The organism is Paenibacillus sp. FSL R7-0273 (genome assembly GCF_000758625.1).
Lineage (GTDB): Bacteria > Bacillota > Bacilli > Paenibacillales > Paenibacillaceae > Paenibacillus_AQ.
The window spans coordinates 137,501-252,843 of record NZ_CP009283.1 but is presented as its reverse complement, the minus strand read 5'-3'; the positions used below and the strand labels follow the sequence as shown (position 1 = coordinate 252,843).

The window sequence follows — 115,343 nt, the reverse complement described above, 5'->3', positions numbered from 1 at the left end:
GAACGGCTCGTTCTTATCAAACAGCAGGCGGGGAGCATAGGCAGCAGCCAGTCTGCCGTCTTCCCGGCTTAACAGACAGTCTTCCTGACGCCGATCGTGGCCCTCTATGCTCAGCATCAGAGGCCCCCCCGCGCCGCCAGCTTGGCTGTAAGCAGACGGTGGCTCTCATGAATTTCATCCGGCAGGCAAGCCGCCTTCAGCTCATACACTTTGACCTGAGCCCGCTCGATCATCGGCAGATAGGCATCATAGAAATGCATATCCCCGCTGTTCACATAGGGGCACCAGTGATCTGAGAGTCCGATGGTTTCGTGAATATGGACGCCGACAATATCATTCATCAGTCCGTCCATCTCTCCCACACTGTCATACAGCCCCAGCCGGTCCATCATAATGGCATGACCGGTATCATACCAGATGCCGACCGGAGCGCCCTTCAGCGCCCGGATAATTCTTTTGGCCTCGGCAAGCGTCGGTATCTGCTGCGGCCGGGAGCGCGTCTCGATACCAAAGCGGATGCTGCCGAGCCCCTTCGAAGCTGCCTTGTCGCATACTTCGTACAGGCTCTCCGTAATGGTCCGCACATATCCTGCACTGTACGTCTCCCGCCGCTCCAGCAGCTCCGCCCATTTGCTGCGGTAGGCGGTCGAATCCTTTCCCTCACCGCTGTAGAGCTGCTCCAGCTCCTTGGCAATATCATTAGGAAAAGGCACTTCCCCGGGATGGACCACTATAGCCTCGCCGCCGTAGCGCTGCGCATATCCGGCTGAGCGGACCAGCAGCTCTATAGCCCGCTGCCGCTTCTCCTTATCCTCGAAGCCGAGCAGCACCGAATCCGTGCCGTAATCAGGGTCCGGAACATGGGGGAAGGTATTGTGGACACTGGAAATGCCGATCTCCCCCCGCTCGATCATCGGTTCAATCGTCCCCAGCATCTCTTCGGTCACATTATAGTTCAGCTCCACCCTGCGGAAGCCGAGCCCGCGGATTTCCCGCAGCAGCCCGTCTCCGGTTGTGTGGTGCTTCATATTCCAGCAGGTCGAGAATGAAAATGCCCCTTTGTCCTCCAATGCGTTGCTCTCCTTTCCTGTTCTGCACGAATAACCCTTGCTGCGTTAACCTTTAACGGCACCCAGCATAACGCCGCTGACGAAATACTTCTGCAGCCACGGATAGACCAGCAGAATCGGCACAGTTGCGAAGATAACCGTCGCTGCCTTGAGACTTTCCGGAGTCAGTGCAGTACGGTTCGCACCTTCCATCTGCGTCAGCTCGGAGACCATGTTGTTCTGCACCATCTGGAACAGCTTGAGCTGCAGCGGATACAGCTCCGGGCTGTTGATATACATCAGCGCATCCTGGAAGCCGTTCCATCTGCCGACTGCATAGAAGAGGCCTAGCGTAGCCAGCACAGGCATGGACAGCGGCAGGACGATGCTTACCAGTGTACGGAAGAAGGAGCTGCCATCGATTTCGGCCGACTCTTCCAGACTCTGGGGAATGTTATTGAAGAAGGAGATCAGGATAATCAGGTTGAACGGGCTGACCAGTCCGGGAAGGATAAGCGCCCAGCTGGAATCGAGCAGGCGCAGGTCGCGCATCAGCAGATATTCCGGAATAATCCCGCCGCTGAAGAACATGGTAATAATGATGATAACCATAAATGTTTTGCGGCCCTTCAGGTAGCCTTTGGTCAGGGGATAGGCTGCCGCGATGGTGAAGAGCATGCACAGGCCGGTCGTTACCGCTGTCAGCAGCACCGTATATCCCAGGGAACGGATCATTGCACTATCCGAGAACACCTGCACATAGGCGTTCCAGTTCAATTCAATCGGAAAAATCGTAACTTCACCCGAGGTAATGGCCCGGTTGGAGCTGAGTGATACTGCAATAACATGCAAGAACGGAGCCAGACAAAACAATACGAACAAGGCTACGCAGGTAATAACGACGATATCGAAAATCCGGTTTGAAGTACGTTCACTCATAGTACTCCGCCTCCTTCCTCTTTATCAGATAATACCGTTGCCGGTCATTTTTTTCGAAATATAGTTGGAGCCAAGAATGAATACAAGTCCGACCACAGCCTGGAACAATCCGACTACGGTAGCAAGTGTGTATTGTCCCGATTCGAGACCGATCCGGTAGACAAAGGTACTCAGCACATCGGAATATTCACGTACCGCCGTATTACCGATAACATATGGGCGGTCGAAGCCGATGCTGACCATTTTACCGAGATTGAGAATAAGCAGGGTAACGATCGTCGGCTTGATGCTTGGAAGCGTAATATACCAAATCTTCTTCATCCGTGTTGCCCCGTCAACCTCAGCTGCTTCAAACAGCTCTCTGTTTACGCCAGTGAGTGCGGCCAGATAGAGAATCGTTCCCCAGCCGGCGCTCTGCCAGACCCCTGTGAACAGGTAGGTTACGAGCCATGGACCCTTTTCAGTCAGAAAAGGAACCGGGTTTAGCCCCAGGCCTTGCAGTACCTCGTTAATCATACCGGACTGGTTGCCGAACAATTGATAGACAATCCCCCCGATAATAACCCAGGAGATGAAGTGGGGGATGTAGAGAATGGTCTGCGAAATCTTTTTGAACCAGGCACTCTTAATTTCATACAGCATGATTGCCAGAATAATAGGGGCAGGGAAAGAGACTACCAAATCCAGAAAATTAAGCATAAAGGTATTGCGCAGTGAGGTGTAAAACTCTCTCATATTAAAAACTTCGCGGAATGCGTCGAACCCGATCCATTCACTGCCGCCAATTCCCTGGAACAGATTGAAATCCTTAAAGGCAATCTGCACACCGTACATCGGCCCGTAACGGAAGATAAAGAAGTAAATGAGTGGCAGTGAAAGCAGCGCATACATTTGCCAATACCGCTTCAAGTAGCTGACTTTACTCAAGCCGGTTCCCTCCTTGGGAGGAAAAACCGGACGAAGCGGCGTACCTGCTCCCTCCGGTTCTCCTTTTTATATTTATTGTGCCTACAGTTCCTTCAGTGCCGCTTCCAGTTCTTCTTTAAGCTGAGTTCCGCCGAGAGACATGAAATCCTTCATTTCCTGCTCATACACCGCGTCGAACTGCTCCGGCTTAGCCATTGCTGTCTTCACGATAATTACAGCCAGCTTGTCATTAAGAGTAGTGCCGTACTTGGATTCTGCCTCAATCGGCTTACCGAAGACGATCGGTCCAACCGTATCGGTGTTGGCAATATCAATGGATTGCTTCAGCATTTCCTGGTTACGTTCAGGGAAACCGCTGATCCATGCTTTTTCATTGGTTGCCTGATCGCCAATGTTCTTGCCGTTAGAGATAATGGCCATGTCGCCTGCATTGAACAGACGGTCAGCAAATTCCTGTGGAACATCTGCCTTAACTACCGGGATACCGTCAACCAGGTCATAGTTTTCGCCCTCAACCCCGCTGTAAATATCGATCAGGTTGTTGTCCGAAGCCATCCAGTCCAGATATTTAATGGCCTCCACCGCACGTTTACTGCTCTTCGGAATCATGATGTACATACCGTTAGAGGCATAACGCGATTTAATATGCTTGTTGCCCTCATTCGCATTGGTCAGAACGTCTACGGCGGTCAATTTGCTGCCTTCTACGTTTTTGTAGAGATTATCAAGTGTGCCGTCGGCGTAGAAGATATTGTCCACATCTTCTGACCAGTAGCCGATGTTGCCGTTTTGGACATCCTTAGCCAGCTGTGTTTTATCTTCATCGAGACTGAAATCCTGGCTGATCAGCCCTTCATTGTAGAGCTTATTCAGGAACTGCATCGCATCCTTGAAGCCGTCGTGCAGCGGCAGCTCATAGCGCTGGCCGTAAGTCAAATCGCCCTTGATCGGCTTGATGAAGGAGTAGATCAGCGTTTCGAACTGGGCCGGAGCGAGCGCCATGCCCATCGGAATGTTTTTGCTGCCAACACCGCCCGGATCCTTCTCTTTAAACGCTTTCAAAGTTGTATATAATTCGTCGGTTGTAGTTGGTACCGGCAAGCCCAGCTTATCCAGCCAATCCTGGCGGATGTAGGAGCTGTAACGGCCTGTGATTGCCCGTTTTCCCGGGATAGCCATCTGCTGGCCTTCCAGCTGTCCAAACGCCAATGTATCTTCACCAAGGAATTTTTTTAGAGTCGGCCCGTGCTCATCAATCAGTGCTCCGACATCAGTCAGGCCGCCCTGCTGGGCGTAGCGGTAGAACAAGCTGGAATCATAAGTGAACACAATATCCGGCACATCTGTGTTGCTGGCCATCAGCACGTTCAGCTTGGTAACTTCCTCGGAGCGCTGAACCGGAACATATTCAACATCAATGTTGTTCGGATCACCGAACCGCTCCTGTACCATATTGGAGAGATAGTTGTTGGTGATGGTGTAGGGCTCGGGACTGTTACCGCGGTCAAAAATTTCCACCTTCAGCGTAACGCGCTCTTTGCTGCCTCCGTCGGCTGCTGTTCCTCCATTTGATGCCGTATCCGCGTTTCCATTAGAGGAGCACCCGGCCAGCAGGGACATCCCCATTACTGCGCTCAATCCGATTCCCAGTGCCTTCTTTAGTACCTTCTGGTTTGCATTCACTGTCATTGTTCCATCTCCTTCGCCTCTGCAGGCTATAATGGTGGCTTAATGAAACTCAATGAAACGTTATGAATCCCCCAACCTCACACCTTAACTCCCGTACCGCCTTTATATTATGAAAGGAGTGCTTCGCCGCCTGTACTGCCTGGCCGCTTAACGTTCCGGGATGACCACAGTATTCCACACTTTCCCGGAGCCTGACAATAAACCTGTTTCGGATCGCAAAACCGCTTAAATATCGGACTTCCGGTTTATCCGACCAACCATTTTCGTATGATAAACCGCTTTCACATTTGAGAAAAAAGGCCGCATTTCTGCCTGCATATCCCCTTTAACCGGGTATGCGGACAGAAATGCGGCCGGTTAGACCCTCCCGCCAGTCATCTGCTGTACCTGTTTCAAAAGCTTATTGTAGGGCCGGCTTTTCCTTCACGCTTTGCCGGCTTCCCGGCGTTTGAGCAGACGGTAGTCGCCCGGTGTAATGCCGGCAACCCGTTTAAATACTCTGCCGAATGTAATCGCATTGGCATAGCCTACCTGGAGCGCGATGTCCTGCAGCGGGTAATCCGTCTCCGCCAGCAGCTGCTCAGCCTCCTTCATCCGCAGCTCCGTTACGAAGTCGACGAACTTCATCTTGAATTCGGTTTTGAACAGATAGCTGGCATATTTGCCCGATACCTGAAACCGGTCGCTCAGATGCTTCAGCGAGAGATCCGGATTGGCAAAGTTCTCTTCAATATAATTTTTCATCTCCGTGACCATCGCCCGGTAGCTCTTGGTTTCACTCGCTGAGACGTAGGTACGGAATAAATCGGTCAGGTATTCAAGCAGAATGCCCTTCATCTCCTCCAGGGACTCCGCTTCCTCCAGTCCCTTCAGCCGGATTCTAGCCGTCTCCACTGACAGCTCATCCTGCAGCTCCTCCGACATCACGGCTACCTCCCGGCTCAGCATCTGCAGCATGGCCTGAATCAGCGACCGGATATCATCATCCTGCAAAAAATTCTGCTCAAACGCTTCAAAGATCCGCTCGAGCTGTTCCCGCCATTGGCCGCTGGACATCCGGAACTGCTTGACGAATTCGGCAATCATCTGCAGATAGGCATACGTCTCCAGCAGCGGCTGGCGCGCTTCCCCCGATTCGGCAAGCGCAATGTCCTCATTCTTCAGCAGCTTGTGCTGCATGACATACTCGGCCGCCGCATACGATTCCCGGATAGCACCCGGACCCGTTACAGCCGGACCGATGCCGAAGCTGAGGGAGATCCGCAGATTCTGCTCTACCCAGGAGCGGCAATCGCCGGCAAAAACACGGATCCGCTCGGTCATCTCCTCGTCACTGCCGTTCGCCAGAAACAATATAGCGACCCGCCGGGTTCCGACCCATTCCGCCCAGCCCTGCAGCTCTGCGTTACGCGCAAGCTCCTGAAACACATTCATCAGGGCAAATTTGAGTGTATTCTGGTCGCCTCTCGTATAACGCTCCTCAAACACCCGCTCATAGCGGTTAATTTCACTGAGCACCACTGTAAAACGGGAGGTTGCATCCGCACCCGTAAGCGGGGACAGCTCAGCAAGCCGGCCGATGGCATCATCCAGCCGCTCGCTGTGCAGCAGATCGGTGAACAGCTTGCTGCGCTGCAGCAGCAGGTTCTCCCGGCTTTTGCGGTCATAGTCGGTCATGTGGTTGATCAGATCCTCCAGCACCCCGTCAATGAGCATCATTTCATCCGGCCTGTCAGTCGACTGGTCCATCATCCGGATCTGGTGGCCTTCAATGCGGTTCATGATGACCTGAATCGGCTTGTAGTTGCGCCGGGTCACATAGACCAGATAAAAAATGGCACAGATCACTGTTCCAAGGGCAATCGCCACCCACAGATAGGAAATGACCGACACCCAGCCGAACAGGTTGCCCGCCTTAATTCCGCTTGCAAAGGTCCAGCCGAGCCGCTCCAGCCGGAGTGTGTTGAGCTGCTTGCCGCTCACCGCCCCCGCATGGTCTGAATGAGCCTCGTACACCGTCTGCCCGTCACTGTCCAGAATGCTCACAAAAGAAAGCTGCTGGTTGACCATACTGTCGACAAGCTGCTCAATTCCGCTCATTTTCACATTGATGACCAGCACTCCCTCAGAGCCGAAGGGCAGCGGCATCGCTTTATTAATGGTAAGCACCCGTATCGGCGTACGCTGGGGCAGCTCTGTTTTAAATTTGCGGACAGGCTGCCAGCCCTCCTGCAGCGGACCCGAGGTAATCTGCCTGATCCACTCCTCATCGATATACCCCGAAAGCTCCCTTAATCCAGATTCTGTTAAAACGCTTTCATTTACTTTGTCAACCAGATAAATCGATTCGATGTAGGAGGAGTCCTGAATGAGACTGCGCAGGCTTTGGGCAACCTCATAAATGGACGCGGTATCCGGCTGGCCTGTGTTATTGAAATACGTCTTATAGACATCACTGCGCTCAACGCCCTCCAGCACCGCCAGTTCAACCTCTCTGATCGTCTTATCCACATTATCCATGAGATAGCTGGCTGAGATGCGGTCCGCCTTTTGCGTTTCCATCCGCGAAATATCATTAATAAATACAAACGAGGCAAAGATCAGGATGGTTACCGTCAGCAAAAAAATCGGGAAGTAGGATAGCAGCAACCGGCGATACCAAGTACGGAACAATAGACAACCTCCTCCACAACCGTTAAAATGCCAGGCCGCGGTCCGGCCGTTTAAGTGCATACAGATATTAATATGAAAAAAGAAGAACGAGCCTATGTTCAGATTTCTGCCATTATAGCACATGCCCCCCGGACCCGGCCAACGGGTAAAAATAGGGTTCTCCCGCCCCGCCCACTACCCGGTTGTTTCGTCACGGGTCAGGCAGGAGCGGCCTTGTCCACAGCGGATCAGCCCTCGTGGCATACTGTGGCCACAGCATTCTGTGGTGTAGCACAGCATTCTATGGCGTAGCACAGCATTCTGTGGCGTAAAGTCGCATTGTATGGTGTACGGCAGCAGTATTCCGTGGCGCTTCATGCCGTGGAGTACCGTCGCATACCGTTGCATATTTTGGAGTACCTCCGCATACCGTTGCAACTCATGCCCCATCACCCTGTCCAGCTTCCATTACACTTCCCGTACAGCAGAAAATCACCCTGGCGGGTGATAGGTCTAAAACAATTAAATTGAGGGTGAAGCTGAGCGATTAAAGGGATTTTTCCCTTTAATCCGGTGCGTCAGCATGGGTTTGGGTGCCATTAAAGGGATTTTCCCCTTTCATTCGGTGCGTCAGCATGGGTTTGGGTGCGATTAAAGGGATTTTTCCCTTTATTTCGGTGCGTCAGCATGGGCTTGGGTGCCTTTCTCCACAGCCCCCTAAAGAAGTTGGAGTCCTCCCCCACAAAAATGTAGACTAGATACAGGAGGAGGATGAACGGTATGGGACACTTAACAGGAACAAGAGAGAAGGCCGCGCAAGAGGTGTTGTCTGGCATTAAGGCAGCGGTGGTTGCCCGAAAGTATGGAGTGACCCCATCGACGGTGAATCAGTGGGTGAGAGATTACCGGGAAGCCCATGGGGAACAAGATCATCCGTATCCCCAAGATCAGGTGGAGGAACTGAAACGCCTGCTGGATGTCGAGCAGAAATACGAGAAGGCTGTGAAGATCCTCGGTGAAAAGGAGCTAGAGATTGAGATTTTGCGTGAACTGCTAAAAAAGCCAACCCCTGCTTATCCGAAAAAATCGAGGTAGCCGATATGTTCATTAAGCAGGGGAATAAAGCAGCGTTGGTACTACGTCTCGTGGGGCTAGCAGAGTCTACGTATTACGACCGTAAGAAACGCAAGTCACAGGATGCCCAGGCCGTACCTCAGGGGCGCGGAAGACCCGTACCCGGCTATTCCCTGACCGAGTCTGGAGAGAAGATTAGCGACGGGCAGATCCAGGAAATGCTTCTGGAACTGGTCGCTGGAGAAGAGCACGTGTACGGGTACAAGCTCCTGGCCAAGTGCTTATGGAACCAGCACAGCCTTAAGCTCAATCACAAGAAAAGCTACCGGCTGTGTCAGGCGCTGGAGATCCTGCAGCCCCAGCGTCACAAGCGCTTTAAGCATCCCCGGAAGCTGCCGGAGAACCGGGTTATTACCGGAGCGGGTCAGCTCTGGCAGATGGACATTAAGTACGGGTACGTGGCGGGCCGGGACCGGCATTTCTTCGTCCTGAGCATTATCGATGTGTTTACCCGTGTCATCGTCGGCTACCACCGCGGATCGTCGTGTGAGGCCAAGCACGCCTGCCAGACGCTGGGACGCGCCATGGAGCAGCACTGCGCCCAGGACAGTGCACGCCCGGTGATCCGCACCGACAACGGCCCACAGTTCGTCAGCCACCTGTTTGGTGACATGTGTGAAAGCTGGGAAATGACTCATGAACGCATTCCGCCTCGAACACCGGATTTAAATGCTTTTATTGAATCGTTCCACAGTAATATTGATCGGGATTTGTTCCGTAAAGAGGCATTCGAAACGTTCGACGAGGCCTATGAAGCCGTGGACCGGTACATGGATTTCTACAACAACCGGAGAATGCACACCAGCCTTCGCAACATGCCACCGGTTGAATTTTCAGAGTGGGTCATGGGCCTAGAAGACCGGTCCGCCTTCTTCTGGCCGAGGAAAAAAGCGAAATAAAGAGCATAGCTACGACAAGTACCGGTTTTATACTGAGGACTCCGGGATAAGGGGGTCTCACCGCTTTAAAGGGATTTTTCCCTTTATTTCGGTGCTTGAGCACGGGCTTGGGTGCCTTTAAAGGGATTTTTCCCTTTCATTCGGTGCTTGAGCACGGGCTTGGGTGCCTTTAAAGGGATTTTTCCCTTTCATTCGGTGCGTTAGCATGGGCTCGGGTACGATTAAAGGGATTTTTCCCTTTCATTCGGTGCGTCAGCACGGGTTTGGGTACTCCTCCTCCTAAACGCAGCAAGGTGCGGGGATGCGCGCAGCTTAATCCCGCACCTTGTTCTAGCTCACAGAGTATGCACCTCACCTGATCGCTGTACAATTATACTTATTTAGCAGCATGCACTATATGCCGTCCAACATTTGACTCAGCTCCATTACTCACAGCCCGCTACTTACATTCCACTATTTATAACCGGCTACTTACAAACTGCTATTCACAGCCCGCTGGTTGCCCGAATGTACTCCCGTGCCTTAATTGCATATTCCAGCGGATCCGCCAGCGCCGGGTCCTGCTCAGCCTCGACCACGAACCACCCGGTATAGGACGATCCGGCCAGTTCAGCAAAAATATCTGCGAATTCGATGCATCCATCCCCCGGTACGGTAAACGCCCCCGCTTTTACCGCCTGCAGGAAGCTGAGCTTATCCGCAATGACCCGCCGGACCACCTCGGGACGGATGTCCTTCAAGTGAACATGCCTGATCCGCGGCAGATGGGCCCGCAGCACCCCGAGGGGATTTTCACCGGAAAAAGCCAGATGTCCGGTATCAAACAATAAGGATACCTCCGACGGGTCTGTCAGCTCCATCAGCCGGGCAATTTCGGCAGCCGTCTGCACCCCGGTTCCCATATGGTGGTGATAAACGATAGCCATTCCTTTTTCTGCGGCCAACTGGCCCAGCCTGCCCAAGCCTTCAGCCAGCGCCTTCCACTCGTCCTCCGTAAAGACAGGCTTGGCATCAAACAGCGGCGTCTCCATCTGCCCCTGGATGCTGCGCCCCTGCTCGGATACCACGATGACCTTGGCACCCATTGCATGCAGAAAATCACGGTGTGCGCAAAAGGCTTCAGCGGTCTCTTCATAAGGCCGGTCCGTCAGATGCGCGCTGAACCAGGCGCTGGCAATCTGCAGGCCGCGAAGTCCCAGCGCCCGGTGCAGCACCTCCGGGGAACGCGGATACTTGTTTCCGACCTCGCTGCCCTGATATCCGGCCAATGCCATCTCACTGATGCACTGCTCAAAGGTATTGCTTCCGCCCAGCTCAGGCATATCATCATTGGTCCAGGCAATGGGTGCAATCGCCAGCCGGACCGCCTCTTCTTTGAACATAAATGTTCTTCCCCTTCCATTATGACAGGTATGGCCGGCTCCGGCCGGCCGCTGCACTCACGGCTCTACCAGATCAGTAGCTTCGCGCTTTCTCCAGCCCGCCCAGTCGCTGACTGTGTGCCGCCTGCACGCTCTCTTTTCCGGATACTTCCGCCACACCGACATGCCACCACGCACCGTATCCGTGAGTCATCGTCTTCGGCAGCACCTTGATGTCGATCAGCGTGGACTTCTCGCTCTTCCTTGCCGCCTCCAGCGCGCTGCGCAGCTGCCCGGCTGTCGCCGCACGGAAGGTCTCGACCCCGTAACCGGCTGCGCTCGCTGCATAATCGATCAGCATCAGCTCACCGCTCAGCTTGCCGTCTGCTCCGCGGCGGCGGAATTCCGTCGCCATGCTGTCCAGTCCCTGCTCCATCTGCAGATTGTTGATGCAGCCGAAGCCCGCATTGTCCAGCAGGATGACGTTTATCTTCTTGTTCTCCTGCAAACTGGTCACCAGCTCGGAATGCATCATCTGGTAGCTGCCGTCGCCGACCAGAGCGTATACCTCGCGCTCCGGCTCAGCCAGCTTGATGCCGAATGCTCCGGCGATTTCATAACCCATACAGGAAAAACCGTATTCCATATGGTAAGTATCCGGCACAGCGGATCCCCACATCCGCTGCATGTCTCCCGGCAGGCTGCCTGCCGCTCCAATAGCAATGGCATCCTGCGGAATAAGCTCGTTGATGATGGCAAGCACCTGAGTCTGTGTAAGCGAAGTGTTCAGCACCTCGGCATACTCGGGGAGCTTGTCGTCAAGATGTCCGGCAATTTCAGGGACAAACGCAGCCTGCTCATCTTCCTGCACAGCTAAAGCCGCAGCGCCTGCCCGGTATTCAACACCAGCCAGCCGCGCTCTTTCCGCGGCCCAGGCCTGCTTCGCCTCCGTGATCTCATCTGTATAAGCAGAACGATAGCCGCGTTCCTCCAGCGCATCGGATAGCGCCTTCAGTCCTTCAGCAGCATCGCAGACCACTGCCAGCGCATCCAGCTTGGCTGCATGGTACGGTGACGCGTTAAGCGTCACAAACTCCACGCCGGGATGGGCGAACAGGCTCTTCGAGCCTGTGGTGAAATCGGTGAACCGGGTGCCGGCGCCGATAACCAGATCAGCCTCTGCTGCCAGTGTATTGGCGCAGCCGTTACCGGTAACGCCCAGTCCGCCCAGGTTGTAGGCGAAGTCGCTGGCAACAGCGCTTTTGCCGGCCTGCGTCTCGCCGAACGGAATGGCGAACTTCTCCGCGAAATCGCGCAGCGCAGCTCCGGCATCGCTGTAGCGGACACCGCCGCCGCAGACCAGCAGCGGACGCTGCTTGCTTGCGATCAGCTCGGCTGCCGCGGCAATTTCATCCGCATGCGGCAGCCGGCGGGCAATCTTATGAACGCGTCTGCGGAAGAAGCCGGCCGGATAATCCCAAGCCTCCCCCTGCACATCCTGCGGCAGCGCGATTGTCACCGCCCCTGTGTCTGCCTGATCAGTCAGCACCCGCATCGCATTCAGCAAGGCCGACATCAGCTGCTCCGGCCGGTAGATCCGGTCCCAGTATTTGCTTACAGCCTTGAAAGCATCGTTAACCGTAATCGACAGGTTATACGTGTGCTCCATTTGCTGCAGCACCGGGTCGGGCTGGCGGGTAGCAAAGGTATCGCCGGGCAGCAGCAGTACAGGAATCTGATTCGCCGTCGCTGTCGCGGCAGCCGTCAGCATATTGGCCGAGCCCGGGCCGACGGAGGCCGTACAGGCCATAATCCGCCGCCGCCGGCTCTGTTTGGCAAAAGCAGTCGCCGCATGCACCATCCCCTGCTCATTGCGGCCCTGAAAAACCTTTAATCCGCCCGGGGCCTCCTGCAGCGCCTGTCCCAGACCAAGCACATTGCCGTGGCCGAACACAGTAAACACACCCTCAACGAAGCGCTCCGGCCCGTTGCCGAAATCGACATACTGCTCATTCAGAAACTTCACCAGCGCCTGCGCCGTTGTTAATCTGATCCGTTCCACTTGAGTTCCACCCTTCCTCTATCGTTACTGCCAGCGGGCAGTGACAACCTTTTTGCGCGTATAGAATTCAACTCCGTCAGTGCCGTTCGCATGCAGATCGCCGTAGAAGGAATCCTTCCAGCCGGAGAACGGGAAGAAGGCCATCGGAGCGGGTACGCCTACATTGACACCCAGCATGCCGGACTCGATATTTTCACGGAAGTAGCGGACTTTCCCGCCGTCATTTGTAAAGATACAAGCCCCGTTCGCAAAACGCGACGCATTGGCCAGCTCCACCGCATCCTCCACACCCTTGACCCGGACAACTGAGAGGACAGGCGCGAAGATTTCTTCCTGCCAGATTTTCATCTCTTTAGTCACTCCGTCAAATACCGTAGGTCCGACAAAATAGCCCTCACCCGCAGCCGCAGCATCCTCCCGTCCGTCCCTGAGCAGCGTCGCTCCTTCCGCTACACCTTGCTCAATGTAAGAAAGAGTCTTGTCCTTATGGCTCTGGCGGATCACAGGCCCCAGGAATGTATCCTCCTCCAGTCCGTTGCCAATCGTCATTTTCCCGCACTCGCGCAGCAGAATCGAGATCAGCTCGTCAGCCACATCCTCTTGTACAGTGACTACAGAACAGGCCATGCAGCGCTCTCCGGCAGAGCCGAAGGCAGCGTTGATAATCTGTGTAGCTGAAGCCTCAAGATCGGCGTCTGCCAGTACGATGGAGTGGTTTTTGGCCCCGGCCAGCGCCTGAACCCGTTTCAGATGCTCTGTTCCTTTTTTATAGACATATTCCGCCACCGGCTGTGATCCGACAAAAGAAATCGCCTTAACGCCAGGGTGCTCCAGCAGCCCGTTAACGACATCATGCGCACCGTTGACCACATTAAGCACACCCTTAGGCAGCCCGGCCTGTTCCAGCAGCTCCGCCAGACGTGCCGCCAGCAGCGGTGTACGCTCGGACGGCTTCAACACAAAGGTATTGCCGCAGGCAATCGCGAGCGGGAACATCCAGCAGGGCACCATCATCGGAAAATTAAACGGAGTGATCCCGCCGATAACACCGATTGGATAGCGGTACATTCCTGATTCAATTCCGGTTGCAATATCCGGAAGCTGCCGGCCCATCATCAGCGTAGGCGCACCAGCCGCGAATTCGACACACTCAATACCGCGCTGTACCTCGCCGTAAGCTTCTTTATAGCTTTTTCCGTTCTCCAGCGTAATGGTTCTCGCCAGGTCCTCCCAGTGATCAACCAGCAGCTGTTGATATTTAAAAAGAATCCGCGCCCGGCGCGGCACCGGTGTCTTCGACCAGCCGGCAAAAGCCTCCTGAGCCGCAGCCACCGCCCGGTCCACATCCTCTCTGCCGGACAGCGGAACTCTGGCCAGCTCTTCGCCTGAAGCCGGATTAAACACCGGCTCACTCTGCTCACTCTTCGCTTCGACCCATTCGCCGCCAATATAGTTTTTCAGCACTTCTACGTTTTGCTGTGCCATCTTTTGTCCACTCCTTCATCTCTGGTGATGTATATGAATTTGTCTTTACCGGGTGCCTGCAGCAACCTCTTTATTCGAAGCCAGGAAGGCTTCCAGCTCCTCCAGGGTCGGCATCGCATCCGAGCAGCTGTGGCGCGAGATGACAATCGAAGCGGAGGCACTGCCCCGCCGCATAGCTTCACCGACACTGTGCCCCTGCATCAAACTGTGAATGAAAGCAGAAGCGTAGGAATCGCCTGCACCGAAGGTCTTCAGCACTTTGGCCGGGAAAATACCGCTGCGGTGATTCCGCCCGTCTGCCGTGTAAGCAATTGAGCCGCTTCCGCCATGCTTGATGACAACCAGCTTCGCCTGCTTCGAGAACCAACGGGCTGCCGTTGCTTCGTCGTCTTCATCCGTCACATTGTACAGATTCTCCATCATGTTGAATTCCTCGCGGGTGCCGATGATACAGTCGCATTTCTCCGCAGCCAGATTATAGTAGACAGCCGTCTCAGCGGCAGATTTCCAGGTATACGGACGGTAATCCAGATCGAAAAAGACAGTGACATTATGCCTGCGGGCAAATTCCAGCGCCAGAAACACCGCTTCACGCGAAGGGCTTTGCGCCAGTGCAGTCCCGGAAATCAGCAGCGCCTTAGACTGCCGGATATAATCCTCGGATATCTCCTCTGTATTCAGCAGCAGATCCGCCACGTTATCGCGGTACATCAGAATGCTGCATTCCTGCGGGCTTTTGATTTCGGTAAAAGCAAGCCCCGTCACCGCACCGGTACGGTCAACGCATACCTGACTGTCATCGATGCCGTCCTTTTGCAGATAGGACCGGATAAACCGCCCCATCTGGTCATCAGCCAGCTTGCCGATGAAGCCGGTGCGCATGCCCAGCCGCGCTGTGCCGATTATGATGTTGGCCGGGGAGCCGCCTACATATTTGGTGAACGTCATGGTCTCTTCCATAGGTCTTCCGGTTTCGTTGGCATTCAGGTCTATACAGAGCCGGCCGACGGCAATCAAATCTAGCGGACGGGCGGGATCAAACTGCAGATCGTTCATAGTGACGCCTCCTTGATCAAGCTTCCGGGAAAAATTTCGTGAATATAAACGGGTGTAGTGCAGGCGGGACAACGTTAATACATTCGGGAAAACCTGGGTTTTCTTTAAAAACACCAGTTTGCAGGGAGGAAAAGGGTAAGCGCTTAACCTAATTTTATAAATAGTATAGGCCAGAATATCCGGTTTGGCAATCTTAATTTTGAAAGCGATATCAAATATCTCGGATTAAACGGGTATTATGCTCCTGAAAAACTAGGCGGCTCTGGTGAGAAGCAGGCAAGAAAACTTATGCACAGGGTTATGCACATATTATCCACAGATATGTGGATTACCGTTTTTCAGCTGCCAAAAAAAGACCTGTCCGCTGCAATGCAGGGCACAGGTCTTTGGGAAACACGCAGGATATGTCCGGCTGATGCACCGTTCCGTCTCAGCCGGGTACAGGCCCGGTCGAATGACGGATCACCAGCTCAGGCATCAGCATGATTTTGCGTCTGGGTGCGGCGGGGTTGTCGATCGATTCATTCAGCAGAATTATCGCCTGCTCTGTCATCTCACGCAGCGGCTGGGCGATGCTGGTCAGCGCAGGGTGGCAGATTTCCGCCAGCACGGTATTGTCAAAGCCCACAACGGATAAGTCGCGGGGGATGGACAGGCCGGCGCTGCGCGCCTCCTTCAGAACACCGATGGCGAGCAGATCGTTACAGGCGAACACTGCCGTCGGGCGCAAGTCTTCTGCCTGGCCGAGCATGGCGGCAGCCGCTTTGCGGCCGTTCTCCAGCGTGGCCGATGTGTGCGTAAGGTTAGCCGGATTGTCAAAAGGCAGACCGGCAGCCTTCAGCGCATCAAGAAAGCCCTCCACCCGCAGCCTGCTGCCCGGCAGATTATCAGAGATAACCCCCAGTCTGCGGTGGCCCAGGGACAGCAGATACTCCGTCGCCTGATAGCCGCCCTTGTAATCATCCACAGTGACGCTGCTGCTCTCCAGACTGCGGATTTCCGCCGAGAACAGCACCAGAGGCACCCGGTCAGCCAAAAGCCGGCGGATCATATCCGGCTGTCCTGTATGCGAGGCAATGATCAGGCCGTCCACTCTTTTGCGCAGGAGAAGCGAGATGTATCTGGCCGCCTTCTCATCGTCGCGGTCCGTGCTGCAGACGATCAGGTCACTCCCCTGCTGCTGGGCATAATCCTCAATTCCGCGTGCCGTCTCGGCAAAAAAAGGATTGGCAATATCCGGGATCATCAGCCCGATCGTCCCTGTACGGCGGCTTGTCAGCGCGGAGGCCACCAGACTCGGCTGGTAATTAAGCTCCTCCATCACCCGGCCTACCTTCTCCCTCGTCTTATCGCTGATCCTGCCATTATTATTAAGCACCTTGGACACCGTAGCGATGGAAACGCCGGCTTCCCGTGCCACATCATAAATTGTAGGTTTCATTTGTTAAGCCCGCCTTTACGTTCTTGCCGTGATATACCTCGATTATAGGGAACTCCTCCGGCAGTGTCTATCAGCAGGTCTAAGCGCTTTCCCCTTTAGCTGCTCCGGCAGCAGCGGCACGGCTTTCCGCCTGCTCCCCATTTAACGGTACTTTTACCGTTGTTTTCGGGGATTCCCCGCGCATAGTTCAATTAACGGTACTTTTACCGTTGTTTCCAGAAATTTTCCCACGCATCGCCTATTTAACGGTACTTTTACCGTTGATTCCAGACTTTTCTCCGCACACCGCTCATTTAACGGTACTTTTACCGTTGATTCCAGACTTTTCTCCGCACACCGCTCATTTAATGGTACTTTCACCGTTGATTCCAGACTTTTCTCCGCACACCGCTCATTTAACGGTACTTTTACCGTTAATTAACCCCTGCCGCCTCCTCCTGAAGTCGCCCTTGATGCCACAGCCATGCTGCCCGCCGCGTCATTCGCAGCAGTCTACACCAGATGCAAAAAGGAGCCCCGCCTTGCGGAAGCTCCAATAATCACCTTTTATGCCGGAAGGCTCATTCCTCTTGAGCGCCGCGATTGTCCCCGCCCGGTCTGAACAGCCACTCATGCTCGGGATCGTTATGGAATACCCAGGTACGGACCGGACCGGCCATCACATTAAGATAATAGGAATCGTAGCCCGGCGGCGCCGACACCGGATGGTAGCCCTCCGGAACCAGCACAATGCTGCGGTCGGGCACGGCCATAGTCTCATCGAGACTGCGGTCATCGTTGTATACCCGCTGTACGACGAAGCCGTGACCCGGATTGACGCGGTGGTAATAGGTCTCCTCCAGATAGGACTCTTCCGGCAGATGATCCCGGTCATGCTTATGCGGCGGATAGCTGGACCAGTTGCCGCCGTCCGTGCGCACCTCAACGACCAGCAGGCTTTCGGCCTCACTGCTCTCCGGCAGAATATTAACCACGCGGCGTGACATGCTGCCGTAACCGCGGGCCTCAGCCGCCGTTTCCGACGGCGCGATCAGCCGGGCCGGATATTTACCTGTGCCGGGGGCAAGACAGACACCGAGCTCCAGCTCCGTTAAGGCTGTAACCTCATACCGCCCGCCTGCCGGAACATAGACCGCATAGGGCGGTATATTTTCAAAAACAGACATGCGCTCTCCGATTCCAGAGAACTCCTGCAAGTCTGCTTTGACATCAGCCTTACCCGACAGCAGCACCAGACAGACCTCATTGTCTTCTGTATCGCGGATAAGCGTATCACCGGCCTTCAGCTGATAGACCTCAAAACCTACGTATTTCCAGCCGGCACTCTCCTTGCTGACTGCTGCAACAAGCCCATCCTTGCCGGGTGTACCGGCTCTGACTAAATAGTCCGACATCCTTACAGCTCCCTCCGTGTTCAAGATAGCCTCTACTGCTAGGCCTCTATCTCCTCCGAGCGTTCCTCTGCCGCAAAAGCGGACAGCTTGACCGGAAGCCCGGTCCGGTGCGATTCCAGGGCAGCCTCAGCGATAAGCTGGGCCTGCTGACCGTCATAGCCGCTGCAGACAGCCGGCTCCTGCAGAATAATTGACTGGGCAAATGCAGCTACTTCATCAGTAAACGCCCGGTTGTAACGCTCCAGGAAAAAATGCAGCGGCTGATCACGGGTAACAGCAGAAGCAGTGGACACCTCTACGGTAGTCGGGCGGCAGTTATCAGCTACAGCTGCTCCCTGTGAGCCGAATACCTCAACCCGCTGGTCATAACCATAGACAGCCTGCCGGCTGTTATCAATAATGCAGATTGCACCGCTGGTAAAAGTCAGCGTAATCACAGCTGTATCCACATCACCGCAGCGGCCGAACATCGGGTCGATCAGATTGGCGCCACGGGTATATACTTCGGCCACTTCCTCGCCCATCAGATAGCGGGCCATATCGAAATCATGAATCGTCATATCCATAAACATTCCGCCGGAGGAGCGCACATAGGCCTCACCGGGCGGCTGCGGATCACGTGAAGTAATCTTAACAATATGCGTTCTGCCCAGCTCGCCTGCCTGGACGAGCTGCTTGAGCTTGCGGAAGTTCGGGTCCATCCGTCGGTTGAAGCCTACCTGAAGCAGCACGCCTGCCTCTTTGGCAGTCTGCAGCGCCCGGCTCGTCTCGGCCGAGGACATGCTGACCGGCTTTTCGCAGAAAATATGCTTTCCGGCACGTGCAGCCCGTTCAATCCATGAAGCGTGGGTATCGGTCGGTGTACAGATAAACACCGCATCAATCTCGGGATCATTCAGAATGTCATCCCCATCCGTAAAAACATTACCGAGACCACGGCTGTCAGCCCACGCAAGCAGTTCCTCGCTCAAGTAAGCCTCCGAGATCGATTTCAGCTTATATGACGGCATCACACGCAGATTATCAGCATGCAGACGCCCGATTCTTCCGGCGCCAATAATACCCGCTGTAACTTGATTTCCCATGTACGCTTATCCTCCCTCAAGGTAAGCGCTTAACCTTTCCGAGATCAGTATACTTCAAGCCGCAGCAGGCTACAAGTACTTTTTAGATTTGTTTCTTAGCCCGCCTTTTTCATCTGCCTCACGGAGCAAAAGGCCTCAGCAATAATGCAAAGCCTCGCCCAGCGCGACCAGCGTCATCGCCTGCCCGTAGGCCATTGGAGCGATAATGATTCCTTTGTAGTCTTCCTTAGCCTTGCCGATCGGCGTGCCGCCGGATACGCCAAGCACAGTCCCCTCTTCATCGATCCGGTCCAGCACCGCCTGAATTGTCTTGAGCGCCAGTGCAGCATATTCCTCCGGCAGCAGCCCCCGGCGCACGCCGTGCAGAACACCGGCCGCTATAGCCGCTGAGCCGGACGTTTCCGTATAGCTGTCCGGATCGTCCAGCAGCGTATGCCACAGTCCGTCTGCGCCCTGGCAGGCCAGCAGTGCCTCGGCCTGGGCCTGCAGAACCTGCTGCAGATACGTGAAGACGCCCTCGTCCAGATAGGGGCGCATCAGCTCCAAATATTCCGGCAGGCCGAGGCTGAACCAGCCGTTGCCGCGGCACCAGAAGGCCTCGCTGAAATTATGCCGGCCGGTGAAATGCCAGCCGTGATAGAAGAGCCCGGTTTTTTTGTCATACAAATATTTAATATGTAGCAGCAGCTGATGCAGTGACGTCTGCCGCCACTCCGGCTTGTCGTACTTTACACCCATCTTGGCCGTGAACAGAATAGCCATAAACAGCGTATCAATCCAGATTTCATTCTCATTAAGAGTCACTTCACTCTTGTCCGCACCTGTCGTCACATGCTGATAGCCCTGCTCGTTGGTGCGCGGCAGCCCGTTCATCAGCCACTCTACCCATTCCAGGCTCAGCTCCTCCGCCTCCGCAAGCTCCATCAGCGACAGCAGCGGCGCGGTTGTGTTGATGTTGCAGCTGGGCAGCCCTTTTTCCAGCTGACGGCTCATCCAAGGCTTAGCATAGGCAGAGTAACGCCCGTCTGCAAAATGCCGGTCCAGCTTCTGCAGCCCGTACAGCCCGACTCCCTGCGGCCAGTCCCATTCCTCCATCCCGAAATCACGGGCGAAATACCCCCGCCGCCCGGCATCCTCCCCCAGATTCTGCAGCTCAGCCTCATTATCCGGACGGTCCAGCTTCAGCAGCTTATCCGATACCTTGTTCAGCTTGCTGATGATTTCCGCTTTATCCGGCTTTTGTCCATATCCTTGTACAGTCATGTTCCAATCTCCTCTCAGCTATGTTACCTGCCCATTCTAATTCTGAACGTTCTAATTTCATAAGGTCTGATCTGAAAAGCAAGCTCCCGCTCCTGCCACTCACCCTCCGGCTCCTCCATCAGGCTGCATTCCTGCCAGGCGGCTATGGAATATCCGCTTTCAACACGCACCTCACTGCGGGCACCCCCATACTCATGCAGACGCAGCACTACGCCATCCCCGTCCTCTGCGCGCTTAACGGCATCAACCAGGACATGCCCGCCTGTAATGGAGAACAGTGAATCCAAGTCCAGCCGGCCTGGAATGGTACGCAGCGGATTGTTCAGCTCCCAGGCCTCCTGTACCACCCGGCCCCTGATGAAATCCCCCTCATGCGGATACAGCGCATACGTAAAAGCATGATGCCCCTGATCCTGCTCCGGATTAGGATGCACCGCCGATTTCAGCAGCGTCAGCCGCAGCACGCTGTCCTTGATGTCATAGCCGTATTTGCAGTCATTGAGCAGCGCAACGCCGAAACCCTGCTCGCTGACATCAGCCCACTGGTGGCCTACGCTCTCGAACCGGGCATAATCCCAGCTCGTATTCCAGTGAGTCGGCCGTCTGACATTACCGAACTGGATATCGTAGGTTGCTTCAAGCGCATGGACATCGACCGGAAAAGCCGCCTTAAGCAGCTGGTTATGCCCCTGCCAGTCCATCTCCGTCCGGAAATCAATCCGTGCGGTATCCCGGTAAAAAATAATGTCCTGCGTAATAACCGAGCGGTTATACGTCCACGCCATGTGCAGCACCGTCCGCAGCGGACCATTCTCTGTTACTTTGCACTCTGTAAGCTGCGAGACTTCCGTCATTTTCTCCTGATAAAAGATATCGATATCCCAGGCCTCAAAATCCAGCGGCTTGTCTTCAAACACCTGAAGCACATTGCCGCGCTGTCCCGGCTCCAGCAGCTCCCGGCCGCTGCGGCGGTCGCGCAGCGAGGTAAAATGCCCCTGCCCGTTCCAGGCCGCTTCAATCAGCGGTGTAGTCAGCCGGCCATCGCTGACCTCTGCCAGCGGGCAGGCCTCTTCTGCGCTGCCGGCACCCGCCGGCTCCGTCCCGCACTGCAGCACCGCCGTACCAAATGCCGGTACGGCGGGCACATATACCAGCCAGCCGCCGTCTGCGGTCCGCTGCTGCTCCAGCAGCTGTCCGGCGGCATCCAGAATGACGCCTGTATCTGCGGCGTCACCCGGCAGCTCCAGCAGCTGCGCTCCTTCCCAGGACGAGCTGCTCAGCAGCGTGAAGTAACTGCCTCCGCTATCAGCCACGCTGTCCTCTTCCGCTGCACCCGCTCCGCTCAGCAATGCCAGCGCACGGGCCTCACCCTCCGCATATTCCAGATCGCTGTCCTGGTAAACCTCCTTGATCGAGGAACCCGGGATAATGTCATGGAACTGGTTGCGCAGCAGAATCTCCCAGATGCCGTCCAGCTCGGCAGCGGGATAAGCCGCCGCCAGATCGCCGCGGCTCACGCCGGCCAGCGTATGCAGCCATTCCGCATCACGCAGGAGCAGCTCCAGGCGGCGGTTGTATTTTTTATTGCTGGCCTGGGAGGTGTAGGTTCCCCGGTGGCATTCAAGATACAGCTCGCCGTTCCAGGTATGCACATAGGCATCTGTATTCTCAATCCGCTCATGCAGCCCGTCAAAATATTCACCTGCGCTGCCAGGCTTAAGCTTAGGAATACCCGGAAGCTTATCGAAGCGCCGGCGGAGCTCCAGCATATCCCGCGTCGGCCCGCCGCCCCCGTCACCCCAGCCGTACGCAAACAGCAGATGGTCGTTGATCTCCTTATCCTGATACGAGTTCCAGATGCCGCGCAGCAGCCCTGCTGTCATCCGGCCGTTGTAGGTGTAGGCAGCGCCGTCTTTTTCCGAGGTCGTGATAAAATGAGTCAATATTTCAGACCCGTCCATCCCGCGCCACCAGAACGTATCATGCGGCATCCGGTTGGACTGGTTCCAGCTGATTTTGGTTGTCATAAAGGTATCTATGCCTGACTTGCGCAGAATCTGCGGCAGCGCCCAGCTGTAACCGAACACGTCCGGCAGCCACAGATATTTGCTCTCGATGCCGAACCGCTCCCGGAAGTAACGTTTGCCGGCCAGAATCTGACGGACTAACGATTCGCCGGATGGAATATTGCAGTCCGACTCCAGCCACATGGCCCCCTCCGGCTCCCAGCGCCCCTCCTTGATCCGCTCCCTGATCTGCCCGAACAGCTCGGGGTAATCCTGCTCCAGATACGCATACAGCTGCGGCTGTGACTGCATGAACTGGTATTCCGGATATTCCTGCATCAGCCGCAGGACGGTCGAGAAGGAACGGGCCGCTTTTTCCCGGGTATGCTTCAGCTGCCACAGCCAGGCGACATCGATATGCGTATGTCCAAGCATCGTAAGCGTCACATCAAAGGTCTTCGGCATCGCCTCCACCGCTTCGTTCAGGCTCGCGCCTGCCCGGTACATGGAGCTGATATGCCCCTCAGAGCCGGGCTCCGTCCAGTCAATCCCGCGGAACGCGGCATCCAGCGCCTGCTTCAGCCACTGCTTCTCAGGCTGGTCCCGGTTCAAATAACGGAACGTATCAATCGCCGCCTGGGACATATAGAACAGATCATCAATCCGTTCATCCAGATAGCCTATCATCGCCTCGCTGATCCTGTGCTCCTGTATCCTCGGTGCTCCCCCGCCCTCAAGGCCGGACCACAGCCGGAACACAAGCTCCACCGCCCTGCCGCCTAATTCATCGCCAAAAATAACCTCCTGGTGGTTCGTATCCACACCCTGATACGGTGAACCGTTTACAAACAGCAGCGATTCAAACCCGGAGTTATTGAAGCCCCCGGATTTACCGAAATCAAATCTGCCGGCCAGCTTGAAGCCTGCTTTTTTCTCAGGCAGCACCGCTGTTGCCCGCAGCCAGACATAACGGTCCCGCCCGCTCCACTGCTCATTCAGCCGGATAATCCCGTCAAAGACAACACTTTCCGGACACACACCGTTCTTCCCGTCCTCGTCCTCTGCCAGCTCCAGCTCCGCAAGCTCGGTTACCTTGATATATCTGTGCTTTCCAACCTCCGCCTGACGGCGGATCAGCTTTTCCTCTGTCAAAAACAAATGTATCACCCCTTGTATCCGATTGTATCCGCTTCCATACGGCCAATATAGCAAATCCCGCTGCTCAAAAACTACGCTTTATTTGCGGGAATGGGGAGATTTTATTGCATATTTTGCTTTTTGAAACCTATAATAGAGAAAATCACGGAATAAGGCGGCGAGCGTCTATGCTTGAAAACGGCTTGTTATATGAGCAGGGATTCAGCGTTAACATTAACACTCCCGGTGACCCGCTTTTTTACTATTTTGACTATGATGAGCGGTCCCACAATATCAATATGGAGTTTCAGCATGACCATGATTTTTATGAGATTCATATTCTGATGGATTCCCGGGCTACTCATGTTATCGACGGTAAAATTCATGCCCTCCGGCAGTATGACATTGTTCTGCTCCGCCCCTATCTGCTGCATATGACCCAGTATCCGGTAGGGCCGCCGCATAAGCGGCTGATTATTAATTTTGCCATGCCCGCCAATATATCCGGTTTAGAGAACGCTTACAAAAGCATGCTGCTTCCCTTCGCTGAAGAGATTCCGATCTACCGTCTGACGGGTGAGCCGCGGAGTGCCGTTTTTGATCCGCTCAATGCCATTTTCACCCTGTCACACAGCAGCTCTCCGCTCAATCCGGTACTGGTTCACACGCTGTTTCAGCAGTTTCTGTGCACCCTGTCCCAGCAGCAGGATAAGAACAGCTATGTGCTGGAGGAAGCCGGCAGTGCCAACGCGCAAAAAATCTATTCCATCACCGCCTACATTCACAGCAATTACAGCAGCGAGCTGTCTTTGGATTCAATCTCCAGGGCGTTTTTCATCAGCCCGTATTACCTGTCGCATCAGTTCCGGATCGTCACCGGCTCCACCCTGACCGAGTATATTCAGACCACCCGGGTCCGTAAAGCCCAGCATCTGCTGGTCCATACCCGCCACAAAATCTCCGGCATTGCCGAGCAATGCGGCTTCACCAGCTTCTCGCAGTTTAACCGGATTTTTAATAAGCTGAGCGGCATGTCACCCTCCGCGTTCCGCAAGCAGCAGGCCGTTCCGGGGAATGCCCCGGCCCTGCTATCTTACTAAGCGGAGAGCGCGGCGGTTTGGTTTTGGCGAGGGGGGCGGGCTGACGGGCACGGAAGCATGAGCGCGGCGGGCCTGACTGATGCGGAGGAATTCGGGGCTGACTGGCATGGAGGCCGGGGGCGGGTGATTATTCACCACGAAGCCTGTCCATTCCTGCTCTGTCTGAGCTAAACGGACTCAGATGACGTTATTTTGGCTAAACCTGCTTTTTGGGCATGCTAACGGACTCCAGTGCTCTTATATGCCGGTTCTGGCCTCAGCAGCCGCCAATCAGGAGCATATAAAGGCGCTACAGTCCGTTAGCCGAACGAAATGTGCTTTTGAGGGGACATAAGGATTCTGGTGTTTAGCTTGGAGTGATGTACCGGCGCTAGCACGATCTCGGCATCAGCACTCAGCCAGCTTCTTGCACTCAACTGCCCACCACTAGCACTCAGCACTCCTACCTAGCACCAGCACTTAACCAGCTACTTTACTCGGCTACTCATCATTACTACTCGGTACCGCACTCGCATTTTGCGCTTCGCCCAGCATCAGCACTCAACCAGTTACTTCACTCGGCCACTCGCCAATATCACTCTGCACTTAGCGTTAGTTCAACACCCATTACTCGTATTCAACACTCGGCATTTGCACAATATTCGGTACTTGCAGTCCGCTCTGTACCAGTACTCAGCCATCCGGTACTCGCACCCGGCACTTGCACTCCCCCGCCGCCGTGCGGCTCGTTAAAATGAAAAAAGCTTCCGGACTGCCCAAGGGCAATTCGGAAGCTTCTTTGCTGTTATGCGGTCGAGAGGACTCGAACCTCCACGGTATTGCTACCACACGGACCTGAACCGTGCGCGTCTGCCAATTCCGCCACGACCGCAAATTGTTTATCGCGGCACAAGAATGAATATATCATGAATTTGAGAATCGCGCAAGCTATTTTTTATATTTCAAAAAAAATCTCCAATGCTTCTTGCTTCATCCTGCTATATATTGGGATTGAGGTGATTGATATGGATATTAATACTCATGTGCCTGTAGATAGACCCCATGTAACAGTAAACAGCCTTAATCTGCTCCCTGAGATGCTGAAGGAGCTAAAGGAGCGGCTTCCCGGGTTTGCCGCCCTGGAGGGAGTCTGCGGCATAACGCTGAACGGTGGATGCTCACGCGGATATGCCGATGAATTTTCGGAGATTGACCTGGTCTTTTATCTGGAGGCCGGACAATATACGCTGTGGTCCGGCGGGCAGTCTCCACTGCCGCTTGGTATAACCAGAATAGGCTGGTATCTCTATGACATCAAAGCCGTGAGCTTGGAGGAAGAGCTGCGGAAAACCTGGGACAGTACAGCCTTATGGGATTTGTCCTATGCCCGGACCCTGTATGACCCCGAAGGGCAAATCGCAGGGCTGGTCCGAACGAAGCTGGCCGAGCGGCCGGGGCGGCTGCAGGCTGAAGGGCTGATGTTCAGCTGCTGGTGGCATTACCGGCTGGCTGGCGACATCTGGCTTCACCGGGGAGATCCAGTTCAGGGCCACGCCATGCTGAATACAGCGGCAGTACAATTAATCGAAGCATTGTTCATTGCCAACCGTGAGTACGTGCCGCATTCAAAATGGCTGATCCATCTAAGCCGCACGCTGCCATGGACACCTGCCGGATGGGAGGAGGGCCTGCTGAAGATCATGGGTACCGGGGACTTTTCTTTAGAAAGTCTAAGTAGCCGGCAGGCCGCCATCTCCCGTTATTGGAATGAAATTGATGCTTATCTTATCAGCCGGGAATGCCCGGAATATCCGCTCAATATCATGCACAAAACCTTTTACGACCTACTGAATCTCCTGCTGGCCCAGGACACCCTAACTGTAGCGGACTGGACAGCCAGAGCAGACTTATCGATGCTGTCGGCAGAGCCCTTTATCCGCTTTACCTCAGTTACCGGAGACCAGATTAATATCGATAAAAGGAAGTTTCTGTCCATTGCCCCCGGTGATCTGTATTCCTGGCATGCTTCTATCCTGAGTCAGCTTCATACTGAGCTGGGTGAGGGCTAAATCAGTTCAACCGGCAGTTGTTTTTCCAGCGTGCCTCCCCTACTCCAATCGCTGTTTATTGAACCGGATGGAATTATAATGAAATTACGACGTCGAATTTTTTATCCGGGAGACAAGACCATGATCAATATCGAAAAAACAGGCAAGCGGATCGCCATGCTCCGCAGAGAAAAGCAGCTATCCCAGGAGCAGCTGGCTGAGCGGCTGCAGGTCAGCGCCCAGGCTGTATCCAAGTGGGAGACCGGCCGGTCACTACCCGAGACAGCTACCCTGCCGCTGCTCTCCGCTGTTTTGGGCCAATCTATCGACAGCCTTCTGCTGCCGCAGGAGCTTGCGTTACTGTCAGCAGTCTACACAGACGGTAACGGGCAGCAGGACGTTACTTCTCTGGTAAGCCGGTTCCTTAGCCGTGATCAGCTCGTTCTGACTGTCAGCGATCAGCTTTTTGACGGATTACTGCAGAGCGACCGTGCCAAGCTGCTGATCATTAAATACGAAACACCCTCAGGTGTATATTCAACCTATGCGTTAACAGGACAGCAGCTGGCATTAGATGTGCATACCAAAGGCTATTCCCTTGGTGTGCCTGGGCTTACGCTTGTGCATGCCGCTTACGGCAATGAGCTTGCCGGCCGGGATATGCTGAAGAAGATGCAGCACTATGCTTATTTTGGATGGCAGCAGTTTACGGTGGATCAGCAGCTTTTTCCGGGCACAATGGGGCATGAGGGAAAGGAATACCTGCTGCTTGTCTATTGGAACGCGAAGGGGATCCAGGCGGTAAGCTGCGCGGAGGGAGAGCAGATGCATTACAACGCCGAGCGGACCCGGATGTTTGTGACGGCCTTATCCCGGCAGCGATACATCATAGATAACGTGCAGCAGCTCGGTTTTGGCAAAGGTATGGACTGTTCGTGGGCCGGGGCGCTTTATACCGCTTTAACAGCAATGGGCACAGCCACCAGCTATGAAGAGGTTATGGGCGTCTCGGGAGCTTGCTGGAGGGCTGCTTTTACTCCGGTATGGGATTACAGCGCAGCTGACGCCCTAACTGCCTATGACTATGCTTCACCGGCTTTCAGTGCTTACGGGCTTAAGGCCCGCTGGGCGGACCGGCTTAGCGCAGAAGAACGCAGGCTGGAAACGTCTGCTGTCATGGAAAGCCTCCATAATCACCACCTGCCGGTTGCCATAAATCTGAGGGTCGCTCCCGAGTGGGGCGTTATTACAGGCTATCTCGATAACGGGAATACGCTGCTGTGCCGCAGCTATTTCGACGATGAGACCTTTACGGAGCTGAAGGATGACCCGGAATTCGGGGAAACGATGAAAAATAGTAACGGGTACCTGTATGTGGACCATTGGCCGTATAGACTTCTTTTTCTGGAAAAGCCGGATGGTAACCCGCCGCCGTCTGAACTGGATAATCTCCTTGCCTCTCTGCGCATGAAGCTGGATTCGATGCAGGCCGGAGAGCAGCAGGGCTATCTGCTGGGCTACCGTGCCCTGGATGCCTGGCAAGAGGCGCTGCTGGACGATGTCTGGTACACGGCTGCAGAAGAAGAGACGTTCACACGTCGTTATAGCGTCAATCACTTCTGCATGATGGCCTTAACAGACGCCCGGAGAAGCGCCGCCGCTTATCTTAGAGCCTCTCTGCCGCTTATACTGAATGCTCAGGCGTATGCGCTACAGGCCGAGATGGCAGCTATCTATGATCAGATATATACGCTGCTTGATCATCACTACAGTAATATGACTCCTCCTGCAGCGCTGCGGACACAGCCCGGACTCAAGCAGCTCTGGGACCGGAAGGAGCGCACGCAGCAGGCAGAGCTTCTGCATAAGACAGCCGGGCTTGAACGGCGGGGAGATGAGCTGGCTGCGATGATTCTGGAGCAGTTGCAGACGGAGTAGGCCTGTTTAGGCGGGGGAGGGGAGGCATTTTTGACCTTCATTTCAGCCGTCCGCCCTCTTTCGGCGAAATCAAAGGCACTTTTGACCTTCATTCCGCCCGCCAGCCCACTTTCGGCGGAATCAGAGGCATTTTTGACCTTCATTTCAGCCGTCCGCCCACTTTTGGCGGAATCAGAGGCACTTTTGCCCTTCATTTCGCCCGCCAGCCCACTTTCGGCGGAATCAGAGGCATTTTTGACCTTCCTTTCAGCCGCCTGCCCACTTTCGGCGGAATCAGAGGCACTTTTGCCCTTCATTTCGTCCGCCAGTCCACTTTCGGCGGAATCAGAGGCATTTTTGCCCTTCCTTTCAGCCGTCCGCCCACTTTCGGCGGAATCAGGGGCACTTTTGCCCTTCATTTCGTCCGCCAGCCTGCCTCAGGCGGATCAAAGCTCTTCCTCCCCCGCACCAATAGCAAAAGCCGCCCCGAAGGGCGGCTTCAATCTATTCAACCCATTTTACTCCAGCCCAAGCTTCCTCACCGGCCGCAGCACGGCATAGCCGTAGCCCTCCGGAAAGTGACGCTGGTAATCCTGCTTCTCTTCCTCATCCCAGACGTAGCCCATCTGCTTCGGATCATAGTTCCAGGCCACCTCCTCGACCGTACGCATGACTGCACCGTTATCCTGCAGGTAATCAAACGACGGGTGGAAAAAGACCAGATACTCCGAAGCCGGAATCTCCCGGCACTCCATACCGCCCGGGATCTCGCCGGCATAGTCAGCCGGTACCGGGATTCCGTACAGATAGCCTTTTTGCCCGTCTTCGTAGAACCAGCCGGCGGTCTGGCCAAGCTGGCCTTCCAGGGTATGATGGGACATGCTCTCCAGTGTGCCCGACACCTCGTCGCAATCATGCCCGTTCTTCCAGAAGCTCCCGTAATTGTTCGAGCCCAGATCCCGGATGCCGATAAACTTATGGGCCGGTATGAACTCAAGCTTAATCTCCGCCGGCTGCAGATGCACCTCTCTCATCTTTTCGCGCTCCTTCATCAGATAATGATAAGGAGAGAAGACCTCGGCACGAATAGCGAGCGGAATGGGGCAGCGGGCCGTACGGTACGCTCCCGGCGTCAGCTTAAAAGCCTTCATAAATGCCCGCGAGAACGCCTCCTGCGAAGAAAATCCGTATTTTACGGCTATATCCAGTATGCGCTCATCCGTATCGCGGAGCTCCAGGGCGGCACGGCTGATCCGCCGCAGCCGGATATAGTCCCGCACCGTCATTCCGGTCAGGGTGTGAAACTGCCTGGTGCAGTAATACGGCGAATAGCCGAGCTGCTCCGACATCCGCAGCAGCGTAGGCGCGTCCGCAGGATCACTGTCAATCCAGTCAATCATCCGTTGGACCATTTCGTTCCATTCGTACATCGGTGCCTCTCTCCTTTCACTATGAAGCATAGCAAAGGCAGAGCACGCAGATTTGACTTGAGTTGCAGTTAAGCGCTGCACGCCGCCGCCATCAGCTTTGCTGCTGTACATGCCTTTATACGGCTATGCCCCTAGATCCAGCACCAGCACATTCACCGAATGGGCCGGCAGATTCAGCACCAGCGGGCTGTCCGATATCGTAATAAGCTGCTCCCGGGGCACGATCCGCTCGTTATTCTTCTGATTCACATTAGGTACATGAACCAGCGAGGCATCGCCGGTCAGGGTGATCAACCTCGCAGAACCGGATACGTTCAGATTCTGCAGCTGCAGCGCGGTTGCTTTTGCCACAGCATCAGGGTTGACCAGCTTCACATACACATGCTCTGCATCTTTGGTTACCGAGTTGAACACCTCGCTGTTGTAGGCCTCCAGCTTGTAATCCAGCACCCGGCTGGCCGTCTGCCCGTCTGTGTACGAACAGATCAGCCTACTGCCGTCTGCGCCCCCATAGTTCACGGTAATAGTGTAATCTGTGTTGTCCTCAATCTCTTCATAACCTGCCGCCCGCAGATTGCCAGCCGCCGTGCTGGAGGAGTAATCGCCAAGCGTGTAAGCCTCTACACCCTGCTTGAACACCTTAAGACCCGTGGCGTTTCCGCCGTAGCCTACAGCATACTCCAGAACATTTTTGGTCTCCGCAGCAATAGCCGTTAAACCCACACCGACATAGAAGCCATCTTCGCCTTGTATCCGGGAAGCCGTAACCTCCACGGTATAATCAGACCAGCTGTCGTCCAGGAAATACAGCCCGCTGCGGCCGCTGCCCTGTCCCTTCAGCAGCAGGCCTTCGCCGCCCTGCACTACATGCTCCGCCGAACCGGGGATGACCTGCCAGCCGGGATGAAGCTCTTTGGTGAAGTCCTGCTCCAGCAGCACGCTGCCGTCCTTATTCGAGGTTACCCTGACCCCTTTTGCCAGAATATCCGCGCTGCCCGCAGCAAGCTCAATCCCGCCATGCGGAAGAAGTAAAGCCGGTTTGCCCTTGGCATAGGCGGAGAAAGAGGTCGCAAGCACCTTAGTGCCCAGATATCTGGCGTACAGCTGCTGCACATAATAGTTCGGCGTGAACCAGACCGTCTCATCGTCAAACCAGATGCAGTCCGGGGTCCAGCGGTAGGTTCCGTCGGTCAGTACTTTGTTGAACAGCGGGGCGTAGGCGGCCAGCCGGACAACGTCAGCGTTATTTTCGAACCCGGTCATGATTGCAGCTTCAGCTACTGCGCCGGCCAGTGTATTTTTATCCGTGGAAGCATACTCCCCGACAAACACCTTGGAGCTTGCCTTCCAGTCGATGCTGCCGTCAGGCTGATAAGCTCTATAGTAATAGTTATAGCGGTCCGCGTTCTTGAGCAGATATTCATTGGAACGGTAATAATGCTCATCCGCAATGGTATCCATATAGTCCGGCTGATTCCGGTACCAGGTCACCGTTTCTTCAATAACTTTAGGGCCGTCGGCAAAAGCAACCTCCGCCGTTCCGCGCAGATTACCGCTCAGGAATTTCCAGCCCTGCTGGTAGGCATCATCATCCGCCTGGGCGCCGACTGTCGAGATAATATGCAGCTCATAGCCCGGATAGTGCAGCTCCATATAAGCATCTATTGCCGCCTTGAACACCTCAAAGTTAGCAAAAAACTCCGTGCCCCAGTTCTCATTCCCGACGCCCAGATAACGCAGGTCAAATGGTGCCTCGTGCCCCATCGTTCTCCGCATTGCAGCCCATTCATTCTGCTCAAAATCCATGCTCAGCGCAAAGTCGATCAGATCGGTAAAGTTCTTAATGAAATAGTCACGCAGCTCCCCGCCAGCCGGGTGGGCGTAGTCTGAACGGGCCTGACAGAGCACACCGCAAGCCATAACCGGAAGCGGAACCGCATTCAGATCCTCTGCCAGCTGAAAATATTCCATATAGCCGAGGCCCATAGTCATCATGTAGCCCCAGACGTTAAAATTCTCCTTACGCAGCTCCACACTGCCGATGGAGTCCTTCCAGTCATAGACATTATCCCAGATGAAGGAGCCCTCGGAAATACAGCCGCCCGGAAAGCGCAGGAATTTGGGATGCATGTCCGCGAGCGCGTTCACCAAATCTTTTCTCAGACGGTAGTTCGGGTTACCCAGGTAATTGGCGCGGGCGGTCTGCGAGCGATCCTCTTCTCCGGCCCCCCATACCTCACGCGGCATAAGCGAAACCATATCAATGGAAATCTCACCGCTGAATACCAGCTCCAGCTGAGCTAATACAGTAGCTGTTCCTGTCAGCACAATTTCCGGCCGGACTCCATACTTCTGCCAGCTACTTCCGCCTTCCACCGTTACACTGACCTTATCACTGACCGCATTTCCCTCGGCATCCTGCAGCTGCAGCACAATCGTTCCGCCAGCCTCCGACTTGGCCCAGATGGTAAAATCGTATTGGCCGCCCTGCTTAACCGCCATGGCACAATACCCGTTCGAGTCGGCGAAGCCGCGGTTACGGATGGCCGCTCCGTCTGCTACTGTCACATAAGTGGAGTTCACATCCTGATCGGTGAGGCCAAAAAATTCATTCAAGCCGCCCTGGTGCTGCGGTGCCATTTTGTCCGTATCTCCAGACCAGGCGAACAGCGGTTCACGGTTCCTTCCGGTCGAGCAGCCGCATTCGCCGGAGACCTGCGAATAGGTATCAAAGGCAAACGACTCAAACGAACGGTTCTGCACCAGCTCGGCATAGATGCCGCCGTCAGCCGCATTGTTGATATCCTCATAAAATAAACCGTACATCACCTCACTGACATCCAGCACCTCACGGTCACCGTGGATCGTCAGCGTGTAGGGGGGCAGATGCTCAGGCAGCACGGAGAGCTCAAAGCTTTTGCGGACGGATACAGCCCCTTTGCCCAGCACCGCCGTTAGCGTTACCGCCTCTGCCCCGTCCATCTGCCGGATTTCGCCCTGATCGGACAGAACCCCAGGCTTGTCTGAGGTCCAGGCGACCTTGACTTTTCCGCCCATCAGCGCTGCAGGCAAGGAGAGGTCCTGTGTAACAATTGCAGTAGGAAGCGACAAATATTTGTCTGCCGCCAGCTTCACGATTTCCTCATCCGTCAGCGATTCGCACATCACCTCAATGACCTCATCCGCCGACAGACCGGCTGCATAAATCCGCAGATCGGACAATGCTCCGGCAAAATCAGAATCAACCGTGTACTGCGAGCTCCCGATAAAATTGCGGCTGTAATTATCCGGGTCGGCAAAGGTAGCAAACCATTTACGCAGCTGGGCGTAATTGCCGCTTGCCGTCTGGCTGATGGAGCCGTCGGCCGCCGCCTCACCGTTCACATAGACCACCGGACCGGCGCTGCTCAGCGTTCCGCCCTGTGTTCCGGTAATGGATAGGGCAAAATGAATCCACTCCCCGTTCGCAAAGCCTCTCCCCGGATCGGCCGACAGGTCGCCTCCGGCCGTAAGCGTACCGCGTAAGCCCCGGGTCAGGAACAGATACGGTCCGGCTTCGCTTTTGCCAAAATCAAAGATACGCTCCCACACATTCGTCCCCTTGCTGAAATTCACCCAGGCAGACACCGTCAGGCCATTGTTGTCGCTTACATTTGTAAGCAGGCCGGCAGGCAGCTGAATGTAGGAAGTGCCGCTTGGCCCGCCCGCGAACCTGACAGCTGTCCTTCCCGCCACCTCGCCTACCACTGGTGCTGTCGTGCCGAAGGCTGTGCCCTCACGTCCCTGTCCTGAGCTGTCCTTACCGGCATTTGTTGTGTCATCGAACTTATAATGGGCAATAAGCTGATCACGAAAACCCGTCATTGTTGTCTCCCCTTGCGCGTTTATTTAATATAAATATAAATTAATTCATAAAAATAAGTAACATACTGCTATACTACTCTATCCCGCGCCCATTTCTCAACTGTTATTTACTGCTGACGATCATATGCTGCATAGCCGACTCCCTGTAAAAATCCAGGCGCTCATAGAAGCGGACTGCCATGGGGTTATTTTCACTGACCACCAGCTTCATGGTATTAAACTGTCTCTTCCTGTAGGTTTCAGCGAGAAAGCCGATGATCTGCCTGCCGGTTCCCCTGCCTCTTGCTCCGGGAATCACACCTAAGTATTCCAAATGGATTGTAGAGGTAATTCCGTTCCTGCGGACTATCGCATAGCCTGTGAAGCATCCTTCATCCAGAATGGAGTAGAGGTCATATTCACTGTGAGGACTGCGTTCCAGTTCTGCTGCAATGTCCTCTTTTGTCACAATCGCATCTGGAAAGGCGGCAGCATGCAAACCGTTAAGCTGTTCCAGTAATCCGGACTCGGAGCCGGTCATGGCGATATAGGATAAGCTGCTGTTATGTACTGAAGGGAAGGTGACGTTAAGATCAGCGGCGTAATGATAATGCCCGGTCTCTTTGAGCACGCTGAAAGCATCCGAAGCACCCAAGGCATCCAGAAAAGGCCGGTTCTCTCCGCTCACAAAAAAGTGAATATACCGGGTAGCCTGTTCGCTGGCCGCCGTCTGCAAGCCATCCAGCAGCTGCCTGATCCTGCCCGCCTCACCGTCCTTGCTGAACGGTCCCCACACCTCTATATCACACTGCCCGTCCTCCCCGGCTTCATAAATATCCAGCAGCACCGCTGCGCAAAGCTCATCCCCTTCATACAAAAGAACGCTGCTCTCCTTCAGCCCCCCCTCCAGATCATGCACTATATCCGCCAGGGTGCTCCCCGCATATCCGCATTTCTGGATTCCCGTATTGTTCCTGTAAATAAACGCTGCCAGCTGCTCTACATTAACCATTTGTCCATCCTCCTTGGCTCAATCATCCGGAATTTCCTCATCAGGTTATTTCCTCTTTTTATTTTCGGTTGAAATTTAAGGGAAATTCAATGACCCAGTTCACTTACAGAGCAGCTCTGAAAAAAAGATCACAGGCACATATACATCCGCACAAGCCGTATCCATATCCTTGTGTACTATAGAAGTAAACAGGAAGGCGAGGTGATCCTTGATGGGAAATTCGGCAAAGGTCCGCAGGCAGGCCAAGCAGCTGAAGGGCCGCAAGGTCTGCATTACGCTGCATGACGGACGGACGTATGTGGGATGGATAACCGGTTATGAAAAAGAGGCGGTGGTCCTCTCCGTCGCACCGCGCGCCCGCCGTAAGGCGGGAAAAGCCTCCTCACCCCGGGCCCGGGCGGGCCGGGCGGAGGTGTCCGCATTTATGCCGCTGCTCGGGCCGCTGCTGGGCGGTCTGGGCGGGGCAGGCGGCGGAGCTGCAGGACTCGGCGGGCTGATGGGCGGCGGAATGGGCGGACTGCTGGGCGGAGGCTTACGCTTCTTCGGCATGGTCCGCAGGGCGATGCCGGTTATGAAGATGGGCTATGGCATGATTAAGCAGATCCGGCCGTTTATGACCGGGCTGCAGGGCTTAATGAATAAGGAATAGCCGCAGCCAGAAAAAAACGAAAAAGGCCGGCAGCAGCTCTCCTTGAACAGGAGGACCGCAGCCCGGCCTTATTCTATATCACGGCAACCTTAATCACGGCAATCTTACTTCATGTACATATTCACAAGCTCATAGCTTCTGTCCTTCGTAGTGCCTGCCAGCACGGCCACATGTTCCAGCGGCTGCATCGTGCCGCCTTCAAACTTGGCTGCAGCTGCCTCTGCTGTTTCGTCCCGGTAGGTAATCCAGTCCAGCTGTTTCTCCTTGAGATCGGCCATTTCGCTTTCAGAGAGCTGGTTTTTGAGCTCCGCATAAATTTCATTCAGCACCTTATCCCAGCGCTCGTACTCCTCATTTGCAGCCTCCCTCATGGATGCTGTTACCCCGGAATCATATTTCTCCTGCAAATCGCTGAGTCCGGCCTCCACAGCATCCAGCTTATCCAGATATTCCTGTTTGGTGCCTGAAGCTGCCGGAGTCTGCTCAGCCGCCGGGGCTGCGGTTGCTGCGGCTTCTGTCTCCTCAGGCTCCGCTGTTGGCGGAGCCGTTACTGCCGGGGCTGCGGTCTCCTGTACGGCCGGGTCTGATCCGGCCGAATTATCGGTATTCTGCCCTGCGTTATTTCCGCAGCCGGCCAGCGCCAGGCTGCATATTATCGTTGTTAACAGTATTGCTTTTTTCATGTCGCACTCATCTCCCTTGAAGAAGTAATCTGGTTGCAGATCCTAAGCGGCTATATCTTTAAGACGGAACGGGGAGCCGGATAGTTGCTTACTTCTTTATTACCCAAAAATAGTAACAGGCACCCGGCTGTAAGCCGGGTGCCTGTTACTGCGGTGCCGGAAGCGGCGCTTAGGGCCTTATCCTACACCTGTTTAAATTCAATAGCTTCCACCTGCATACCAGGCTTCACATGCTCAAGCGTCAGCTCATACAGACCTGCTTCCAGCTGCGCTTTGACCAGCTTCAGCTGGATCAGGCGGCCTTCGGTTCCGTTCGTCTGAACGGTGGTCACCGTCCGGCCGTTCAGGTTCAGGTTGCAGGCGCTCTGCGCCAGCTCAGTATCCGGGGACTTCACGCGGGCGAACAGCCGGTATACACCGGACTGCTCTACGTTCAGAAGGGCTGTGCCCTCGGCAGCCAGGGTGACCTGCCCTTGCGCAGACAGGGACTGGGCCTGTTCTGCTGCCAGCGACGGATTGGCTGTAAAGGATTCCACTGCCTCTTCGATTACCTGCTCTCTGGAGGAGACCGGCGCCTGCAGGATGAACTCCAGAATGTTGACCGCACTGCGCTGCAGCTCTCCGCGGGTCAGTGTACCGTTTGCCAGCGCCTCAATGGTATTGTCGCCGTAAGCGTTGGTTTCCGCACCGTAGTTGCTGACCACCATGTACAGGTCGTTCTGGGCGCGGACCATCCAGTTTGTATATTTGCGGTCTGCCGGGCCGCCCTCTGCACAATCGTTCATCACCGCCCACCAGTCGGTCATTACGATGCCTCTAAAGCCCCATTCTCCGCGGAGAATGGTTGTATTCAGGTCATAATTGGAGGCCGCCCAGTGCCCGTTGACCGGGTTATAGGAGGTCATGATGGAGTTGGCTCCGCCCTCTTTGACTGCAATCTCAAAGCCCTTCAAATAAATCTCGCGCAGGGCACGCTCGGATACAACCGCATCAACCTTGCTGCGGTACTTCTCCTGGTTGTTGCAGGCAAAATGCTTCAGCGTCGCACTCGACCCGCCCTTGCGGATCCCGCGGGTGCAGGCTGCGGCGAACACTCCTGAGACCAGCGGATCTTCGGAGAAGTATTCAAAGTTACGCCCGTTCAGCGGGCTGCGGCGGATGTTGAGGCCAGGTCCAAGCAGCGTGTCGATATTGTTGCGAAGCAGCTCCTGCCCCTCCATCACATACAGCTCCTCCACCAGCTCCGGATTCCAGGTTGCCGCCAGCAGCGTTCCGATTGAGACCTGTGTCGCCTTCTGCCCGCTGTCCATACGGATGCCGGATGGGCCGTCAGAGGTACAGGCCACCGGAATGCCGTAGCTGTACAGCGAATCGGTCACACCGCCGAAGGCCGATGCCGTGCCCGGTGTAACAAGCGGGCTGCTCATCCCCTCGCCTCTGACCAGGGCAGCCAGATCCTCATCGCTCAGCTGGGCAACGAACGCTGCCAGGCTGACCTTGCCCTCCTGCACATCACGCAGCTTATAGCCCTGGTCGCCGGTCTGCTCCAGACTCTGCGGCAGGTTCTGCTCAATACGCGCAGCCAGTGAAATCTTCTGCTTCGGCGCCTCCGCATAAGTCAGCTCATAGGAGCCGTCCGCCCGGCGGGCGCCCGGCACCATCCGGGTGAAGCTCTCTGAAGGCGCCAGCGCCTCCTGCAGCTGCTCCACTACCTCGAGTGCTTCCAGCACATAACCGTCTTTACCCTCCAGACTGACAGGAACAGCCTGCCGGATGCTGGTTCCTGCGTACAGGCGGTAGGTTCCCGCTTCCAGTACATACGCGGACGGATGACCTGTCACGCCGGCATCATCATAGGAAGCCATAGTCCGCAGCTCGAAGCCAAGCGCAATCGTCTCGGACTCACCCGGATACAGCACTCCGGTCTTTGCGAAGGCGGCGAGAGCCCTGGCAGGCTGGCCCAGCTTGCCCTGCGGTGCCTCGTAGTAGGCCTGTACGACTTCTTTTCCGGCATAAGTACTGCCTGTATTGGTTACCGTTACGTCGATCCATATATAGGTTTTCTCATCCTTGGTGAACAGCTTTGCGTCTTTCGGCTCTACACTAAAAGTGGTATAGGACAGCCCGTAGCCAAATTCAAACTGGACCTTTTCCGGACAAAACGTCTCAAAATACCGGTAGCCCACATAAATATCTTCCTGGTACAGGTTCTTGAATTCGTTGCCGTAGTTGACCGTAGACGGATAATCATCAATGGAATAAGCAATCGTATCGGTCAGTTTGCCGCTTGGCGTAACGTCTCCGGCCAGTACGTCGGCAATCGCATTGCCGCCCTCCATACCACCCTGCCAGGAGTAGATTACACCGGAGATCGGGTTGGCATGGCTTGCGTCGTTCAGCCAGCTCATATCAATAATATTCGATACATTCAGCACAACAACTGTCTGCTCGAAGGCTGCTGTTACCTGCGTCAGCATCGTCTTCTCGTCCCCGGTCAGCTGATAGCTTCCCGCCGCATCGGCATTGTCCTGGTCTTCGCCGGCGGTGCGTCCGATAACCACAATGGCCTTATCCGACACGCTTCTGGCCTGCTTCACCAGCTCCTCGGTCAGCGGCATCTCCTTCTGGTGCCAAGGCTCGGCTGCCCAGCCGCCCCCGCCATTATCGAACGGATTCTGCTGAATCCACTCTTCGTAGACTGCCGCCAGCTCTTCATTGACCTTAATATTCTGTTTGCTGCGCAGCCCGTCCAGCAGATTGGTCGTGTATGCCACATTCACGCTGCCGCCGGAGCCTGTGCCGCTGCGGTAGTAGTTCACCTGGGTTCTGCCAAAAACTGAAGCGGTTTCGTTATCACGGAGCGGCAGCACATTTCCTTCATTACGCAGCAGTACAGCACCCTCTGCCGCTACAATTCTGCTGAATTCAGCAAAGCCTTCTAAAGGTATTCCAATTTTATCAGTGCTCAATTTGTTTCCTCCCGGTTATCATATCCCTATTCTTTATAAACTCTATCCTTACTATAAAGAATACCCTTACAAGAATCAAAGGTTGGATTTGATTTAACCCGTATTTCTGCAAAAAAAAGCCCCCGCCCGGTCCTTTGCGGAGGCTTGTATCGTTCAAGTGTGTCTGGTCCAGCAGCTGATCCCTTTAATGATGCTGCTTCCGCCGGACGGCCCTTGCTCCTGCAGCAGCAGCGAGAGGCGGTCCCGCTCAAGCCTCAGCCGGAAGAGCTGCTCCAGATGATGAATTCCCTCCGGGATATGCCTGTTTTCATAGATAGCTTCAGCCACTGCCGCAGCCACCCGGGCGGTAATTTCCGCTTCCTTCATCCCCTGAATTACATACTCGGAGCGGACTCTGGCACCGTTCGTCAAGCCGGATGCCTCCACCTTGACGGCATAACGCTCACTCCCCCATTTGACGCGTCCGAAGGAGGCTACGGCAAGATTGCGCAGCCGCCTGCCCTTCAGCAGCCGGAGCGCCCCGAGCTTTTGCAGCAGCGCAATGCCGGCTGTGGCTGCTTTTGAGTCAAAGCAAAGTCTGGTTGATACAGTCGGGATGCCCAGTGTCCGGGCCAGCGTCTGCTGGTCCGCGAACGGAAAGCGGTATGTCCGGCGGCTGCCGAGATCAGTCCCCCAGTCTGTCTGCAGGCCATCCGTAAAGCTGTCCACCCGGGCTATCCTGCCTCCCTGCATCACCTCGAACTGTGCCGGCAGGTTGTCTACAGTCCACTCAATGGCTGCCTGTCCATGGCTGTCGCCCAGTCCCAGCAGAATACTAATATCCAGCTGCCGTACCTCGTCCATGGAGCGGGCGGCCTCGCCCGCCAGCAGGTTGGTCAGCCCAGGCGCCAGCCCGACGCTCAGTATAGCCGCCGCATCGCAGCTGCTTCCGTCAAGCTGGGCCATCTGCCGGAAGAATTCAAGATTTGCAGTAATATCGATATAATGAATACCTTCCCTGAGACAAGCCTCGGCAAAGGAGGTATCCTTCTGGTCCAGACACATCACGACTACCTTCACCCTCCGCAGCTGCTCTGCAGGAAATGTCTCAGCTGCGTCGATCCGCATGGGCTTTACCCGCCCCCCGGTGCTTTTACTGAACTGCTCCGCACGCTTGAAATTACGGCCCGCCGCATAGACGGCCTGCGGAAATTTTTCACTTAGCAGCGTACAAATCTGCCCTCCCACGTGGCCGTATCCGCCGATTACAACAATTTCTGTCCTCATCCCGTTCTGCTCCTTATGCTGGTCTATGGTAATCTGCTTCTCTGCACTGAGCTATCCGTCCTGCTGTTCCGGCTGTCTGACAGCAAGCCATCCGTTAATCAGAAAAGAGCCGAAGAACCCCGTTATATGTGTAAATCCGGCCTGCTCCAGCAGCAGCTCCATTTCTGCTGCCGGAAGCGGATGTGAGGTCTGCCCGAAGGACGCTGCAAACTGCTCCCAATCGCTTAATTCGACCCCGCTTCCCAGCATATGCAGCTTCCAGCCGGCCATCTGCAGCTCCCAGGCCTGCGAAGCAGGATCGCCATTGATCGCCGAGATGAGCAGCGGAGCGCCCGGCTTCAGCCTAGCAGCAATAGCCTGCAGCAGTGCGAGCTTATTCTCCCGTCCCTGCACAAAATGCAGCACCAGCATGCAGGTTGCCGCATCATATTGCCCGCCGCTGCTCCAGGAGCAGAGGTCGGCATGGTGCAGCTGCACCCGGTCGGCAAGTCCGGCTGCGGCAATCCGCTGCCCGGCAGCCTCCAGCATGCCGGCGGATGTATCCAGGCCGCAGAAGCTCCAGTCCGGATGCCCCGTGCCCAGCGTAACGATCTCCTGTCCGCCGCCTGCCCCGGCGACCAGCAGTGAGGGCAGCTCCTGCTGGTCCAGCATGGCTGCCAGCAGCTTATCCATCAGCGCATACTGCAGCTGGTAGCCGGGTATTTTGCGGCTGATATTGCTTATATAACGGTCTGCATCTGCCTGCTGCCATGGATTAGCTGCTTCTGCTTCGCTGGCTCTGTCTTTCATAGGATCTCCTCCGTTTGATGATCTGCCCTGATCAGCTATAATAGGAACTGGTTTTCATTATCAGGGCTGTTACCGAAACAGACCATCCCACATAGCTGGGATTTATATCGGCATTCAGGAAGAAGCATTCACATAAAGCGAAAGGGACGGACTATGAAAGAAGCATTTACCGCAGTAACGAAACTTCTGCAGACGCTCGATCAGGGACAGGAGCTGTCCTCCCTGATGTACAGGGAAGTAATGCTGACCAGGCTCAGAACGGCCCTCGTCTTTGATGCCGCCTGCTGCACAACCGTCGATCCGGTGACTCTGCTGACCACAGGAGCCGTTACCGAGCAGGGGCTGGAGAACATTCACGGCGCACTCCTCGACAATGAATACCTGCATGACGACTATAACAAGTTCACTGAGCTGGCCCGGTCTGCCGGGCCTGTCCGTTCATTACGGGAAGCCGCAGCTGGAAGGCCGGAGCGGAGCCGCCGTTACCGCGAGGTGCTGCAGCCGGCCGGCTTCGCAGATGAGCTCAGGGCTGCGCTAACGACAGGAGGCGCCTGCTGGGGCTTCCTGATTCTGTTCCGGAGAGAGGAACACGGGGCCTTTCGGCCGGAGGAGCTGCAGCTGATCAGCAGCATTGCGCCCCTGATCGCAGCCCGCCTGAAGGCCAAGGCGCTGAGCCCCGCTGCTCCTTCAGACTCCGGCGTGCAACCGGAGGAGGGCATTCTTATTCTGGATGACCGGCTGGAGCCGGTAAGCCTCAATCCGGGCGGGCGGTATTGGCTGGAGCAGCTGCAGCGCATGGAGCAGCAGTCCCGGTCGGCGCTGCCCGGTCCGGTCAGAGCGGTCTGCCTCAGAGCGCTGGGGCGGGAGGCTGAGGCGCAGCGCAGTGATGCACAAAGCGGGGAGCAGCCGGCCGCAGCCGGACTTCCTCAGGGGATGCAGCCCGCGGCCGGCAGCTCTTCGGCGGCGAAATTGTGCTTCCGCAGCACAAGCGGGCAATTTATCAGCATCACCGCCAGCAGGCTGGACGGCCCATCCGGCCTGATGCAGCTGGCTGTGTCCTTTACAGCAGCCAAGGCTGCCGATCTGCTGCCCCTGATTACTGAAGCCTACGGCTTCACGGAGCGCGAGAAGGAAATCATCAGCCAGCTGTCCATGGGGCGGTCAACCAAGGAGCTTGCACAGCTCCTGCATATCTCTGCCTACACGGTCCAGGATCATCTGAAATCCATTTTCGGCAAAGCCGGAGTCAGCAGCCGCCGGGAGCTCATCTGGCTGTTCTACTCCCGGTACCAGTAGTCTGCTGCAAGCCGTTGCCAGCGGTACAAAAAGGCGCCCAGGCAGGCCGTGTACAACGGCTGCCCGGGCGCCATTTTAGGCGGGGACGCATGGAGCCCTGCGGCTTAGAAAACATAAAAAAAGAAACCCCTCGTATGATGCGGCAGCCAGCCGGCTGTCTTTTGCCGGACCTTTAGCGGGAGAGGTTTGTTCGCTGATGATTCTTATTAAGTGCAGTCATAAAGCTTAGTCCTTGTACTGGTGTATGACAGAAATCCGCCCTGGCCCGGCTATACGTCAGCTCTTTATTTACGCCTGGTGGTTTTCATCATGCGGTTGTACATAACCAGTGCAGCAATAACCATCCCGATCATCGCAACACTGCCGGCGGATTCCTCCGACATTCCGAACAGCAGACAGACCGTAGTTACCACTGACCTTGTCACAAGTACAACAAGAATCAGCATAATCGGCCGCCAAATGTTATATTTTCTCATTCACGCAACACTCCCACTCTAATTTTGAAAAGCTTGTTCTCTCTCTGTTAGTTGCTATTATAACACAAGCAGGAATGCGGTTACATTTTACAATCCTCTCCTGTGCCAAAATCTTGACACAACCGCTGTTATTCAGGCCGGATTGCCGGATTTCAGTCCCATTTGTTCCGGATAAGGTCATGGTGTCCGTAATAATCTGGATTTTGACAGGAACACCTGTTCGGTATATACTTTTCTTTATGAGGAGTGTGTAACGATGGATATGATGGAGAAGCTAGAGATTTTGACGGAATCAGCCAAATATGATGTCGCCTGCACCTCAAGCGGCTCCAAGCGCTCCGGCCAGGCCGGAAGCCTCGGAAACGCGGTCAGCTTTGGAATCTGCCACAGCTTCGCCGCGGACGGACGCTGTATCTCGCTGCTCAAGGTGCTGATGACCAACGGCTGCATCTATGACTGTGCCTATTGCATCAACCGCAAGTCCAACCCGGTACGCCGGGCCGCCTTTACTCCGCAGGAAATTGCCGATGTTACCATGCAGTTCTACCGCCGCAATTATATAGAGGGGCTGTTCCTTAGCTCCGGCATTATGCGCAGTCCCGACTATACGACCGAGCAGCTGATTGCCGCCCTTGAGCTGCTGCGCAATGAGTATCACTTCCGCGGCTATATCCATGTAAAAGCCATCCCCGGCGCAGACGATGCCCTCCTGTCCCGGCTGGGAATGCTGGCCGACCGGATGAGTGTCAACATCGAGCTGCCCTCCCAGGAGAGCCTGCGCAAGCTGGCTCCGGACAAGAGCAAGCAGTCTATTTTGCAGCCGATGGGCCTTATTACGAATAAGATTACCGAGAACAGCACGGAACTCGTCAAATATAAGCATGCCCCGCGCTTTGCGCCGGCGGGCCAGAGCACCCAGATGATTGTCGGCGCAACGCCCGATACCGATTACCAGATTCTGAACCTTACAGAGGGTTTGTATAAGAAGTATAAGCTCAAGCGGATATTCTATTCCGCTTACACCCCGGTGGTCGAGGATTCACTGCTCCCCTCGCTGGATACCAAGCCGCCATTGCTGCGCGAGCACCGGCTGTATCAGGCCGACTGGCTGCTGCGCTTCTACGGCTTCGAGGCCAAGGAGCTGCTCGACGAAGCAGCGCCCAACTTCAACCCGCTGCTCGACCCGAAATGCAGCTGGGCCATCAACCACCGGGAGCATTTCCCGGTGGAGGTTAACCGCGCACCGTATGAGATGCTGCTGCGCGTTCCCGGCATCGGCGTAAGAAGCGCCCAGCGGATCATTAAGGCCCGCCGGGCCGGAACGCTCGATTTCCATGCGCTGAAGAAGCTCGGCGTTGTGCTCAAGCGCGCCCAGTTCTTCATTACCTGCAAAGGCCGGCCGCTGGAAGGCCTCAAGGTAGGCGAGCACACCCTGCTTCGCTCGCTGATGTCCGGACAGGAGCTGGCCAAGTTTCAGCAGCCGGAGATCGAGCAGCTCTCCTTCTTCGACGACAGCTATCTGGCTGCGTTACCGGAGGCAGGCCGGGCGGCAGCCTTCAGCTACGGAGGTTAGCCGGTATGTTTACAACAACCAGCCTGGCCTATAGCTATGACGGCAGCTTTGAGGGGCTGCTGTGCTGCGTATTCGAGAGCTACCAGTGGAAGGAAACGCCGCTGGCCATCCATTCGGAGGACAGCGGGCAAGGACTGCTGCTGGAAGCGAAATGGATTGAAACCGACAAGCTTAAGGCAGACCGCGTACTGCGTTCCATTCCGCTGAAGATCTCCCGCGAGGCGCAGGAGCTTGTCCGGCACGGCTTTTGGTCTGCCGTGCCGGACAAAGAGATGCTGCTGCTGAATTTTCTTTATCTCGGCTTTACCCACGGACCCGCGGTAATGAACATGCTGGCTGACGATACGGTCTGCGCCCTGAACAAGGCAGTCCGTCTTCTCCGGCGGGAGGGTCACCACTATCTGGGCTTCGTCCGGTTCAGCGTATACGGCCCTGTCATGGCAGCGGTCATAGAACCGCAGGGCTACATCCTGCCTGTGATTGAGGATCATTTCTGCGACCGGTTCCAGAATGAGAGCTTCATGATTTACGACCGCACCCACAGGATGGCGCTGATTCATCAGCCGGGCCGGAAGGCGATCATTCCGCTGGAGGAATGGACACCTCCGCAGCCGGATGAGACTGAAGCTGCCTACCGCAGCTTATGGCAGAGCTTCTATCACGCTATCGGCATTAAAGAGCGCAGGAACGACCGGCAGCGCGCCTCCATGATGCCAAAGCGCTACTGGAAGCACCTGCCGGAGATGACCGGCAAGCAGCCGGTGCGCGCGGCACGGCAGGAGAAGGCCCCGCGCAGGCCGCGGAGCCCGAAGCCGCGTGAGCTGCAATAAAGAGAGCCTTCCCTGACGAACGGGGAAGGCTCTCTTATTAGTTTACATCTCCTCATACTCTGCCGGATTCTGCTCCCAGAGCCGTCCGTCCGGCTTGCTCATAGCGGAGATGACCTTCATCTCAGCCTCCGACAGCTCAAAGTCAAAGATTTCAAGGTTCTCCTTCTGATGCTCCACCGAGCTGGTCCGCGGGATCGGAACCGCACCAAGCTGGATGTGCCAGCGCAGAATTGCCTGGGTTGGTGTTTTGCCGTGGGCAGCCGCAATAGCCGCAATCTCTTCATTCTTCAGCATGCTGTGGCCGCGTCCGAGCGGGCTCCATGACTCTGTTACGATACCATGCCCGGCATCCTTTGCGCGCTGCAGCTCCTGATTGAACAGCGGATGCAGCTCCACCTGGTTGATGCTCGGTGCTACGCCAGTCTCTTTTATGATACGCTCGTTATGCTCCGGCAGGAAATTGCAGACCCCGATAGAACGGACATAGCCCCGCTTCTTCGCCTCAATCATTGCCTGCCAGGCTTCCACATATTTATCTGTCTTCGGATTAGGCCAGTGGATCAGGTACAGATCGTAATAATCAAGGCCCGCTCTATATAAGGATTCCTCAATCGTCTCAAGTGCCTCTTTATAGGCATGGTGGCGCCCCGGAAGCTTCGAAGTAATCCGCAGCTCCTCCCTCGGCAGTCCGCTCTTGCGGACTGCCTGTCCGACCGCCCCTTCATTCTCATAATTAAAGGCTGAGTCAATCAGCCGGTATCCGGTCTCAATGGCCCCGGTGATCGCCTTTACTCCATCTGTGCCTTTCAGAAAGGCCGTACCAAAGCCTATAGCGGGTATTTTTAGGCCGTCGTTTAAAACCTTTTCCGAAATATGCTGGTTCACTTTGTATTACCTCCTTGACTGGGCTGGTTTAACTATAACAGCGAAATGTTGTACACCTGTTTACTATACCCTTCTTTTACCCTCTCTCCCCAAAAAAACACTCATCCAGGCCGGAATACAGAAAAAGAGCACCCCAAAAGGTACTCTTAACCGCTGCATGCCTCAGATGCTGGAACTGCTATCAACATCCTCGGCTTGTTCATTATTCGTTGGTGAGCTTCAGTACCTTCATCAGCTGGTACAGCAGGACTGCACTCTCCTGACGCTCTGTTTTCTTGCCTGTCTGGAACTGGAACGGGCTGTCCGCCTGCAGTATTCCGCTGTCCTGCGCGAGAACGTAGTATGGCTTCACCCATTCAGGCAGATTAGCAGGATACGCTGCTTGAGCAGCTTTTCCCTTAACGCTTGTTCCGCTATATTGTAAAGCATTGACCAGCATAACAACCATCTCCTGATGGCTGATTTCCTGATTTGGACGGAATGTACCGTCCGTGAAGCCGTTAATCAAGCCCGCATCAACAGCAGCATTTACCTGCACAGCATACCAGGCGCCGGACTGGACGTCCTTGAAGCTTTTGGATGCCTGCTGCTTCGGCAGTATACCCAAAGCGCGGTTAAGCATTGCGGCAAATTCAGCACGTGTGACGACTGCCTCCGCCTTAAAGCTGCCATCTCCGTAGCCGTTAATTACATTACGGTTCGCCAGGGCCAGAATACTGTCTTTATATGGACTACTGCTGCTTACATCTTTAAATTGCACTTGATTCTGAACAACCGCGTATACAGAGTTCCCTTTACGCTTCATGGTTACCTGCAGAACCCCATCCTTCCACTCCCACGTGGTAGGCACCGGAACATAGGCCTGTGTGACCGGATCATAGGTTAATCCGCTGTAAACAGCGTTTGTATCCTGGGCAACCTTAAAGCTGATACCGTGACTTACATAAGCGGAGAAAGCAGAAAGGATCTGTTCCGTACCGCCGCCTGTCAGCTTAACCTCATAGTCCACGGGATTGCCCAGCACTACAGCGGAAGATCCCTTTAACTGGTTATCCAGCTTCACCTTATACTCATTTGCCGCCTGGGCAATTGTAATGACAATTGTTCCTTCTATCCCCTTACTACTTGAAGATAGAGAATTAACTGGCAGCTGAAGCTTGCCTGACGCAGATTCCAGGATCAGCACAGCGTCCTTTGCACTGCTGTTAATACTATCCAGAACACTTGAACCAATCCGGAACTGGGCACGCTGCGTTACCGCTGTTTCATCAGCCTTGACAGTAATGACCGGATTCTTTTTAAATTCGGCATCAGTCAGAATCTTTGAAATATACGCAGAAGAGATTTCCGTCAACGAAGAACGGGTGCCGTCTGTATTCTCTTGCATTGTAGTCACGAGCTTGGCATCTACCGCAGGTGCAGCGCCAGTACCGCCGGTTGAGCCGACATTTCCAGGGCCGCCCACGTTTCCAGGGCCTCCTACGTTTCCAGGGCCTCCTACGTTTCCAGGGCCGCCGCCGTTTCCGGGTACGGTTCCTGTTCTGTCGTCAATAATAGCCGGCACAGTAACTAGGGTACCCATACTCTCAAATCTATTAACGGTCTGCCGGGTAATTAATATTTTATCTCCGGGATTGCCAATATTTCCAACAGGAACGGTAATAGTTGAGCTATTTGGAGCAACAATTCCATAACCATAGTAGCGGTACTGCTGTTCATCGTACACACGGATAATATCTCCCGGCATCAGGTTATTCACGACAACCTTATCCGATTGAATCCAGTATTTATATACACTGATGGACGATGCCGCAATATCCGGCGTTACTTTTTCCAGAAATGCTCCTGTGCTATAGAACGGAGAGACAAAATCATCATTTTCTGTAAACACACCGATTCCCAGTGCTTCATCCGGTACTGCTATATTGAGGGTAAGGCTATAATCTTTCTGTCCGCCGCTTACTACGGCTAAGGCTTCTCCTATCGGGCCTTCCACATCAACAAAGTACAAAGAATATCGTGCGCCAGGCAGTTCTTCCGCTCCTGCAGTCCACTTTACTGTGCCTTTAAATACATTGATTGCCGGATCACTGTCTGTCAGCACTATATCGGATGGGAGGTAGCCGGGTGCATCATAGAACGGTACGAGGAGATACATATCCAGCACACGGTCGCTAACAAAAAGACCGTCGCCTTTAAGAACCGGGAAGACTCCTAAGCCTACAGCTCCTGAGGGTATAGTAGTGTGGGACACCTCATAAACAGACAGGGAATCCGTTGATAAATCCACATCCTTATATGCCCATGCCAACTGCAGTTTTTTTCCATTGCTATCTACAAAATGAATATCATAACGTGTAATCTCATCCTTATTGGCAGCTGGTTTGAATGTTAAATATCCGTCAATCTGGCCGGCAGTCAAATCTTCATCTACAAATTCTCCATCAGAGGGCATTAGCGAGCCGCTTCTGATGCTCTGCATTTCATCAAGGCTGTCATACTTATACAATCTTTTGTCTGTAGACAAGAAAATGGTCTGGTCATTTCCGACATAGGCTTTGTTGATAGTCATCAATAAATCATATGTTTGTGAAAAACTGTCTCTGTCGTAAACTTTAGTTTTGCTGAATACCAGACTACCGCGTGCATAAATAATATCATCCTGATAAGTTCCATACATAATAGATGGTTTATCCAGATCATATCTGGAGTACCCGTAATAAAAACTGTTACCATCCATCAGCAACGGATAATATGAACCGAACTGTCCATTGCTTTCAAGCAAATCAAAACTCTGGCTGTTGAACTTTTCGAAGCCCATAAAACCCATTCTATAGAGAATTTCCCGATCCGGATCGAACACAAAGCTGCTATACGTAGAATTAATATTGGTCTCAACTTCGTATACAGCATCCGTGACAGAGGTGTATACAGCTGAAGTTACACTTATACCGGGGCTGTATGAACTTCCGCTATAAATAATCCGGTTATTATAATCAGGGAATACATTTATCGGGTAATGTCTGGTCGTAACCTTGGAAATATCCGTTTCCTGCGGAATACCATCTCGTAAAGAAACAACATTAATATGGTTTTCGCCTTCAAAGATGACATACAGCTTATCGTTGAACAATTTGATTTGTCTCGGTTTAGAGCCTATGAACATCGTCTTCACTACACTCAGGTCAGCTTTACTGATAACGGCCAGCTCATTGGTATCGGCAAGAATGGCATAAATATAAGCTGAGCTGTCGTTTGTAATCCAATCTGTAATAGCATTGTCACTCTGAAGCGAGTGGCCATCGGTTGTAAAAAGTGCTGACTTTTTAGGAGGAATCGAAAGATCTACTCTGGTAATTATTTTGTCCTCATAATAACTATTTGCTGTTCCGACAAGATAAGCACGGCCTTTGGAATCAAGCAGGGCAAACTTAGGTTTATTGGCAAACGGAAGCAGCTGCGTGTATGAATGCTTATCGTAAATCCCCTGAATTGTAACAACGTAGGAGTCTGTTATATACAAAACAACCGATTCAAGATGATCGTAATCATTAGCAGGCCTCGGATAGCTTCCAGTGGCTTCAAGAACATTATGTTTATTAAATTGATGTCCGCCAAAATAAACCGATTGTTCATCTATAAAAATATGTTTAAGAGCTAATGAGGGTCCACCTATTTCCATATTGTCATAAGCATCCTGACTATGTATAGCTCCTGTCTCTGCGTCCATAGCTGTTAATCCGCCATATGAGGAAATCCGGCCGGCGTATAGCACATTCTCTGACTCATCAATTGCTAGAGCCTCCGCATAATATGAGAATTCACTGGTTAATATAGCTGATTTCCCGCTAGCCTTGTCATACTTATAAATTCCATTTTCAGTGTCATAATACAGGTATTTAGAGCTGGCAGCGACTGAACTGGGAATCCCGGTTGTAATAATAGTACCCGAAACCTGTTGAGCAGAAAGGTCCACTGTCTTAATCATAGTCGCTCCGGAAAGGGCAATCTGTAGAAATTGTCCGTCCTTTGCCAGATACGAAGGTCTTGAGCCTACATTTAACGTCTTCTCAATTTTAAAATCACTGAGCCGGATAAAATAGAGATTATTCTCACTACTTGAGACGGCGTAGATATAGCCTGCCTCTTCATCCATAATCCAGTCCGTTAAGTCAGCGGGGAGTGAGAGCTCCACAGAGGATGCTGATGGCTCTGCACTGGCTTGAGGCATAATCACCCCGGTCAGATTAAATACCAAAAGCACTAACAGAAATATTACTAGACATTTTTTCCCCGTTTTCATAAATCGAGCCCCTTATTGTTGGTTTTTACCAGATTTCATCATACTATACAGTGGAAATTCTTTCTATTAAATTCTAGGAGATTAGGCCCAATTTTGATTAAATATGAACAAAAAAAGCGGCCCCGAAAGGCCGCTCCCCCACTCTACTCCAGCTTCATATAATACAAATTCGCCGTGCTATCCTTCGTAATCGTATGCGCCCCTGCCGCAAGCGGAATCGTGGCGATCCGGTTCGTGATCGGATAGCTTGTTCCGTCCACCTTAATCTGCGTTCCTTCGGCGTTGAACACCAGAGTTAACGTCGAGGCTTGGGCCGCTGTGAACTGGATGCTGGTCGAGCTCTCGATTTTCAGGCATTGGGTCAGGGTCAGGCCATTGTAAACCACCGTCCCCTTGCTGGTAGAGAGATTGCCCTGGATGTTAAAGAAGCTGCTCGTTTTTCCCGATGCCGTAAAATCGTGCACATACGCCCCTGTAACCGGAGTTGCCGTTGGCACTGGTGTCGCTGTCGGCACTGGCGTTGCTGTCGGCGCAGGCGTTGCCGTTGGCACAGGCGTTGCTGTTGGCACTGGTGTCGCTGTTGGTGCAGGTGTTGCTGTTGCCGTCGGTGTCGGTGTTGGTGTGGCACCGGAATTGCCACCTACAGAGACAAGCTGGGTAGCATAACCCCGGATCGCCGACATCAGCGCGGTATTGAGCGCATACGACGCGTCATCCACAGCATTGTTGAAGGTCCAGCTAAAGTCGCCGCCGCCCAGGCGTCCGGCCTTTGCTCTTACGTTCTGCTCAACTGCACTTACGCTGTCAACCGCAGCGGCGCTTACTCCAGTATTTACGGCCGTATCAAAGTTATTGTAGGCTGTACCGCCTTTTAAAGCCTTGAACGAGCTTGGGACGGTCTCATTCCTTGATGACACCAGGTAAGCGTCAAAAGAGGTCGCATTCGCCGCAGCTGTCCCCGTGCCGGAATTGGCATAGATCAGGCTGGCTGCACCAGACACCTGATTGTTGTATGCCTTGATCATTCCGCCGTTTTCACCGGAGAAGGTGCCTTCCCCAAGGGCATCCGTGCCCTGCAGGGAGATCATCATCGGATATTTGGCATTGCGGAAGACGTTTGATTCAACAAAAGCGGACCCTCCGCTTGTCATACCCACACCATATTTGGAGATTCCGTCAAAATAGTTATTATAAATATGAACCGACGCTACGCGGATCCGCGGATGGCGGGAATCCGAGTGGTCGAACCAGTTATGATGGAAGGTTGCAAAGAACTCCGCAGGCTCGGTCAGGCCTACCAGTGAGGATTTTCCCGAATCCCAGTAATGATTGTAGGAAATAGTGATAAACGATGAACCGTTCTTGAGGTCCGTCGAGCCGTCACCCTTGGCCTGATCTGCATCCCCGCCTGCTGCTCCATAAAAAACATCATTATTATGCACCCACACATTCGCATTGCCGCTGTCCATGGAGACGCCATCATCCGGGAACAGCATCAGCCCCAGGTTTCTGACTTCCACGTTGCCTACATACCGGAGGAGCAGTCCCCAGCCGTATGCATAAGCATCCTTGCCGATCCCTTCAATAGTGATATTCATTTCTGAATAATTATTTTTACCCTTAACCTGCAGATAGCCGCTGCTGTTCAGCTGTCCGCTCAGGTCAGCCGCTGTTACCTTTCCGATAATCCGGATCGCCAGCGGAGTCGTATCATAACCCTTTTGTCTCAGATTCAAAATCTCTCCGAGCCCAACGCCGGTCTGTACCGCACCTGAGCTGCTGGTTTTAACGGGGAGCGTAACCGTTTGGGCTGTCTGTGAAGTAACATAAAGGACCTGTGCGCCAGTTCTCAGCGTCCCGTTCGCGTTATAAGCGCCGGAACCCGTTCCAAAGGGAGAGCCTGGTGAAAAAGCAAAGCCGGACCGGTCATGCGCCGCCACATTCAGTGTACCTGTTACGCTGCTGGCTGTTCCTCCTCCTGGCAGTACAGCCTCTATCTTCATTACATAGCTCCCGGCAGCCAGCCCGACTGCATCCGCTCTCCAATAGGAGGCGTATTTGCGGATTAGCTGATTATCCAGCTGCTGATACTGCGAGTCCGCTGCGCTTGCCTGCTTCACGTATACGTTATAACCTGTTGCACCGCTTACCGGCGACCACTCCGCATAAGCTGTTTCATTCCAGCCCCCGCTTACCGTAATTGATACTCCCGCAGCATGCGCTGTAGGATTGGCCCAGTTTCCTGCAACCAAAGATAAGGCCATTGAAAATAAAAGCAGAATCCCCGTTACCCTTGTCATCCTCTTCTTCACTTCATTCCCTCCCATAAATTAGGTCCTGAAACACCCTCAGCATATCCTCGTGTAAGCGGTTACGATACAATCATTTACTCATATCGCAAGCTGCAATGCAGAATTCTGGCTTAATGATTATTTGACAGGGGGATGATCGTTTTCTTCCCCGTTTGCGGACTATGGGCGGGCGGGACCACAGCATCCCCCCACAAAGTGGAGCTTTTACATTGATGCTGACTCAGGTACTTTATTACAAAAAAAAAGCAGCCGGTTAAGGCTGCTTTTGACTCTTTTATCAATAGCTCCGCGAGTATTCCGCTTTCTCTTTTAAATGAACAATATCATGGCCCGTCGGATTCTGGAATACCCGCAGCCCGAAGGTAGGGATAACTGCAAAAATATGATCAAAAATATCCGCCTGCACCGACTCATACACTCCCCAGGTGGTATCATTGCTGAATGCGTAGATCTCCAGGGGCAGCCCGTTATCTCCCGGGGCCAGCTGGCGGACGAGCAGGGTCATATCCTTATGAATTTTCGGATGATTCCGCAGGTATTCCTGGACATAAGCCCTGAATACGCCGATGTTCGTGAGCTGCCGCCCGTTCACCTTGCTCTCCATATTGACCTGATGCTCGATATTATAATCATGAATCTCACTTATTTTCGCCGTTACATAATCATTTAAATAGTGAATCTTCTGAAACTCCTCAATCATTTCCCTGGTGCAAAAGCACACACTGCTCGTATCAATATACACGCTCCGCTTAATTCGTCTGCCGCCGGACACCTGCATGCCTCTCCAGTTTCTGAAGGAGTCCGAAATAAGCGCGTAGCTGGGAATCATCGTAATCGTTTTATCGAAATTCATAACCTTCACGGTGTTCAGGGTAATGTCGATGACCTCACCGTCCGCATTATACTTGGGCATTTCAATCCAGTCGCCCACCCGTACCATATCATTGGAGGAGAGCTGAACACCCGCAACCAGGCCCAGTATGGAATCTTTGAAAATCAGCATCAGCACCGCAGATAAAGCTCCCAGCCCGCTGAGAATGATTAAGGGATTCTGCCCGATCAGATTGGAAATCACCACTATGGCGCCAATGATGAACAGAATGATTTTGGCAACCTGAATGTAGCCCTTAATGGGTCTGATCTTCGAGACATCAAAGGTACGGTAAATCGAATCAACCGCATCCAGCAGCGCATTCAGCACCGTGATCGTTACGATAATCATATAGGTCATTGCCGCTTTTTCAATCAAGGACTGATATAACGGAAAAATAGAAGCCGAGAAGTAGATAATGAAGGCCGGAGCCAGATGGGACAGCTTGTGGAACACCTTTTTCTCCAGAATAATGTTATCCCACGTATACCGGTTGTTATTGATGATATGAATGATGACCCGCAGCACAATCTTTTTGACTACAAAATTAGCCAATACACAGAGCAGCGCTATAAAAACGATCATGATTATACCCGAAAGATAATCCAGCATCACCCCGCCCACACCAAACTCCGCCAGCTGATTTTTAATAAAATGCATAGCTTCCTCCTGTCTTCAAGCACTGGCCTATCATTATAAAGGAGTATGCGGGGTTACGCAAAATTAGGGTATTTAACTTTCGGATTTGTATAAGGTAAAAACATGCGTCCCGAGCCGCCACATTGCCATGCTGGCTGATTGGGTTTCCTTGAAGCTAAATACAAGAGTGCTGCCCTTCATTTCTACAGTGCCTTCCCCGCTGTTCCCCCAGCCGTCATCTGTATAGGAGAAGCTTCCCTTGCCGTTCTTGATTCTTATTTTAATTTCAACATCTGCTATGCGATTGGACGGAGCAGCACTAACGGCAAAAAAATGGCCGGTCAGCACATTATTATCGAAGCTCTTGAGTTTAAAATAAACGGCACCCTCTGTTAACAGCTGCTCTTTGGGCTTATTAAGATCTTCCTTTTCCACCCACAGCCCTGCAGTGAGTTTTACCGCATCCGCGCCTGAAGCCACCTTGATTACTGCATATGTACTTTTTCCGCCGGAGCTGGCATATATAACGGCCTTTCCCGGACTGACAGCCGTTACAAGACCGCTCATATTTACTGTTGCTACCTTAGTGTTGGCCGAGGAGTATCCAATCTTTACATTGCTGTCTTGTGGTAAGGTGACTACGGCGGGTTTTAACTGATAGGTTTGTTTTGGCTTTAATGCTTGCGGCGGACCAGCGACTGATATTGAGATTACTTCTGCAGCCTGCTCCGCATTGATTACGGGAGTTGTATTGGAAACCGGGATTACGAAAAGCAAAGCTAAGACAGTTGCCAGCAGAAGCTTTTTACTGAATTTCATTGTAAAACCCCTCTCCGTTCTAAATTGCATTTGCCCCTCATCCATCTGAGAAACCGGAATGCAACTCCACTATAGGTGTAACGTCCACTGTATTTCTGCGAATGTAATCACAGCTATGATGTCCCGGTAACAGATTCACTCTGAATAAGCACAAAGAGGAAGCAACCGCAAAGCGGTGCTCCCTCTTGTGTGTTGTTATAGCATTATTTTACGTAACACCAGCGATATCAATCTAAAATAGCCGGTTACAGCTCCAGACCCAGATCAAGCACAGTATTCAGCATACGCATGATAATCGTTACCGACTGATCACGGGTAGCTGTGTCGTCCGGTGCAAACTTACCGTTACCCATACCGGATATGATACCTGCTCTGCTAAGCTGCCCGATGCTGTCCGCAGCCCAATGATTGCTAAGATCGGAAAACCCCGCTGCATTGGCAGGAGCGCTCATGTCGAGCACACGGGCCAGGATTGCAGCCATCTCGGCGCGGGTGATCTCCTGATTAGGATTGAACCTGCCGTTGCCGGCACCGTTCACGACACCTGCACGATGCAGTGCACTGATATAGGCATCCGCCCAGTGGCCATTAGTATCGGAGAAGGAGCCGGTCCCTCCTGTCGTATCAATGCCCAACGTACGGACAATCATCGCAGTGAATTCAGCTCTTGTAACCTGGTCAGAACCGCTGAAAGCACCATTAGCCTTACCTTCGACAATACGAAGCTGTGAAGCAGCCTGGATTGCCTTTGCAGCCCAGTGCGACTGCGGAACGTCAGAGAAGCTGATTGGCTGGTTTGCCTGCAGTGCCTGCTGCAGCTTAGCCTTAGTCTGCTCTGCGTTTACAATGGAACTCTTTAGTATTGGCTTCTCCGGTGTTGGCGTCTGTACCGGAGTATCTGTATCCGTTCCAGTGCCAGGACCTGCTGTAGGTACCGGAGTTGGCGTTGGTGCTACTGGATTCGGTGCCGGATTAGGTGCAGGATTTGGACCTGAATTCTGTCCCGGATTCAAAGTGTAGTAGATATTAGACACCGGAAGCTGCATATTTTGAACCTCATCACGAATGTCTTCACCCAGATAAAAGCTCAAATGCGCCGGCTGGTTGTACATAGCGTTCTGCGAATTCGCCGCCAGACGATACTGCGGATCATGCATCAGCGTGTAAATCACATTGTCTGTCGGAATGTCCGTTGTGTAGATTCTCAGCGCATTATTGTCACTGGTGCGCACAAGAACCTCATCACGCCAGTCGCCGAAAATGTCGGCAATCAGACTTGGATTGGCCTTGGTTCCATTATTGGAATAGGTTCCGGTCAAGGTCTGAAGCGTTGTAAGCCCACTTTGCTCCGTTGCCGCATCATAATTAAATTTTGTGATTGATGGAGCGGCTGTGGAGTTGTAATTATCAGGACCGTCAAAGAATTCACTCAGAAGGTCACCGTCCCAATACAGGATGAAGTTGACAGGCGCCTTGTTGGAAACACCGATCCCGCCTACATCAGATGTAATAACCTCGCCGCTTACAATATTGTACATAGGCGTCCCTATAGCCCATACCTCGAAGCCCGGCAAAGGCGTTACATTTGCGGCAACACCGCGTCCAACATCGCCCAGGTTTGCCGAATACGTCCACACAGCCTCTCCTGTGGAGCCGCGGACCAGGGTTACATTGTTTGGCGGACTGGCTTCATGCGGCTGGAAGACATAAATTTCGTTGCTGTCAGGCACCATTGCGGCTACATGCAGCGCGTCACCATGGCCTCCGGCTACTGTGCCTCTCGTTCCATTGGTGCTCCACAAGATTGTTCCGTCCTGGTCGATTGTGATGCCGCCAAGCACAACCTCGTTATACCCGTCAAAATCCACATCGGCAACCTTTACATTGTGATTGCCCTGATTATTGCCGGCATTCCAGTCAGCCAGCGTAAAGGTCCAAATTTCTGTGATCTTACCGTCAATAAACTGGTAGGCAGCTACATATTGCGGGCCGTAGTGGGCACGCACCTCAATAACCGTAGGGTAAGGCTCCGCACCATATTCGCCATTCTTCGGCATATAGGCAACAGCCCCGTTGAAGCGGTCACTGCGGTTATTGTTGTTATCGCCCCAGTTAGAGCTGATGCTGTAGGGTGCAAAATAATCAACGGTATCCACAGGTCTGCCTGTTTCGCCGTTAAATACCGTAAAGGTTTCCGGACCGGATGCAACTCTGCCAAGTGCCGTATTGTTGACCTCGTCATTGTTTGCCGGGTTCTTCAGACCGCCTACCCATACTGCTTCCGGATCGCCCAGTACCCAGGCAGGTGTGTCAGCCAGATCATCAATGGTGCCATCTGCTTTTGGAAGGTATCCTCTCGTTCCGTCGGCTGTCTTGACCGAAAATTCCGCTTTTCCGTTCTGATCCAGATCATAGAAGTTAAACGCGCTGTGATGGGCGCTGGACACAATATTGATACCCAGATTGATTCTCCACAGCAGTTTTCCCTCTAGGGTATAGGCATCAAAAATCGTCTCGCCTGTGTGCCTGTTAGGAAGTCCCGGGTCTTGGGCCTGGGATGGAGACCATTTTACAAGAATCTCATACTGCCCGTCACCGTTAACATCAGCGACAGATGTGTCGTTAGCTGTGTAGGTAATGGGTTCAGCATTAGAGGTAGCACCGTAAGCAATCGCCGGGTTAGGACGATCTGCCGGTCTCTGCAGCGGGATATCAATGTAATTATTGGCCCATGCCGTTGCAGGCTTGCTCACCGCTCCAGTGCTTATTGTCTGTACCTCGTATTTGTCTCCGGTTTTGCCGTCAGCATCCACATAATCCAGCACAGTAACCGGTGAAGTGTTGATCTTATCGCCGTTTCTGAACACGTTAAAGGTTAGGCCTTTGTTATACTCTGAGGATAGCAGACGCCAAGTTACCAGCACGCCTTCGCCGCTGTTTACGGGAACCGCTACTACTCCTCTATCCAGCCATTCCATTGAGACCGGACCTGAGGTGATTGTTTCCTTATGACGGTTCTCAATGTACAGCTTCGCCTTTAATCCCATTCTGTTAACTGCTACATCCGGGACACTCGTAAGCGTTCCAGAGTAGGAAAATACACCCTGCTTATCAGCTTTATAAACCAGCTCTGCAGCAGGTGCAGACCATGGGGCTTCTGTTAATGCCCAAGTTACGCCTACCTCGGCAGTAGTGCCGTCCGCCAGCTTAACCTCAACCGTTGCGGGAAGGTCCAGCCCGGACTCGTCAGCTACATCTCCGATGTATACCGTCTTGAACCAGCTCTGCAGGGTATTGCCATCTGCCGTTTCAGGGCGTTCCGGCAGGAATTCATACGGAAGCACTTCAACTATCGTGTCGGCCGAAAGCTGCTTGGTAAAGAAGTACAGATTATCTACGCCATTATCCACTACACCGACGTTATTTCCGCCTGCACGCTCACCAGTAAGAACAAACGAGCTGATCTGGCTGCCTTCAAAAGGAACCGTCAGCACCGACGGCACTGCTTCGGCTGTATCTCGCGGAACAAGGGATACCGTAGCGAGCATTGTATCAAAATCAAACTCTACGCCTACTGTGTACCATGTATTCACTTCGTTGTACGCAAACGCATGGTAACGGTCACTGCTCCAGAAGTTAGCAGGATTTGGTCCGGTCGGGCCCGGCAGGCTTCCTGCAAAAGCGCCTATTGTTCTTTCCCCGTCATAGGTACCTGTTCTTAAGCTAAGCAGAACGTTAGTCCCATCCTGGAAGCTGAGGTTAAAGGTATTTTGCTGGGTAGTAACCGCCGGAACCTTCCAGTCTAAATGAACAAAGATTTTGCTGCCGGAAACAGCTTTGGGCAAGTCTCCCTTGCCGCCGCGGTTGCCTGAGCCGGACGCATCAAATCTGAAATAATTATTAACCTGAGGCGTGTCTTCTCTGGCAATCGTGTGATAGTTGCCGCCGGCAAATATCCACAGCGGAGCTGCCCCGCCGCCGGCAAAATTGCTCCCGAACTCCTGTGTATATCCTTCCGCTAACAGGGCGGAAAAGTCCGGTGCAGGTTCAGTTACAGAAGGAACATATTTTACTTTGATTGGCACGCTGTTCTTAATTGAACTGTCCATATTGGATACAGCCGTAAGGGTGGCCTCGCCTGCACCGACCCCGGTTACCGTTACGCTTTTATCCGGGTTTACAGCTATCGTTGCAATCTTCTCGTCGCTGATCGACCAAGTAAACGTCCGGTCGGTCGCATTAATAGGCATTACAACTGCACTAAAGGTGGCTGAATGCTTATCTGCAAGCGAACCTTCACCGTACTCCAGATTCGCAGCGGAGGCTGGAGATAGGGTTAACTCACCCGGGTTAATGACCGGTTTCACTCCGCCGGTTGCTGCAGCCTTGAAGAGGATATTATCCACACGCATACCATAGGTGCTCTCATCCCAGTCCACACCTGCAGCCGCATTAAATCTTGCCCAGTTCTGTCCGCTTGCCCGGCTTGCACCGATGCTCAGGCTGGTCAGCTCATCAGAGCCTATAGCTATTGGCTGCGGCGTGGTATATACCCTCGCTCCGCCGTCGGTAACGCTGATTGACGCTACCTGAGCCAGAAGATCAACGTTCAGGGTTGCCGAGAGCTTAGTCAGACGCGGCACGCCCGTTAGCGCCGGAATAACTGGTCCTGTTGCCGGAGCATTAGCCGTAGTCATGTTACCTGCGTAATAAGATATATTTGCCGGTGAGTCTGCATTGGTTCCGCCTCCGGCAGTCCGCAGTGTTACAACCTGCTCCGTACCGTTATTCAGGCGCACATCAAGCGAGTTGGCACTTGGGCGGGTAATATCAACCCACCAGTCAAAGGAGACTTCAACCTGATCTTTGCCGGTAAGGTCATACTCACCGCTATTTAAGGGAAGCGTCCACCAGTAGCTTGCTTGTTTGGCTTCATTTGAATCTGTATCGGATGGAGGCTGAACGCGGAGTACTTTATTGGATTCATATACAGCTACTGTAACAGACCCGGAGCCAGTGGCTGCCGGAGCACCGGTTACTATACCTGCCAGCTCGCCGTCTTCGAAATCCAATATACTGCCTACCTGAGTCAAAGCCGCAGATGCAGATGGGGTACCACCGTCATCAGGTGCACCTAAAGCCACCTGGGGCATAAGCATAAATGCCATAGTAACTGTGAGGACTGCAGACATGTACTTTTTAAGCTTTCTCTTCAATTATTTCACTCCTCGTTGTAAATTCTTGAAGTTGCCATTCCTGCCGTAAAAAGCTTACTCTCCGGATCTCCACGCTTAAGCGCTTTCAATATTTTTTTAAAAATAAAGCGCTTTCTATAATCAGTTCACCTCGCTTCTATAGGAGCCTACCAAACCGGATATAGCTGTTTTTGCATTCCAAAGATATGTCAGATTGTAAGCCACCGCTGATTCCGCTGTAAATCATGGCTACTGATTTTTATTATCATTTTTGATCATCTGTCAAAAGTGAAGGTTAAAAGCACACTGTAATCAATTTTAACGAATATTTAAGACATTCCTCTGGAGTGACCCGTAATTAACTCACTGGAATACATTACACTTCTGCATTATTTTGAGGGATTGGACTTTTTAGAACGTTTACTACTATCTTGAATTGCTATTGAAACTCGGCGGCACATCAAAAAAAGCGGTAGGAGTTCTGCCTCCCGCCGCTTTTCATCCATTCTATATCAGTTTCCCCGGTAAAGGACAGGTACTATGCACTCACTCGCCCTTATACGCCTTACGCAATACTGCAAGGTCAAATTTCTTCATCTGCATAAAAGCCTTCGTCACACGCGCGATTTGCTCCGGTGTTCCTTTTCCCAGCATCTCGTCCATTTCAGAGGGTACAATCTGCCACGAAATCCCGAACTTATCCTTCAGCCAGCCGCACTGCTCGGCTCCGGGAACGGCAGACAGCCTCTCCCAGTAGTGATCAATCTCCTCTTGTGAATCACATTTCACCATAAAGGAGATCGCCTCATTAAAGCTGAATTTATGCTCATGCGCACTGTCCATTGCGGTGAACCACTGGCTGCCCAGTCTAAAATCAGCGAACATAACCGTCCCTTCCTGATCAGGCTCTGAGCCTTTGGGATAGCGGGAAATCGTTCCCTGCTGTGAGTTGCCGAATACGGATAAATAGAGAGACATCGCCTCTTCCGCCTTGCCGCATTGATCACCTACAAACAAAAAGGACGGAATAATAGCCGGCCGCTCCTCGCCCTCCGGATTCGTAAGCATCAGCTGCCAGGACACCCCGAATTTATCCTGAATCCAGCCATACCGCTCACTGAACGGATATTTATCAAGCGGCATTAATGCTTGTCCGCCCTCAGATAGCTTGTTCCAGACTTCATCTATTTGTTTAGCAGCGTCCTCATCGCGTGACGGATCAAAATTAACGAAGAAAGACACAGACGGATTTAACTTAAAATAAGGGCCTGCACTGATGGCCATAAACTTCTGTCCCCATATCTCAAAAGAAACCTGGTCACAGTCGCCTGACGGTGTGTCGCGAAGCGTCGTAACACTCGTAACCTTGGATTCGGGGAACACAGAGGCGTAAAAATGAGCTGCTGCTACCGCTTCTTTGTCATACCATATATGCGTTACGATTGTTTGATTAGGGTTAGTCACCATTCATTCCTCCCCGGCTGTCTGCCCATTCGGAGCGACATTCACCTGAAAAGTAACGCCGAACTTGTCCTTAACAATCCCATACAGCGGACTCCAATCCGTCTTCTGCAGAGGCATAACCACCTGACCGCCTTCTCCCAGCGCAGCAAAAATCTCCCGCGCCTCTGCCTCCTCTGCAGGATGAATGGCAATCTGAACCGTATCCCCGTCCGCCTGATGTGCAGTACCCGGAAAAGTATCGGAAAACATAAGATCTGCATTACCCACCTTCAAATGTGCGTGCATAATGAGGGGCTTCATCTCTTCCGTCAGCGGATGATCCGGATTCTCCGGCAAATCCCCAAACGTCATAATCCCGACTACGCTCCCGCGCAGCGCTTTTTCATAAAAATGCAGAGCTTCTCTTGTGTTTCCGTTAAAAACAAAATACGGGTTCAAACCGATTGACATCATTTTCATCCCCTTTGGAACAAGTTGGTCAGTCAGCTTTATTATACACAAAATTTTAGGGAAATAAACGAGTTTTGCGAACGTATGAGCGTATGTTTTTCAATCACACTGAACCCCTGCCCGGGATTTGGTGATTTTACATAGTGAGTGGAATAGTGTCTTTCCACTTGGTCGTTACCTGATTTCGAGAAACGTAGCGGACGCTTCGAACCTTTTCCCCAGGACATATAAGCGGTATAGGATTCTTTAAGGTTGATCTCCCTTGCCGTTTTTCGGAATTCTTTCATGATGAAGCTAAATTGACCCAAGTTACCATGAAGGACCTGTTCAAGGTATGGAACCCTTCCTAATCTCCATTCCTCAACAAGCTTTGGAGAGACCTTCTCCATCTTCAAGAACAAGTCAAGCGGGCTCGCAAACCCTTTGTCCCAGACCAATTGCTTCACCGTATGCCGAACCTTCTTCTGTAGCTCTTGTCTATTCAAACAAACTACGACCTTTCACTGTGAAAATTGATTATTATCCTTGTGCTTTTTGCTCAACTCATTGTAATCCAGCTCAAACTGATCCATCCAAGATTGAATTGCTTCTTCTCCATACTTTTTTTCAAACTTGTTCCATTCCTCCCAAATATCCAATCTACCAAGTGTTTCCTTAAAATTTCTAAAAGGTTTATTACCATCAAGAGCATCAATTAATTTGTCCTCAGGATCGGATTGAGTACACTGAGCAAATCTTGTCATTATATTGAATGCCTCATTTGAACCAATCTTTGGAATATCGATATAACGCTCTTCGTTCTCCTCGTCATTCCAGTCGATTCCCGGTTCCCCTGTATACGCTTCATCTAAATCCAGAATGACTTGTCCTGTATGCAGATCCAAATAGTAAGGGTGCTCAAAATTGTTATCCAAGTACGCATCAATAAGCTCATCCATTAATTTCATTTTGATCGACCCCACTTAATTAATATGATCCTGTTTTGGCAGAACTACCTTTGCTCCACTCTTTGAAGCTACCCGATCATTATGCATTTACACATCCTGCAAACCAATATAATACATGACGACTTTATAGCCTTGTTCCTTCTTTACGCCCGATTAATTTCCTTATTTGCTTTACAGCTTCCCGTCCGGCATTAGTGCCAGCAAAAACCGTCATTACAGACTCTAGTTCAGTCATGACTAACAAGCTCAGTACGATTTCCGGCTACATCGTAAGTAATCACGAATTTTCGCCAGTGGCATCTTCACGTATCCGTTTGCCGTCTTTTACTTGGCCATATTCAGGATTTCAGCCTCAAGCTCTTCCCTCGTTAGATTTTTTAAATGCTTTTTAATGGTTGAGTTACTTAATTTGAGCATTATTTTGATCTCCTTAACCCGTCTATAATTCCCAATATTATTACTCAGCAACTTACAAGGTATAATATAAATAAAACGCGAGGATCAATCAATGGACAATATCGAGGACAAATATAACGCGGCTATGGCGCAAATTGAGGAACTTAAGCTGGAAGTCACCCGGTTGAGAGGTCTACTGGGGCTTCAGGATGATGACAGTAGAACATGTACTAATGAACAAATGGAACCATATTCCCCCTCATCGGCAAAAGAAAGCCAAGAGAGAGAGATTACATGCTTTTGCGAAAAATGTAATTCTGCTTAGAGGCGGAATGGGAAAAAAGCAGAGAGAGGCTCTCCGTGCCCAAATCGCCTCTATTCCAGACGATCAAGAACGAGTAATTATCGCTACCGGCAAGCTGATTGGTGAAGGCTTCGATGATTCTAGACTGGACACCTTGTTTCTTGTCCATCCGATTTCTTGGACAGGTACTTTGCAGCAATATGCAGGCCGCCTGCACCGAAGTCATGTGAATAAAGAAGAAGTGAAAATATATGATTACATTGACCTTCAGGTTCCTATTCAGGTTCCTATGCTGATGGCGATGTTCAAGAAAAGAGTAAAGGGATATCGGAAGATGGGATATCAGGGGGCGGAGTTGTATTAAAGTGTATAAAAATAGGCTGGGTGTGTTGAAACCCTGTCCGAAGATAACGGCACATAAGCTTCTACGAGTGTAGTCACGGATTTGATGTCACCTAGAAGCCCCCCGTAACCGGTCCCATTCGGGTCAGCCTGATTATCTTCTTCTGCTGACCCCAGGCGGAGACCAAACAGCGTTATCCCACTACGTGTTAGCCCTATCCCTGTCACATGGGCGATGCAGGGTAGGCTTAACAGTACTTAGCATATTTACGTTAAGTACTCCAGAATGTATAATTGTTATAACAGTTAAATATAATGATAAGGGGGACTTCTAATGAACAGGGTGGTTGAAATGGAACGAAAAGTTACAAAATTCGGAAACAGCTTAGGTATAACAATGACAGATGCTCTGAAACAAATAGGGCTAGACCAAGGTGATACCGTTCTTATCGACATAAACCAGTCCACTGGAGAAATCATTATCAGAAAATCAACAAAGGTGTCACTTCCCACTGGAATTAGTGAAGATTTCATGGATTCTTTAGCAGATGTCATTAATAAATACGATCAGACGTTACAAGGTCTCAAAGACAGATGATTCCAACTCGTTATTTATCCGTCCAAGAAGTCATAGCCATTAATCTCGCAATGATTCAACGCTACAGCCCAGGTGAACAAATTGGTGTAAAAGAGCCGGGGTTGCTAGAATCTGCAGTCCTTCGCCCACAATCTTCAGCTTTTGAAGAAGATGCCTACCCCACCATTTTTGAAAAAGCCGCCGCTTTGTTTGAGTCACTGGGTCAAAACCATCCGTTTCACAATGCAAATAAACGCACTGCTTTTACAGCACTTGTTATTTTTCTAAGATATAATGAATTGCGCTTTAATATGGATGTCAAAAAAGCTGAAGATTTCACCGTAGATATGGTTAACCATAGATATGAATTTCATGCACTAGCTAAGCTTATTAAAGCACATTGCGTCCCTGACAAAATGTCACCCTAGAAGCTCCTCATTTGAATTGACATGGCAAAGAATAATACTATAACTTATATTATATTCCTGTCTCTAACACCTCTGCTAATGTACAGAAGCCATCAGCAAAAAGGAGCATCCCTCACATTGGATGCTCCCTCATTCTTTACTTTCTCAAAGCATTGATCTCTTGCTCTGTTAATCCAGTCGGCTTAGCAATCGTCTTTATGTCCAGATTCATGGCAAGCATATTTTTAGCCACTTTCTTTATACCTGCTAGATCTGCACTTCCCAGCATAGAAGCCTCATCATGCAAATACTTCTGTCTGGCCTCATATAATCGTCTAGCGCCCGAATCCTGACTCAGATATTGCAGAGTATCCATGGCCTTTTCCAAATCCGGCTCATTTCTCCAACTCTGGATACTTCTCACCCTCACTGAGTTGACTCGCATACCGTTTGCTCCAATAAAAGAGTGTTCTTTTCTCTATGTCGTACTTATTAAATAACTGCATCTCTATATCAATCAGTTTACCTTCAGAAGTCTTGGCGTAAACATCAAAATAGATTGTTTGTCGAGTGGATCATCTTTATCCGTATAAGGGTTCATTAGGATGATCTCGGTCAGCGGCGGCTCGCCAGCTTCCGTAAAAATGCGGTTAAGAAACGCCAATAGCACATCCTTATTGTTCTCGCTGCCAAATATTCGTTTGAATACGAAGTCTACACGCGGGTCGAGTAATTCCATCGGCATCAGCTCCATTCGTTATTATTATAGTATTTTTCAAGTGTCCTGAACCTTGCAGAAAAATAACTATAACGAAAAAAGACACCCCTAAAGGTGTCTTTCACTTTACTCCATATGGAGTCGAGACGTGGACATGCAGAGCCACAATTCGGCGGGGGCTGCTGCTGGAATTGTACAAGATAGTCGTTTAGCAAACGTTAGTTTTCAATTGCATTTCTCCAGTATCAATCACAGCCTCTGCTTGTTTCAAGAAGTTAAAACCAAGGATGCCGTCAATCTCCATGCCATAATCCATGTTCCCAATTTCAACTTGAAAATCCTTAAGTATTGCTTCATCGACTATAATCGAGTCCAGGTATTTGGTGTACACATACTCCACGCCACCTACGCCCCGTATAATATCAACGATATCATTTCCTTCAGGTACCATGCCAATCTCCTGTACGACATCCGCGTTCAGAAGCGTGCTGGCAGAACCTGTATCAAGCAGCACCTTCTCAAGCCTTAACTCTCTCCCCCTAAACACAACTGTCATTCTAACAAAGGGAAGCCCGTAGATTTCCGTTATATTCATCTTGGCCCTCTGATCCCGATATATCGTTCTCGCGCTACAACCTCAGGACGGGAGGTGTGAAAAAAACAATACTCTCTGTGAGGGTCTTCCTGGTGCAGCTCACTGTAACGCTTCAATGCTTTGGTAGAATCCTCATAAGAATTAATCACGGACATCTCTTCAATAAAACGCTGGCCTTCCTTAGAATACGCCTTGGTCGCCTCAAGAACGACCCATTCATTCGGAAAACGCTCCTGAACTTCATCCCATCGCATCTTGAACACCTCCGGTTAAATAATTACTATTATTATAGCATATCAGGTGGTATCTTCTAAACCAGAGTCAGACCTCCACCCGATCTTTGGAGCTCTTTTATAAAGCGGTATCCCTCCAAAAATCCGACTACAAAAGCTTCCTCTTCTTCGAGACCCTGTTCTGCGTTCATAGCCTCTTCCATGAATCCGTACAATTCATGTTGATTCTCGTTTAAACTACTGTGCAGGCACTCGATTGCATAAGATGAATCATCGTTAGCTTTTCTGATATGAGGATTGTTAGAACGCATTCCCCATAATTCAAGATGTCTTCTAGCAGCCACCTCGCTCAGTATTTCTCTCATTCCATCAAGATAGGCGTTTTCTAGTGCTGCATATTCAGACAACGTCTCTCTTTTCTTCGGAAAATGCTTTCCCACTGTGTCCATCCTTACCATTGATATACGACAAGCTCCCATTCCTTATTCCCCCTTTCAAATCTACAATACTAGTGTTTCCTATTTACTAGATTTAAAACAACAAACAGTGAAAGGTAGCTGATTATTATATATAACGTACAGTAAAATACATTTGAAGGGAGGTGTACTATAGCGACTTATATAGTGAATACCAATACAAAGGAAGTTCACAAAACCGCTAAAGTAGAGTCACGCTGCAGAATTAATGAAATCAAACCCCAACATAGAATCGATACACATAATGCCCAGTTTTACTTTGCTCAAGGATTTAATGGCTGTAAATGGTGCTACTCAGAAAAGAATACTGGGTAAGCTATATAAATTAAATGAACCCGTATCTTCAAACCTTATGGTTTAAAATTACGGGTTCATTTTATGAATGACTATACCGTTCTTCTATTAACCCGTGTAGAACCCCTTTCCCAAAAATGGCCTTAAACCCTTGAGGGGAAAGGGATTTTAGAAACTGAGGGGAGTCGAACCCCTGTCCGAAAATAACGGCACATAAGCTTCTACGAGTGTAGTTACAGTTTTGATGTCACCCCAGAAGCACCCGTAACTATACAAAGCGGCCTAACTTATGAAAAGGGAGAATCCACATATAGGATGCTCCCTCATTCTTTACTTCCTCAAAGCATTGATCTCCTGCTCTGTTAATCCAGTAGCTTTAGCAATCGTCTTTATATCCAGATTCATGGCAAGCATATTTTTAGCCACTTTCTTTATACCTGCTAGTTCTGCACTTCCCAGCATAGAAGCCTCATCATGCAAATACTTCTGTCTGGCCTCATACAATCGTCTAGCATCCGAATCCTGACTCAGATATTGCAGAGTATCCATGGCCTTTTCCAAACCCGGCTCATTCATCTTCAGCACCTCCCATTGTGATGTATCGGCACCTTTCAGGAACAACAGCCAATTGATCAATCCGCCTTCGGACGGAACACTATGTTCATCCAGCTTCGGCAACTCCAAGAAATGAACCTCAATGTCGTCAATCAGGGATATCCCTGTCCGATCTTCCCGTAGATGAAATACGTTATGATATTGCTCGTTCTTCAAGAACGAATAGTTTAGAATGTTGATTGTTACGCATTTCTTCAACTCTAAATACTTCTCACCCTCACTGAGTTGACTCGCATATCGTTTGCTCCAGTAAAAAGCGTTCGTTTCTCTATATCATACTTATTGAAAAGCTGCATCTCAATATCAATCAGTTTGCCTTCAGAGGTCTTGGCATAAACATCAAAAATGGATTGTTTGTCGAGCGGATCGTCTTTATCCGTATAAGGATTCATTAGAATGATCTCGGTCAGCGGCGGCTCGCCAGCCTCTGTAAAAATGCGGTTAAGAAATGCCAGCAGCACATCCTTATTATTCTCGCAGCCAAATATCCGTTTGAACACAAAATCCACACGCGGGTCGAGTAATTCCATCGGCATCAGCTCCATTCTTTAATATTTATTATAACATTTTTCATTTGAAATGGGCTTCGAAGGAAAATACCTATAACGAAAAAAGACACCCCTAAAGGTGTCTTTCACTTTACTCCATATGGAGCCGAGGGGAGTCGAACCCCTGTCCGAAGATAACGGCACATAAGTTTCTACGAGTGTAGTCACGGATTTGATGTCACCCGAGTATCGCCCCGTAACCGGCTATACTTTGGGTCAGCCTGATTATCTTCTTCTGCTGACCCCAGGCGGAGACCAGACAGCGTATCCCACTACTTGTTAGCCCCTATCCCTGTCACATGGGCGATGCAGGGTAGAAGCACGCACACAGGTTATTAAGCTGCGAAAGCGTAGTTGTTTTGTTGTTTGCCGTTTAATAGGCTTTAGCGTTGATGAAGCGGACGCGTCCCCACTACTCGCTGCTCATGCTCGAACTACCCCCGTCGAATCCAAGAACGGCCCCTCATTAAAAAGGGCGCTTCGGATCAAGCGGATCTTCTAAGCAAGAGAGATCCAATCTGCAGCCTCTAACCTGAGGACTGCCACGAAGCAAAAATCTTACTTACACAGTATAGCACATCTATCAACACTTTAACACGTGGGTTAAAGGAATTGAAGGAGCAATCTGGAATTCTGTCTTCCGGTAACACCCGTTACCCGGATAAGGTTATCTGGCGATCTTTTGCTTCTCACGCAGCGCACGCTGGATATCGCGTTGAGCATCCTTTTTGGCGGCGGAGTCGCGTTTGTCGTATTGCTTCTTACCTTTACCGAGGCCGATCAGCAGCTTGGCATAGCCGTTACGCACATAGATCTTCAGCGGCACTATCGAGTAGCCATCCTGCTTGGACAAGCCGAGCAGCTTGTGGATCTGCACCTTATGCATCAGCAGCTTGCGCGTACGCGTCGGATCGTCAGGATTGGAACGGTTACCTTGCTCAAAAGGGCTGATATGCATGTTGTGGATATGAATCTCACCGTTACGGATGGTAGCGAACGCATCACCAATATTAGCACGGCCATTACGCAGCGACTTGATCTCTGTACCAGTCAGCACCATACCCGCTTCAAAAGTGTCCTCAATAAAATAATCATGGGAAGCTTTTTTGTTCTGGGCGAGCACTTTCCCGTCTGCTTTTTTACCCATGAAAGTCACTCCTTGAATCGATTTCCCCGCAGGAAGCGGAGTTAGTGTCAGATCTATATTGTATCAAAATCGATCCGGTGAACGCAAGGAAGAGCGTCTGTTGAGTTGAGCCTAATATCAGCTTGTTCGTTAATACCCATTTTGACAACTGTATGTCAGTAAGTTTGTCAACCTCACAAAATGTGTCTACTGTACAAGATCATTTCTTATAAATGTCCTCACTGGGCAGACGATTCTATAGATAAGAAAACGCCAGAAATACAAGAAAGGTACTACATCCTAATTAGGTAAAAAGAAGACTCGACCAGCTATGTCTGCAGCAATGGAACAATTGCCCTAACCACACCCTAGCCCGTTCAGTATGCTAACAGACACAGTTGACGTTATTTAGCAGTTTCTCCAGCATTTGTTCCGCTAAAGGACTCAGATGACGCTATTTGGCCAGATAAGCCTTGTCCTTCACCATCTAGTCACACATAAAGGTTCTGGAGTTCGCAGGTCGCTGCCTAATACTACATTACAGACTATAACGTCATCTGAGTCCGTAAGGCTCTCAAACTGTAAGGCTTGCACGTTATCATTGCGTGAAATTGCTGAGTGTGACTACTATGACCAGTGCACTTCGTGTGAATGGGGCTGGTGATTTGCGTGCTTTGTGTGATTTGTGTGCTTTGTGTGATTTGTGTGATTTGTGTGATTTGTGTGCTTTATGTGCTTTATGTGCTTTATGTGCTTTATGTGCTTTATGTGCTTTATGTGCTTTATGTGCTTTATGTGCTTTATGTGCTTTATGTGCTTTATGTGAATGTGACTGGTTGCTCATGTGACTCGCATGACTGGTGTGACCAGTTTGTTCGTATGACTTTTATGATACTTATGACCAGTGTGATTCCGCCTGATGTGACTGGTTTGATTCGTATGATTCGTATGATTCGTGCGATTCGCGTAACTGGCGTGACTCGCGTAACTGTTATTACCATTGTGACTAATCTTATGCGGCCGAGTAAACATGCTCCTACGTACCTGCAAACAACTCAGTCGTTATGAATCTACGTGCTCAACTTATATAACACAAAAGAGCGCTGGACGCGCAAAAAAGCGCCCCAAGCAGCCATATAAGCTGCTTGAAGCGCCCCTCAGTCTCAGTCTACTCCTGAGACTTTTTTTTCTTTTTCTTGCGGCGCACGGCGTTCTCCGCGTTGCCGCTGCCCTGGCCGCCCGGCGTGACAGCCGGGCTAGTGAAGACGCCGCCGTTCTTCTTGCGGCGGCCCTTGTCCTTGCCGCTGCCGCTGCTGCGGCTCTCAAACCCGCGGTCCTCCCGGCTGGTGAACCGGGTGTTCGCGTCAACCCCGCGCAGCTCGCCGCTGCCCGCGCCGTCTCCAGCCGGCGCGCCGTAGCCGCCCTTGCCGGAGCCGAAGCTGAAGCTGATGCCGCGACCCGCGGCATCGCCTCCAGCCGCTCCGCCGCGGCCTCTTCCGCCGCCGCTGCGCTCACGCGGCGCACTGCTGCCGCCCGCTTCGCCGTTCAGGGCGGCAAAGGCACGGCGTGCGGCCTCAGCCGGGCCGCCGGCCCCGCGCTTGCCGCGCGCAGGCGCACTATTCTGTGCGCCGCCAAGCTCCGCCGCATCGCTGCGCGGCGTCGTCTCCCAGGCGCCGGTGCCCGCAGCGCCGCCCTTGAACCTGCCCTTACCCGCTGCTCCACCAGCCTTGCCCGTAGCTCCTACGGACTTGCCCTTACCGGCAGCACCTTTGCCTGCGCCTGCAGCGCCGCCCGGTTTGCCTCTGCCCTCGCCAGCAGCGCCGGGCTTGCCTTTACCGCCGCGTCCGCCTCTACCTCCGGCGGAGCCGCCGCCCTTGCCCGGACGGCCGCCATAGCTGCGGTGCTCGCCCGCTGCACGCGGCTTCATGTCGACCAGCTCGAAGTCGATTGTGTGGTCGTCCATGTTCACCTTGGCCACACGGATCTTCACCTCGTCGCCGATGCGGAACACCTTGGAGGTGCGCTCGCCGATGAGCGCCATATGGCCTTCGTCGAAGTGATAATAGTCGTCTGTCAGGGCGCTGAGACGAATCAGGCCTTCGACTGTATTTTCCAGCTCAATGAACATTCCGAAGCTGGTCACACTGCTGACCATTGCATCGAATTCCTCACCGACCTTATCCTGCATGTATTCAGCCTTCTTCAGCTGCTCAGTATCGCGCTCAGCCTCGACTGCCACACGTTCGCGCTCGGAGGACTGCTGGGCAATATCCGGCATCCGGGTGGCCAGATATTCATGCCGTTTCTCAGTCAGCGCACCGCCGTTCTCAATCACCTCACGCATCACCCGGTGAATGACAAGGTCGGGATAACGGCGGATCGGTGAAGTGAAGTGGGAATAATATTCTGCCGCCAGACCGAAGTGACCTGTGCTCTCGGCATCGTACTTCGCCTGCTTCATCGAACGCAGCATCATCGTGCTGATTACCGTCTGCTCCTTCGTACCCTCGATCTGCTCCAGCAGATCCTGCAGGGCACGCGGGTGGATGGAGTTGCCCCGGCCTTTGACATGATAGCCAAAGTTAGCGGCAAAGGCCATAAAGTTCTGCAGCTTCTCCTGATCCGGGTCCTCGTGAATCCGGTACAGGAACGGCACCTTCAGCCAGTGGAAATGCTCGGCAACTGTCTCATTGGCAGCCAGCATGAATTCCTCGATAATCTGCTCGGCGACAGAACGCTCGCGCTTAACAATATCGATGGCCTTGCCGGTTTCATCCACAATGATCTTGCTCTCTTCAAAATCAAAATCAACCGCCCCGCGCCGCATCCGCGCACCCCGCAGCTTCATCGCCAGCTCTTTCATCAGGCGGAAATCCTCAATCAGCGGACTGTAACGCTCCAGCAGCTCAGGATCCTCATCCTCAACGATTTTGCGGACATCGGAATAGGTCATTCTTTCCTTGGTCCGGATTACGCTCGTAAAGACATCATGCTTCACGACCTTCATGTGCTCATTGAACTCCATCTCACAGGACATGGTGAGCCGGTCCACTTTGGGATTAAGACTGCAGATCCCGTTCGACAGCCGGTGCGGCAGCATTGGAATAACCCGGTCTACCAGGTATACACTGCATCCCCGGTCATACGCTTCCTTATCCAGCTCAGAGCCTTCACACACATAGTAACCGACGTCAGCAATATGAACGCCCAGCTTGTAGTTGCCGTTCTCCAGACGCTGCACATTAACCGCATCATCAAGGTCCTTGGCATCTGCGCCGTCAATGGTTACGATGTTCAGCCCGCGCAGATCGCGGCGTCCCTGCTGGACAATCTCCTCTTCCGTAATGGAATCCGGGGCCTGCTCCGCTTCCCGCATCACTTCAGCCGGAAAAGCCTCCGGCAGCTGGTGCTTACGGATGACAGACAGAATGTCAACTCCCGGGTCATCCTTATGCCCGAGAATCTCGATGATCTCCCCTTCAGCCGCCGCCCGGCCTTCCGGGTAGTTTACAATGCGGACGACAACCTTTTCACCGTCAACCGCACCGCCAAACGACTGCTTCGGAATAAAAATGTCCCGGTTAATCCGCTTATCATCCGGCAGTACAAAGCCGTACGTTTCCAGACTCTGAAATACCCCTACAGTCTGCAGTACGCCGCGTTTGACGATCCGTACTACTTCACCTTCCATGCGTCCGCCTGACGGACTCTTGGAGGTAATCCGAATCAATACGATATCTCCATTCATCGCGCCTTTAAGATCATTGGCATGAATGTAGACATCCGGATGTTCCCGGTCATCAGGAATCAGGAAGGCAAAGCCTTTGGCATGAGCCTGCAGACGCCCGCGCAAAAGATCCATCCGTTCAGGCACACCATAGCGGCTGTTACGGGTCAGCACAATCCGGCCGTCCTGCTCCAGCTCAGAGAGCAAATCCTCAAATGCTTTAAAGGCAGCGCTGTCCTCTATCGCAAAATGGCTGACCAGCTCGTCGTAAGTCAATGGTTTATAAGCGGTTTCCCGCATGAAATCAAGTAGGATTTCCTGTGTTATCAATTAAGTCACCTCGGCCCTTTCGCAGCATTCGCATGCTGCCGGCAAATATGTATGTCTTGTCCTCTTCTGCCTGTCAGTCTTCAAGTAAATTTTACCTCTATATACTTCATACCCTAGTATACACGAAATCAATCCCGGCCATCCCTGTTATCATTAGCCCAACGTTAACATACATACAAAATTTCAAAAAAATAAAAAGCCCCCACCCCATTCCTTACAGAACAGGGCAAAGGCTTATTAAGTACAGGGTTAGTCAACAAAAACGGCAACAACGATCGACATAATGAAGAAACCGGCTGCCAGTCCAACTGTTACACGCTGCAGTACGAGTTCCATACCGCGTGCTTTGGTTTTACCGAAGAGATGCTCAGCACCGCCGGAGATGGCACCGGAAAGACCTGCGCTTTTCCCCTTTTGCAGAAGAACGACCGCAATCAGACCGACGGAAAAAATCAGGAGCACTACTTTCAAAAGGATATCCATTCACTTCCACCTCCTACGTCCAAGCATCACTATCTATGGTAATTTAGATTTCACGAATTCATAAACAGCATTTTTATTTTATCATAGCGCCAAAGGTATTACAACCATTCTATGCCAAGGTTTATGCCCTGCTTCTTAATAAGGCTAAGGTCAGCAGTATTATAGCAGAGATGATTATAACCGGAGCAGCAAAGAAAGCATAGGCGATACCCTCCCAGCCCCTGATAACTAAAAAACTGAGCACAAGCAAGATTACTCCGCCCGCTAGTCCAGTAATCGCCGGATAATAGATCAGCCTTCTGCGCCAGCCATGGTCCCGTGATAAAAATAGACTAATGAATACAATCAGTAGGCCGGTTAGTATACCCGCTAACAATACCATTCTGATCACCTTCCATAAATGTATATTATTAGAATACACCCGGGACTCTGCAGATGCAATTTACCAGCGAATATGAAAAAGCCTGCCGGAAACCGGCAGGCTTGGTAAAGCTTATATCAAAAGAGATTATCTTTTGAGGTTGTAGAAGGATTTCAGGCCGTTGTATTGAGCCAGTTCACCCAGTTCGTCTTCGATGCGAAGCAATTGGTTGTACTTGGCAACACGGTCAGTACGGGAAGGAGCACCTGTTTTGATCTGGCCAGCATTGGTAGCAACAGCGATGTCAGCGATTGTGCTGTCTTCGGACTCACCGGAACGGTGGGAGATAACAGCAGTGTAGCCGGCACGTTTAGCCATTTCGATAGCATCGAAGGTTTCAGTCAGTGTACCAATCTGGTTAACCTTAACCAGGATGGAGTTACCGATACCTTTTTCGATACCTGTAGCAAGACGCTCAGTGTTAGTAACGAACAGGTCATCACCAACCAATTGAACTTTATCGCCCAATTTTTCAGTGAGCAATTTCCAGCCATCCCAGTCGTCTTCGGACATGCCGTCTTCGATTGTGATGATTGGGTATTTCTCAACCCAGGAAGCCAGAAGGTCAACATACTCAGCGGAAGTGTAGGATTTGCCTTCACCAGCAAGTGTGTATTTACCATCTTTGTAGAACTCAGTGGAAGCTACGTCCATACCAAGGAATACGTCAACGCCTGGTTTGTAACCGGCTTTTTCGATTGCTTCGATGATTGTAGTGATTGCTTCTTCGTTCGAACCAAGGTTTGGAGCGAAGCCGCCTTCGTCACCTACAGCTGTGTTCAGGCCTTTGGAGCTCAGTACGGATTTCAGGTTGTGGAAGATTTCAGCGCCTACGCGAAGAGCTTCTTTGAAGCTAGGAGCTCCAACAGGCAGAACCATGAACTCTTGAACGTCGATGTTGTTGTCAGCATGCTCACCACCGTTGATGATGTTCATCATTGGTACCGGCAGTGCTTTAGCGTTGAATCCGCCCAGGTATACGTACAAAGGAATGTCCAGAGCTGCTGCAGCTGCGCGAGCTACTGCCATGGAAACTGCCAGGATTGCGTTAGCGCCCAGCTTGCCTTTGTTGTGGGTTCCGTCCAGAGTGATCATCAGCTTGTCGATGCCCACTTGGTCAAGAGCGTCCATACCGATTACTTCTGGAGCGATAATTTCGTTCACGTTCTCAACAGCCTTCAGAACGCCTTTGCCCAGGTAACGGGATTTGTCGCCGTCACGAAGCTCAACAGCTTCATGAGCGCCGGTGGAAGCGCCGGAAGGAACGATAGCGCGGCCTTTAGCGCCGGATTCCAGGTAAACGTCAACCTCTACAGTAGGGTTACCGCGGGAGTCAAGGACTTCGCGTGCATATACATCAGAAATAATAGTCATGTAAGTTAATCTCCTTTTAACAATGGTTTTGGTTATTGCAAAGCGTTCATTAAGCTCCTGCTTATTTGCGGCTGGCAATCATGGATTGTCCGGTCATTTCCGCAGGCTGCGGAAGTCCCATCAGATCCAGAATTGTCGGTGCTACATCGGCAAGGATACCGGATTCGCGCAGAACAACATTCTCAGTGGTTACGATGAAAGGAACCGGATTGGTGGTATGGGCGGTGAATGGTCGGCCATTCTCGTCGAATACCATATCAGCATTACCATGATCGGCAATGATAATCGCAACACCGCCCTTGGCAACAACAGCATCCACGACTTTACCCACACATTCATCCGTTACTTCAACCGCCTTGATTGTAGGCTCCAGCATGCCGGAGTGGCCTACCATATCAGGGTTCGCAAAGTTCAGGATAATGGCATCCTGTCTGTCCGCTTCGATCTCCGCTACGCAGGCCGCCGCCACTTCGTATGCGCTCATCTCAGGCTGCAGATCATAGGTTGCCACTTTTGGCGAGTTAATCAGGATACGGGTTTCGCCAGGAAGCTCTTCATCGCGTCCGCCGCTGAAGAAGAAGGTTACGTGCGGGTACTTTTCAGTTTCCGCAATACGCAGCTGCTTCTTGTTATTCTGTACCAGCACTTCACCCAGTGTGTTGTCCAGGTTCTTCGGCGAGTAGGCTACGTAGCCCTGCACCGTTTCACTGAACGTGGTCAGGCACACGAAGTGCAGACCCTGCGGGAAGAGCGGCCCGCGGTCAAAGCCGCGGAAATCAGAGTTAGTGAATACCTGCGACAGCTGAATCGCACGGTCAGGACGGAAGTTCAGGAATACGACAGAATCGCCGCTTTCCACTACGCCTACCGGCTGATCATTACTGTCCACGATTACACTAGGCTCAACGAATTCATCATACACGGAATTCTGGTAGGATGCAGTGATTGCCTGCAGGGCATCGGTATATTTAGGGCCTTCGCCATATACCATTGCACGGTAGGCCTTCTCTACACGTTCCCAGCGTTTGTCACGATCCATCGCGTAGTAGCGTCCGGATACCGTAGCAATTGTACCTACGCCAACTTCTTCGATCTTCGCAACCAGATCCTGAACGAACTTTTGTCCGCTGTCAGGCGCTACGTCGCGGCCGTCCATGAATGCATGGATATACACTTCGTGCATATCTTCTTTCTTGGCCAGATCCAGCATGGCAAACAGGTGGTTAATGTGACTGTGCACGCCGCCGTCGGAAACGAGCGCATACAGGTGAAGCTTTTTGCCGGTGGTCTTAGCGCTTTTTACAGCAGCAACCAGCGTTTCGTTCTCAAAGAACTCACCGTCACGGATCGACTTGTCGATACGGGTCAGATCCTGGTATACGATCCGTCCTGCGCCGATGTTAAGGTGTCCTACCTCCGAGTTGCCCATTTGTCCTTCAGGCAGGCCTACAGCTTCACCGCAGGCGGTAAGCGTAGTGTTCGGATATTGCTTCAGATAACGGTCGTAGTTAGGCTTGTTGGCTTGGGCAACCGCGTTGCCTTCATCCGTATTGCGCAAACCGAAACCGTCCATGATAATCAGAGCTACAGGTCTTGGAGATGACATCCTTACAATGCCCCCTCAACGAGTGAAACGAAGGAAGCAGGCTGCAGGCTGGCACCGCCGACGAGAGCGCCGTCGATGTCGCTTTGACTCATGTACTCCGTTACATTCTCAGGCTTCACGCTGCCGCCGTATTGAATACGGACAACTTCAGCTGTTGCTTCATCGTACAGATCTTTTACAAGAGTACGGATGTACGCAATAACTTCGTTGGCATCTTGGGAAGTAGAGGATTTACCAGTACCAATCGCCCAGATTGGCTCATATGCGATAACAACCTGAGCTGCCTGCTCAGCACTCAGACCGGCAAAAGCACCTTCAGTCTGTACTTTGCAAACTTCCTTAGTCTGGTCAGCTTCGCGCTCTTCAAGCTTTTCGCCGACACATACAATAGGAGTGATGCCGTGGCGGAATGCCGCGTGCATTTTTTTGTTTACAATTTCATCTGTTTCGCCGAAATAAGCGCGGCGCTCAGAGTGCCCGATGATTACGTAGTCTACGCCAAGGTCCTTCAGCATAACGCCGCTGATTTCGCCTGTGTAAGCTCCGTTATCTTCAAAGTGCAGGTTTTGTGCACCGATTTTGATGCTTGTGCCTTTAACCGCTGCTACCAGGGCAGGCAGGTTAGTAAAAGGAGCGCAAATTACAGTTTCCACGCCTTCCACTTCCGCCTTACCTTTAACTTCAGCGATGAAGCCTTCAGCTTCCGGAACGGTTTTGAACATTTTCCAGTTGCCTGCGATAATAGGTGTTCTGCTCATAATCTTGTATTGCCTCCTTCTGTGCCTCTTACTTGTCGTTCAGTGCTTCTACGCCAGGAAGTGCCTTGCCTTCCATGAACTCCAGGGATGCGCCGCCGCCAGTGGAGATGTGATCCATTTGGTCAGCCAGGTGGAATTTTTCTGCTGCCGCTGCGGAATCACCGCCGCCGATAACAGTGTAGCCTTCAGTTGTTGCGCAAGCCTGCGCTACAGCCTTGGTTCCTTCAGCAAAGATATCGATTTCGAATACGCCCATAGGTCCGTTCCAGACAACCAGCTTGGAGTCTTTGATGATATTGGCGTAGATTTCACGGGTTTTAGGGCCGATGTCCAGACCTTCCCAGTCAGCAGGAATATCAGTTGCATCTACAATCTTGGTGTTGGCATCTGCACCGAACTTGTCAGCGACAACAACGTCAACCGGAAGTACGAAGTTTTTGCCCAGTTTTTTAGCCTTCTCGATGAATCCGAGCGCAGCATCGATTTTATCGTTGTCTACCAGCGATTTACCGATTTCATAGCCTTGAGCTTTGGTGAATGTATAAGAAAGGCCGCCGCCAATCAGAACATTGTCAGCCAGGTTCAAGAGATTGTCGATAACGTCGATTTTGTCCTTAACCTTGGAACCGCCGATGATGGCAGTGAAAGGACGCTCAGGGTTCGAAAGAGCTTTGCCCAGTACGGACAATTCTTTCTCCATCAGCAGACCGGATACAGCCGGCAGGAAGTGAGCGATTCCTTCAGTAGAAGCATGAGCACGGTGAGCCGCGCCGAACGCGTCATTTACGAACAGGTCAGCCAGTTCAGCGAACTGCTTAGCCAGTTCAGGATCGTTCTTTTCTTCGCCCGGATAGAAACGGACATTCTCAAGCACTAGCACGTCGCCTTCATTCAGCTCAGCGATTTGCGCTTTAACAGCTTCGCCGACAGCTTCATCAGCCTTGGCTACCGGTTTGCCGAGCAGCTCGGACAGACGCTCAGCAGCAACGGTAAGACGCATGGAATCAACGAATTGACCTTTCGGACGGCCCATATGGCTGGCCAGAATGACCTTTGCACCGTTTTCGATCAGGTATTTAATCGTTGGAAGGGTTTCGCGGATACGGGTATCATCAGTGATCTTGCCGTCTTCCACCGGAACGTTAAAATCGACGCGCACGAATACGCGTTTGCCTGCTACTTCTACATCACGGACGCTTTTTTTGTTCATGATTAGTCTTCCTCCACACCCAAATTTAGAAAGAGCGGAAACAAGGAACCTCTGTTTCCGCTCTATAGATGCTGCTTATGTTAAGCCGGTCTTACTTAGCCAGTTTTGCGAAGTGTTCCAAAGTGCGAACCAGCTGTGCAGTGTAGGACATTTCGTTGTCATACCAAGCAACAGTCTTAACCAGCTGCTTGTCGCCAACAGTCAGAACTTTGGTTTGTGTTGCATCGTACAGGGAACCGAAAGTCATGCCCTTGATGTCGGAAGATACGATTTCATCTTCAGTGTATCCGTAAGTTTCCGGATCGGAAGCTTCTTTCATTGCTGCGTTGATTTCTTCAACAGTTACGGATTTATCAAGAACAGTAACCAGCTCAGTCAGGGAACCTGTAGCAACAGGCACGCGTTGTGCTGCTCCGTCAAGTTTGCCTTTCAGTTCTGGAATTACCAGACCGATTGCTTTTGCAGCACCGGTAGTGTTAGGAATGATGTTTTCAGCAGCTGCACGTGCGCGTCTGAAGTCACCTTTAGCGTGTGGAGCATCAAGAGTGTTCTGGTCGCCAGTGTAAGCGTGAATAGTAGTCATCAGGCCTTCAACGATTCCGAACTTGTCGTTCAGAACTTTTGCCATTGGAGCCAGGCAGTTAGTTGTGCAAGATGCGCCGGAGATTACTGTTTCGGAACCATCAAGGATGTCATGGTTAACGTTGTAAACAACAGTTTTCATGTCGCCAGTAGCTGGAGCAGAGATAACTACTTTTTTAGCTCCGCCTTTAAGGTGCTTTTCAGCAGCTTCTTTAGTTGTGAAGAAGCCTGTGCACTCCAGAACGATGTCTACACCGAGGTCGCCCCAAGGCAGTTCTTCTGGGTTACGGTTCGCAAGAACCTTAACTTCTTTACCGTTTACTTTGAAGAATCCGTCATGAACTTCAACGTCTCCCTGGAATTTACCTTGAGTTGTATCATATTTAAGCAAATGAGCAAGCATCTTAGCGTCAGTCAAGTCGTTGATTGCTACCACTTCGATACCTTCTACATTTTGAATACGGCGGAATGCAAGGCGTCCAATACGTCCAAAACCGTTAATACCAACTTTTACACTCATTGAATAGTTCCTCCTAGATTTCGTTTTATTTATTCAAGACAAGCCGTGAAGCTCGTCAAGACAACAATGTTAAGTATAATGCAAAATAACTGCGGGCGCTCCCCATATCCTGGAATCTATAGCACATGCTGCAACTCTATGTCGATTTCTTTGCCGATTTCGACAGCAGCAGCCTCATCAATAACCAGAATATCCTCTTGTCCGAAGCGCAGCATTGCGTGGATTGCCTTGGCTTTGCGTTTGCCCCCTGCGATACCGATAACGACCTCTGTACGGAGGATATCCTCTAACCGCAGCCCGATCGTACGCATGGTATGGACAACCTCACCAGCTTCATTAAAATAGTAGCCGAACGATTCGGCAACCGCACCTTCGGCCTGAATCTCCGAGACCGTAGTCTCATCCAGCCTGCGGCGGCGGGTCATTTCCAGGGCATCGCCTATCCCATGAACAATAATACGCGATCTGCGGATGATTTGTACAATCTCTCCGATGTTCGAGTCATGCCCAAGCGACTGGTAGGCTTCCTCGCTGAGCAGATCCGGCACATGCAGCAGACGGTAATTTGCTCCGATCCGCTTAGCCATGGTTGAAGCAATCGTATTGGCCTGAATCTCCATGCTCTCTCCGAGCCCTCCGCGTGCAGGGACAACCCATGCATTCTTATAGGAGGCGGATAAAGGCAGGGTCAGCTGGTCAGCCATCTCAGCAAGTGTAGAGCCGCCTGTTACGGCGACGGTGTCGTCACTGTGCAGCACACCCAGAAAAGCCTTGGCGCCTGCACGCCCCAGCTCACGCTTGGTGAACGGGGATGATTCGCAATCCCCGGGCACGATTATTACTTTACTAAGATCATACGTTGAGCGGATCTTCTCTTCCAGATCGTCCAGGCCAAACAGGCTCTTGGCGATCGGCTCCAGCAGGTCAAGCGTTCTGCGACCGGCATCGCTAATACGCATGCCGACACTCTCGATCTCAATGAGCCCTTGCGATTTCAGAAGATCCGTCTCGGCGCGCAGTACCCGCTCGGTCATATCCAGCGACGCGGCCAGTGTTCTGCGTCCAATAATATCGGACAGCATGATCTGATGTAGAATCGTGTAACGTCTCTTAAGGGTTTCCATGAGATCCGGCAGAAGCTGCTTTTGGATTTCCAATAAATTGCGCATGCTTTCACTCCTGCAACTTCGTCTTTCTCTATTCCCTTGTTCGTGGTCTCAAAATGTCCCGGGTTAACTTTTTAAGTCCCACTCATATTCTAACCAAATATTACGCGGAGTGCAAGTCATCCGAGAGTATAATTCTCAACCGCTTTTCATCTTATACATCTGACACCACGTGGAAGAGAGAGGCAGCACAGACGGGACAGCCGAAACAGCCAGTTATCCCGTTTTATTGGAAAACCGGTCTCCTTCTGTTTTCAAAGTTATTTTTGAGGACATGCTTGTAGAGGATTGCATTTATTAGTTTGATGTATTATAATAAATTCTGTTGCGCCCGTGGTCCAATGGATATGACGTAGGCCTCCGAAGCCTGAGATCCAAGTTCGATTCTTGGCGGGCGCGCCATTAATTTCATGTTTGTACATAATTTAGCAGTTGTCCTACTGTTAATTAACCAAAGAGCCGCTTGTCGGCTCTTTTTTTAAAAACTAAGTTTGACTTTCTTTGACTTTTTGTTTGATTTTGTTTATCATGTGGTTAATACGGTAACAGTAAAAATGAACACATTCGAAGAACATATTCAAGGAGGTTTTACACGTGAGTTATATTCCTATGGTAGTAGAACAGAGCAACCGCGGCGAACGCGCTTATGACATCTATTCCCGCCTGCTGAAGGACCGCATTATTTTCCTTGGAACGGATGTTAATGACGTGGTAGCCAATTCCATCATCGCACAAATGCTGTTCCTGGCTGCCGAAGACCCGGACAAAGACATTCACCTGTACATCAACAGCCCGGGCGGTTCGATCACAGCCGGTATGGCTATCTTTGATACAATGCAATACATCAAACCGGATGTATCCACAATCTGTGTGGGAATGGCTGCTTCCATGGGGGCCTTCCTGCTGAACGCCGGTGCCAAGAGCAAGCGCTTCGCGCTGCCGAACAGCGAAATTATGATTCACCAGCCGCTGGGCGGGGCTCAGGGCCAGGCAACGGATATCGAAATCCGTGCCCGCCGCATCCTGAAGCTGCGCGACAAGCTGAACCGCATCCTTTCCGAGCGTACCGGCCAGCCGCTGGAACGCATTGAGAAGGATACAGACCGCGATTACTTCATGACTGCCGCTGATGCAGCTGAATACGGTATCGTTGATAAAGTTATCGAGAAGACATTGCCAGCCGGCGTGTAAGCTCCATAACAACAAAGAAGGCTGCCGGGACCATTATAGGTCCGGGCAGCCTTCTTTTTGATACACAGTATAATCAACTTTTACCCTGGGCAGGCATACTTATGCTTTAACCCAGCCGTCCATACCCCAGAGCGTCCAGCTTGCCGGCTATAACCCGGTAGCCCCTGCCGTTGGGATGAATATGGTCAAGGAATAATAAGCTGCGTTCATTGCCGGCAAATTCGTTATAGATGGAGGCAAACCCGCAGACCCGGCTGCTGTAGCCGGAAGTATAGCGGTTAAACTGCCGGACCCACTCCGTTGCTTCATCTATCTGCGGGTAGGGATTATATAATCCGACAATCCGGATAATGTAGGGCTTATTCATGCCCGCATTTAGCTGCGACAATGTGCCCATAATATCATTGATGTTACGCTTGCAGCCCCGCAGTGCCTTTTGCAGCAGCGGTGACAGATCACCGGGACGGGCTCCTGCTGCCTTGGCCGCCTTGATCAGGTCATTTCCGCCAATCGATATCGTAATCAGATCAGCCTCCTGCACAGCCAGGCGGAAGTTATAGTCCCCCTTCAGCCGCTGCTCCAGCCCGTCCGTGGTCAGGCCGTTTACGCCGAGATTCGTCAGCCGGACGGGTGTCCGCAGCCGGGCCTCCGCCATTCTGCGGTAGACCGGCACGAAGCCGTTCCCGGGCAGCGCCCCGAAGCCCGTCGTCAGGGAATCCCCGATTGCTGTGTACTGATAGCTCATCCTGCTCCTCCTCCCTCCTGCTAAGCGGTAGCTTTCTACAGCTTATGAAGAGGAGAGGCGCTCCGTAACGGCAGGGTGTCCCAATGTGCGCAGGCTCTATCCTAGCCTTACTTCAGCGAAGCAAACGGACTGCTGCCATCCGGCAGCAGCTCCTTGAACGTAAAGGTAAACTGCGGGAAGCCGGAAGCATATGCGGTATACTCATACAGCTGGAAGAACACAACAAGCTTGCCATCCTTCAGGTAGAAGTATTTCTCCGAATTCAGCCCGGTGAAGCCGCCGAGGTAACCGCCCTCTGCTTTGATCTGCTTAGCCAGCTTGGCATTCAGCTCTTTTTTGTAATTCGGATTGGCCTTCAGCAGGTCACCGATCAGCAGGCGCTTACCATCCTTCAGCGAGAAGGTAAACGCATTGCGGTAGGTCATCCCATGAGCTCCGCCGGTATAGCCGTATTGCTCTGTCACAAGGCTGAGTACACCGTCTTTGTTGTACGTAACAACATAGCCGCCCTGGAATTCATACGGCCGGTCATCCTCTGTTTTGTTGGCAATCTGCTTTTCGGCGTCTGCCGCATAATTGAGAGTCTGCTGCTTGAGCATATCATTGATCTTTTTCTGCGCATCAGAATTAGCCAGTCCGCTGACCTGCGGGTAATCCAGCTTGATTGGAGCATCCTCCGACTCCTTAATGAAGCTCTCTGTATTAATCGTAATGGCGTTTTGCTTCTGCTTCATAATGTTCAAACGGCCGGTAGCAGCGCTCCAGTCCCCCTGGTAGCCCAGATAATCGGTCATCAGATCAAACGGGATGTATAACCGGTTATTTATATTTTTTGCTTCATAATCTCCGAGAAAATAATTATTTACAGAAATAGCGATGCTGTAATCCGAAACCATCAGCTTAGTTAACGTGTTACCTTTGCCGATAGAATAGATTTTATCAGCCTGATCATAGGTGACGGGCATTTTCAGGCTATCCCGCAAAAAGCTGACAGGCACCCATACCTTCCCTCCGCTGTATACACCAGTCTGCGGCGTAACAACGCCATTCCATTTCAGCACAACTGAAGATTGGACTGCCTTGGCCTGTGCTGTTGCCGGTGCAGCTTGAGCAGCTTCTGCAGGCAGCAGCCCGCCTCCGAGCAGCAGCCCTGCCGCCATCATTCCTGTTCCCCATTTACGGAGCTGTTCCTTAAGTATAATATTCATAACCGTTTCCCCTTCCGCTGGTACGATGATTGACTTGATGTTTCTCCCAAGACCCGGAAAGCTGGCTGTCCCCGGCTCACTCTTTTTATTATAGAGGGTACTTCTGCCGCGGTTGTTACAATTTACCTTACAGTTTCTTAAGCTTTTACAGCAAATTTAAAGGGTCTTGTTACAATTTCTTAAACAAAATGAGAGAACTTCTACCCGGTGCATTTAATCAGATAAAAAAGACCCCGCCACGCCATTTACGGCAGAAGCAGGGTCCTGTTAATCTGTTTCCTATTTCAATTCATACACTACGCTAAGCTGGGTAGTAACCTTAACCTGGCCCGGCTCAACAGAGGTGCCTCCGGCAGTGTCTGCGGAAGCCTTGCTCATTGCTGCATTTTCCATGTAAAATACAGGGTTGTTGTTGTCTTCATTCTGGGTTACCGTAACGACCTGGCCCAGGCTGCGTTTAGCAGCTTTAGCAATGGCTGCAGCTTTTACGTCAGCATTAGCCATAGCCTTCTCGATAGCCTGCGCTTCAAAAGCGGAAGGGTCTTCAATCGCAAACTGCGCGTTGCCGATGTTGTTCGCGCCTGCAGCTGAAGCTGCATCCAGCAGTGCGCCGACCTTGGTCAGATCACGGTAAGCAACCTGCAGCGTGTGCTGTGCAATGTAGCCTTTTACCTGCTGTCCGTCCTTCTCGCTGTAGGTGTAGTTAGGCTGAACGTTGAACTGGGTGGTCTGAATGTCCTTGTCAGCAATTCCCCACGTTGTCTTGAGCTGCGCGGTTACCTTGGCGATCTTGGCTGCATTGGCCTTCTGCGCATCCTGCGCTGTTTCGGCGGAGGAATTCGCACCGATCGACAGATAGACGATGTCCGGCTTGATCGAAAGCTCGCCTTTGCCTGTTACACTAACGATGTTACGGGTGATTTCTTCAGCCGCGTAAGCCTTCTCAGGACCTTTAAACACACTGCTCAGCCCCATTCCTCCAACAATTAAACTTCCTGCCAGCAATACTGCTCCAATTGATTTGCCCCATTTTTTCATGCTTAGCTTCCCCTTTCAGGTCCTTTATTTGTTTGGTATCCTCTAGACGGGCCTCATTGGCAAAAGTTGCATTGTTACCATCATATTTTAAAGAATATTTGAAGAAATTAAAAAAAGCCCCGGAGGGCTTTTTATAATGCATTAAGGTCAGGCCTGGTCACCGGTTATTACTGGTTCTCCAGCTCTTCCTTGCTAACAAGACTTGTCAAAGCGGTTACAGCCTGATCCGCATCCGCGCCGTCCGCGCTGATATAAATCTCCGTGCCGGAACTGATCGCCAGGCTCATAATGCCCATGATGCTTTTGGCGTTAACTTTTTTATCGTCCTTTTCCACGAAAATCTCCGACGAAAACTTGTTGGCTTCCTGCACGAACAATGCTGCCGGCCGAGCGTGGAGCCCCGTCTTCAACCGAACAACTACCGGGTGCTTTGTCATGAAACGCTTACCCCCTATTTGAGATCTGCCCAAAAATTTCACATTAATTTTATAATATTATATCATTATAACCGCATCCACACTAGAAAAAAAATAATTAGCCGCCGCGGACCTTCTCCGCCAGCTCATCAATTTTGCGCAAACGGTGGTTTACTCCAGATTTACTGACGCTCCCCTTCAGCATCTCACCGACTTCCTTCAGGTTGATATCCGGGTGTGCCAGCCTGATTTCTGCGACCTCCCGCAGCTTATCCGGAAGACTCTCCAGGCCCACCTCACGCTGCAGCAGCTTAATATTCTCAATCTGCCGCACCGCCGCACCGATCGTCTTGTTCAGGTTAGCCGTTTCACAGTTAACGATGCGATTCACGGAGTTGCGCATGTCACGCATAATCCGCACATCCTCAAATTTAAACAGCGCCTGGTGCGCCCCGATCAGGCTCAGGAACTCGATAATTTTCTCGCCTTCCTTGATGTATAGGATAAAGCCTTTTTTGCGCTCTATGCAGCGGGCATTCAGGTGAAATTCACCAGCCAGCTCCACCAGCGCTTTGCAGTGCTCTTCATACATGGAAGCGATTTCCAAATGATAGGAAGAGCCCTCAGGGTTATTTACCGACCCGCCGGCCATAAAGGCGCCACGCAGATAGGCCCGTTTGCAGCAGTTTTTCCCGACGATCTCCTCGTCTATACCGTCATTAAAGATGAAGCCCTCGGATACAATATGCAGATCCTTCAGAATCTCCTGCACCCGGCTGGGGATGCGGACAATATAAACGTTATTCTTCTTCAAACGCATTTTTTTACGCACGAGCAGCTCGATATGGACCTGGTAATATTTCTTAAGCAAAGAATATACCCGCCTTGCAATCGCGGCGTTCTCCGTCGAGATGTCCAGAACCACCTTTTTGCTCGAAAGCTGCACAGAACCGTTCATCCGGATCAATGCTGACATTTCCGCCTTCTCACAGCAGGGCGGGCTCTCCACCATCGTCAGCTCTTTCTTCGTAAGGGCCGCAAAAGACAAGGGGCTCACCTCTTTCATGTTCATTGAAGCTTGTTTATCTGGAAATCCAATCCTTAACCAGCTGATAAATATGGTGGCTCAGCTTATCTGTATCATGCCTCAAATAGGTCTTGAACAGTACCAGCTTATCAGCAATGACCTTGTACCCGTTGCCGTCAAGCACATCCCGGTCAAGCAGCACGGGGCGTGCGCCCTTCTCGGCATATTTGACCTGAACCTGCTCCGGGATCTCCCCGTCGTTAACAATGACATAATCGAACAAATGCTGGCCGATATGCTCGTATACGGCTTGAAGATGGTCGCTGACAGTATAATTGTCCGTCTCTCCCGGCTGGGTCATGACATTGCAGACAAAAATTTTGATCGCATCCGACTCGACAACAGCCTCAGCCAGCTTGGGAACCAGCAGATTGGGCAGGATACTGGTGTACAGGCTGCCCGGCCCGCACAGGATGGCATCAGCACTGCGGATCGCCTCCAGCGCCTCAGGCAGCGGTTCCACATCAGCCGGCTCCAAAAACACCCGTTTGATCCGGCCGCCGGCCTCGGGTATTTTGGACTCACCTGTAACGATGGTGCCGTCAGCCATCTCGGCGTGCAGCACCACCGCATCTCCCGCCGCAGGCAATACACGCCCCCGGACGGCGAACAACCGGCTAAGCTCGCGGACAGCAGTAACGAAGTCGCCGGAAATGTCGGTGAGTGCAGCGAGGATCAGGTTACCTAGGCTGTGTCCGGCAAGTCCCTCCCCCGTGCTGAAGCGGTATTTCATAATCTGCGCCATCAGCGGCTCTACGTCAGCCATCGCTGTCAGCACATTGCGGATATCGCCCGGCGGCGGCATCTGCAGCTCACTGCGCAGAATACCCGAGCTGCCTCCGTCATCCGCCACCGTTACGATCGCTGTAATATCAAGCGGCTTCTCCTTCAAACCGCGGAGCATAACAGAAAGCCCTGTACCGCCGCCCATAACGACGATACGCGGACGTTTCTCTTGTTCTTCAGCCACTATAGATCCCTTCTCTCGTTAATGCCGATCACGCTCGGAATCCCGATGGCTGACCGCTACCGTCTCCGTCTCGCTGACCCCCAGCATTTTGCCCAGATATTCCGAAATCGCTACCGAACGGTGCTTGCCGCCGGTGCAGCCGATGCCGATAATAATCTGGGATTTTCCCTCTTTACGGTACTGGGGAATCAGGAAGTGAAGCATATCCAGCAGCTTGGTCAGAAAAACCTGCGTTTCAGGCCATTTCATTACATAGTCGTATACATCGCTGTCTTGGCCGGTTTTAGGCCGCAACTGATCCACATAATGCGGATTAGGCAAAAAGCGGACATCAAACACGAGGTCTGCATCGATCGGAATCCCATACTTAAATCCAAAAGAAGTAATATTAACAGAGAATGTACTCTTTCCAAGGTGGGAAAATCTTGTAACGATCTTCTCCTTCAGCTGGACCGGCTTCATACTGCTCGTATCCAGGCACAGGGTGGCGGAATTCTTCAGCTCCTCCAGCATCTGGCGCTCCAGCCGGATGCCGTCAAGCGGCATGCCCTTGGGAGCAAGCGGATGGTGGCGGCGGCTCTCCTTGTAGCGCTGAACAAGCACGGAATCGGTAGCGTCCAGAAACAGAATTTCGCAGCCGATCGTTGACTCGTTTTTGATGTAAGTCAGGGATTCTGATAAAGCGGTAAAAAACTCCCGCCCCCGCAGGTCAATGACGAGCGCTACCTTGGCGATCTTTCCCTTGGACTGTTCAATCAGTTCGGCAAACTTTGGAATCAGCACCGGCGGCAGATTATCAACACAGAAGAAACCAAGGTCCTCTAAGCTCTGTACGGCAATCGTTTTGCCTGCGCCTGACATGCCTGTAATAATAATCAGGGTGGCGCCGCCCGTTTCGGAGTGCTCCAATTCGGTCATGAGAGCGTTCCCTCCCTATGAATAGTATATGAATAATTCCAGTCTTTTAAGAACGCAGCAGAAGGCCGGCTGCCCCAATAATACCGGCATCATTGCCAAGCTCTGCAGGCACGATCGTAACGCCTTTCTGCAGCGGCTCAGGAGCCAGCTTGGCGAATACGCGGCGTACTTCATCAAACAGGATATCGCCTGCCTTGGATACGCCTCCGCCTACAATGAATACTTCCGGATTCAGCACGGCAGCAACTGCGGCCATCGATTTACCCAGATAGAATGCAGCGCGGTTAACGATACGAAGTGCTACCTCGTCCCCGGCCTTTGCCGCATCAAAAACTTCCTTAGCTGCAATTTTCTCTACAGCAGAAAGCGAAGTACGGTCTCCACGCGATACAGCATCATTAGCCATACGGATAATGCCTGTAGCCGAAGATACGGTCTCCAGGCAGCCCATGTTGCCGCAGCCGCACTGAATGGCTTCCAGATCAGGTACAACAGAAATATGACCCAGCTCTCCGGCTAATCCGGCGAAGCCCTGATATACCTTACCGTTAATGATAATACCGCCGCCCACACCGGTTCCCAGCGTATAGCAGACGCAGTTATCGATGCCGCGGCCCGCGCCGCTCCAGGCTTCACCCAGTGCAGCCACGTTGGCATCATTGTCTATTTTGACAGGCTTGTTAAGGCGTCCCTCCAGAATGGAACGGATCGGCACATCTCTGAACCCTATGTTCGGCGCAAGAATGATGATTCCTTCACGAATATTTGTAAATCCGGCCAGGCCTGCTCCTACACCGGCAAGCTGTTCCCAGGAATATGGAGACTCCTCCACAATCTGACGAACGTATTTCTCGATGTTGTCGATGACGGTATCGACGCCATCCGCAGTCCCCGTAGGCCCTTCGAAAGTATGAAGCAAGGTCCCTTCGGCATTGCAGATTCCAACTTTAATCGTGGTACCACCTAAATCCACACCAACGTAGATATGTTCAGACATGTAACAAGCCACCTTTTTCTATGCTAAAATAGTTAATCCTACGTACCCACTATAATAGAAGCCTCCCCTGCGGTCAAGGAAAGGCGGCACACCCGGGTTCCTGCGCCAGCCGATATACAAGCCCCGATAAAACAGCCTGTCCCCGCAGTCGCTCATGAATCCTTTTTACAGGCATATTAACGTTGTATGCGTTATCATTATAATCTATGACTTGTACTGCAATACTGCTTATCCGCCATACTATTTTACAAAAAAAGGCACGGGCTGTAGCCCGCACCTGTTCACAGCTGTTTTCTATTCTGATAAAATCCGTTTTTGGCCTTCCAGCGCACGGATCGGAGCAATATTCTGGGTGAATTCAAGCGTCCCCATGTAACGGCCTGCCTCATCGCGTACTGCGAAGTAACGGATATAAATGAACTTATCCTTAATGTTAATCCAGAAGTCCTCGGCATCCTTACGTCCTGCCTTGAAGTCTTCCAGCAGCTTTTCGACTACGTGCACGCTTTGCGGCGGATGACAGTTCTGAACGGTACGGCCGATAACCGCCTTGGTCCGGGCAAAAATCCGCTCCTTGCCGTGGGAGAAGTAACGCACTACATCATTCTCATCGATGAAGGTCAGGTCCACCGGCAGATGATTCATCAAGGTTTCCAGCTGGTGCAGGGACAGCAGCCCGGTTTCAAAGCGGATAAAGCCCTGCGGGCTTTCGCCGGCCTGCTGTTCCTCTGCTGCGGCAGATGCTCCTTCCGGCTCAGCTGCACGCTCCGGAATCCACTCCTGCTCAGGCGCGGCCAGACAGAAGCCGATCTCGTCGCTTTCACGGGCGATTTTGACCCATTCATCCTCGGTCAGCTTGTCTAGCGCCATCGGCAGCAGAATGTTTTCTTCCTTAAAGATCATTTCGTTGACTTCCTGAATAATATGGGCCAGCTGCTCACCGATCTGTTCCTTGTTGCCGCTGTAGGAGCTGAGCGCTGCCTTGGCTTCCTTAATCATCGCACGGATTCCGTCATCCACACCCCACATCACCTTGGTCGGACCGTAGATGCCGTATCTCTCCAGGTAAGGGAACAGCAGGTTTTCTTTGCGGCTGTAATGCTTATCAAGATCAAGCAGCAGGCTCAAATCCTCCAGCAGCTTGAAAATAATTTCGTCGCTGTCATTCTTCTGGAACTTGCCGGCATGCAGCTCCAGGCGGAAGTTAACCAGCTTTTCAATTTCGCGGTTCTCCAGCTTAAACGTATGCACCGGATGACCCGGCTGCTCCTCTGGCTTCGAGGAACGGTGAATCTGCTCGATTGATCCTTTGAAGATCGCCGTATGCACTGAACACAGGCGCTGTACCTCAGATACAGGGATGCCCTCTTCAGTCATCAGGGAGTGCTCCATCGCCGAAATTTCAGCCACCGTTACATCACCTACCGCTTCAGCAAAGCGGGCTTTCACCTCATCCACACTTTTACCGGCATGCAGCTCTTTAATGATCTCCTTCAGCATGGCCTGGCGGCGGGTCTGCTCAGGTACGTCCACTTCACGGTTGTTAATTAATTCACTCATTTTACTCTCTCCTTTGTATTCGGATTGCTTCTATTCGATAATCTCGAAACCATGGCGGACAAAGGTCTGTCTGATGGCTTCCGGATCCATTTTCTTAAGTTTGATTCCCTTCGCCAGGGTCATGAACCGGCCTGCGGTCTGCAGCATCCCCGGTTTGGCTATATCCTGAAACCCCAGCTCCACCATAATGCCGGTTACCTCGGGATGCCGGCTCACCAGCTCGAATATGGACTCATCCATTCTCAGCACTTTGCTCATGATCACCATTCCTTTTCCTTCAGCCCACTTATTGAGAACTCTTCTCAACATCAGCTTAGCATAGGCTATAGCCGTATATTGTGATTGCAATCACTAAGTTACTGCTGCTATGTACTTTATTTTTTAAATAAAAAAACCGGCATCCCGCAGAAGCGGAATTACCGGCTTAATCCTTTAATGAATCTTCAGTTCATGGTCCTGGTTCTGGTGCTTCACCTTTACTTATCGAGGCTTTCGCTCCAGTCATGGACCATTGTGCCTTCCAGATACTTCTCTGCATCCATTGCTGCCATACATCCGGTTCCCGCTGCGGAAATCGCCTGCCGGTAACGGGTATCCTGCACATCGCCGCAGGCGAATACACCAGGAGTGTTCGTCTCTGTTGTACCCGGATTAACCACAATGTACCCGTTGGCATCGGTTGTGATCTGGCCGCCCAGGAAGCCCGTGTTAGGGGTGTGCCCGATTGCCACGAATACACCATCTGCCTCAATCAGCTCTTCCAGGCCTGTCTCGTTGTTGCGCACAGTCAAGCCTTTAACTCCCGTCTCCCCGACTGTCACGGCCAGCGGGGTGCGGTTAAGCGCCCAAGCCACCTTGCTGTTCTCCCGTGCCCGGTCCTGCATAATCTTCGAGGCGCGCAGCTCCTCGCGGCGGTGAACCAGTGTCACACTCGACGCGAAGCGGGTCAGGAAGCTGGCTTCCTCCATAGCGGAGTCTCCGCCGCCGACAACGATAATCTTTTTGCCGCGGAAAAAGAACCCGTCACAGGTAGCGCATGTGCTTACCCCGCGCCCTACATTCTCCTGCTCGCCCGGAATTCCCAGATAACGTGCGGAAGCACCGGTTGAAATAATGACCGATTCCGCCTCAAGCACACCGAGCCCATCCACCTTCACTTTGAACGGACGCTGTGAGAAATCGACCGATTCCACCCAGCCGTTCTTGAACTGTGCACCAAAGCGCTCAGCCTGCTTGCGCATATTCTCCATCAGATCAGGGCCGAGAATCCCCTCAGGAAAGCCAGGAAAGTTCTCCACTTCTGTCGTCGTTGTCAGTTGTCCGCCCGGCTGCAGCCCTTCTATTACGAGCGGGCTGAGATTAGCGCGGGCTAAATAAATAGCGGCAGTGAGCCCTGCCGGGCCTGTTCCGATTACAATCGTTTTGTACATCACTATGGCCTCCTTACGAGTAGGTAATGATTTATTAGAAGAAACAGCGGCGGGCCTTCTAAGAGCCCTGCCACCGATTCGGGTAAACAATATAAGGATGCAGAATCCCGCTTCAATTATACCTGCTTGCTTATATTACCTTGCCGGGGTTAGATATTCTCTGTAGAAGAAGGCATATCCCCCTGCGTTATTTCCTGCTCTTCCGCCGAAACAGGGCTTTCCTTCAGGCTGCTTCCAATCAGCCGCTGCAGGCTGACCAGTGCCGCTTCCTGCAGCTTCTCCTCCTGAAGGGGCTCCTGCTTCAGCAATTCGCCCAGCACCTCGGACATCTCTTCATCCTCAATCCAGCGTAGCGCCTCCGTAACCTGCATTCTGGTCCCTGAATCTCCGTAGCGCAGCGCCCAGAAGAATGAGGCCCGCAGCAGCGGGTTGTTCCGGACCTCTGCCGTGAAGCTGCTCTCATTGTTCTTCCACTGCTTAAGCTGCTCCTGAAAAGGCAGCTGATAGTTATAGCTGACCGGCGACATCGCCCGGTCCTCTGCCAGCACCTGCTGCAGCTGGGCAAGAAAGAAGGCCGGTACAGGCGACGCCGGATCAAGCTTGGCGGCCTGCCGCCAGCAGCGAAGGGCCTCGCTGTATAACCCGCTGTTGCTTGCTGCAGCAGCGCAATAATGGTAGAGGCTCGCGTCTGCACCAACCTCTTCATCCTTCAGCAGGCGGCGGAAGTGGCCGTAGGCCGTCTTATGCCGGCCCAGGATGCCCATCGTGGTGGCCATTTTGAACACATGCTCCTTGTGGAAGGGCACAGTAGCTTCAAGCCTTTGAATCAGCGTATCCAGCTGGTCACGGTCTCCGGCATACTGCAGGAAAATCGCCATATTGCAGAGGGCATGCAGATTGCCCGCATCCTGCTCCAGCACCTCGGCCAGACATTCCTTCGCTCTTGCAAAACGGCCCATATAGAAATAGGCCAGCGCCAGATTGTTATGGGCTGCCAGAAAATCCGGTGTCACCTTCACAATCTCCTCAAGCAGGTCTACTGCCTGCGGAAACTTGCCCTCCTCCAGCAGGGCCCGGGCACGGTCGTGCTCCACAACCCCTTCCCGGCTGCGGATCCGGATCAGCGGCGCGGGACGGTCCAGCTCATACTGCAGCAGCTCCATCAGCTCCTCGGACTCAGCCAGGTACTCACCGGCGGCATCCTGCTCCAGATACGTCATCAGCGAGCGCTCTGCCTCCTCGAAGCTCTCCATATTGGCATAATTATTAGCCATATAGAAATGGCACTCGGTCATGCCCGGGTCAATCTTCTCCAGCACATGGGTCAATATCTCATTGGATGCTTTATAATTACCCATCTCTGATAATATACCAGCCATGTTGCAGTGATTAACCGGATTCTGCGGCTCATATTCAACAGCTTTGCGGAAATTCTTTAATGCCTTATCATATTGAAAGCGGTCCAGCGACCGAACGGCTCTTTCAAAGAAAAAATTGGCATCCAGAGTCACCGGAATGACATTGCTTAACTCCGCTTCATCTGAAGTTCTCTCAATCATGGAAGCAAGGCACCTCCCTTTGTAAGCTTCCTTATCCTCACGCAAAAATAGGAGAACAGCGCCATTAAGGCACCACAGGCTCCTATCTGCAGCAATCTATCGTTTCCATTTCTGGCCGTAGCTGCTTCACACAGTATAACACAAGTGAGCGCGGGATTCTCAAGCTAAGGGCAGGTGGCACCTCAGGAAAATAGATGTAGCTCCTGCACCGTCAACGGCACAGCAAAAAACGCGGGAATTATATTCCCGCGTCTCTGAATAATTTATCAATAGATCCGCCTTCGATAATAATGCGCGTGGCTTCCGCCAGCATCGGTGCAACCGACAGCACCTTGTAGCGGGTAGAATGATCATCAGGCAGCGCTATCGAGTCAGTGACCACAATCTCATCAATATTGTCATGATCCATACGTGTCAATGCATCGCCGGAGAACAGGCCGTGTGTCGCACAGACAATACTGTTGCCGGCTCCGCGTTCCTTCAGGCCCTCCACCACATTCACAATTGTCGTGCCGGTATCAATCAGGTCCTCAATAATAATCGGCGTTCTTCCCTCAACATCTCCTATCACATGCGTGATAACAGATTCATTATGCGCCGGACGCTTCTTGATCATAATCGCAAACGGCGAATCCAGCCGGCTGGCCAGCTTCTCGGCCATGGAAGCGCGGCCTGCATCCGGAGACACCACTACCGGGTTCGAGATATTCTTAACCTTCAGGTAGCCGCTGATCAGATCAAGCGCAGTCAGATGATCCACCGGAATGTTAAAGAAGCCCTGAATGGCTGCCGCGTGCAGATCAATCGTAATAACCCGGGTCGCTCCTGCGGTGGTCAGCACGTCGGCAACCATTTTGGCCGAAATCGGCTCACGCGGTGCAGATTTGCGCTCCTGTCTGGCATACCCGTAATAAGGAACAATGATATTTACTGTTCTTGCCGAGGCCCGCTTGGCGGCATCGATCATGACAAGCAGCTCTACAAAGAGCTCGTTAATAGGATGAGCGAGGGATTGCACCAAAAATACGTCACAGTTCCGGATGCTCTCTTCATAATGCACATAAATCTCACCGCTCTTAAAGCGGGTCAGCTTAATCGGGCTGAGGGGTGCACCAAGACGCTCCGCGATGTCCGCAGCCAGCTTCGGATTAGACGAACCGGAAAAAATACGCAATTGATGATGCTGCATAGTACCCTCCTGGGGATCATAATTTATAGTTTGAACGGAACGGATGACCGGCGCCGGTCTTCAAACACAGCCAGCTCACGGAATCCGGTACGCCACAGCAGACTGCGGGCTTCCTGCAGGCCGTCACCCAGCTTGGCCGGGTCGTGGGCATCAGAGCCGAGTGTAAGCGGAATGCCAAGCGTGAACGCCTGCTGCAGCACATGCTCCGCCGGGAACATTTCCGCGCAGGGCTTGGTCAGGCCGGAAGCATTCAGCTCCATGGCAATGCCGCCCGAGGCTATCGCCTGCAGGGTGGTAAGCTCCAGTTCCCTGGCCTCTGCCTTCTCTTCCGGACTCTGCGGGCCGTAACCGAATCTTTTAATGACATCCATATGTCCTATAATATCATATAATCCCGATAACGCCGACTTCTTCACCGCATCATAATAACGGCGGTATACGTCCATTACCTTTTTGCCTTCCCAGCCCCCTGTCTGCCGGTGATCGGTAATATCCCACTCCCCCAGAAAATGCACAGAGCCGATCAGATAATCCCAGGGATACGGTGACAAAAGCTCGCGGATCTGCTCCTCATAGCCTTCGATATAATCCGCTTCCAGCCCTACCCGCAGATCAATGACGCCGCGGTAGCGCTCCTTCAGCGTCAGGCACTCCTCGACGTACCGCGGGAGCTCGGCCAGAGGCATAGCCATTTCAGGGTAATAGCTGTCCGGATTCACATGAATCAGCGGCAGATGATCGGACAGGCCCAGCTGCTGCAGGCCCAGCTCTATCCCGCGCTGCACATACTCCTCCAGCTTCCCTACCGCATGCCCGCAGCGCTCATGATGGGTATGATAGTCGATATGCATCCCTCTAACCCCCTCTTAGTCGCGGCGCGGACGTTCGTGGCGGGCGCTCAGCTCGTCCAGAATCTCATCCAGCGGCAGCTTGCGCTCCTGCAGCAGCACCAGCAGGTGATAGATCAGATCGCTTACTTCGAGACGGAGCTCGGCATTGTCTTTATTTTTGGCGGCGATAATGGTTTCAGAGGCTTCCTCGCCCACCTTTTTAAGAATCTTGTCTACGCCCTTATCAAACAGATAGGTTGTATAAGCACCCTCCGGGCGCTCGATTTCCCGCTCAGCAATTACCCGCTCCAGTTCGCCCAGTACGGCAAAACGCCCTTCATCTGCACTCGCGGTGCGCTGAGGATCCGCTGCTGCCTGTCCGGTAAGCGGGATTTCACGGTAAAAGCAGGTATTCTCCCCTGTATGACAGGCCGGCCCCTCAGGAATCACCTTCACCAGCAGCGTATCACTATCGCAGTCGTAATGAATGGAAGTAACCGCCTGGGTGTTGCCCGAGGTTCCGCCCTTATGCCACAGCTCACTGCGGGAACGGCTCCAGAACCAGGTCTGGCCGCTCGTAAGCGTAAGCCGCAGCGACTCCGGATTCATGTAGGCGAACATCAGCACCTCCAGCGTACGCGCATCCTGCACTACGGCAGGCAGCAGCCCGGAATCATTCCAGCGGATATTTTCGATAATGGCTTCTTGTTCTTGGCTCATCGGATTTCTACCCCTTTAGACTTCAAATCTGCCTTCAGATCATGGATTGCAATTTCTTTATAATGAAAAATAGTAGCGGCAAGCCCTGCATCGGCCTTACCTTCGGTAAATACATCGTAAAAGTCGCCGATCTTCCCGGCTCCGCCTGAAGCGATTACAGGGATGCCTACCAGGCTGCTCACTGCTGCGGTCAGCTTCAGGTCGAACCCGTCCTTGGTTCCGTCAGCGTCCATGCTGGTAAGCAGAAGCTCACCGGCGCCCATCCTTTCGGCCTCCTTGGCCCAGGCCAGCGCCCGGATTCCCGTCGGCTTGCGCCCGCCGTGCGTATACACTTCCCATTCGCCCCATGCCTCATTATATTTGGCATCCATTGCCACTACAATACACTGGGAGCCGAAACGGCGCGCCCCTTCCAGAATAAGCTGCGGGTTGTTGACAGCGGCGGTGTTGATGCCGATTTTATCGGCACCGGCGCGCAGAATCCGCTTCATATCGTCCGGGGTCGAGATGCCGCCGCCGACCGTAAAAGGAATCGCGATCTCCCCGGCGGTCTGGCGGACGACCTCGACCATCGTGGCGCGTCCTTCTACCGAGGCGGAAATATCCAGGAACACCAGCTCATCCGCACCTTCACGGTCATAAATCGCCGCCAGCTCCACCGGATCCCCTGCATCGCGCAGATTAACAAAATTCACACCCTTGACTACCCGCCCGTCCTTTACGTCCAGACAGGGAATGATACGTTTGGCTAACATGCGTCACCCCTCCAACTGCTTTCCAATATTACAATCTTTTCATGCAAAAGCTTTTTCGATCCCCCTAAATCCCCCTTAGCCAAGGGGGACCCCAAGGGCCCCGGCCCTCTGGACACCCGGATAGCTGTCTTAGGAGAGGCCGAGGCGTACCCGGCAACAATGTGCATGCAGCGCTAGCCCCTGCGGGGCCGCTTAGACACTGGGCGCTCCTGCATTAAACCACTTAAACGGATTAGACGAATCTGGTTCTATTTCTGCCCAAGCGCCGAAAGCGCTTCGGTCAAATTGATATTGCCGGTGTACAGCGCCTTGCCGACAATGGCTCCGCCGATACCGCTGCCGCTATGTACATTCAGGCGCAGCAGGTCATCCAGGACGGTAACACCGCCGGAAGCGATGACTGTCCGCCCGCTGGCAGCAGCCATGGACAGGATGCCCTCGATGTTCGGGCCCTGCATCATACCGTCACGCGAGATGTCGGTGTAGATGAACGTTTCCGCTCCCTTAGCCGCGAGCTCTTTTGCCAGATCCTCTGCACGCACTTCTGAAGTGTTCAGCCACCCGTGTGTTGCCACGTAGCCGTTCCGCGCATCAAGGCCAATCGCCACTTTATCACCGTATTTAGCCAGCACCGCTTCTGTGAAGGCATGGTCATTGATCGCCGCCGTCCCGATTATCACCCGGCTGACGCCAAGGCCGAGCAGCTTCTCCACATCAGCCAGCGAGCGCAGTCCGCCGCCTACCTGTACAGGGACATTCGCATTTTTGGCGATGGCGCCGATGATAGCATCATTTACCGGATGTCCGGCCTTGGCACCGTCCAGATCGACGAGGTGGATGAACTTACCGCCTTGCTCTTCCCACGATTTTGCCACCTCTACCGGGCTGTCGTTGTAAATGGTCTCCTGGGCGTAATCACCCTGCTGCAGTCTTACACACTTTCCATCCCGGATATCAATCGCCGGATATACGATAAAAGAAGACATGTGGCGCTCCCTGCTTTCCTTATAATAGATTGATAGCGGGCTTACGCCCGCCCCTGCACGTTCTTTATCCGCAAAAAATTTCCCAGCAGCTTCATGCCCAGCTCTCCGCTTTTTTCCGGGTGAAACTGCATACCGTACACGTTATCCCGGCCGACTACTGCCGTTACCGGATGCCCGTAATCGGTGACAGCAATCAGGTCATTCTCCTGCTCCACCTCTGCGTGATAGGAGTGGACAAAATACACATGCCCTTCTTCAAGGCCGTCCAGCAGCGGACTCTGCGGCTGACGGAAGCTCAGCTTATTCCAGCCCATATGCGGCACCTTGTAGCCCTCACGCGGGGCAAAACGCACGACTGCACCCGGCAGCATATCCAGTCCGGTATGCTCCCCGTGCTCCTCACTGCTGCTGAACAGCAGCTGCATGCCGAGGCAGATGCCCAGCACCGGCTGGCCGCCGGCGGCAGCCTGCTTCACGATCCCGTCGAGACCGCTTGCGCGCAGCTGCTCCATCGCATCGCCAAACGCACCGACGCCCGGCAGAATGACGCTGTCTGCTGTCAGAATCTCCTCAGCTAAGCCTGTCACCAGGCTTTTATAGCCGAGTCTTTCCACGGCCTTGCTGACGCTGTGCAGGTTGCCCATGCCGTAATCGACAATTGCAACTGTCATGCTACAGCACTCCCTTCGTAGAAGGCACACCCTTTACACGCGGATCAATCAGTGTCGCTTCATCCAGCGCCCGGCCCAGTGCCTTGAATACCGCCTCAATCATGTGGTGGGTATTAGAGCCGTAGTGTACGATGACATGCAGCGTAATCCGTGCCTCCAGCGCAAATTTCCAGAGGAACTCGTGCACCAGCTCTGTAGAGAAGCTGCCTACCTGCTGCGACGGATACTCTGCCCGGTACTCAAAATGCGGCCGGTTACTGATATCAATCACAACCTGCGCAAGTGCCTCATCCATCGGAACAAAGACGCTGGCATAACGCTTGATCCCTTTTTTATCACCCAGCGCTTCACGCAGCGCCTGTCCCAGACAAATACCGATATCCTCAACCGTGTGGTGGTCATCAATATCGATATCCCCGCGGGCCTGCACAGACAGGTCAAACTGGCCGTGCTTGGCGAACAGATCCAGCATGTGGTTCAGAAAGGGCACATCCGTTTCCAGCTCGGCAACACCGCTGCCGTCAACACCAAGCGACAGCGTAATATCCGTTTCATTTGTTGTGCGGCTTAGACCGGCCTTGCGCTCTGCCAGCTCATTATTGTTATTCTCCATCTTCTTCTCCACCCTTCGCTTCGTTCTCCAGTCTGATTTGAATTGCCCTTGCATGGCCCTCCAGGCCTTCACGTCTGGCCAGCTCCATAATCGTCTCCCCGTCACGCAGGAGCGCTTCCTTGCTATAGTAGATCAGGCTTGATTTTTTTATAAAATCGTCCACATCGACCGGCGAAGCAAACCGCGCCGTGCCGTTGGTCGGTATAATGTGATTCGGTCCGGCAAAATAATCGCCCACCGGCTCCGAGCTGTACGGCCCGAGGAAGATCGCTCCGGCATTCTCGATGCTGCCGAGCAGGCCCATCGGATCTGCCGCCACCACCTCCAGGTGCTCCGGCGCCAGCCGGTTAACCACCTCAATGCCTTCCTGCAGCGAGTCCACAACGATAATCGCGCCGTGGTTCTCAACCGAGGCGCGCGCCACCGCCTCGCGCGGGAGGTCCTGCAGCTGCCGCTCGACCTCGGCAGCCACGCTGTCCGCCAGGCTGCGCGACGGCGTCACCAGGATGGCCGAGGCCATTGTGTCATGCTCGGCCTGGGAGAGCAGGTCGGCCGCGACGTAGGCCGGCTCGGCGGTATCGTCGGCGAGCACGACGATTTCACTCGGTCCGGCGATGCTGTCGATATCGACAACGCCGTAGACCTCGCGTTTGGCGAGGGCAACATAGATGTTGCCCGGCCCGCAGATCTTATCGACCGGCACGATGGACTCCGTGCCGAAGGCCAGGGCGGCGACCGCCTGGGCGCCGCCTACCCGGTAAATCTCGTTTACGCCCGCTTCAGCGGCGGCAACGAGAATGTAAGGGTCAATCCCCGCCTTGCCGCCGGTGGCCGGCGGGGTGACCATAACGATCTCCGGCACCCCGGCGATTTGTGCCGGAATGACGTTCATCAGCACGGACGACGGATAGGCCGCCGTGCCTCCGGGAACATAGACGCCCACCCGCTTCAGCGGGCGGATGATCTGGCCGAGGATCGTGCCGTCCGGCTGCAGATCCATCCAGGAGCTGCGCTTCTGGCGGGCGTGGAACGCCCGGATGTTAGCTGCTGCTGCGCGGATGGCGGTGACAAATGAATCCTCGACCCGGCTGTACGCTGCCTGCAGCTCCTCGGGTGTCACCCGCAGCTCTGGTGCAGTCAGCACCGTGCGGTCGAACTGCTCCGTGTACCGGAGCAGCGCGGCATCGCCTTCTTTTTTTATAGTAGCTACAATTTGCTTTACGGTCTCGTTCTGCTCCGGTGTTCCGTACTCCACATCCCGCTGCAGCTTAAAATCCTTGCTCGACTTCACCTTCACCGCCGCTTCCCCCTTTTGCACATGTAAAGCTTTGTTCCTGTATCCCGACGCCTTCTATTTATCATTCGCCTGCCCGTAAGTCTTCGTGAGACATGCCGTTGCTTAGGCTTCCCGTTATTATTTCAGCTGTAAACCCGGCTCCCCGATAACCGCCTGCAGACGGTCGCACAGCTGTTGAATTTCATTGTTTTTCATCCGGTAGCTTACGCGGTTGGCGACAAGCCGGCTCGTAATTTCAAAGATGCTCTTCATTTCCACCAGCCCGTTATCCTTCAGCGTCTGGCCCGTCTCCACCATATCGACAATCCGGTCAGCCAGGCCGATCAGCGGCGCAAGCTCAATGGAGCCGTTCAGCTTCACAACCTCTACCTGCTGGCCCTGCTCACGGAAATACCGCGAAGCGACATTCGGATATTTGGTGGCTACCCGCTGCTGAATGCCCGGCTGCCAGTTCGGCAGGCCGATAATCGACATCCGGCAGCGCGCAATGCCCAGATCAAGCAGCTCGTACACATCGCGTTCCTCTTCAAGCAGCACGTCTTTTCCGACAATTCCGATGTCTGCTACGCCATATTCCACATAGGTAGGCACATCAACCGGCTTAGCCAGAATAAACTCCATGCCCGCCTCAGGCAATGATATAACCAGCTTGCGCGACTCCTCCCCGTCCGGGGGAATCGGCAGGCCTGCCTGGCGGAACATCTCTGCCGCTTTATTGTAAATCCGGCCTTTCGGCATAGCTACCTTCAGGATCTGCCCCATGTCACTAACCTCCGTTTCTTATCACTCTTTTAACTGCTTTATAAAAGTTCATCCGTTCCTCTTCAGCTCAGCCATGCTCGCTAACAAAAGACACGAAGGTATATATTTCACCGTACTGCCCGCCGTCTGCCTCTACCCGCTCCGGATCAAGCCGCTTTACCGTTTTCAGATCCTCAGGGCCTGCGGCCAGTCTGGTCACAACCATATGTCCTTCGGACCGCAGTCTTGCGGCTTCCGCCAGCCCTTCTGTCCGCCGCAGCGCATCATACTGGATTAATACCGGCAGCTCTTCTTCCTCAGGCATACCGGTCACCCCGTCCAGAATCCGGTTTGTCTTCAGGGAAAAGCCTGTTGACGGAACCGGCCGGCCGAACTGCTGCAGCAGGTTATCATACCGTCCCCCGGCGCATACCGGGAAGCCAAGCTCAGACGCATAGCCCTCAAAGGTCATTCCGGTATAGTAGGAGAAATCACCGATCATAGTCAGGTCAATCAGCACATGCTTCGATACCCCGTAGGATACAAGCACCTCCCACACCTTGCACAGATGCTCGATCGAGGCACGGGCCAGCGGATGGCTGGTGAGCTCCAGCGCCTGCCCGCAGATTTCCTTGCTGCCGCGCAGGCGCAGCAGGCCATAGAGCTCATTCTTCTGGGCATCCGGCAGCTCAAGCCGCCGCAGGGTATCCCGGAAGGCTACATAGTCACGGCCGAGCAGATGGCTTTTAAGCTCCTCCTGCGCCTCGGGCAGGTTTGGCACAGCTTCCTGGAACAACCCGTTAAGGAAGCCCACATGGCCCATGGCAATCTTGAAGGACTTCACCCCGGCTGCCTGCAATGAGGCAATCGCCAGCGCAACAACCTCTGCATCCGCCTCAGGGGAATCATCACCGACCAGCTCCACGCCGGTCTGGAAAAATTCAGCCTCCCGGCCTGCTTCCTCCTCAATAGCCCGGAACACATTGGCGTGGTATGACAGACGAAGCGGCAGCGGCTCATCCTTGAGCAGAGAGGATACCACCCGCGCTACCGGAGCCGTCATTTCGGAACGTAATACCAGCGCCTGCCCCCGGTTGTTCAGCAGTTTATAAAGTTTCTGGTCGGATGTAGAGCTGGCCACACCAACCGTGTCGTAATATTCCAGTGTTGGAGTTATCATCTGCTGATATCCCCAGCGGCTCATACAGTGCAGCACATCATGTTCAATCTTGCGCAGCTTCTTGACTGCACGCGGCAGATAATCACGTACACCCGCCGGTTTCTCGAATCCCTTCGGTTTGGACATCTTCATTAGTCACCTCGTCAGCATTCATAAAAATATATGTAATTCGCTTTACTATGGTAAAGTGGTAGTAAAGTAAAGTGGTGGGAACATCGTATCATGGACTGTCTTCCTACGTCAATAATACCTTACCTTCGCGCCGGATAACACCTGTCCCTCCAGTCCCCCTCCATTACTTACCCAACTTATTAATTCCTGTCTTTGCCACTGTGCTTTACGGATACTATAATGAACTAATATAATTCCGCAGCATTTTCCGCATTCAGCGTTCCAAGTATCTATTCTCAAGCAGAAAGAAGGACTGTGAACTTGAATACATCGTATATGATAGGCGTTGATATTGGAACTACCAGCACCAAGGCCGTTCTCTTCAGGGAAAACGGCAGCATCGTCACCCAGGCTAGTGAAGGTTATCCGCTGCATCAGCCGTCGCCTTCAGTCGCCGAGCAGGACCCGGATCAGATTCTGGACGCTGTCCTTCATACTATAGCAGCAGTCATGCAGCAAAGCGCAATCCGCCCGGACGAGCTGCTGTTTCTCTCCTTCAGCTCTGCAATGCACAGTGTAATCGCTGTTGATTCTGCCGGCGCCCCCCTTACCGCATGTATTACATGGGCTGATAACCGCAGCAGCACTGCTGCAGCTCGTCTCAAAAATGAACTGAACGGACACGAGCTATACCTCCGCACAGGCACACCCATTCATCCCATGTCACCTATAACCAAGCTGATGTGGCTGGGTGAAGAGCAGCCGGAGCTGTTCCGGCAGGCCTCTAAATTCATCTCTGTTAAGGAATATGTCTTCGTTAAGCTGTTCGGCAAATATGTTGTAGATCACTCCATTGCTTCCTGTACAGGTATGTTCAATCTGGAGAAACTGGACTGGGACCCGGAAGCACTGCGTATTGCCGGAATAACGGCCGACCGGCTGTCCGAGCCTGTGCCGACTACCCGGGTAATCCAGGGGCTGCTTCCCGGCTTTGCGGAGCAGCTTGGACTGCTTGATTCAACGCCGTTCGTTATTGGAGCCAGTGACGGGGTACTGTCCAATCTTGGCGTAGGTGCAATCGAGCCCGGTGTTGTAGCGGCTACAATCGGTACAAGCGGTGCTATCCGCACTGTCGTCGACCGCCCGCTTACCGACCCTAAGGGACGGATTTTCTGCTATGCCCTTACTGAGAAGCTCTGGGTGATCGGCGGTCCGGTGAACAACGGCGGCATGCTGTTCCGCTGGGTGCGCGATGAATTCGCTGCTTCTGAAGTTGAAACAGCAAAACGCCTCGGCATTGATCCTTACGAGGTACTCACGCGGATAGCCGAGCAGGTGCCTCCCGGCAGTAACGGACTGCTGTTCCACCCTTATCTGACTGGTGAACGCGCCCCGCTGTGGAACCCGGATGCACGCGGCTCCTTCTTCGGGCTGAGCATGACCCACCGCAAGGAGCACATGATCCGCTCGGTGCTGGAAGGCGTCATCTTTAATATGTACACGGTTCTCCTGGCCATGGAGGAACGCATTGACCGTCCAAGCCGCATTCTTGCCACCGGCGGATTTGCCCGCTCCTCTCTCTGGCGGCAGATGATGGCTGATATTTTTGATCAGGAGGTCATTATACCGGAGAGTATTGAGAGCTCATGTCTGGGAGCCGTTGTACTGGGGCTGTATGCCACCGGGCGGGCCGCATCGCTCGATATTGTATTTGATATGATCGGCTCCACACACCGGCATGTACCGGTAGAAGCGCATGCCAAGGTCTACAAGCAGCTTCTGCCTATCTTTATCTCTGTCTTCCGCAGCCTGGAGAGCCAATATGAGGCTATTGCCGGGTTTCAGCGTGAACAGGCCGGAGAATAAACATCGGCCTTCAGGCAGTACTTTTCGAAGGCTACAACAAATAAGCGCCGGCATAGTCTGTGCATACAGACCATGCCGGCGCTTTTATTTTTGCTTAAACTGCAGCTTTGGACTTCGGTTTCTGCGGCGCGGAGCCGAATAGCACCCAGGCCGGCTTAATATAACGGAAGGCTACTGCCACTACCAGCCATGAGAGCAGGAGTGCCGCCAGGAAGCCCCCGGCGATAGCCGCCGTATAGGCCAGCGAACCGCCGTGAAACGGCAGTTTCCGGTAGAAGAATAGAATCGCAGGATGCACAAGATAAATGCCGAACGAGCATGCGCCCACCGAGATCAGCATTCGCGTCAGCAGACTGCGGCCCGCCCCGTACAGCAGGAAGGACAGCTGCAGCAGCACCAGACAGGAGAGCAGCGCATGAAGATTAGAGAAGCCCTCATACCAAAGGCTGTTGATTACCGTCTTCTTCGTATAGTTGTTGAACCACAGCTGTACATGAATTACGCCTGCTGCCGCCCATAACAGCCACAGTGCAATCCAGACTCCGCCTCTGCCGGATTTCCAGCCCTCACGGGAAGGAATCAGCCATTTCTTTAGAGAGCCGTAATAGATGGCAACCGCCGCTCCCAGCAGGAAATAAGAGAAGTAGGTAATGGAGAGACTACCCTTGGACAGCTGCCAGTATCCGTTGTTCACCATATATTTGTTCAGCAGCACAAAGCCCCATTGCAGTGCAAGCCCGATAACCGGTGCCCAGGCAGCAAGCTTACGGGCCTTTTGCAGGCACCACAGCATAAGCGGAAACAGCACGTAGAACTGAATAATAATGATGATGTAATACAGATGTGTATAAGCCGTCCCCGTCCAGAGGTATTTCCACAGCTTGGCTGCCATATCATCAATCGGCATGTTCCAGGTATGTCCGGCTGTCATTTTCAGGATAAAATATAGCAGCGAAAAAACAAAATAAGGCACAATAATATAAATCAGCCGCCGGCTATAAAATTTCCCCAGTGTCTTTCCGCTGAGCGGACGGTCGATATAGTTATAAAACAGTACAAATCCGCTCAAAAATACAAAAGACGGCACCGCAAACTGGCTGAATTTATTGATGAACAAAAACGGATGAAACATGCCTGTTCCCAGTGTTTCCGATAATGTCCTTGAAGTAGCGTGAATCGCCAATACCGCAAAAATTGCAATTGCCCGGAAAATATCCAGCTGCGGAATTCTTTCCTTATGTCCCATATCTGTTCCTCCTGTTAAGCTCCGCATCCCGGATTTGTTAATTACTGCCCCGCTGCATCAAGCTCCGTGCTTTCCTTTTATTTCAGACTGAACCTGGCCATTTCCCGCTGTAACCGACGGCTTCACTTTCACCGGAGGAGCCAGAGGACGCGGCACACTGCCGAATGCCATCCATGCCTGCGGGAACCGTCGAAAGGCAAACTGCACCATAATCCAGCTTCCCGCGAGCGCAACCATAAGTCCGCCATAGATAAACCCCACATAGAGTAAGGAATCAGGAGATATGCTGTAGCGGAATCGTCTGTAAACGGCAAGCAGCAGCGGATGGATCAAATAGATTGCGAACGACAGCTCCCCCAGCCTTGTTAAAAAAGCGACCAGCCCGCGCGGGGCCTTCCTGTAGAGCATAAAAGTTACATAGAGCAGCACCAGCGCCGACAGCAGCGTATGTACATTCCACAGCAGCTCATACCACAGCGAATCCGTCCAGTTCCCGAAATGGCGGGCTTCATACCACAGCTGTACGTGAATAAAGGCAGCCGCCAGCCAGGAAGTGAACAGCAGTACAGTGAGCCGCTTATGCCCGGACGTCAGCTTGCCCCATGGCTGCATCAGCCAGCGCTTCATTTCTTCAAAATGAACTGCAATATAAGCGCCCAGCATGTAGTAAGCGAGATAAGAAATCGCCAGACTTCCCTTCTCCACTATGTGCAGCTGGTATTTATTCCAGAGAATAAAACCCCATTGCAGCCCCAGCCCCAGCGGAAACGCCCACTTTACCCACAGCCGGGAGCTCTGTAACAGCTTCAGTATCAGCGGAAACAACAGATAAAACTGAATGCTGATGAACACAAAATACAAATGCGCATAGGCTGATCCAGAAAAAAGCGCCGCAAGAAAGCTGGACAGATTCTCAGCCGGCTGCTGCATGAGTACCCCGTTCACATACAATGTCAGCGTATAGTACCCGATAGACGCCAGCAGGTAAGGCAGCAGGATATACTTCAGCCTGCGCCGGTAAAAATGTCCGATCAGACTCCTTGTAACTGGACGCCCGTAATAATTATAGAACAGCACAAAGCTGCTGAGAAAAATAAATGACGGGGTTCCGAATTTAAAAAAGATATTGATCCAGTTAAGCCAGTAATAATAGGGGGAATTCAGTGCCTGCTCCCCGGCGGCAAACGATGAAGCATGCACATGCAGTACGCCTGTAATCGCCAGGGCACGGTAAATATCCAGCTGGGGCAGTCTTTCCTGTCTGGCTGCATCCATAATAAATAGTCCTCTTCTCTGCTTTTAGTGGCAGTTCATTTAGACGCCAAGCGAGCGGAACATGATGACTGAACCTTATCAGGGAGCCTGTCCTAAGCTGATTTACCTTCTGATATTTGCTGCAGCGTCCTTACGCTGACTGCATGTTTCTTCTAACTACAATACAAGTATAACGTTTCCTGCCCTGCCGGTGTACTTAAAACTTGCTTAATGTTTCTTATAACAGCTGCCAGAGCTATATAAATACGGATTTTCAGCACAAAAATACCCCGCAGTCCTAGGCGTTATCGCACGCAAGCTGAGACTGCAGGGTATCTCTATAACCTGTCTGTTAGTTTTGTACCGGGGTCAGGTCCTGAAGATGCCGGCCGCAGCTCCCGTAGCGGATTACCGCCGACAAAGGAGCCGGCCGCAACATCCTTGTGTACTACCGAGCCTGCGGCAACAACCGCGCCGTCACCAATGGTTACACCGGGAAGAATGGTTGTATTCGCACCGATCAGTACATTTTCCCCGATTACAACCTCCCCCAGACGATATTCCTTGATTAGATATTCATGCGCCAGAATGGTCGTGTTGTACCCGATAATTGAATTTTCACCGACCGTTATCATCTCCGGAAAAAATACATCCACCATCGCCATCAGGCCGAATGCCGTATGCTTGCCTACCTTCATGCCGAGTATGCTGCGGTAGATCCAGTTTTTGACCGGCAGAATCGGACAGTACCTGGCAATCTGAATAAAAATAAAATTGCGTACACCCTTCCAGGGGCTGACCGTACGGTAAATATACCAGAGCGAGTTATGCCCCTCAACCGGATAACGGGTTACTTTTCTCAAGGTTCATTCACCCTTGCTCTACAATATTCAGTATGTCTTCCATATCATGAATAATATAATCCGGATTGTATTTGCGCAGAGTCTCCTCGCCTTTCAGAGACCAGGCAACAGCCGCAGCACGTACACCGGCAGCCTGGGCCGACTGAATATCTACCGCACTGTCCCCGACCATAAGCGTCCGCTGCGGATCAGCATTCAGATTACGGAGTGCAGTCAGCACCGGCTCCGGATGAGGCTTGGCGTGCTCAACATCATTCACAGTAACGATTGTATCCATATACTTGAGCAGATCAAACATCTCAAGTGCTCTGATCGTAGTTGGACGGATCTTCGTGGTGACAATTCCCAGCTTAATTCCCCGCTCCAGCAGCGCCTCCATCGTCTCATTTACACGCGGAAAAGCAGCAATCAGCTCATCATGATGCGCGTTATTATAGGCACGGTAGGACAGCTCAAGTGCACTTGTATCCACCAATCCGGTAAAGGTACTGATCTGCTGCTGCAGGGTTGTCCCCATATGAGGAATAATCTGCTCCCGGCTTAGCGGGGGCAGATTATTCTCCTTCAGTGCATGCATGAACGAGTTAATAATCAGCTCGTTTGTATTCACAATCGTTCCGTCCAGATCAAACAATACGTATTCTATCATATCAGTCATTTACTCCTTACGTTGCTGATTCTCCGCCTGTTCCGCTTCGGACTGCGTATCCTGAGGCGCTTTTTGCGGGGTGACAGCAGCCTCCGGTACTACCGGACCAGCTGCAGCAGCCTTCGTACTGACAATCGGATCGGAGTAATAAGCATTCGCCTGACCCGTCACTCTGCGCACAACAATGATTATTATAGCCGCGATGATGATTAGCAGGGCCAGCAGCTGTGAGATACGGATATTGCCGTAGGCCGGATCAAAATAACCCTGCTCAAAGCCCATCCAGGTCATCGGACTCCAAAGACCATCCATCAGAGAGGCAACACCGCTGCTTCCGTTGAAGCCCAGACTATCCGTACGCAGCGCTTCGATAAAGAAGCGGCCAATGGAATACCAGATAAAATAAGACAGGAATATTTCGCCGGCCTTAACAAATTTCTGGCGGCGCAATACCATCAGCAGTGCGATTCCTAGAAGGCTCCACAGCGATTCATACAAAAATGTCGGATGGTGAAAAGCATCACCTATGTACATTTGATTAACAATGAAGTCTGGCAGATGCAGCTTGTCACGCAGGAAAGACTCTTCAATCGGACCTCCATAGGCCTCCTGATTAACAAAGTTACCCCAGCGGCCGATCATTTGCCCGGCCAGCAGGCTCGGTGCGCAGATATCTACAATACGCCAGAACGGATAGCCCTTATAGCGGAAATAGATAATCCCGCAGATAATAGCCCCGATTAAGGCGCCGTATATGGCAATTCCGCCGTTCCATATTTTAAAGATATCCATCAGATTATCCTTATAATCATCCCACATAAAGGCGACGAAGTAGATCCGTGCACCTATAATGGCAGACGGCACGCCCAGCAGCAGCAGATCCATAAAGAACTCCTGCGGGATATTGAACCGTTTTCCCTCCCGGATAGCCAAGAACAGGCCGACAAGCGCCCCGGTCCCCAGAATCAGGCCATACCAGTGAACCGGCAGTGATCCGATAGAGAATACGATGGGATTAATCGCCAAAGAAAAGAACATCTTTCACACTCCTCCTAGTCCAGATCATCCATGTCTTCAGAGATGGTGGCTGTAAGTTTATTGGTAAACTGAAGAGCTGCGTTAAAGCCCATTTGCTTCAGACGGTAGTTCATTGCCGCAACCTCAATAATAACGGCAAGATTTCGTCCCGGACGTACCGGAATCGTTACGAGAGTCACATCTGTATCAATAATCCGGGTTGTCTCCTCGTCCAGACCCAGCCGGTCATATTGTTTGTCCTGCTGCCATGCTTCAAGGCGCACAACCAGCGTAATCCGCTTATGGTTACGGATTGCACCTGCACCAAACAAAGTCATTACATTAATAATGCCGACCCCGCGGATTTCCAGCAGATGACGGATCAGCTCAGGCGCTGTACCATGGAGCTGATTGTCCGAGGTCTGACGGATTTCAACTGCATCATCAGCAATCAGGCGGTGTCCGCGTTTAACCAGCTCAAGTGCCGTTTCGCTTTTACCGATTCCGCTGCTGCCGGTAATCAGCATCCCTACACCGTTGACATCGACTAGAACACCATGAATGGTCGCGGTAGGAGCCAGTCTGCCTTCCAGGAAGCTGGTCAGACGGCTGGAAAAAATCGTTGTCGCCATCGAGCTGCGCAGAACCGGAAGCCCCTTCTCATTGCTGGCATCAATCAGCTCCTGCGGCACATCGAGTGCTCTTGTAATTACAATACAAGGCGTATTGTCAGTACAGATGCCGCGGATTCTTTTGATGCGCTCTTCCTCGGGAAGCATAGCGAAAAAAGCCAGCTCTGTTTTGCCCAGCAGCTGCACGCGTTCCTCAGGATAATATTCGAAATAACCGGCGATTTCCAGTCCGGGGCGGTTCAAATCATCCACTGTTATCGGTCTTTTGAGACCTTCATGCCCGGAAACCACTTCTAATTGAAAATGCTGTACCAATTCAGATACTTTTACCTTCTTAGCCATGTATGCTCTTCCTTTCGTCGCCTGCGGTAAAGTCCGCTGTCCGCTTCTGGATAGCAGCTCTTCCTAACGCTTATCCGTAGGTAATTCTCCTGCTATCTTAATGGATAACGCCTATGAATGCAATCTTAATGCCTGCCGCTCTGCCTGAAGACCTGCCGATTGAATCAAGACCGGCATACAAAAAAGCCGCCCTTTCAGGCGGCTTCTCAAGCAGGGAAGATACTGCTATCTTAGCCCAGCAATACGTTCAGTTCGGATTCTTTATCGAAGATATGAACTTTGTTCATATCGATTGCCAATTTTGGCTTGCTGCCTTCACGGGTAGTAGAACGTCCGTCTACACGGGCGATTACAGTTCCTGTGCCCACGCCGCTCAAGTAGAGGAGCATTTCGTGACCAAGGTTTTCTGTAACGTCTACCAGGGAAGAGAAGATTGTGTTAGGGGAAGCTTCCAGGAATACTGGCTCTTCATGGATATCTTCCGGACGAAGACCAAGAATTACTTCTTTACCGATGTAGCCCTTGCTGCGCAGGATTGTTGCTTTGCCGCCTGGAACTTCAACATCCAGGTTTTCAGCGCGGAAGCGAACTGCACCGTTAACATCGCTCAGGGTACCATTGATAAAGTTCATTGTAGGGGATCCGATAAATCCGGCTACGAACAGGTTAGTTGGCTCATTGTACAGCTCTTCAGGAGAAGCAGCCTGCTGGATGATACCATCGTACATAACTACGATACGGTCACCCATCGTCATAGCTTCTGTCTGGTCATGCGTTACGTAGATACAAGTGGTTTCAAGGCGTTTAACCAGCTTAGTGATTTCTGCGCGCATCTGACCACGGAGTTTAGCATCCAAGTTGGAAAGCGGCTCATCCATCAGGAAGACTTGCGGATCGCGGACGATCGCACGGCCCAGAGCGACACGCTGACGTTGACCACCGGACAGAGCCTTAGGTTTACGTTCCAGCAAGTGCTCGATATCGAGGATTCTGGCTGCTTCACGTACCTTCTTGTCGATTTCTTCTTTCTTCACTTTACGCAGTTTCAGACCGAATGCCATGTTCTGATATACGCTCATGTGCGGATACAACGCGTAGGATTGGAATACCATCGCGATGTCGCGGTCTTTAGGAGCAACGTCATTAACTACACGGTCGCCAATGTACATTTTTCCTTCAGAGATTTCTTCCAGACCAGCGATCATACGCAGGGTTGTGGATTTACCGCAACCGGAAGGTCCTACAAGTACGAGAAATTCCTTATCTTTAATATCAAGATTGATATCCATTACTGTTGCTTTATCGGAACCCGGGTATTTTTTGAAAATATGCTCTAAACGTACGCCTGCCATTGTATTTCCCCCTCGAGTTTAAATGTTAGAATAAAAATAAATCGCTTTCTTGTACATTTATCTTACCCCAGACGTGCTGGGCTGGCTATTTGTAACGTTCACAAAAAACCTATTTTCTTTTCGTCACTTTATACAATAACATGGCTAACTTCACAATAGCTGCATCCCCGAAGCTCCGCACATCAGCACCCGTCTCCTGCTTGATCTTGTCCAGCCGGTACAGCAGCGTGTTGCGGTGGATATACAGCTTCTTTGCTGTCTCACTCACATTGCAGTCCATTTCAAAGAACGTTTCCAGCGTAAGCAGCATTTCTTTATCTGCCAGCACGGAAGAGTAATCACCGATCTGACCAAGCAGCTGTCTGCGCCGCCCATCGGGAATACTGTTCACCAGACGCTCCATATGAAGCTCCCACGGGAGGTGGATATAGTCGCCAACCTGGAATATCCGGCCAAGAACAATAGTCTCCCGGAGCAGGGCTAACGAGCCGGTCAAGCCTTTTACCGGGATTATCGCCGGTGCTACGGCCAGATGGAAGACACCTACCCACTCGCTGGCAATCAGCTCATGCAATCCCATGCTGGTCTGCGCCAGCAGCTCATCTTCACTTTCTTCCTCGTCTTCCTTATCATCCCCGCCTGTGAGCAGTTCCTTGCGGGCCAAAATCAGCCATTCCTTTTCCTGCAGCGGAATAAGTAAAATTTCGTTCTCAAAGTAATTCCGCAGCAGCTTCATCAAGGAACGGTAGGTCATCTGCGGATTATGCACATTTTCACTGACCAGCAGGAAGGGTATCATATCTCCGAACAGGCGGCCCTTTAACGACATCTCATCCGGTATTTCCGCATCGTTCTTTTCCTGCTCCAGCTGTGAGTTAAGCCATAAGCTGAGCTGGCGGGCTTCAACCTCGCCTTCTTCTTTCAAGCCTGTTGCTTTTAGTGCGACAGCATAGTTACGTGCCGCATAATTGACCAGCTCCAGCTCCAGAGGCGAAAGGCCCTCCATTTCAACCCATAATGCGGTGAACCGTCCCTCGTTCTCATACAAAGGAACCCATAAATGCCCTTCATGGGTGATCGGCTGTTCCTGCGATTCTGCACCAACGCCAAAAAGAGAAGCCGAATGCTGCCTCCCGAGCTGTTTGATTCCGGTTCTCTTTCCCGTGAGCTGCTCCAATCTTTGACGCAAAGCCTCACTATCCATAGTCACCATTCTCCACCACTTTTGCTCTTTTCGCTTATTTTATCATATTTTGCAACAGGATGCGGCCAAGCCAATCTGAATGATAAGTGACAGGTCCCATGAACGGCTGAATCAGTGCTTCTTTGTACTGCAGACTGCATGCTTGGATACCGGCAGAACGGGTGGATTCAGCTTCTTCAGTACCTTGTTCATCCAGATGCCTGCAATTGCCCCTTCTCCCATAGCCACTGTAGCCTGCTCTGCATGTACCGCAATATCACCGGCTACCCATAGGTTGTCTACATTCGTCATCAGGGAACGGCTATTGGCTTCGACATGTCTGTTCTTGTGAAGATTTACCCCTAACTGGGCAGCAAGCTCTGAATGCACGGCATTTCTCCCAAACGCAATAAATCCCCGTTCAGCGGGAATTTCCTCACCATTCTCCATAACAATCTTTTTAATAAATCCGTTATTCTCATGATCTATTTTGGCAGCAGTCTTCTCAATGTATCTGATCCCCTGATCATGAATACGTTCCATATTCTCTGGAGAAACGGGCTCCCGTTCATGATTAATATAGGTCAGATCCCCA

At 52.3% G+C, this 115,343-nt stretch carries 92 protein-coding genes, 2 tRNA genes, 1 other RNA gene and 3 pseudogenes (2 of these 98 running past the window's edge); 17 read left to right on the top strand and 81 right to left on the bottom strand.

Annotated elements, in window-relative coordinates; all coding sequences use genetic code 11:
- From R70723_RS01170 to R70723_RS01145, 6 genes are all read right to left on the bottom strand, one after another.
- On the bottom strand, positions 1-117 hold the 5' portion of the coding sequence (locus R70723_RS01170) for a hypothetical protein (RefSeq protein ID WP_231574810.1). 588 nt of this gene lie to the left of the window's left edge; the window shows 117 of its 705 coding nt (coding positions 1-117); the start codon lies at positions 115-117; the stop codon falls past the left edge of the window.
- Positions 117-1,028 carry a sugar phosphate isomerase/epimerase family protein gene (locus tag R70723_RS01165; protein ID WP_047171294.1) on the bottom strand — a complete coding sequence of 304 codons (912 nt, stop codon included), beginning with the start codon at positions 1,026-1,028 and terminating at the stop codon, positions 117-119. Before R70723_RS01165 ends, R70723_RS01170 begins: the two co-directional genes overlap by 1 nt.
- A gap of 87 nt (positions 1,029-1,115) precedes the next feature.
- Positions 1,116-1,988: a carbohydrate ABC transporter permease gene (locus R70723_RS01160; protein WP_039869122.1), complete on the bottom strand. Its 873-nt coding sequence runs from the start codon at positions 1,986-1,988 to the stop codon at positions 1,116-1,118.
- Between the two features lie 24 nt (positions 1,989-2,012).
- Positions 2,013-2,879 (bottom strand): ABC transporter permease, encoded by an 867-nt coding sequence (locus R70723_RS01155; RefSeq protein WP_047171293.1) that lies wholly within the window; start codon positions 2,877-2,879, stop codon positions 2,013-2,015.
- A gap of 117 nt (positions 2,880-2,996) precedes the next feature.
- A complete protein-coding gene (locus R70723_RS01150) occupies positions 2,997-4,604 on the bottom strand; it encodes an extracellular solute-binding protein (protein WP_039869119.1) in 1,608 nt (535 codons plus the stop codon).
- A gap of 423 nt (positions 4,605-5,027) precedes the next feature.
- Positions 5,028-7,277: a helix-turn-helix domain-containing protein gene (locus tag R70723_RS01145; RefSeq protein WP_039869117.1), complete on the bottom strand. Its 2,250-nt coding sequence runs from the start codon at positions 7,275-7,277 to the stop codon at positions 5,028-5,030.
- Between the two features lie 759 nt (positions 7,278-8,036).
- On the opposite strand from R70723_RS01145, the gene R70723_RS01140 reads away from it, so the two are divergent.
- Both R70723_RS01140 and R70723_RS01135 read left to right on the top strand, forming a co-directional pair.
- A complete protein-coding gene (locus R70723_RS01140; protein WP_052421141.1) occupies positions 8,037-8,351 on the top strand; it encodes a helix-turn-helix domain-containing protein in 315 nt (104 codons plus the stop codon).
- A gap of 5 nt (positions 8,352-8,356) precedes the next feature.
- Positions 8,357-9,289 carry an IS3 family transposase gene (locus tag R70723_RS01135; RefSeq protein WP_052421140.1) on the top strand — a complete coding sequence of 311 codons (933 nt, stop codon included), beginning with the start codon at positions 8,357-8,359 and terminating at the stop codon, positions 9,287-9,289.
- Positions 9,290-9,774: 485 nt separating this feature from the next.
- Here the strand turns inward: R70723_RS01135 and iolE are convergent, their stop codons facing one another.
- The 9 genes from iolE to R70723_RS01090 all read right to left on the bottom strand — a co-directional run bounded on the left by iolE (position 9,775) and on the right by R70723_RS01090 (position 23,600).
- The gene (gene iolE / locus R70723_RS01130) at positions 9,775-10,671 is read right to left on the bottom strand and encodes a myo-inosose-2 dehydratase (RefSeq protein WP_039869116.1); all 897 of its coding nucleotides are present in this window, start codon (positions 10,669-10,671) and stop codon (positions 9,775-9,777) included.
- A gap of 73 nt (positions 10,672-10,744) precedes the next feature.
- Positions 10,745-12,712, bottom strand: a complete 1,968-nt coding sequence (iolD, locus tag R70723_RS01125) for a 3D-(3,5/4)-trihydroxycyclohexane-1,2-dione acylhydrolase (decyclizing) (protein WP_039869114.1) — start codon at positions 12,710-12,712, stop codon at positions 10,745-10,747.
- Positions 12,713-12,736: 24 nt separating this feature from the next.
- Positions 12,737-14,197 carry a CoA-acylating methylmalonate-semialdehyde dehydrogenase gene (locus tag R70723_RS01120; RefSeq protein ID WP_039869113.1) on the bottom strand — a complete coding sequence of 487 codons (1,461 nt, stop codon included), beginning with the start codon at positions 14,195-14,197 and terminating at the stop codon, positions 12,737-12,739.
- Positions 14,198-14,242: 45 nt separating this feature from the next.
- Entirely contained in the window at positions 14,243-15,253 is a 1,011-nt protein-coding gene (gene iolC, locus R70723_RS01115; RefSeq protein WP_039869112.1) for a 5-dehydro-2-deoxygluconokinase, read from the bottom strand.
- Positions 15,254-15,683: 430 nt separating this feature from the next.
- Positions 15,684-16,694: a LacI family DNA-binding transcriptional regulator gene (locus R70723_RS01110; protein WP_039869110.1), complete on the bottom strand. Its 1,011-nt coding sequence runs from the start codon at positions 16,692-16,694 to the stop codon at positions 15,684-15,686.
- A gap of 560 nt (positions 16,695-17,254) precedes the next feature.
- Positions 17,255-18,088 carry a 5-deoxy-glucuronate isomerase gene (gene iolB / locus R70723_RS01105; protein WP_039869109.1) on the bottom strand — a complete coding sequence of 278 codons (834 nt, stop codon included), beginning with the start codon at positions 18,086-18,088 and terminating at the stop codon, positions 17,255-17,257.
- Positions 18,089-18,126: 38 nt separating this feature from the next.
- On the bottom strand, positions 18,127-19,173 hold the full coding sequence (iolG, locus tag R70723_RS01100; protein WP_039869108.1) for an inositol 2-dehydrogenase: 1,047 nt from the start codon (positions 19,171-19,173) through the stop codon (positions 18,127-18,129).
- Positions 19,174-19,308: 135 nt separating this feature from the next.
- Positions 19,309-20,436, bottom strand: a complete 1,128-nt coding sequence (locus tag R70723_RS01095; protein ID WP_039869107.1) for a glycoside hydrolase family 88/105 protein — start codon at positions 20,434-20,436, stop codon at positions 19,309-19,311.
- Between the two features lie 23 nt (positions 20,437-20,459).
- Positions 20,460-23,600 (bottom strand): alpha-mannosidase, encoded by a 3,141-nt coding sequence (locus R70723_RS01090; RefSeq protein WP_039869105.1) that lies wholly within the window; start codon positions 23,598-23,600, stop codon positions 20,460-20,462.
- A 167-nt stretch (positions 23,601-23,767) separates the two neighbouring features.
- Between R70723_RS01090 and R70723_RS01085 the strand changes: the two genes are divergently transcribed.
- Entirely contained in the window at positions 23,768-24,679 is a 912-nt protein-coding gene (locus R70723_RS01085; RefSeq protein WP_039869104.1) for a helix-turn-helix domain-containing protein, read from the top strand.
- A gap of 787 nt (positions 24,680-25,466) precedes the next feature.
- Here the strand turns inward: R70723_RS01085 and R70723_RS01080 are convergent.
- Positions 25,467-25,550: transfer RNA gene (locus tag R70723_RS01080), tRNA-Leu, on the bottom strand.
- A 133-nt stretch (positions 25,551-25,683) separates the two neighbouring features.
- Here R70723_RS01080 and R70723_RS01075 point away from each other — a divergent pair.
- The 3 genes from R70723_RS01075 (at position 25,684) to R70723_RS33175 (ending at position 29,184) form a co-directional block, all read left to right on the top strand.
- Positions 25,684-26,727 carry a DUF4037 domain-containing protein gene (locus R70723_RS01075; protein WP_039878080.1) on the top strand — a complete coding sequence of 348 codons (1,044 nt, stop codon included), beginning with the start codon at positions 25,684-25,686 and terminating at the stop codon, positions 26,725-26,727.
- Positions 26,728-26,847: 120 nt separating this feature from the next.
- Positions 26,848-28,644, top strand: a complete 1,797-nt coding sequence (locus R70723_RS31770; RefSeq protein ID WP_052421138.1) for a helix-turn-helix domain-containing protein — start codon at positions 26,848-26,850, stop codon at positions 28,642-28,644.
- Positions 28,645-28,674: 30 nt separating this feature from the next.
- Positions 28,675-29,184: a hypothetical protein gene (locus tag R70723_RS33175; RefSeq protein WP_144027151.1), complete on the top strand. Its 510-nt coding sequence runs from the start codon at positions 28,675-28,677 to the stop codon at positions 29,182-29,184.
- Here R70723_RS33175 and R70723_RS01065 read toward each other — a convergent pair.
- The 3 genes from R70723_RS01065 to R70723_RS01055 form a co-directional block, all read right to left on the bottom strand.
- Entirely contained in the window at positions 29,142-30,053 is a 912-nt protein-coding gene (locus tag R70723_RS01065) for an AraC family transcriptional regulator (RefSeq protein WP_039869103.1), read from the bottom strand. The genes R70723_RS33175 and R70723_RS01065 overlap by 43 nt on opposite strands.
- A gap of 123 nt (positions 30,054-30,176) precedes the next feature.
- Positions 30,177-33,917 carry an alpha-L-arabinofuranosidase C-terminal domain-containing protein gene (locus R70723_RS01060; protein ID WP_039869101.1) on the bottom strand — a complete coding sequence of 1,247 codons (3,741 nt, stop codon included), beginning with the start codon at positions 33,915-33,917 and terminating at the stop codon, positions 30,177-30,179.
- A 103-nt stretch (positions 33,918-34,020) separates the two neighbouring features.
- Positions 34,021-34,908, bottom strand: coding sequence for a GNAT family N-acetyltransferase (locus R70723_RS01055; RefSeq protein WP_039869100.1), 888 nt, complete (start codon positions 34,906-34,908; stop codon positions 34,021-34,023).
- Positions 34,909-35,119: 211 nt separating this feature from the next.
- Between R70723_RS01055 and R70723_RS01050 the strand changes: the two genes are divergently transcribed.
- The gene (locus tag R70723_RS01050) at positions 35,120-35,557 is read left to right on the top strand and encodes a hypothetical protein (protein WP_039869099.1); all 438 of its coding nucleotides are present in this window, start codon (positions 35,120-35,122) and stop codon (positions 35,555-35,557) included.
- 104 nt (positions 35,558-35,661) lie between these two features.
- On the opposite strand, the gene R70723_RS31365 is transcribed toward R70723_RS01050, so the two are convergent.
- The 4 genes from R70723_RS31365 to R70723_RS01030 form a co-directional block, all read right to left on the bottom strand.
- Positions 35,662-36,240, bottom strand: a complete 579-nt coding sequence (locus tag R70723_RS31365) for a lysozyme inhibitor LprI family protein (protein WP_052421137.1) — start codon at positions 36,238-36,240, stop codon at positions 35,662-35,664.
- A gap of 182 nt (positions 36,241-36,422) precedes the next feature.
- Positions 36,423-39,209, bottom strand: a complete 2,787-nt coding sequence (locus R70723_RS01040; RefSeq protein WP_039869098.1) for a glycoside hydrolase family 3 protein — start codon at positions 39,207-39,209, stop codon at positions 36,423-36,425.
- Between the two features lie 153 nt (positions 39,210-39,362).
- Positions 39,363-40,475: a saccharopine dehydrogenase family protein gene (locus R70723_RS01035; protein ID WP_039869097.1), complete on the bottom strand. Its 1,113-nt coding sequence runs from the start codon at positions 40,473-40,475 to the stop codon at positions 39,363-39,365.
- A 51-nt stretch (positions 40,476-40,526) separates the two neighbouring features.
- Positions 40,527-41,264: an SAM-dependent methyltransferase gene (locus tag R70723_RS01030; protein WP_047170989.1), complete on the bottom strand. Its 738-nt coding sequence runs from the start codon at positions 41,262-41,264 to the stop codon at positions 40,527-40,529.
- A gap of 153 nt (positions 41,265-41,417) precedes the next feature.
- On the opposite strand from R70723_RS01030, the gene R70723_RS01025 reads away from it, so the two are divergent.
- A complete protein-coding gene (locus R70723_RS01025) occupies positions 41,418-42,560 on the top strand; it encodes a LuxR C-terminal-related transcriptional regulator (RefSeq protein WP_039869096.1) in 1,143 nt (380 codons plus the stop codon).
- A gap of 284 nt (positions 42,561-42,844) precedes the next feature.
- Here R70723_RS01025 and R70723_RS01020 read toward each other — a convergent pair whose 3' ends face one another.
- Complete coding sequence (locus tag R70723_RS01020; protein ID WP_039869095.1) at positions 42,845-43,036, bottom strand: hypothetical protein; 192 nt, start codon at positions 43,034-43,036, stop codon at positions 42,845-42,847.
- A gap of 256 nt (positions 43,037-43,292) precedes the next feature.
- On the opposite strand from R70723_RS01020, the gene R70723_RS01015 reads away from it, so the two are divergent.
- Both R70723_RS01015 and R70723_RS01010 read left to right on the top strand, forming a co-directional pair.
- Entirely contained in the window at positions 43,293-44,609 is a 1,317-nt protein-coding gene (locus tag R70723_RS01015) for a putative DNA modification/repair radical SAM protein (protein ID WP_039869094.1), read from the top strand.
- 5 nt (positions 44,610-44,614) lie between these two features.
- The gene (locus tag R70723_RS01010) at positions 44,615-45,439 is read left to right on the top strand and encodes a TIGR03915 family putative DNA repair protein (RefSeq protein ID WP_039869093.1); all 825 of its coding nucleotides are present in this window, start codon (positions 44,615-44,617) and stop codon (positions 45,437-45,439) included.
- Positions 45,440-45,481: 42 nt separating this feature from the next.
- Here R70723_RS01010 and R70723_RS01005 read toward each other — a convergent pair whose 3' ends face one another.
- The 10 genes from R70723_RS01005 to R70723_RS00960 form a co-directional block, all read right to left on the bottom strand.
- Positions 45,482-46,324, bottom strand: coding sequence for an aldo/keto reductase (locus tag R70723_RS01005; protein ID WP_039869092.1), 843 nt, complete (start codon positions 46,322-46,324; stop codon positions 45,482-45,484).
- Between the two features lie 202 nt (positions 46,325-46,526).
- On the bottom strand, positions 46,527-50,627 hold the full coding sequence (locus R70723_RS01000) for an S-layer homology domain-containing protein (protein ID WP_039869091.1): 4,101 nt from the start codon (positions 50,625-50,627) through the stop codon (positions 46,527-46,529).
- Positions 50,628-50,770: 143 nt separating this feature from the next.
- Positions 50,771-52,939, bottom strand: coding sequence for a pectate lyase family protein (locus R70723_RS00995; RefSeq protein ID WP_039869090.1), 2,169 nt, complete (start codon positions 52,937-52,939; stop codon positions 50,771-50,773).
- 277 nt (positions 52,940-53,216) lie between these two features.
- Positions 53,217-54,470: a mechanosensitive ion channel family protein gene (locus R70723_RS00990; RefSeq protein WP_039869089.1), complete on the bottom strand. Its 1,254-nt coding sequence runs from the start codon at positions 54,468-54,470 to the stop codon at positions 53,217-53,219.
- A gap of 72 nt (positions 54,471-54,542) precedes the next feature.
- Positions 54,543-55,313 carry an Ig-like domain-containing protein gene (locus R70723_RS00985; RefSeq protein WP_144027154.1) on the bottom strand — a complete coding sequence of 257 codons (771 nt, stop codon included), beginning with the start codon at positions 55,311-55,313 and terminating at the stop codon, positions 54,543-54,545.
- Positions 55,314-55,513: 200 nt separating this feature from the next.
- Positions 55,514-60,484 (bottom strand): rhamnogalacturonan lyase family protein, encoded by a 4,971-nt coding sequence (locus R70723_RS31765; protein ID WP_052421136.1) that lies wholly within the window; start codon positions 60,482-60,484, stop codon positions 55,514-55,516.
- Positions 60,485-61,009: 525 nt separating this feature from the next.
- A complete protein-coding gene (locus R70723_RS00975) occupies positions 61,010-61,930 on the bottom strand; it encodes a VOC family protein (RefSeq protein WP_039869087.1) in 921 nt (306 codons plus the stop codon).
- Positions 61,931-62,377 (bottom strand): VOC family protein, encoded by a 447-nt coding sequence (locus tag R70723_RS00970; RefSeq protein ID WP_039869086.1) that lies wholly within the window; start codon positions 62,375-62,377, stop codon positions 61,931-61,933.
- 41 nt (positions 62,378-62,418) lie between these two features.
- A complete protein-coding gene (locus tag R70723_RS00965; protein WP_052421135.1) occupies positions 62,419-62,823 on the bottom strand; it encodes a hypothetical protein in 405 nt (134 codons plus the stop codon).
- A gap of 54 nt (positions 62,824-62,877) precedes the next feature.
- A complete protein-coding gene (locus R70723_RS00960) occupies positions 62,878-63,324 on the bottom strand; it encodes a UPF0158 family protein (RefSeq protein ID WP_039869085.1) in 447 nt (148 codons plus the stop codon).
- A gap of 605 nt (positions 63,325-63,929) precedes the next feature.
- On the opposite strand from R70723_RS00960, the gene R70723_RS00955 reads away from it, so the two are divergent.
- From R70723_RS00955 to R70723_RS00945, 3 genes are all read left to right on the top strand, one after another.
- Entirely contained in the window at positions 63,930-64,388 is a 459-nt protein-coding gene (locus tag R70723_RS00955; protein WP_231574809.1) for a helicase, read from the top strand.
- 312 nt (positions 64,389-64,700) lie between these two features.
- Entirely contained in the window at positions 64,701-64,964 is a 264-nt protein-coding gene (locus R70723_RS00950) for an AbrB/MazE/SpoVT family DNA-binding domain-containing protein (protein ID WP_039869084.1), read from the top strand.
- Complete coding sequence (locus R70723_RS00945; protein ID WP_039869083.1) at positions 64,961-65,371, top strand: type II toxin-antitoxin system death-on-curing family toxin; 411 nt, start codon at positions 64,961-64,963, stop codon at positions 65,369-65,371. The genes R70723_RS00950 and R70723_RS00945 overlap by 4 nt, the downstream gene beginning before the upstream one ends.
- Before the next feature lie 136 nt (positions 65,372-65,507).
- Here the strand turns inward: R70723_RS00945 and R70723_RS32675 are convergent.
- From R70723_RS32675 to smpB, 7 genes and pseudogenes are all read right to left on the bottom strand, one after another.
- Positions 65,508-66,104 (bottom strand): annotated as a pseudogene (locus R70723_RS32675) (Rpn family recombination-promoting nuclease/putative transposase).
- A 172-nt stretch (positions 66,105-66,276) separates the two neighbouring features.
- Entirely contained in the window at positions 66,277-66,663 is a 387-nt protein-coding gene (locus tag R70723_RS00930; protein WP_039869081.1) for a retropepsin-like aspartic protease, read from the bottom strand.
- Positions 66,660-66,917, bottom strand: coding sequence for a hypothetical protein (locus R70723_RS00925; RefSeq protein ID WP_019914311.1), 258 nt, complete (start codon positions 66,915-66,917; stop codon positions 66,660-66,662). The genes R70723_RS00930 and R70723_RS00925 overlap by 4 nt, the downstream gene beginning before the upstream one ends.
- Positions 66,918-66,973: 56 nt before the next feature.
- Complete coding sequence (locus tag R70723_RS00920) at positions 66,974-67,336, bottom strand: DUF6809 family protein (RefSeq protein ID WP_144027155.1); 363 nt, start codon at positions 67,334-67,336, stop codon at positions 66,974-66,976.
- A gap of 660 nt (positions 67,337-67,996) precedes the next feature.
- Positions 67,997-68,811, bottom strand: a pseudogene (locus tag R70723_RS31355) (Rpn family recombination-promoting nuclease/putative transposase).
- 116 nt (positions 68,812-68,927) lie between these two features.
- Positions 68,928-69,292, bottom strand: a transfer-messenger RNA (tmRNA) gene (gene ssrA / locus R70723_RS32510).
- Positions 69,293-69,496: 204 nt separating this feature from the next.
- Positions 69,497-69,976: an SsrA-binding protein SmpB gene (gene smpB, locus R70723_RS00910; RefSeq protein ID WP_039869079.1), complete on the bottom strand. Its 480-nt coding sequence runs from the start codon at positions 69,974-69,976 to the stop codon at positions 69,497-69,499.
- A 630-nt stretch (positions 69,977-70,606) separates the two neighbouring features.
- Between smpB and R70723_RS33170 the strand changes: the two genes are divergently transcribed.
- Positions 70,607-71,023 carry a hypothetical protein gene (locus R70723_RS33170; RefSeq protein WP_156123770.1) on the top strand — a complete coding sequence of 139 codons (417 nt, stop codon included), beginning with the start codon at positions 70,607-70,609 and terminating at the stop codon, positions 71,021-71,023.
- Positions 71,024-71,123: 100 nt separating this feature from the next.
- Here the strand turns inward: R70723_RS33170 and rnr are convergent, their stop codons facing one another.
- The 9 genes from rnr to R70723_RS00865 all read right to left on the bottom strand — a co-directional run bounded on the left by rnr (position 71,124) and on the right by R70723_RS00865 (position 82,135).
- The gene (gene rnr / locus R70723_RS31350) at positions 71,124-74,012 is read right to left on the bottom strand and encodes a ribonuclease R (RefSeq protein WP_047170987.1); all 2,889 of its coding nucleotides are present in this window, start codon (positions 74,010-74,012) and stop codon (positions 71,124-71,126) included.
- A 249-nt stretch (positions 74,013-74,261) separates the two neighbouring features.
- Entirely contained in the window at positions 74,262-74,495 is a 234-nt protein-coding gene (gene secG / locus R70723_RS00900; RefSeq protein WP_039869077.1) for a preprotein translocase subunit SecG, read from the bottom strand.
- A gap of 121 nt (positions 74,496-74,616) precedes the next feature.
- Positions 74,617-74,877, bottom strand: a complete 261-nt coding sequence (locus tag R70723_RS34340; protein WP_039869075.1) for a YesK family protein — start codon at positions 74,875-74,877, stop codon at positions 74,617-74,619.
- A 126-nt stretch (positions 74,878-75,003) separates the two neighbouring features.
- Complete coding sequence (gene eno / locus R70723_RS00890; RefSeq protein WP_039869073.1) at positions 75,004-76,290, bottom strand: phosphopyruvate hydratase; 1,287 nt, start codon at positions 76,288-76,290, stop codon at positions 75,004-75,006.
- 61 nt (positions 76,291-76,351) lie between these two features.
- Positions 76,352-77,896, bottom strand: a complete 1,545-nt coding sequence (gene gpmI / locus R70723_RS00885; protein WP_039869071.1) for a 2,3-bisphosphoglycerate-independent phosphoglycerate mutase — start codon at positions 77,894-77,896, stop codon at positions 76,352-76,354.
- A gap of 2 nt (positions 77,897-77,898) precedes the next feature.
- The gene (tpiA, locus tag R70723_RS00880; RefSeq protein ID WP_039869070.1) at positions 77,899-78,654 is read right to left on the bottom strand and encodes a triose-phosphate isomerase; all 756 of its coding nucleotides are present in this window, start codon (positions 78,652-78,654) and stop codon (positions 77,899-77,901) included.
- 28 nt (positions 78,655-78,682) lie between these two features.
- Complete coding sequence (locus tag R70723_RS00875; RefSeq protein ID WP_039869064.1) at positions 78,683-79,864, bottom strand: phosphoglycerate kinase; 1,182 nt, start codon at positions 79,862-79,864, stop codon at positions 78,683-78,685.
- 91 nt (positions 79,865-79,955) lie between these two features.
- Complete coding sequence (gene gap / locus R70723_RS00870) at positions 79,956-80,966, bottom strand: type I glyceraldehyde-3-phosphate dehydrogenase (protein ID WP_039869063.1); 1,011 nt, start codon at positions 80,964-80,966, stop codon at positions 79,956-79,958.
- Between the two features lie 116 nt (positions 80,967-81,082).
- On the bottom strand, positions 81,083-82,135 hold the full coding sequence (locus R70723_RS00865) for a sugar-binding transcriptional regulator (RefSeq protein WP_039869061.1): 1,053 nt from the start codon (positions 82,133-82,135) through the stop codon (positions 81,083-81,085).
- A gap of 324 nt (positions 82,136-82,459) precedes the next feature.
- On the opposite strand from R70723_RS00865, the gene R70723_RS00860 reads away from it, so the two are divergent.
- Both R70723_RS00860 and clpP read left to right on the top strand, forming a co-directional pair.
- Positions 82,460-82,534: transfer RNA gene (locus R70723_RS00860), tRNA-Arg, on the top strand.
- A 192-nt stretch (positions 82,535-82,726) separates the two neighbouring features.
- Positions 82,727-83,323: an ATP-dependent Clp endopeptidase proteolytic subunit ClpP gene (clpP, locus tag R70723_RS00855; protein WP_039869060.1), complete on the top strand. Its 597-nt coding sequence runs from the start codon at positions 82,727-82,729 to the stop codon at positions 83,321-83,323.
- A 106-nt stretch (positions 83,324-83,429) separates the two neighbouring features.
- Here the strand turns inward: clpP and R70723_RS00850 are convergent, their stop codons facing one another.
- From R70723_RS00850 to R70723_RS00745, 22 genes and pseudogenes are all read right to left on the bottom strand, one after another.
- Positions 83,430-84,068 carry a GDSL-type esterase/lipase family protein gene (locus tag R70723_RS00850; protein ID WP_039869058.1) on the bottom strand — a complete coding sequence of 213 codons (639 nt, stop codon included), beginning with the start codon at positions 84,066-84,068 and terminating at the stop codon, positions 83,430-83,432.
- 107 nt (positions 84,069-84,175) lie between these two features.
- The gene (locus R70723_RS00845; RefSeq protein ID WP_047170986.1) at positions 84,176-85,276 is read right to left on the bottom strand and encodes a PdaC/SigV domain-containing protein; all 1,101 of its coding nucleotides are present in this window, start codon (positions 85,274-85,276) and stop codon (positions 84,176-84,178) included.
- A 279-nt stretch (positions 85,277-85,555) separates the two neighbouring features.
- A complete protein-coding gene (locus R70723_RS00840; RefSeq protein WP_039869056.1) occupies positions 85,556-86,314 on the bottom strand; it encodes an SIMPL domain-containing protein in 759 nt (252 codons plus the stop codon).
- 167 nt (positions 86,315-86,481) lie between these two features.
- Positions 86,482-86,751: an HPr family phosphocarrier protein gene (locus R70723_RS00835; protein ID WP_019914358.1), complete on the bottom strand. Its 270-nt coding sequence runs from the start codon at positions 86,749-86,751 to the stop codon at positions 86,482-86,484.
- A 97-nt stretch (positions 86,752-86,848) separates the two neighbouring features.
- Positions 86,849-87,778, bottom strand: coding sequence for a DNA-binding protein WhiA (whiA, locus tag R70723_RS00830; RefSeq protein WP_039869052.1), 930 nt, complete (start codon positions 87,776-87,778; stop codon positions 86,849-86,851).
- Between the two features lie 34 nt (positions 87,779-87,812).
- On the bottom strand, positions 87,813-88,748 hold the full coding sequence (locus R70723_RS00825) for a gluconeogenesis factor YvcK family protein (RefSeq protein ID WP_179088085.1): 936 nt from the start codon (positions 88,746-88,748) through the stop codon (positions 87,813-87,815).
- Positions 88,749-88,805: 57 nt separating this feature from the next.
- A complete protein-coding gene (gene rapZ / locus R70723_RS00820) occupies positions 88,806-89,705 on the bottom strand; it encodes an RNase adapter RapZ (RefSeq protein ID WP_039869048.1) in 900 nt (299 codons plus the stop codon).
- A 46-nt stretch (positions 89,706-89,751) separates the two neighbouring features.
- Positions 89,752-90,702 (bottom strand): ROK family glucokinase, encoded by a 951-nt coding sequence (locus R70723_RS00815; protein ID WP_039869046.1) that lies wholly within the window; start codon positions 90,700-90,702, stop codon positions 89,752-89,754.
- A 294-nt stretch (positions 90,703-90,996) separates the two neighbouring features.
- Positions 90,997-92,262 (bottom strand): DUF438 domain-containing protein, encoded by a 1,266-nt coding sequence (locus tag R70723_RS00810; RefSeq protein ID WP_039869044.1) that lies wholly within the window; start codon positions 92,260-92,262, stop codon positions 90,997-90,999.
- Positions 92,263-92,292: 30 nt separating this feature from the next.
- Positions 92,293-92,520 (bottom strand): DUF1858 domain-containing protein, encoded by a 228-nt coding sequence (locus R70723_RS00805; RefSeq protein ID WP_039878068.1) that lies wholly within the window; start codon positions 92,518-92,520, stop codon positions 92,293-92,295.
- A 218-nt stretch (positions 92,521-92,738) separates the two neighbouring features.
- A complete protein-coding gene (trxB, locus tag R70723_RS00800) occupies positions 92,739-93,692 on the bottom strand; it encodes a thioredoxin-disulfide reductase (protein WP_039869042.1) in 954 nt (317 codons plus the stop codon).
- 314 nt (positions 93,693-94,006) lie between these two features.
- Positions 94,007-95,251 (bottom strand): annotated as a pseudogene (locus R70723_RS00795) (tetratricopeptide repeat protein); the annotation flags it as partial.
- Positions 95,252-95,489: 238 nt separating this feature from the next.
- Positions 95,490-96,440 (bottom strand): ribose-phosphate diphosphokinase, encoded by a 951-nt coding sequence (locus R70723_RS00790; protein WP_039869041.1) that lies wholly within the window; start codon positions 96,438-96,440, stop codon positions 95,490-95,492.
- A 23-nt stretch (positions 96,441-96,463) separates the two neighbouring features.
- Positions 96,464-97,291, bottom strand: a complete 828-nt coding sequence (gene hisJ / locus R70723_RS00785) for a histidinol-phosphatase HisJ (protein ID WP_039869039.1) — start codon at positions 97,289-97,291, stop codon at positions 96,464-96,466.
- A 15-nt stretch (positions 97,292-97,306) separates the two neighbouring features.
- Positions 97,307-97,990: a bifunctional phosphoribosyl-AMP cyclohydrolase/phosphoribosyl-ATP diphosphatase HisIE gene (hisIE, locus tag R70723_RS00780; protein ID WP_039869036.1), complete on the bottom strand. Its 684-nt coding sequence runs from the start codon at positions 97,988-97,990 to the stop codon at positions 97,307-97,309.
- On the bottom strand, positions 97,987-98,745 hold the full coding sequence (hisF, locus tag R70723_RS00775) for an imidazole glycerol phosphate synthase subunit HisF (protein ID WP_039869034.1): 759 nt from the start codon (positions 98,743-98,745) through the stop codon (positions 97,987-97,989). The genes hisIE and hisF overlap by 4 nt, the downstream gene beginning before the upstream one ends.
- A 248-nt stretch (positions 98,746-98,993) precedes the next feature.
- A complete protein-coding gene (gene hisA / locus R70723_RS00770; RefSeq protein WP_039869032.1) occupies positions 98,994-99,731 on the bottom strand; it encodes a 1-(5-phosphoribosyl)-5-[(5-phosphoribosylamino)methylideneamino]imidazole-4-carboxamide isomerase in 738 nt (245 codons plus the stop codon).
- Between the two features lie 41 nt (positions 99,732-99,772).
- Positions 99,773-100,402, bottom strand: a complete 630-nt coding sequence (hisH, locus tag R70723_RS00765; protein WP_039869030.1) for an imidazole glycerol phosphate synthase subunit HisH — start codon at positions 100,400-100,402, stop codon at positions 99,773-99,775.
- Between the two features lies 1 nt (position 100,403).
- Positions 100,404-101,015, bottom strand: a complete 612-nt coding sequence (gene hisB, locus R70723_RS00760; protein ID WP_039869028.1) for an imidazoleglycerol-phosphate dehydratase HisB — start codon at positions 101,013-101,015, stop codon at positions 100,404-100,406.
- Positions 101,005-102,312: a histidinol dehydrogenase gene (gene hisD, locus R70723_RS00755; RefSeq protein ID WP_039869026.1), complete on the bottom strand. Its 1,308-nt coding sequence runs from the start codon at positions 102,310-102,312 to the stop codon at positions 101,005-101,007. The genes hisB and hisD overlap by 11 nt, the downstream gene beginning before the upstream one ends.
- Positions 102,313-102,429: 117 nt before the next feature.
- Positions 102,430-103,074: an ATP phosphoribosyltransferase gene (hisG, locus tag R70723_RS00750; RefSeq protein ID WP_039869025.1), complete on the bottom strand. Its 645-nt coding sequence runs from the start codon at positions 103,072-103,074 to the stop codon at positions 102,430-102,432.
- Positions 103,075-103,141: 67 nt separating this feature from the next.
- Positions 103,142-104,359, bottom strand: a complete 1,218-nt coding sequence (locus R70723_RS00745) for an ATP phosphoribosyltransferase regulatory subunit (protein ID WP_039869023.1) — start codon at positions 104,357-104,359, stop codon at positions 103,142-103,144.
- A 321-nt stretch (positions 104,360-104,680) separates the two neighbouring features.
- Between R70723_RS00745 and gntK the strand changes: the two genes are divergently transcribed.
- Entirely contained in the window at positions 104,681-106,210 is a 1,530-nt protein-coding gene (gene gntK / locus R70723_RS00740; protein WP_372238263.1) for a gluconokinase, read from the top strand.
- A 94-nt stretch (positions 106,211-106,304) separates the two neighbouring features.
- Here the strand turns inward: gntK and R70723_RS00735 are convergent, their stop codons facing one another.
- The 9 genes from R70723_RS00735 to R70723_RS00695 form a co-directional block, all read right to left on the bottom strand.
- Positions 106,305-107,456 carry an acyltransferase gene (locus tag R70723_RS00735; protein ID WP_039869019.1) on the bottom strand — a complete coding sequence of 384 codons (1,152 nt, stop codon included), beginning with the start codon at positions 107,454-107,456 and terminating at the stop codon, positions 106,305-106,307.
- 57 nt (positions 107,457-107,513) lie between these two features.
- Positions 107,514-108,731: an acyltransferase gene (locus R70723_RS00730; RefSeq protein WP_039869017.1), complete on the bottom strand. Its 1,218-nt coding sequence runs from the start codon at positions 108,729-108,731 to the stop codon at positions 107,514-107,516.
- A gap of 317 nt (positions 108,732-109,048) precedes the next feature.
- On the bottom strand, positions 109,049-109,573 hold the full coding sequence (locus R70723_RS00725) for an acyltransferase (protein WP_039869014.1): 525 nt from the start codon (positions 109,571-109,573) through the stop codon (positions 109,049-109,051).
- A 7-nt stretch (positions 109,574-109,580) separates the two neighbouring features.
- Complete coding sequence (gene ppaX, locus R70723_RS00720) at positions 109,581-110,222, bottom strand: pyrophosphatase PpaX (protein ID WP_039878064.1); 642 nt, start codon at positions 110,220-110,222, stop codon at positions 109,581-109,583.
- 9 nt (positions 110,223-110,231) lie between these two features.
- Positions 110,232-111,260 carry a prolipoprotein diacylglyceryl transferase gene (gene lgt / locus R70723_RS00715; protein WP_039869012.1) on the bottom strand — a complete coding sequence of 343 codons (1,029 nt, stop codon included), beginning with the start codon at positions 111,258-111,260 and terminating at the stop codon, positions 110,232-110,234.
- 14 nt (positions 111,261-111,274) lie between these two features.
- Positions 111,275-112,213, bottom strand: coding sequence for an HPr(Ser) kinase/phosphatase (hprK, locus tag R70723_RS00710; protein ID WP_039869010.1), 939 nt, complete (start codon positions 112,211-112,213; stop codon positions 111,275-111,277).
- 230 nt (positions 112,214-112,443) lie between these two features.
- Positions 112,444-113,565, bottom strand: a complete 1,122-nt coding sequence (locus R70723_RS00705; RefSeq protein WP_039869007.1) for an ABC transporter ATP-binding protein — start codon at positions 113,563-113,565, stop codon at positions 112,444-112,446.
- Between the two features lie 109 nt (positions 113,566-113,674).
- On the bottom strand, positions 113,675-114,778 hold the full coding sequence (locus R70723_RS00700; RefSeq protein ID WP_231574808.1) for a PucR family transcriptional regulator: 1,104 nt from the start codon (positions 114,776-114,778) through the stop codon (positions 113,675-113,677).
- A 102-nt stretch (positions 114,779-114,880) separates the two neighbouring features.
- Positions 114,881-115,343 carry the 3' portion of an NAD(P)/FAD-dependent oxidoreductase gene (locus R70723_RS00695; protein ID WP_039869005.1) on the bottom strand. 494 nt of this gene lie beyond the right edge of the window, so only the last 463 of its 957 coding nucleotides appear in the window; its start codon lies beyond the right edge, outside the window; it ends in the stop codon at positions 114,881-114,883.

Excerpts from the sequence above, each read along its gene's own strand:
- R70723_RS01165 (WP_047171294.1), bottom strand. The coding sequence starts at position 1,028 with ATGAAGCACCACACAACCGGAGACGGGCTGCTGCGGGAAATCCGCGGG.
- R70723_RS01160 (WP_039869122.1), bottom strand. The coding sequence starts at position 1,988 with ATGAGTGAACGTACTTCAAACCGGATTTTCGATATCGTCGTTATTACC.
- R70723_RS01155 (WP_047171293.1), bottom strand. The coding sequence starts at position 2,879 with ATGTATGCGCTGCTTTCACTGCCACTCATTTACTTCTTTATCTTCCGT.
- R70723_RS01150 (WP_039869119.1), bottom strand. The coding sequence starts at position 4,604 with ATGACAGTGAATGCAAACCAGAAGGTACTAAAGAAGGCACTGGGAATC.
- R70723_RS01140 (WP_052421141.1), top strand. The coding sequence starts at position 8,037 with ATGGGACACTTAACAGGAACAAGAGAGAAGGCCGCGCAAGAGGTGTTG.
- R70723_RS01135 (WP_052421140.1), top strand. The coding sequence starts at position 8,357 with ATGTTCATTAAGCAGGGGAATAAAGCAGCGTTGGTACTACGTCTCGTG.
- iolE (WP_039869116.1), bottom strand. The coding sequence starts at position 10,671 with ATGTTCAAAGAAGAGGCGGTCCGGCTGGCGATTGCACCCATTGCCTGG.
- R70723_RS01120 (WP_039869113.1), bottom strand. The coding sequence starts at position 14,197 with ATGGCACAGCAAAACGTAGAAGTGCTGAAAAACTATATTGGCGGCGAA.
- iolC (WP_039869112.1), bottom strand. The coding sequence starts at position 15,253 with ATGAACGATCTGCAGTTTGATCCCGCCCGTCCGCTAGATTTGATTGCC.
- R70723_RS01110 (WP_039869110.1), bottom strand. The coding sequence starts at position 16,694 with ATGAAACCTACAATTTATGATGTGGCACGGGAAGCCGGCGTTTCCATC.
- iolB (WP_039869109.1), bottom strand. The coding sequence starts at position 18,088 with ATGTCGGACTATTTAGTCAGAGCCGGTACACCCGGCAAGGATGGGCTT.
- iolG (WP_039869108.1), bottom strand. The coding sequence starts at position 19,173 with ATGGGAAATCAAGTTACAGCGGGTATTATTGGCGCCGGAAGAATCGGG.
- R70723_RS01095 (WP_039869107.1), bottom strand. The coding sequence starts at position 20,436 with ATGACTGTACAAGGATATGGACAAAAGCCGGATAAAGCGGAAATCATC.
- R70723_RS01085 (WP_039869104.1), top strand. The coding sequence starts at position 23,768 with ATGCTTGAAAACGGCTTGTTATATGAGCAGGGATTCAGCGTTAACATT.
- R70723_RS01075 (WP_039878080.1), top strand. The coding sequence starts at position 25,684 with ATGGATATTAATACTCATGTGCCTGTAGATAGACCCCATGTAACAGTA.
- R70723_RS31770 (WP_052421138.1), top strand. The coding sequence starts at position 26,848 with ATGATCAATATCGAAAAAACAGGCAAGCGGATCGCCATGCTCCGCAGA.
- R70723_RS01065 (WP_039869103.1), bottom strand. The coding sequence starts at position 30,053 with ATGTACGAATGGAACGAAATGGTCCAACGGATGATTGACTGGATTGAC.
- R70723_RS01060 (WP_039869101.1), bottom strand. The coding sequence starts at position 33,917 with ATGACGGGTTTTCGTGATCAGCTTATTGCCCATTATAAGTTCGATGAC.
- R70723_RS01055 (WP_039869100.1), bottom strand. The coding sequence starts at position 34,908 with ATGGTTAATGTAGAGCAGCTGGCAGCGTTTATTTACAGGAACAATACG.
- R70723_RS01050 (WP_039869099.1), top strand. The coding sequence starts at position 35,120 with ATGGGAAATTCGGCAAAGGTCCGCAGGCAGGCCAAGCAGCTGAAGGGC.
- R70723_RS31365 (WP_052421137.1), bottom strand. The coding sequence starts at position 36,240 with ATGAAAAAAGCAATACTGTTAACAACGATAATATGCAGCCTGGCGCTG.
- R70723_RS01035 (WP_039869097.1), bottom strand. The coding sequence starts at position 40,475 with ATGAGGACAGAAATTGTTGTAATCGGCGGATACGGCCACGTGGGAGGG.
- R70723_RS01030 (WP_047170989.1), bottom strand. The coding sequence starts at position 41,264 with ATGAAAGACAGAGCCAGCGAAGCAGAAGCAGCTAATCCATGGCAGCAG.
- R70723_RS01025 (WP_039869096.1), top strand. The coding sequence starts at position 41,418 with ATGAAAGAAGCATTTACCGCAGTAACGAAACTTCTGCAGACGCTCGAT.
- R70723_RS01020 (WP_039869095.1), bottom strand. The coding sequence starts at position 43,036 with ATGAGAAAATATAACATTTGGCGGCCGATTATGCTGATTCTTGTTGTA.
- R70723_RS01015 (WP_039869094.1), top strand. The coding sequence starts at position 43,293 with ATGGATATGATGGAGAAGCTAGAGATTTTGACGGAATCAGCCAAATAT.
- R70723_RS01010 (WP_039869093.1), top strand. The coding sequence starts at position 44,615 with ATGTTTACAACAACCAGCCTGGCCTATAGCTATGACGGCAGCTTTGAG.
- R70723_RS01000 (WP_039869091.1), bottom strand. The coding sequence starts at position 50,627 with ATGAAAACGGGGAAAAAATGTCTAGTAATATTTCTGTTAGTGCTTTTG.
- R70723_RS00990 (WP_039869089.1), bottom strand. The coding sequence starts at position 54,470 with ATGCATTTTATTAAAAATCAGCTGGCGGAGTTTGGTGTGGGCGGGGTG.
- R70723_RS00985 (WP_144027154.1), bottom strand. The coding sequence starts at position 55,313 with ATGGATGAGGGGCAAATGCAATTTAGAACGGAGAGGGGTTTTACAATG.
- R70723_RS00975 (WP_039869087.1), bottom strand. The coding sequence starts at position 61,930 with ATGGTGACTAACCCTAATCAAACAATCGTAACGCATATATGGTATGAC.
- R70723_RS00970 (WP_039869086.1), bottom strand. The coding sequence starts at position 62,377 with ATGTCAATCGGTTTGAACCCGTATTTTGTTTTTAACGGAAACACAAGA.
- R70723_RS00960 (WP_039869085.1), bottom strand. The coding sequence starts at position 63,324 with ATGAAATTAATGGATGAGCTTATTGATGCGTACTTGGATAACAATTTT.
- R70723_RS00955 (WP_231574809.1), top strand. The coding sequence starts at position 63,930 with ATGATGACAGTAGAACATGTACTAATGAACAAATGGAACCATATTCCC.
- R70723_RS00950 (WP_039869084.1), top strand. The coding sequence starts at position 64,701 with ATGAACAGGGTGGTTGAAATGGAACGAAAAGTTACAAAATTCGGAAAC.
- R70723_RS00945 (WP_039869083.1), top strand. The coding sequence starts at position 64,961 with ATGATTCCAACTCGTTATTTATCCGTCCAAGAAGTCATAGCCATTAAT.
- R70723_RS00930 (WP_039869081.1), bottom strand. The coding sequence starts at position 66,663 with ATGAATATAACGGAAATCTACGGGCTTCCCTTTGTTAGAATGACAGTT.
- R70723_RS00925 (WP_019914311.1), bottom strand. The coding sequence starts at position 66,917 with ATGCGATGGGATGAAGTTCAGGAGCGTTTTCCGAATGAATGGGTCGTT.
- smpB (WP_039869079.1), bottom strand. The coding sequence starts at position 69,976 with ATGGGTAAAAAAGCAGACGGGAAAGTGCTCGCCCAGAACAAAAAAGCT.
- R70723_RS33170 (WP_156123770.1), top strand. The coding sequence starts at position 70,607 with ATGGGGCTGGTGATTTGCGTGCTTTGTGTGATTTGTGTGCTTTGTGTG.
- secG (WP_039869077.1), bottom strand. The coding sequence starts at position 74,495 with ATGGATATCCTTTTGAAAGTAGTGCTCCTGATTTTTTCCGTCGGTCTG.
- R70723_RS34340 (WP_039869075.1), bottom strand. The coding sequence starts at position 74,877 with ATGGTATTGTTAGCGGGTATACTAACCGGCCTACTGATTGTATTCATT.
- eno (WP_039869073.1), bottom strand. The coding sequence starts at position 76,290 with ATGACTATTATTTCTGATGTATATGCACGCGAAGTCCTTGACTCCCGC.
- gpmI (WP_039869071.1), bottom strand. The coding sequence starts at position 77,896 with ATGTCATCTCCAAGACCTGTAGCTCTGATTATCATGGACGGTTTCGGT.
- tpiA (WP_039869070.1), bottom strand. The coding sequence starts at position 78,654 with ATGAGCAGAACACCTATTATCGCAGGCAACTGGAAAATGTTCAAAACC.
- R70723_RS00875 (WP_039869064.1), bottom strand. The coding sequence starts at position 79,864 with ATGAACAAAAAAAGCGTCCGTGATGTAGAAGTAGCAGGCAAACGCGTA.
- gap (WP_039869063.1), bottom strand. The coding sequence starts at position 80,966 with ATGAGTGTAAAAGTTGGTATTAACGGTTTTGGACGTATTGGACGCCTT.
- R70723_RS00865 (WP_039869061.1), bottom strand. The coding sequence starts at position 82,135 with ATGCGCAATTTATTGGAAATCCAAAAGCAGCTTCTGCCGGATCTCATG.
- R70723_RS00850 (WP_039869058.1), bottom strand. The coding sequence starts at position 84,068 with ATGAGCTATCAGTACACAGCAATCGGGGATTCCCTGACGACGGGCTTC.
- R70723_RS00845 (WP_047170986.1), bottom strand. The coding sequence starts at position 85,276 with ATGAATATTATACTTAAGGAACAGCTCCGTAAATGGGGAACAGGAATG.
- R70723_RS00840 (WP_039869056.1), bottom strand. The coding sequence starts at position 86,314 with ATGAAAAAATGGGGCAAATCAATTGGAGCAGTATTGCTGGCAGGAAGT.
- R70723_RS00835 (WP_019914358.1), bottom strand. The coding sequence starts at position 86,751 with ATGACAAAGCACCCGGTAGTTGTTCGGTTGAAGACGGGGCTCCACGCT.
- R70723_RS00825 (WP_179088085.1), bottom strand. The coding sequence starts at position 88,748 with ATGGGCGGCGGTACAGGGCTTTCTGTTATGCTCCGCGGTTTGAAGGAG.
- rapZ (WP_039869048.1), bottom strand. The coding sequence starts at position 89,705 with ATGACCGAATTGGAGCACTCCGAAACGGGCGGCGCCACCCTGATTATT.
- R70723_RS00815 (WP_039869046.1), bottom strand. The coding sequence starts at position 90,702 with ATGTCTGAACATATCTACGTTGGTGTGGATTTAGGTGGTACCACGATT.
- R70723_RS00810 (WP_039869044.1), bottom strand. The coding sequence starts at position 92,262 with ATGAGTGAATTAATTAACAACCGTGAAGTGGACGTACCTGAGCAGACC.
- R70723_RS00805 (WP_039878068.1), bottom strand. The coding sequence starts at position 92,520 with ATGAGCAAAGTGCTGAGAATGGATGAGTCCATATTCGAGCTGGTGAGC.
- trxB (WP_039869042.1), bottom strand. The coding sequence starts at position 93,692 with ATGTACAAAACGATTGTAATCGGAACAGGCCCGGCAGGGCTCACTGCC.
- R70723_RS00790 (WP_039869041.1), bottom strand. The coding sequence starts at position 96,440 with ATGCAGCATCATCAATTGCGTATTTTTTCCGGTTCGTCTAATCCGAAG.
- hisJ (WP_039869039.1), bottom strand. The coding sequence starts at position 97,291 with ATGCATATCGACTATCATACCCATCATGAGCGCTGCGGGCATGCGGTA.
- hisIE (WP_039869036.1), bottom strand. The coding sequence starts at position 97,990 with ATGAGCCAAGAACAAGAAGCCATTATCGAAAATATCCGCTGGAATGAT.
- hisF (WP_039869034.1), bottom strand. The coding sequence starts at position 98,745 with ATGTTAGCCAAACGTATCATTCCCTGTCTGGACGTAAAGGACGGGCGG.
- hisA (WP_039869032.1), bottom strand. The coding sequence starts at position 99,731 with ATGTCTTCTTTTATCGTATATCCGGCGATTGATATCCGGGATGGAAAG.
- hisH (WP_039869030.1), bottom strand. The coding sequence starts at position 100,402 with ATGACAGTTGCAATTGTCGATTACGGCATGGGCAACCTGCACAGCGTC.
- hisB (WP_039869028.1), bottom strand. The coding sequence starts at position 101,015 with ATGGAGAATAACAATAATGAGCTGGCAGAGCGCAAGGCCGGTCTAAGC.
- hisG (WP_039869025.1), bottom strand. The coding sequence starts at position 103,074 with ATGGGGCAGATCCTGAAGGTAGCTATGCCGAAAGGCCGGATTTACAAT.
- R70723_RS00745 (WP_039869023.1), bottom strand. The coding sequence starts at position 104,359 with ATGTCCAAACCGAAGGGATTCGAGAAACCGGCGGGTGTACGTGATTAT.
- gntK (WP_372238263.1), top strand. The coding sequence starts at position 104,681 with ATGATAGGCGTTGATATTGGAACTACCAGCACCAAGGCCGTTCTCTTC.
- R70723_RS00735 (WP_039869019.1), bottom strand. The coding sequence starts at position 107,456 with ATGGGACATAAGGAAAGAATTCCGCAGCTGGATATTTTCCGGGCAATT.
- R70723_RS00730 (WP_039869017.1), bottom strand. The coding sequence starts at position 108,731 with ATGGATGCAGCCAGACAGGAAAGACTGCCCCAGCTGGATATTTACCGT.
- ppaX (WP_039878064.1), bottom strand. The coding sequence starts at position 110,222 with ATGATAGAATACGTATTGTTTGATCTGGACGGAACGATTGTGAATACA.
- lgt (WP_039869012.1), bottom strand. The coding sequence starts at position 111,260 with ATGTTCTTTTCTTTGGCGATTAATCCCATCGTATTCTCTATCGGATCA.
- hprK (WP_039869010.1), bottom strand. The coding sequence starts at position 112,213 with ATGGCTAAGAAGGTAAAAGTATCTGAATTGGTACAGCATTTTCAATTA.
- R70723_RS00705 (WP_039869007.1), bottom strand. The coding sequence starts at position 113,565 with ATGGCAGGCGTACGTTTAGAGCATATTTTCAAAAAATACCCGGGTTCC.
- R70723_RS00700 (WP_231574808.1), bottom strand. The coding sequence starts at position 114,778 with ATGGTGACTATGGATAGTGAGGCTTTGCGTCAAAGATTGGAGCAGCTC.